Source organism: Photorhabdus khanii NC19 (assembly GCF_000517265.1).
Lineage (GTDB): Bacteria > Pseudomonadota > Gammaproteobacteria > Enterobacterales > Enterobacteriaceae > Photorhabdus > Photorhabdus khanii.
In genome coordinates this window covers 1-115,343 of sequence record NZ_AYSJ01000013.1, presented here as the reverse complement: position 1 = coordinate 115,343, position 115,343 = coordinate 1, and the positions used below count along the sequence as shown (strand labels likewise).

86 protein-coding genes, 1 tRNA gene, 8 pseudogenes and 1 other annotated feature (1 of these 96 running past the window's edge) are annotated in these 115,343 nt (G+C 40.8%); of the genes and pseudogenes, 42 read left to right on the top strand and 53 right to left on the bottom strand.

Going from position 1 to position 115,343, the window contains the following annotated elements; all coding sequences use genetic code 11:
* The 12 genes from PTE_RS12575 to PTE_RS12520 all read left to right on the top strand — a co-directional run.
* Positions 1-1,535, top strand: the 3' portion of a protein-coding gene (locus PTE_RS12575) for an ATP-binding protein (protein ID WP_036847021.1). It extends 547 nt beyond the left edge of the window; only the last 1,535 of its 2,082 coding nucleotides appear in the window; its start codon lies beyond the left edge, outside the window; its stop codon occupies positions 1,533-1,535.
* Between the two features lie 24 nt (positions 1,536-1,559).
* Positions 1,560-2,570, top strand: coding sequence for a Pvc16 family protein (locus PTE_RS12570; RefSeq protein ID WP_036847017.1), 1,011 nt, complete (start codon positions 1,560-1,562; stop codon positions 2,568-2,570).
* 213 nt (positions 2,571-2,783) lie between these two features.
* Entirely contained in the window at positions 2,784-3,836 is a 1,053-nt protein-coding gene (locus PTE_RS12565) for a PI-PLC domain-containing protein (protein WP_036847014.1), read from the top strand.
* Positions 3,837-3,940: 104 nt separating this feature from the next.
* The gene (locus tag PTE_RS22870; RefSeq protein WP_051477391.1) at positions 3,941-4,903 is read left to right on the top strand and encodes a hypothetical protein; all 963 of its coding nucleotides are present in this window, start codon (positions 3,941-3,943) and stop codon (positions 4,901-4,903) included.
* A 303-nt stretch (positions 4,904-5,206) separates the two neighbouring features.
* The gene (locus PTE_RS12555) at positions 5,207-5,929 is read left to right on the top strand and encodes a hypothetical protein (RefSeq protein WP_036847011.1); all 723 of its coding nucleotides are present in this window, start codon (positions 5,207-5,209) and stop codon (positions 5,927-5,929) included.
* Between the two features lie 71 nt (positions 5,930-6,000).
* Complete coding sequence (locus PTE_RS12550; RefSeq protein ID WP_036847008.1) at positions 6,001-8,793, top strand: RHS repeat-associated core domain-containing protein; 2,793 nt, start codon at positions 6,001-6,003, stop codon at positions 8,791-8,793.
* 318 nt (positions 8,794-9,111) lie between these two features.
* Complete coding sequence (locus tag PTE_RS12545; protein WP_036847005.1) at positions 9,112-10,176, top strand: carbon-nitrogen hydrolase family protein; 1,065 nt, start codon at positions 9,112-9,114, stop codon at positions 10,174-10,176.
* A 610-nt stretch (positions 10,177-10,786) separates the two neighbouring features.
* Complete coding sequence (locus PTE_RS12540) at positions 10,787-15,784, top strand: putative adhesin (protein ID WP_081738220.1); 4,998 nt, start codon at positions 10,787-10,789, stop codon at positions 15,782-15,784.
* Positions 15,785-16,006: 222 nt separating this feature from the next.
* On the top strand, positions 16,007-16,243 hold the full coding sequence (locus PTE_RS12535; RefSeq protein WP_036847002.1) for a type II toxin-antitoxin system CcdA family antitoxin: 237 nt from the start codon (positions 16,007-16,009) through the stop codon (positions 16,241-16,243).
* Between the two features lie 2 nt (positions 16,244-16,245).
* Positions 16,246-16,560: a CcdB family protein gene (locus PTE_RS12530; protein WP_021325441.1), complete on the top strand. Its 315-nt coding sequence runs from the start codon at positions 16,246-16,248 to the stop codon at positions 16,558-16,560.
* Between the two features lie 164 nt (positions 16,561-16,724).
* Positions 16,725-16,952 (top strand): type II toxin-antitoxin system VapB family antitoxin, encoded by a 228-nt coding sequence (vapB, locus tag PTE_RS12525; protein ID WP_036847000.1) that lies wholly within the window; start codon positions 16,725-16,727, stop codon positions 16,950-16,952.
* Positions 16,949-17,371, top strand: coding sequence for a type II toxin-antitoxin system VapC family toxin (locus PTE_RS12520; RefSeq protein ID WP_036846997.1), 423 nt, complete (start codon positions 16,949-16,951; stop codon positions 17,369-17,371). Before vapB ends, PTE_RS12520 begins: the two co-directional genes overlap by 4 nt.
* A gap of 81 nt (positions 17,372-17,452) precedes the next feature.
* On the opposite strand, the gene PTE_RS12515 is transcribed toward PTE_RS12520, so the two are convergent.
* The 8 genes from PTE_RS12515 to PTE_RS12485 form a co-directional block, all read right to left on the bottom strand.
* Complete coding sequence (locus PTE_RS12515) at positions 17,453-17,932, bottom strand: nuclear transport factor 2 family protein (RefSeq protein ID WP_036846994.1); 480 nt, start codon at positions 17,930-17,932, stop codon at positions 17,453-17,455.
* Positions 17,933-17,968: 36 nt separating this feature from the next.
* Entirely contained in the window at positions 17,969-18,574 is a 606-nt protein-coding gene (locus PTE_RS12510; RefSeq protein ID WP_036846991.1) for a TetR/AcrR family transcriptional regulator, read from the bottom strand.
* A gap of 431 nt (positions 18,575-19,005) precedes the next feature.
* Positions 19,006-19,332: a stress response translation initiation inhibitor YciH gene (yciH, locus tag PTE_RS12505; RefSeq protein WP_036846988.1), complete on the bottom strand. Its 327-nt coding sequence runs from the start codon at positions 19,330-19,332 to the stop codon at positions 19,006-19,008.
* Positions 19,322-20,068 carry an orotidine-5'-phosphate decarboxylase gene (gene pyrF, locus PTE_RS12500; RefSeq protein WP_036846986.1) on the bottom strand — a complete coding sequence of 249 codons (747 nt, stop codon included), beginning with the start codon at positions 20,066-20,068 and terminating at the stop codon, positions 19,322-19,324. The genes yciH and pyrF overlap by 11 nt, the downstream gene beginning before the upstream one ends.
* A gap of 44 nt (positions 20,069-20,112) precedes the next feature.
* On the bottom strand, positions 20,113-21,282 hold the full coding sequence (gene lapB / locus PTE_RS12495) for a lipopolysaccharide assembly protein LapB (protein ID WP_036846984.1): 1,170 nt from the start codon (positions 21,280-21,282) through the stop codon (positions 20,113-20,115).
* 6 nt (positions 21,283-21,288) lie between these two features.
* A complete protein-coding gene (locus PTE_RS12490; RefSeq protein WP_036846982.1) occupies positions 21,289-21,600 on the bottom strand; it encodes a LapA family protein in 312 nt (103 codons plus the stop codon).
* 169 nt (positions 21,601-21,769) lie between these two features.
* The gene (locus tag PTE_RS27280; RefSeq protein ID WP_422615333.1) at positions 21,770-21,889 is read right to left on the bottom strand and encodes a hypothetical protein; all 120 of its coding nucleotides are present in this window, start codon (positions 21,887-21,889) and stop codon (positions 21,770-21,772) included.
* A 20-nt stretch (positions 21,890-21,909) separates the two neighbouring features.
* Entirely contained in the window at positions 21,910-22,128 is a 219-nt protein-coding gene (locus PTE_RS12485) for a phosphatase PAP2 family protein (protein WP_131601499.1), read from the bottom strand.
* Between the two features lie 533 nt (positions 22,129-22,661).
* Here PTE_RS12485 and ribA point away from each other — a divergent pair.
* On the top strand, positions 22,662-23,258 hold the full coding sequence (gene ribA / locus PTE_RS12480) for a GTP cyclohydrolase II (RefSeq protein ID WP_036848270.1): 597 nt from the start codon (positions 22,662-22,664) through the stop codon (positions 23,256-23,258).
* A gap of 65 nt (positions 23,259-23,323) precedes the next feature.
* Here ribA and acnA read toward each other — a convergent pair whose 3' ends face one another.
* Positions 23,324-25,999, bottom strand: a complete 2,676-nt coding sequence (acnA, locus tag PTE_RS12475) for an aconitate hydratase AcnA (RefSeq protein ID WP_036846978.1) — start codon at positions 25,997-25,999, stop codon at positions 23,324-23,326.
* Positions 26,000-26,251: 252 nt separating this feature from the next.
* Here acnA and PTE_RS12470 point away from each other — a divergent pair, with 252 nt between their 5' ends.
* On the top strand, positions 26,252-27,079 hold the full coding sequence (locus PTE_RS12470) for a hypothetical protein (RefSeq protein ID WP_036846976.1): 828 nt from the start codon (positions 26,252-26,254) through the stop codon (positions 27,077-27,079).
* Between the two features lie 50 nt (positions 27,080-27,129).
* On the opposite strand, the gene cysB is transcribed toward PTE_RS12470, so the two are convergent.
* Together cysB and topA are read right to left on the bottom strand one after the other, a co-directional pair.
* Positions 27,130-28,104 (bottom strand): HTH-type transcriptional regulator CysB, encoded by a 975-nt coding sequence (cysB, locus tag PTE_RS12465; RefSeq protein ID WP_021325452.1) that lies wholly within the window; start codon positions 28,102-28,104, stop codon positions 27,130-27,132.
* Between the two features lie 304 nt (positions 28,105-28,408).
* Positions 28,409-31,009, bottom strand: coding sequence for a type I DNA topoisomerase (gene topA / locus PTE_RS12460; RefSeq protein WP_036846973.1), 2,601 nt, complete (start codon positions 31,007-31,009; stop codon positions 28,409-28,411).
* Positions 31,010-31,307: 298 nt separating this feature from the next.
* Between topA and PTE_RS23750 the strand changes: the two are divergent.
* Positions 31,308-31,466, top strand: a pseudogene (locus PTE_RS23750) (DUF2498 family protein); the annotation flags it as partial.
* A gap of 112 nt (positions 31,467-31,578) precedes the next feature.
* On the opposite strand, the gene PTE_RS12450 reads toward PTE_RS23750, so the two are convergent.
* Positions 31,579-32,412: an alpha/beta fold hydrolase gene (locus PTE_RS12450; protein WP_036846968.1), complete on the bottom strand. Its 834-nt coding sequence runs from the start codon at positions 32,410-32,412 to the stop codon at positions 31,579-31,581.
* Between the two features lie 428 nt (positions 32,413-32,840).
* Positions 32,841-33,887 carry a protease SohB gene (gene sohB, locus PTE_RS12445; RefSeq protein WP_036848267.1) on the bottom strand — a complete coding sequence of 349 codons (1,047 nt, stop codon included), beginning with the start codon at positions 33,885-33,887 and terminating at the stop codon, positions 32,841-32,843.
* A gap of 323 nt (positions 33,888-34,210) precedes the next feature.
* Here sohB and PTE_RS12440 point away from each other — a divergent pair, with 323 nt between their 5' ends.
* Positions 34,211-34,975, top strand: a complete 765-nt coding sequence (locus PTE_RS12440; RefSeq protein WP_036846965.1) for a YciK family oxidoreductase — start codon at positions 34,211-34,213, stop codon at positions 34,973-34,975.
* A complete protein-coding gene (gene cobO / locus PTE_RS12435; RefSeq protein WP_036846963.1) occupies positions 34,975-35,571 on the top strand; it encodes a cob(I)yrinic acid a,c-diamide adenosyltransferase in 597 nt (198 codons plus the stop codon). Before PTE_RS12440 ends, cobO begins: the two co-directional genes overlap by 1 nt.
* Positions 35,572-35,618: 47 nt before the next feature.
* Here the strand turns inward: cobO and rluB are convergent, their stop codons facing one another.
* From rluB to PTE_RS12400, 7 genes are all read right to left on the bottom strand, one after another.
* Positions 35,619-36,551: a 23S rRNA pseudouridine(2605) synthase RluB gene (rluB, locus tag PTE_RS12430; protein WP_036846961.1), complete on the bottom strand. Its 933-nt coding sequence runs from the start codon at positions 36,549-36,551 to the stop codon at positions 35,619-35,621.
* Between the two features lie 694 nt (positions 36,552-37,245).
* Positions 37,246-37,866, bottom strand: coding sequence for an L-threonylcarbamoyladenylate synthase (locus PTE_RS12425; RefSeq protein ID WP_036846958.1), 621 nt, complete (start codon positions 37,864-37,866; stop codon positions 37,246-37,248).
* Positions 37,867-37,892: 26 nt separating this feature from the next.
* Entirely contained in the window at positions 37,893-38,753 is an 861-nt protein-coding gene (gene rnm, locus PTE_RS12420; protein ID WP_036846955.1) for an RNase RNM, read from the bottom strand.
* A 164-nt stretch (positions 38,754-38,917) separates the two neighbouring features.
* Positions 38,918-40,807 carry a glycoside hydrolase family 18 protein gene (locus tag PTE_RS12415; protein ID WP_036846952.1) on the bottom strand — a complete coding sequence of 630 codons (1,890 nt, stop codon included), beginning with the start codon at positions 40,805-40,807 and terminating at the stop codon, positions 38,918-38,920.
* A 127-nt stretch (positions 40,808-40,934) separates the two neighbouring features.
* Positions 40,935-45,020, bottom strand: a complete 4,086-nt coding sequence (locus PTE_RS12410; protein WP_036846949.1) for a Tc toxin subunit A-related protein — start codon at positions 45,018-45,020, stop codon at positions 40,935-40,937.
* Entirely contained in the window at positions 45,013-48,549 is a 3,537-nt protein-coding gene (locus PTE_RS12405) for a Tc toxin subunit A (protein WP_036846946.1), read from the bottom strand. Before PTE_RS12405 ends, PTE_RS12410 begins: the two co-directional genes overlap by 8 nt.
* Before the next feature lie 95 nt (positions 48,550-48,644).
* Positions 48,645-50,282, bottom strand: a complete 1,638-nt coding sequence (locus PTE_RS12400; protein WP_036846944.1) for a glycoside hydrolase family 18 protein — start codon at positions 50,280-50,282, stop codon at positions 48,645-48,647.
* Between the two features lie 650 nt (positions 50,283-50,932).
* Positions 50,933-51,033 (top strand) — a sequence feature (Trp leader region).
* Between the two features lie 28 nt (positions 51,034-51,061).
* Between PTE_RS12400 and PTE_RS12395 the strand changes: the two genes are divergently transcribed.
* Genes PTE_RS12395 through trpA form a run of 6 tightly spaced genes read left to right on the top strand, consistent with a single transcriptional unit; the run spans position 51,062 to position 57,638 of the window.
* Positions 51,062-52,648, top strand: coding sequence for an anthranilate synthase component 1 (locus PTE_RS12395; protein ID WP_036846933.1), 1,587 nt, complete (start codon positions 51,062-51,064; stop codon positions 52,646-52,648).
* Positions 52,648-53,226, top strand: a complete 579-nt coding sequence (locus tag PTE_RS24565) for a glutamine amidotransferase-related protein (protein WP_036846931.1) — start codon at positions 52,648-52,650, stop codon at positions 53,224-53,226. Before PTE_RS12395 ends, PTE_RS24565 begins: the two co-directional genes overlap by 1 nt.
* Before the next feature lie 15 nt (positions 53,227-53,241).
* Complete coding sequence (gene trpD, locus PTE_RS24560) at positions 53,242-54,240, top strand: anthranilate phosphoribosyltransferase (RefSeq protein WP_036846928.1); 999 nt, start codon at positions 53,242-53,244, stop codon at positions 54,238-54,240.
* Positions 54,241-54,242: 2 nt separating this feature from the next.
* Positions 54,243-55,607 carry a bifunctional indole-3-glycerol-phosphate synthase TrpC/phosphoribosylanthranilate isomerase TrpF gene (gene trpCF / locus PTE_RS12380; protein ID WP_036846926.1) on the top strand — a complete coding sequence of 455 codons (1,365 nt, stop codon included), beginning with the start codon at positions 54,243-54,245 and terminating at the stop codon, positions 55,605-55,607.
* Positions 55,608-55,641: 34 nt separating this feature from the next.
* Positions 55,642-56,832, top strand: coding sequence for a tryptophan synthase subunit beta (gene trpB / locus PTE_RS12375; protein ID WP_036846924.1), 1,191 nt, complete (start codon positions 55,642-55,644; stop codon positions 56,830-56,832).
* Positions 56,832-57,638 carry a tryptophan synthase subunit alpha gene (trpA, locus tag PTE_RS12370; RefSeq protein ID WP_036846922.1) on the top strand — a complete coding sequence of 269 codons (807 nt, stop codon included), beginning with the start codon at positions 56,832-56,834 and terminating at the stop codon, positions 57,636-57,638. Before trpB ends, trpA begins: the two co-directional genes overlap by 1 nt.
* A 72-nt stretch (positions 57,639-57,710) precedes the next feature.
* On the opposite strand, the gene ompW is transcribed toward trpA, so the two are convergent.
* A complete protein-coding gene (gene ompW / locus PTE_RS12365; protein ID WP_036846919.1) occupies positions 57,711-58,352 on the bottom strand; it encodes an outer membrane protein OmpW in 642 nt (213 codons plus the stop codon).
* 435 nt (positions 58,353-58,787) lie between these two features.
* Between ompW and PTE_RS12360 the strand changes: the two genes are divergently transcribed.
* The gene (locus PTE_RS12360) at positions 58,788-59,552 is read left to right on the top strand and encodes a YciC family protein (RefSeq protein WP_036846918.1); all 765 of its coding nucleotides are present in this window, start codon (positions 58,788-58,790) and stop codon (positions 59,550-59,552) included.
* A 195-nt stretch (positions 59,553-59,747) separates the two neighbouring features.
* On the opposite strand, the gene PTE_RS12355 is transcribed toward PTE_RS12360, so the two are convergent.
* Positions 59,748-60,290: an Ail/Lom family outer membrane beta-barrel protein gene (locus PTE_RS12355; RefSeq protein WP_036846916.1), complete on the bottom strand. Its 543-nt coding sequence runs from the start codon at positions 60,288-60,290 to the stop codon at positions 59,748-59,750.
* 153 nt (positions 60,291-60,443) lie between these two features.
* Complete coding sequence (locus tag PTE_RS12350; protein WP_036846914.1) at positions 60,444-62,156, bottom strand: SulP family inorganic anion transporter; 1,713 nt, start codon at positions 62,154-62,156, stop codon at positions 60,444-60,446.
* 225 nt (positions 62,157-62,381) lie between these two features.
* Between PTE_RS12350 and PTE_RS12345 the strand changes: the two genes are divergently transcribed.
* On the top strand, positions 62,382-62,918 hold the full coding sequence (locus tag PTE_RS12345; protein WP_036846912.1) for a septation protein A: 537 nt from the start codon (positions 62,382-62,384) through the stop codon (positions 62,916-62,918).
* A gap of 77 nt (positions 62,919-62,995) precedes the next feature.
* A complete protein-coding gene (gene yciA, locus PTE_RS12340; protein ID WP_036846911.1) occupies positions 62,996-63,427 on the top strand; it encodes an acyl-CoA thioester hydrolase YciA in 432 nt (143 codons plus the stop codon).
* Between the two features lie 69 nt (positions 63,428-63,496).
* On the opposite strand, the gene tonB is transcribed toward yciA, so the two are convergent.
* Complete coding sequence (tonB, locus tag PTE_RS12335) at positions 63,497-64,177, bottom strand: TonB system transport protein TonB (RefSeq protein WP_051477390.1); 681 nt, start codon at positions 64,175-64,177, stop codon at positions 63,497-63,499.
* A 103-nt stretch (positions 64,178-64,280) separates the two neighbouring features.
* On the bottom strand, positions 64,281-64,463 hold the full coding sequence (locus PTE_RS12330) for a YciY family protein (protein WP_036846910.1): 183 nt from the start codon (positions 64,461-64,463) through the stop codon (positions 64,281-64,283).
* A gap of 250 nt (positions 64,464-64,713) precedes the next feature.
* On the opposite strand from PTE_RS12330, the pseudogene cls reads away from it, so the two are divergent.
* The 3 pseudogenes from cls to PTE_RS24555 form a co-directional block, all read left to right on the top strand.
* A pseudogene (gene cls / locus PTE_RS12325) lies at positions 64,714-66,173 on the top strand (cardiolipin synthase).
* Positions 66,174-66,288: 115 nt separating this feature from the next.
* A pseudogene (locus tag PTE_RS12320) lies at positions 66,289-66,617 on the top strand (HI1450 family dsDNA-mimic protein).
* A 470-nt stretch (positions 66,618-67,087) separates the two neighbouring features.
* A pseudogene (locus tag PTE_RS24555) lies at positions 67,088-67,435 on the top strand (transposase); the annotation flags it as partial.
* A gap of 395 nt (positions 67,436-67,830) precedes the next feature.
* On the opposite strand, the gene PTE_RS12310 reads toward PTE_RS24555, so the two are convergent.
* The 7 genes and pseudogenes from PTE_RS12310 to PTE_RS23735 all read right to left on the bottom strand — a co-directional run.
* Positions 67,831-68,901 carry a phenylacetate--CoA ligase family protein gene (locus PTE_RS12310; protein ID WP_036846909.1) on the bottom strand — a complete coding sequence of 357 codons (1,071 nt, stop codon included), beginning with the start codon at positions 68,899-68,901 and terminating at the stop codon, positions 67,831-67,833.
* A gap of 1 nt (position 68,902) precedes the next feature.
* Complete coding sequence (locus PTE_RS12305) at positions 68,903-70,069, bottom strand: MFS transporter (RefSeq protein ID WP_036846908.1); 1,167 nt, start codon at positions 70,067-70,069, stop codon at positions 68,903-68,905.
* Positions 70,066-71,034, bottom strand: coding sequence for an ATP-grasp domain-containing protein (locus PTE_RS12300; RefSeq protein WP_036846905.1), 969 nt, complete (start codon positions 71,032-71,034; stop codon positions 70,066-70,068). Before PTE_RS12300 ends, PTE_RS12305 begins: the two co-directional genes overlap by 4 nt.
* Positions 71,027-71,989, bottom strand: a complete 963-nt coding sequence (locus tag PTE_RS12295) for a methyltransferase (RefSeq protein WP_036846902.1) — start codon at positions 71,987-71,989, stop codon at positions 71,027-71,029. The genes PTE_RS12300 and PTE_RS12295 overlap by 8 nt, the downstream gene beginning before the upstream one ends.
* Positions 71,990-71,991: 2 nt before the next feature.
* Positions 71,992-72,285, bottom strand: a complete 294-nt coding sequence (locus tag PTE_RS27275; protein WP_422615332.1) for an aminotransferase class I/II-fold pyridoxal phosphate-dependent enzyme — start codon at positions 72,283-72,285, stop codon at positions 71,992-71,994.
* Positions 72,192-73,214 (bottom strand): aminotransferase class I/II-fold pyridoxal phosphate-dependent enzyme, encoded by a 1,023-nt coding sequence (locus PTE_RS12290; RefSeq protein ID WP_051477388.1) that lies wholly within the window; start codon positions 73,212-73,214, stop codon positions 72,192-72,194. The genes PTE_RS27275 and PTE_RS12290 overlap by 94 nt, the downstream gene beginning before the upstream one ends.
* Before the next feature lie 150 nt (positions 73,215-73,364).
* Positions 73,365-73,629: pseudogene (locus PTE_RS23735) on the bottom strand (IS630 family transposase); the annotation flags it as partial.
* A gap of 24 nt (positions 73,630-73,653) precedes the next feature.
* On the opposite strand from PTE_RS23735, the gene PTE_RS12280 reads away from it, so the two are divergent.
* Positions 73,654-74,037 carry an HI1450 family dsDNA-mimic protein gene (locus tag PTE_RS12280; RefSeq protein WP_051477387.1) on the top strand — a complete coding sequence of 128 codons (384 nt, stop codon included), beginning with the start codon at positions 73,654-73,656 and terminating at the stop codon, positions 74,035-74,037.
* Between the two features lie 129 nt (positions 74,038-74,166).
* Here PTE_RS12280 and PTE_RS12275 read toward each other — a convergent pair whose 3' ends face one another.
* The 9 genes from PTE_RS12275 to PTE_RS12230 form a co-directional block, all read right to left on the bottom strand.
* Positions 74,167-75,072 (bottom strand): MFS transporter, encoded by a 906-nt coding sequence (locus PTE_RS12275; RefSeq protein ID WP_071992977.1) that lies wholly within the window; start codon positions 75,070-75,072, stop codon positions 74,167-74,169.
* Between the two features lie 295 nt (positions 75,073-75,367).
* Positions 75,368-76,327: an aKG-HExxH-type peptide beta-hydroxylase gene (locus PTE_RS12265; protein ID WP_036846892.1), complete on the bottom strand. Its 960-nt coding sequence runs from the start codon at positions 76,325-76,327 to the stop codon at positions 75,368-75,370.
* Positions 76,328-76,722: 395 nt separating this feature from the next.
* Positions 76,723-77,724: a murein tripeptide/oligopeptide ABC transporter ATP binding protein OppF gene (oppF, locus tag PTE_RS12260; RefSeq protein WP_036846889.1), complete on the bottom strand. Its 1,002-nt coding sequence runs from the start codon at positions 77,722-77,724 to the stop codon at positions 76,723-76,725.
* Positions 77,721-78,719: an ABC transporter ATP-binding protein gene (gene oppD / locus PTE_RS12255; RefSeq protein WP_036846883.1), complete on the bottom strand. Its 999-nt coding sequence runs from the start codon at positions 78,717-78,719 to the stop codon at positions 77,721-77,723. Before oppD ends, oppF begins: the two co-directional genes overlap by 4 nt.
* A 9-nt stretch (positions 78,720-78,728) precedes the next feature.
* Positions 78,729-79,637, bottom strand: coding sequence for an oligopeptide ABC transporter permease OppC (gene oppC, locus PTE_RS12250; RefSeq protein WP_036846881.1), 909 nt, complete (start codon positions 79,635-79,637; stop codon positions 78,729-78,731).
* Positions 79,638-79,651: 14 nt separating this feature from the next.
* Positions 79,652-80,572: an oligopeptide ABC transporter permease OppB gene (gene oppB, locus PTE_RS12245; RefSeq protein ID WP_036846879.1), complete on the bottom strand. Its 921-nt coding sequence runs from the start codon at positions 80,570-80,572 to the stop codon at positions 79,652-79,654.
* A gap of 85 nt (positions 80,573-80,657) precedes the next feature.
* On the bottom strand, positions 80,658-82,298 hold the full coding sequence (gene oppA / locus PTE_RS12240) for an oligopeptide ABC transporter substrate-binding protein OppA (RefSeq protein WP_036846878.1): 1,641 nt from the start codon (positions 82,296-82,298) through the stop codon (positions 80,658-80,660).
* Between the two features lie 136 nt (positions 82,299-82,434).
* Entirely contained in the window at positions 82,435-84,072 is a 1,638-nt protein-coding gene (locus PTE_RS12235) for an ABC transporter substrate-binding protein (protein ID WP_036846873.1), read from the bottom strand.
* Positions 84,073-84,632: 560 nt separating this feature from the next.
* A complete protein-coding gene (locus PTE_RS12230; RefSeq protein WP_036846870.1) occupies positions 84,633-85,277 on the bottom strand; it encodes a YchE family NAAT transporter in 645 nt (214 codons plus the stop codon).
* A 412-nt stretch (positions 85,278-85,689) separates the two neighbouring features.
* Here PTE_RS12230 and adhE point away from each other — a divergent pair, with 412 nt between their 5' ends.
* Positions 85,690-88,338, top strand: coding sequence for a bifunctional acetaldehyde-CoA/alcohol dehydrogenase (gene adhE, locus PTE_RS12225; RefSeq protein WP_036846868.1), 2,649 nt, complete (start codon positions 85,690-85,692; stop codon positions 88,336-88,338).
* 147 nt (positions 88,339-88,485) lie between these two features.
* On the opposite strand, the gene PTE_RS12220 is transcribed toward adhE, so the two are convergent.
* Positions 88,486-89,076: a thymidine kinase gene (locus PTE_RS12220; protein ID WP_036846863.1), complete on the bottom strand. Its 591-nt coding sequence runs from the start codon at positions 89,074-89,076 to the stop codon at positions 88,486-88,488.
* 641 nt (positions 89,077-89,717) lie between these two features.
* Here PTE_RS12220 and PTE_RS12215 point away from each other — a divergent pair.
* On the top strand, positions 89,718-90,122 hold the full coding sequence (locus PTE_RS12215) for an H-NS family histone-like protein (protein ID WP_036846861.1): 405 nt from the start codon (positions 89,718-89,720) through the stop codon (positions 90,120-90,122).
* 297 nt (positions 90,123-90,419) lie between these two features.
* Here the strand turns inward: PTE_RS12215 and PTE_RS12210 are convergent, their stop codons facing one another.
* The 4 genes from PTE_RS12210 to rssB form a co-directional block, all read right to left on the bottom strand.
* Positions 90,420-91,433, bottom strand: coding sequence for an NAD-dependent epimerase (locus tag PTE_RS12210; RefSeq protein ID WP_036846858.1), 1,014 nt, complete (start codon positions 91,431-91,433; stop codon positions 90,420-90,422).
* Positions 91,434-91,441: 8 nt separating this feature from the next.
* Complete coding sequence (locus PTE_RS12205) at positions 91,442-92,785, bottom strand: UDP-glucose dehydrogenase family protein (RefSeq protein WP_036846855.1); 1,344 nt, start codon at positions 92,783-92,785, stop codon at positions 91,442-91,444.
* A gap of 25 nt (positions 92,786-92,810) precedes the next feature.
* Positions 92,811-93,728: a UTP--glucose-1-phosphate uridylyltransferase GalU gene (gene galU, locus PTE_RS12200; protein WP_036846854.1), complete on the bottom strand. Its 918-nt coding sequence runs from the start codon at positions 93,726-93,728 to the stop codon at positions 92,811-92,813.
* Between the two features lie 418 nt (positions 93,729-94,146).
* Positions 94,147-95,172 (bottom strand): two-component system response regulator RssB, encoded by a 1,026-nt coding sequence (rssB, locus tag PTE_RS12195; protein WP_036846853.1) that lies wholly within the window; start codon positions 95,170-95,172, stop codon positions 94,147-94,149.
* 156 nt (positions 95,173-95,328) lie between these two features.
* On the opposite strand from rssB, the gene PTE_RS12190 reads away from it, so the two are divergent.
* From PTE_RS12190 to PTE_RS12155, 10 genes and pseudogenes are all read left to right on the top strand, one after another.
* Positions 95,329-95,790, top strand: coding sequence for a YchJ family protein (locus PTE_RS12190; RefSeq protein ID WP_036846852.1), 462 nt, complete (start codon positions 95,329-95,331; stop codon positions 95,788-95,790).
* Positions 95,791-95,835: 45 nt separating this feature from the next.
* Positions 95,836-96,684 carry a formyltetrahydrofolate deformylase gene (purU, locus tag PTE_RS12185; RefSeq protein WP_036846850.1) on the top strand — a complete coding sequence of 283 codons (849 nt, stop codon included), beginning with the start codon at positions 95,836-95,838 and terminating at the stop codon, positions 96,682-96,684.
* A 153-nt stretch (positions 96,685-96,837) separates the two neighbouring features.
* Positions 96,838-96,922: transfer RNA gene (locus PTE_RS12180), tRNA-Tyr, on the top strand.
* Between the two features lie 277 nt (positions 96,923-97,199).
* Positions 97,200-97,310: pseudogene (locus PTE_RS25060) on the top strand (L-threonate dehydrogenase); the annotation flags it as partial.
* Positions 97,310-98,587 carry a 3-oxo-tetronate kinase gene (gene otnK, locus PTE_RS12175; RefSeq protein WP_036846848.1) on the top strand — a complete coding sequence of 426 codons (1,278 nt, stop codon included), beginning with the start codon at positions 97,310-97,312 and terminating at the stop codon, positions 98,585-98,587. The pseudogene PTE_RS25060 and the gene otnK, both read left to right, overlap by 1 nt.
* A gap of 62 nt (positions 98,588-98,649) precedes the next feature.
* Positions 98,650-98,854, top strand: a pseudogene (locus PTE_RS24550) (aldolase); the annotation flags it as partial.
* Between the two features lie 22 nt (positions 98,855-98,876).
* Positions 98,877-99,653 (top strand): 2-oxo-tetronate isomerase, encoded by a 777-nt coding sequence (gene otnI / locus PTE_RS12170; RefSeq protein ID WP_036846846.1) that lies wholly within the window; start codon positions 98,877-98,879, stop codon positions 99,651-99,653.
* 105 nt (positions 99,654-99,758) lie between these two features.
* Positions 99,759-100,724 carry a D-erythronate dehydrogenase gene (denD, locus tag PTE_RS12165; protein ID WP_036846843.1) on the top strand — a complete coding sequence of 322 codons (966 nt, stop codon included), beginning with the start codon at positions 99,759-99,761 and terminating at the stop codon, positions 100,722-100,724.
* A gap of 2 nt (positions 100,725-100,726) precedes the next feature.
* Positions 100,727-102,112 (top strand): GntP family permease, encoded by a 1,386-nt coding sequence (locus tag PTE_RS12160; protein ID WP_036846839.1) that lies wholly within the window; start codon positions 100,727-100,729, stop codon positions 102,110-102,112.
* A gap of 424 nt (positions 102,113-102,536) precedes the next feature.
* Complete coding sequence (locus PTE_RS12155; RefSeq protein WP_051477386.1) at positions 102,537-103,328, top strand: S1 family peptidase; 792 nt, start codon at positions 102,537-102,539, stop codon at positions 103,326-103,328.
* A 262-nt stretch (positions 103,329-103,590) separates the two neighbouring features.
* On the opposite strand, the gene PTE_RS12150 is transcribed toward PTE_RS12155, so the two are convergent.
* The 7 genes and pseudogenes from PTE_RS12150 to PTE_RS12120 all read right to left on the bottom strand — a co-directional run.
* Complete coding sequence (locus tag PTE_RS12150; protein ID WP_036846837.1) at positions 103,591-104,523, bottom strand: YwqJ-related putative deaminase; 933 nt, start codon at positions 104,521-104,523, stop codon at positions 103,591-103,593.
* A gap of 296 nt (positions 104,524-104,819) precedes the next feature.
* A complete protein-coding gene (locus PTE_RS12145) occupies positions 104,820-105,710 on the bottom strand; it encodes a Pvc16 family protein (RefSeq protein ID WP_036846835.1) in 891 nt (296 codons plus the stop codon).
* Between the two features lie 24 nt (positions 105,711-105,734).
* The gene (locus tag PTE_RS12140; protein WP_036846833.1) at positions 105,735-107,819 is read right to left on the bottom strand and encodes an ATP-binding protein; all 2,085 of its coding nucleotides are present in this window, start codon (positions 107,817-107,819) and stop codon (positions 105,735-105,737) included.
* Between the two features lie 9 nt (positions 107,820-107,828).
* Complete coding sequence (locus tag PTE_RS12135; protein ID WP_036846828.1) at positions 107,829-109,733, bottom strand: contractile injection system tape measure protein; 1,905 nt, start codon at positions 109,731-109,733, stop codon at positions 107,829-107,831.
* A 53-nt stretch (positions 109,734-109,786) separates the two neighbouring features.
* Positions 109,787-111,058, bottom strand: coding sequence for a tail fiber protein (locus PTE_RS12130; RefSeq protein ID WP_036846827.1), 1,272 nt, complete (start codon positions 111,056-111,058; stop codon positions 109,787-109,789).
* Positions 111,059-111,213: 155 nt separating this feature from the next.
* On the bottom strand, positions 111,214-114,174 hold the full coding sequence (locus tag PTE_RS12125) for a hypothetical protein (RefSeq protein WP_036846826.1): 2,961 nt from the start codon (positions 114,172-114,174) through the stop codon (positions 111,214-111,216).
* Positions 114,167-115,343: pseudogene (locus PTE_RS12120) on the bottom strand (hypothetical protein); the annotation flags it as partial. The pseudogene PTE_RS12120 and the gene PTE_RS12125, both read right to left, overlap by 8 nt.

Here is a 115,343-nt window from a genome sequence, read left to right as displayed (position 1 = left end):
TTTTGACTCACAATGCAGTCTGGCATTTTCTATCAGGTCAGCGAGTCATTCTACCTCCCTTGATAATTTGTGCTTACTGGTGTCACCCTGCCCTACACACTCGGTATCCGCAAATTCTTTATCATTCACTTGAAAAGATATTATTAAATGAAACGGACGAAATACGCCCGCTGGTGATACTCAGAGGAAAACAGGATAGCGCCAGAGAACTGACAGTGAGTAATATTATGGCATTTCATGGCATCAATACCTTAACCCTCGATTTAGCCCGTTTGCCAGACGAAGAGAACACCACCGCAATATCTGACCTGCTAACAGGCGTAATAAGAGAAGCCAGACTACACGATGCCTGCTTATTAATTCGCAACTTTTCTTTACTGGCAGAGGAAAAGAAAATATTACACAACGAATTATCCGCCCTGTTGAATCAACCAAAATTGAAAGTGGTTTGTTTGGCAGAACCGGGGGATTCATTAGTGTGGATTAAACATCTGCCAATGGTGCAAATTGAGATGCCGATCGCTACTTTGGCGGATAAGCAAGCCATGTTGAAAGAAAATCTGCCGGATAATGTCATTCAGGAAATGGATATTACTCAGCTATGTCAACGTTTTTCATTTACACCGGAAACATTACCGCTAATTCTTACAGAAGCTTATCAATACCAGGCCCTGCGACAACCGGAAGGCCAATTGGAAGAAGCGGATTTGCGTAAAGCATTAAGTTTCCGCGCTCAACAAAATTTCGGTAAATTAGCCCAGCGAATAACCCCAAAGCGCAATTTTAATGATTTAGTAATTTCAGCGGGATTAACTCAACAACTGAAAGAAATCATTGCCGCCATTAATTACCGTGACCAAATATTAAACGCGGGTTTTCAGGAAAAAATAGGTTATGGCACTGGTATTAGCGCCCTATTTTATGGTGAGTCAGGGACCGGAAAAACGATGGCCGCAGAAGTGATTGCCGGGCATCTTGGTGTTGATCTGATTAAAGTAGATCTTTCTACCGTTGTGAATAAATACATCGGTGAAACCGAGAAGAATATATCTCGTATTTTCGATCTGGCAGAATCGGATTCCGGTGTGCTGTTTTTCGATGAAGCAGATGCCTTATTCGGCAAACGTAGTGAAACCAAAGATGCTCAGGATAGACATGCCAATATTGAAGTTTCTTATTTATTACAACGACTGGAAAATTATCCGGGATTAGTGATTTTAGCCACCAATAATCGCAGTCATTTAGACAGTGCTTTTAATCGCCGTTTTACCTTTATTTCTCATTTTACTTACCCCGATGAAGTATTACGCAAAGAGATGTGGCAAGCAATCTGGCCTGAAAAACTCAATTTATCAGACGAACTTGATTTTGAGTATTTGTCTAAACAAACAGATCTGACTGGAGCTAATATCAGAAACATTGCCTTATTATCATCAATATTAGCCGAAAATGATAACGGTGAAAGGATTGAAAATAAACATATAGAGCGGGCAGTGATGCTTGAATTAAATAAAACTGGCCGACTATTTTTTTAAACATTCAATAAGATTGGAGTCGATATGACAGATATAACTAACCTTAACAATGCTATTGTTGAAGTTAATAAAGCATTAGATGAAATTTTATCTAAATGTTTAAACACTTCTAAACAAGAACCTAAACAGAAGTCTGAACAGAAGTCTGAACAGAAGTCTGAACAGAAACCTGAACAGAAACCTGAACAGAAACCTGAACAGAAACCTGAACAGAAACCTGAACAGAAAATTGATATCCGTTTTGATCTACCAGAAGTTAACTCAATTCCTTCAAAGCCTACGGTAAGTGTATTTCTTTATGATATACATGAAGATCTACAATTACGTTCTGCCGAATCAAGACGTTATGACCCTAAGAATAATCTATTACTACCTGGATGGGTAAATATTAATTATAACTATTTAATTACTTATTGGCATCCAATCCAACCATCAAGTGATAGTTCTAACCCGGATAGCAAGCCTGATAATCAGGCTGCGCGAGTCATGACAGGTATTTTGAACGCATTGATCAACAACCGTCAATTATCTAAAATTCCTGGAGCATATACCCGAGTTATTCCACCGCAAGAAAATCTAAATAGTTTGGGTAACTTTTGGCAAGCGCTCGGCAATCGCCCTCTCCTTTCTTTATTGTATTCAATTACAGCTCCGGTAAGACTACTAAATAACAAAGACTTTGTAAAACCAATCAGCCAAATATCCGCTTCTGTAGATCAAAAATCAAGTTTGGACAGTGCACAAATAAATCAGGCCCTGTCAGATAAATTGTGTGCAGATTTAGGTGGCACCGAAGATGTGCGTCTTGCCCTTGCTAAAGTAAGTCTGACAACCCAACCCGATATGGATAAGAATGGAGGGCAGGAAAATGAAAACGTTATTCTTGAAGTTTCTGGCATGACCAGCTCAACTTATTTACAGAAAATAAAAGATAATGTTGCGGAGTGGAAAAACAATCAAGGTGCAATTATTGAAATAAATGGCACAGGAATTATTATATCTGAAGAAAATTACGATCAATTAATTGAGGTTTAAGATTGTTATTTATTCAACCAAAATGATAAATCACTATTAGGGATCTGGGAAGCATATTTAAAGCAATTAATTAAATTATTTCCAAACCAAATCAACAAGTTAAAGCATATAGAATTATGATGTAGAATAAAATTATTGAATTAGAGATAATCCATAACTATACTTTTTATCTGAAATATATTTCTTACTTCAAACTAATAGGTAGGTAATAATATGAGCTTTAAATATAAAGGAAAAACAAAGCAAAAAACACCCTCATCACAGTCAAAGAATATGACTAATCATGAAAGCAATTCATTAGAATTAGAACTCAATGCAGCGCCAAGAGACAAGGGAGCTGACCATATCATGGAAGGAATCAATCCAAATGGGCCTACTTCCGTAAATCATAATGAATTACCTGCTGACACTCAGCTATCTCAGATAGCTATGCTGGGTAGCCATGATGCAGGGACCTATGCCTACAGCAGAAAAAGAAATGGAACAGCCAGTAGTTTAGGGGCGGTATTCCCCTTTGCATTTAAAACCCAAAATAGGAGTTTGAAAGAACAGGCAGAAGCGGGGACGAGATATTTCGATATTCGCGTAGCGCGGAACAAAAATGGCTCATTTAGCTTTTTCCATGGCCCCAGTATTGCGGCCGGCGATGCCATTGCCGATGTTAAGGAATTATTGAATCATGCAGCAAAAGATACCAATAATTTTTATCTCATCAAATTTGTATTTAAAGGAGAAGGCAAGAAAAAGAACACCGCTTCTGGAACGCCGGCTTCAGATATATTTTTGGAGCAGGTACTCAACGGTCACCATGCTAATCTTATTACCAGTAATGATACACCGAGTTTAAGCAAAGCAACGGTTGATTTATTGAGTAAAGGAAAAAACATCGGGATTATGGTGCATGGTTATAGCGGAACTGAGTCACATTGGGTCTACAAAGAACAAGTTCACACAAAGTGGGCTAATCAAGCGAACGCAAGGGCTACAGCCGATTTCCTGAGTGAGTTTCATGCAAACCCTGCGCCTGAAGATCAACTTAATGTTATTCAGACGAACATGCCGGTGGCTTCTATTGGACGTGGGCAATTGACTTTAGGGGTAAAAAGTTATCTATCCAGAAATAATACCGTTTTGGCCGATGCGGTTGAAAAGATCCCTCATGCTGGAATAATCAGTGCTGATTATATAGGTAACACTCATAGTGCAACCTCAAGCTTTATAGAGACGATTGAATCACATAATCGACGCCTAATGAGGACGAACTAATAAGGTAAGAAAATTGGGTATGAAAGGCAGCCTAATACACTCGCTTCCCCGCCCTATAATATCTCGCCTAACATACCTCTTGCCAAAAATTAATAGGTGGTAATATGGAACACAGCAGATACAGTGAAAATATCAGGCATTCGAAAAACAGAGAAAAAAAACACTCAATGCAGTTAGGGAATTCTATCGAAGATGATGAGGACATATATAGAAACCCATTTGGGTTGGGACTGGATTTACTCTTTGGGCCAAAATTAAGAACAGGAAATGATCGAGATATACAAGGTGCACAATCTTTTATTTCATCACTCCCGGAACAAAGCCAATCTATCGCCAGACCGATAGCAATGGCCGATATATTAAGTGAAAGTGCACTGGCTTCACAACCCATTATTACTGATTTAATTAACCCGCAAAAAATAGCCATGTCAGAAGGAGTAAGAGATATTTTAAATAACAAAAAAGGAGGTGGCGACCTGGTGTTCAAAGCACTACAAGTCACCCCGTCAGGTTCAACTTCTTCATTCAACGCATTAAAAATTGTCGATACCTGGCAAGGTGAAATGCCGGATAACAAAACATCTATCCTGGCTTATTGGGTGCCACAAGGAGGATATGTTGATATCCCGGCACAACCCGATCTCAGTCGTCATCCACAGCATGTATTTACCCCAGGTTTCAGTGGATGTTCATTTGTTATCGATAAAATGAATACAGATACTCTTCGGGTTCGGCACATACAAGGTGATAAAGAAGACGTCGAATATAATAATCTTGATATTGATCACGGAATGGGTATGGTTGCAGCAATGGAATTCCGCGATTATGGGTATCACGAAACAGCTAATAGCGAGGTTGTTAAAAATACCTATGGTTCTGCATTCTTAAAATTTAATCCAGAAGAAAAACAATGGCAACTTCACTATCAGAAACTGGCGGCAGCTCCTAATATCATGGCAATAGAATCTAAACCTGGTGGGTTATTCAGCAAACCTTCAATTAATGCAAAAACTTTCATATCCAAAGATATGAAAGTTACTGGATATACTAAGAAAAATATCCAATAAATAATCAGATGGTTGGTATTGGTTGATATTGAAAACTTGGAGCCATTGCGTATAGGATATTAACGTACAGCACCTAACGACCCATAAGTTGGAACATAAACTCCCGACATCGATATCACAGAAAAATACCTCGCAATATTTACCATGCTGATTATTTTATAAAACTTAAGAAACCGATAAATATAAAAACCCGCACTGATAGCTGATGGAAACGAATTACCTATTGGATTGACTCATAAATTCCAGCTATAGAAATTAGTGTTGTCTAATATAATTTTTTATCATAAATGGTTGATATGAAATATGAAAAAATATGAAATGTTAACATTAAGACGCGATCTCGAGTCACTAGGTTATAGAAAAAAGAACAACCCATTCTTATGGGAACAAGATAAGGATACTGTTCATGAGAGTCTTTCCAATGAATTCCCTAACAATCGAAGGAATAAGAATTATCTTAATGATCTGGCAGAGTATTGCTGGTTAGTTTATCGTAAGGCCCTTTTATCAAAGGGACCAATGCTAATTGGTCGAGCTAATGATCTTTGGCAAGAAAAATGGCTTAAGCCACTTGGGCTCGGTCGAGGAATAAATGAAAATTTATGGAACCAAAACGCCCACGGAAATATGCTGGTAATAGACAAATGGTCTGGTGTAATAAATGATTGTTGGGTACTTGGTGGTATTCATAGGCATGCAGATTTTCATCTAATGTCAACAGCAGCCCCTGCTAATTTATGGAATCACGAAGATAGCTACCACGTAGTTACAGCGAGAGAAATATTAGGTCTTCTCAATTTTGGATATAAACGAGAAAAACGAGGGGGACAAGTGATTTATACATGTAAAAATTATTCTTCTGCCGATAGAGCGGCTCTTCTCCCCTATAATATTTTAATGAAAAATGCAATAGGACAGGGACCGTCTTCAATTACAAAACTCATTTTTGAACAAGTGACAGGTTTTAACGAGGAAATTAGAGCGTTCGATTATTCTAGCTTAAAACATGCAAATAAGGGGGTTTAGATAAGGGATGCAATCGCAAAAAATTTTACCTTTTCACCTATCAGGACAATCACCAAATCAAGGAACATAAAATGATATCCACCTTCGACCCGACCGTATATGCCGGTACTCCTACAGTCAATGTATTGGATAACCGAGGGCTGACTGTACGGGAAATCGCTTTTCACCGAGCCAACGCTGGCGACAATGCCGATATACAGATTACCCATCATCAGTATGATTCACGCGGAAATCGCTCTCAAAGTCTCGATCCGCGTTTATATGATCTGATGCAAACAGATAATACAGTGCAACCCAATTTCCACTGGCAGTACGATCTCATCGGCACGGTACTGCGCACGATAAGCGCCGATGCCGGATGTACCGTGACATTGAGAGATATTGAAACTCGCCCGGTTCTGAACATAAACGCAATAGGTGTGACGCAAACCTGGCAATACGAAGACAGCTCATTGCCTGGCCGCCTGCTGTCAATCAGTGAACAATCCGCTGATGAAAAAGTCCCTCGTGTTATCGAACGTTTTATCTGGGCTGGGCATTCCTTGGCACAAAAGAACCTTAATCTGGCGGGTCAGTATATACGTCACTATGACACCGCCGGGCTGAATCAACGCAGTAGCTTATCTCTGACCGGTACGCTCCTATCCCAGTCACTGCAATTGCTGAAAGATGATCAGATTCCTGACTGGTGTGGTGATAACAAGTCAGTCTGGCAGAGCAAACTGGAAAATGAGATTTACATCACAGAAAACACCGCTGATGCCACCGGCGCCCCTTTGACACAAATTGATGCCAAAGGAAATAAGCAGCGTCTGGCGTACAATGTCACCGGACAACTGGAAGGTCGCTGGTTAACGCTCAAAGGACAATCGGAGCAAGTCATCATCAGATCCCTATCCTATTCGGCAGCAGGCCAGAAAATAGATGAAGAACACGGTAACGGCGTAGTGACGCAATACACTTATGAGCCGGAAACCCAGCGATTAATCCATATCATCACCCAGCGCACCAAAAAGCACCCCTTTAAGGAAAAATTACTACAGGATTTACTCTATGAATATGATCCGGTGGGTAATATGGTCAGTATCTTTAATCAGGCAAAATCAGCCCACTTCTGGCGCAATCAGAAAGTGGTCCCCAAGAACACTTACAGCTATGATTCTCTATACCAACTTATCCAGTCTACCGGCCACGAGATGGCTAACATTGGTCAACAAAACAACCAAATGCCTACACCTCTCATTCCTCTTCCCTCTGATGACAAAATCTATACCAAATACATCCGTACCTACAGTTATGACCGAGGCAATAACCTAACGAAAATCCAGCATAATGCACCAGCAAGTCGTAATATTTATACGACAGAAATAACAGTATCTAACCGCAGCAACCGAGCCATACTGAGTCAAAGCGCACTGACACCGGAAGATGTGGATGCTCAATTCGATGCAGGCGGGTATCAGCTAGCGTTGCAAAAGGGACAAGACTTAAGCTGGAACCAGAGAGGTGAATTACAACAGGTCACAACGATCAGCCGTAACAATAGCACGGCTGATAAGGAATGGTACCGCTATAGCGCAAATGCAATGCGGGTGCTGAAAGTCAATGAACAACAGACAAGTAACAGTACACAGCAACAACGGGTGGTTTACCTGCCCGGACTGGAGCTGCGGACAACAAAATCAGGCACAAAAACAACCGAAAACCTGCAAGTGATCACTATTGGAAAAGCAGGACACGCACAAGTACGGGCACTGCTCTGGGAAAAAGTCAATCCCGGTGATACAGCCAGGGATCAGATACGTTACAGTTATGACAATCTGATTGGCAGCAGCGTGCTGGAGCTGGACGCCAAAAGCAGAATTATCAGCCGCGAAGAATATTACCCATACGGGGGCACAGCAGTATGGGCAGCCAGGAAACAGATTGAGGCGGATTATAAAACCATCAGATATTCAGGCAAGGAACAGGATAAAACTGGGTTGTATTACTACCGATACCGCTATTATCAACCATGGATCGGCAGATGGTTAAGTGCCGATCCGGCAGGAACCGTGGACGGATTGAACCTGTATCAAATGGTCAGGAATAACCCAATTCGTTATCAGGATGAATCGGGCACAAATGCACATGATAAGGCTCAGGCCGCCTTTAAAGAAGGCAAGAAAATAGCCATTAATCAACTAAAAACAGCCAGTAGCTTTTTGAAAAACAGTAAAAACAATGAAAGCGCCCTTGAAATCTACAAGATATTTTTCGGTAGCCATCAGGAGGTTGATCAACTCCCGCAATGGAAGAAACGTATTGACAGCGTTATGCATGGGCTAGACAAATTAAAAACCACGAAACATATTAATTATCAAAAAGATAAATCAGGTTCATCCAGTACTGTTGCCGATTTGGATGTTGAGGAGTATAAAAAACGGTCAGAAAGAAAAAATGCCTATGTCAATGTGTATTCTGATGCACTGAAAAGAGTCTATGAAGATCCGCTATTAGGAAGTGAACATGTCGCCCATATCGCTATTCACGAACTATCTCATGGTGTATTGCACACACAAGATCATAAGTATATTGGTGTTCTATCCCACCCAGGTTCACACGACTTAACCGATTTACTCAGTATTTTGATGCCACCGGCCAATGAGCAGGATAAAACAGAGAAACAACGTCGTGCCACTGGCTCAAGAAAAGCGCTAGAAAATGCAGATTCATTTACCCTATCAGTACGATATTTGTATTACACCGCACAAGATCCCAATTTCTTATTGTCTCTTCGCAGAGAACACCAAGAGTTCAGTCATAAAAGAGTTGATCGATTGATTGTTACTCCCCCCAAACGGACCAAAGCACAGCCAGGATAATGTCCATCAATCAAGGATAAAAATTATTCTTTCAAACAAAAATCTCTGGCAAACATTGTCAGAGATTTTTTTTATCAACGTAAATAGAACCGCTTGATCCCTACGCGGCACTCGATTCACTGTCTTAACGCTATATATTTAATTTTATACCTAGTACAATTTATTGTATAAAAAATAATAATTTTTCTATATGGGGAAAGTAAAATATAAAAAAATGTGGCCTATTCCATATATTCTAAAATAAAATGCAAATTCCGTACCATTTAGCTCAAAGCTCACATTATGATAGGCATACCTATACCAAGGAGATAACCTATCATGTCAACAAACCCAACCTATCGGGTGGCCGCAGTTCAAGCCGCCCCCATTTTTCTCGACCTGGAAGCGACTGTTACAAAAACTATCGCATTAATTGAGTCAGCAGCCGGCAATGGCGCTAAATTGATTGCTTTTCCTGAAACCTGGATACCTGGCTATCCGTGGTTCATCTGGCTGGATTCTCCCCTCTGGGGCATGCAATTCCTCAAGCAATATCACAACAATTCATTAGTTCTCGATAGTCAGCAATATCAAAGAATTGAGCAGGCCGCCGCCGATAATCATATTATGGTGGTGCTCGGTTTCAGTGAAAAAGATAAAGGCAGTCTTTACATCTCCCAATCTATTATCGACCAAACAGGTAAGACGTTACTGGCACGAAGAAAATTAAAACCCACTCATGTGGAAAGAACGATCTTTGGTGAAGGTGATGGTAGTGGTTTAAATGTTATTGAGACCTCTCTTGGTAAAGTTGGTGCCCTAAACTGTTGGGAACATATCCAACCTTTATCAAAATACGCCATGTTTGCTCAGGATGAACAAATCCATATTGGTTCCTGGCCAAGTTTTTCCATCTATAAAGGGCGCGTTCATGGCCTGTCAGGTGAAATGAATACCGCTGTCAGTAGTGTATATGCACTGGAAGGCCAATGTTTCTTCATTGGTGCCTGTGCCCTGGTTTCACCAGAAATGATTGATATGCTCTGCCAGACCGAAACACATAAATCTCTGCTTGAGATAGGTGGAGGCTATGCCTGTATTTATGGACCAGATGGCAAACAACTCGCTAAGCCACTGTCTCCTAACGAAGAAGGATTACTGTACGCAGATATCGATCTGAATGAGATTACCTTAGCAAAATCGGTTGCAGACCCCGCCGGACACTATTCACGACCCGATGTAACCTGTCTTCTTTTAGATAAAACCCGACGACTGCCGGCTATTATCAAAGAAACCGAATGGTGTGACAGCGAAGTTTGCATTGAAAAGGAAACGCTCAATAAACAGTCGGAAGAAAAACCTGATGACATCAATATAAATACCAACCAGAAACAAATAAAATAATTTTATAAATTTATTTTCAGCCGCGCAGTAGTCATTCAGTTGCACCAATCCCTGAACACGCGGCTGAAATGCGTTAGATCATGCCATATCAGATACTTGTTTCTTAGTACCGTCTTCTTTAACGCCTGTTCTTTCATCCCGCTTCTCCTGCCTCATTTATATCTAATTAATTACAAAGGATTTTTTAACTCATCCTATCATTTCAGTCATCAGATAAATCGCTAAAACTAACCTGAGTCCTACTTGCTGTTCACTCAATACAGAGGCTTCATTAAGACTCTTATCATAAAAAATAATAAATAAATACTTATATATAATTAAACAAATTAATAATTTCCACTTACATTAATTAGTATTTTAAATTAATTCATGTTGATTATAATTGACTAACTTGATTAATGCGATTTTAAGGTTATGGATAATATTTAATTATCAATAGTAACCAATATAAATCAGATCAATGCGGTAATGATTCAGTTAACACTGATGATTATCCCCATTCATCCTTCCATTAATTTGGTAAATGCAGTGAAACAAAATTGTAAAAAATATATGACAACATTGAAGTTCTTATTTTTCATCTATAAATATAATCAACTAGGAGGATTATATGTCACATTCCGATTATGATATTGAAAATACCAATAGTAATGCACCCTATGCAAAAGGAGAAAATAACAGCATTTTATCTCCAGTAGCAGAATCTTCATCCTGGAATCAGCGTTATCCTGATCAAGAAGAAACAGAACATGCTGTAGTCCAGGGAAAATATTGGGAATACCCGCGTAATAGTCATGAAGATTGCAAAGATAATAAATGTAATAAGAATAGCGATGAAGTATTTATCTCTCTATTAAAAGGTAATCAAAATTACCCAACTTGGATCACATCCGATATTAAATCAACGAGCCTATATATAGTTGAAAATCTATTTTCTTATCGTCACTATTCACCTGAATTCCAAAATTCTTTAAAAGAGAAGTTGAGCATTGTTTTTGACAAATATTCAGAAATAAAATACTCAGATTTACTGCATACAATAAATAATATCCTTAACCTTATTTTTATCAAAGATTATAAGAAAACAGATAGCGATGCAGCGATAAATACTCTACTGGCAAAGATGGAGATTATTAACAAACTAGAAAATCTGCATAAAGATGAAGTCACCACAGATAAAGTCAAAATAGATATATGGGAAGAATTAGGTATCAATCCCGAAGAGCCTTTACTGAAAATATATCGCGAGGCATTTTCTACAGGCGATATCGATGATGAAGTCTATTCAGATGCACTGCTAACTTTTATGTCAGATGGCAATATAGAGTTAAGCGATAAAGAAAAATCAGATTATAACCAACGAATTAAGGACAAAGAAGATATTTTCAAATCGTATAAACAAGGAATTGAAAAGGTAGCGAAGCTAATTACCTCAACTAATATTAACCCAGGCATACCCATTATTCACACGGAAACAAATCAAAGTATTAACATTGGCGATGATATATTATTAGCCCAATTAGCCAAAGAAGAGATAGCACTAAAAAACCAACATCGTGCCGAATATAACCAGGAAGATATTTTTGAACTGCAAACACTACAAGCAGCGAAATATCATTTATTAGTTTTATCTTCGTTAGGTGCCCTACTTTATCAAATTGCACCTAAAGTAGGAAAAATGATTAAAGGTCATGGTGATTATCGCGATGTTATTTTCGCCCAAGATCAGGCTGAGTTATTATTCAAGAAACATAATATTCAATATGATACAGATCATATTCTTACTCAAGAATCAAAACATATTGATATGGAAGGCTGTATTATTTTAACAGCAGCAATCATTTATCGAATGAGAAAAGAGAATGCTAATGTGGAACAGGCAGTTAATTACTCCACATTAGAAACAATAAAATTATTTGAAAATGACAAGAGAAAACTTAACCCTTTCAATAAAAACAATGTCAAGCCAGCAGGCTACTTTTCTTTTATCGATTTCAAAAAGAGAGATAAATTTGATTCACAATACAATTTCAATGAACAATTTAATGTTTACAAAAACCAATACAGTCATTATGAATCCATTTCACTCAGTAAGTTAATACTCTCATCTCCTGCTGCGAAATTAACTGTCGAAGAAATTATTAACCCACCAGAAGAAGCTTTTCTCTATTCAGTCGAAAAGGGTATGGGAAATGTTGCCATGATAAAAATGTATCAGGGTAATTGGTTGGTTGTTTCAACCATACAAGGGGGCGTGAAAGCAAAAAAATATACCCAACAGCAGGTTGATAGTCATCCCACCTTACGTGCCATGTCTAAACCCAATGCCTTATTTTTAATTGAGCTAAAAATGGAAATAGGCATCGGCATATTAATGCCAAATATGATGGTCAATACGGGGAAAAGGCTTTTTCCGATTGGCTATGAACGTTCTAACACTCTGATTGGTTTGTCAGAAACAAACAGATATAAATACTCTTATGACGCATTTTGGAATGATTATTATGGTATAACGTCAGGAATGAATGTAGGAATAAGTTTCACCGGTTCACCTAAATTTAATTTTTATAAAGAAGAGAACTTACTTTCTGTTGCCACAACAATAATACAGCAAGGTTTAAACGATATTGCAATAAAAAGTAAACAGGCGCTGGATATTACCTCTGGTTGGCATATAGCAGCAACCATTCTTATTCCTTTCTATAATGTTATCTATAAATCAACAACCGATAGCGAATATAAATTAACGGGAGAAGATGTTGGTTCAATTATCTTTGATACCGCAAATGTACTATTAGTTGTTGCCACTTTAGGCATGTCACTGACTGAATCAATGGCTGCAAAAGTAACACAAACGACATTACGCCTCAGACAAGCAGGTCTGTCCGGGAGAGCGTTAATTCAAGCTGTCATCAGAACATTACCAGAGCATGGCATAATCACCTTACGCCAATCTTCCAGTATTATACTCGGTGGATTAATTGATTTAATCGAACCTTTACCTATTAGATCAACACTGACCTTAACTTACCGTGGAGTCATAAGCGCAGTTGGTGCCATGAGAAATAGTATTAAGCTTGAGAAGAGTTTCGCCGATATTTTTGGCAAAAGTGCCAAAGGATTAGGTAAACTTAAAGATGAATGGAAAATCAGTCATCTTCCACTCGACGGAATAGTACCTCATTCAAATGAAGGAATATATAAAGGGATTTATTCAATACGCCCTGCTAATGCAGAAGCAGCCGTTAAACAGAGCTACTATATAAAAGAATCTGGTGCTAATTATCAAGTCAAATGGGATGAAGCAAATCACACCTGGCGTGTCGTTAACCCGGCTTACCCCGAACAATTTAGTTACTGGCCTGCGGTTAAATTAGATAAAAATGGGCATTGGATGACTCATGCCGATGTATCTAATAAATTTCTTATCCTGGAGCAAAGTAAAAAAATAGATCAGGAACTTGAAGCAGCACGCAGTAATATTAAAAACGATAAGATATTAGATGCATTTATTCATATCAATACCGCATTCAAAAATTGTGAAATATATGATATCGATAAGCTATCAGATATTACTGACACATTAACCCATTTTTTCGAAAAATCTCTCAAACTTGGAGATAACACAGCTCTACTCAGCACAGAGATAGCAGATATCCAGCAAGCTTGGATCCGTGAAGTTATCTTACCATTACAAAACAATTCGAGTATTTCGATTGAAAAAATTAATGCTATCAAAACCGAACTTCCTTATTTACTAAAAGAAGTATTTTCCTTTGAAAATCAAATACCCAACCAAGAAGAGATAAATAGAATTGCCCTTGCCATCGAGAAAATACCGTTCACACCGATACCAAAATATACCTCAGGTAATATCTCAAGAACGGCTCAATATACATCGATAGAGAGTAAGAGTGTTGATATTCCTCCTGTCGGGATCACAATAACAGGCAATGAACTATTTATTAATCAAGTCACCCATGCACTAGACGAAATAGACCAAATACCATCTGGAAATATCGTTATTCAGGAACTTGAAAAACAGGGTTTAAATATACAGCCTCCGACAATGAGTGCCATTGTACGCGAAAAAGATGGGCAATTTTATGCCAGAAACAGTGCCGGTAGCAGTATCGCCTTTGATCCAGATAATCATCTGATTGGCATGGAAGAAAAAATTACCGAGGAACCTTGGCGCTCTCGTGAACCCGCTATTGCCTTATATCATGAGATGTTACATATCTATTATAATCGTTACCCAACATGGTTTACTTCTATCGATAATAAAATAATTGATAAGAAAGTCAGTGGTGGTCTTTCTGCACTGGAAGAATCACGTATTGTGGGAACACAATATTACGTCAACGATGAAAATACGTTATTTAATTTCAGTAATTCTGATTATTTACTGGAGAATAATTCAGCCTTGTTAACGGAAAATAGATTCAGAGCAGAATATGCCATATTTAAAGGCAAAAATGAGTATATTATTCGACCTTATTCTGGCAAGGGCGATAATCAAATTCCACTGACAAACATCAAAATAAACATCAATGAATCACACCGAAATGTCATGGGCGTGGGTGATGGAAAACCTGAAAAAATGCCCAATGAATCGGCAACTGATTACCGAAACAGAGTGAGAGAATGGAGGAAAGCCAATAAGAAACCAGAAACAGATATTGGAACTGGCGATATGAGAAAGACAAAAGCTCAAGCCAGAATTGGACATTTACAAAAAGATTATCCTCAATTTGAACCGCAAAAAATTGAGCTTGGTGGTGCATTTCAATTATGGACAGTACCTAATAAACCTGCGAATAAATTGATGTTAAGTTCACACGGATATTTCTTCTCTGATAGTGCAACTACGCAAGTCCCCGCAGGGAAAACGCTCCAATTTTTTGGTCCGCACGGTAAGACATTATTGGAAGCACCAGAAAATCCATTGAACTCTCCCTTTGATGTTACATTGGGTAATAGCGGCTTTACTGTACAACCTTATGCAACAATTGAAGCAGGGAATACAGCAAGTCTGGCTAAGGTAAAAATAGGTGATAAAACTTTTACCGTAAATGATATTCAGAATATGACTGCTAATGATGTTGAAAATTATCAGCTTGCTACCGGAGTGGAAGCCAATACATCAAATCATGGCAGGGCCAGAAATTATGGTATCAAATATTATGAAAAAATGCCGGATGAAGAAGTTAAAGCGGCAATATGGAAAAACAGAGCAGACGATACGACGATCAATAAATATGATGCACTCGTAGTTAGCCCTGAAGCAGGAAACCGTAAAAAACTGTCCGATATTTTTGCCCTGATGAAATCAGACAAGACAATGGCAAAGTATGACGAAATTACCTTTGTTGCCTGTCGTGAAGAATTGAACAGAATAAACATGAAATCAGTGCATGATACTGGGCTTGGCGGTGGTTATGAACCCACGTTGGAACCAACGGTGAGCCTTTCACGCCGGCGACGGGAGGCGACATTCACCCTCGACGGAGCAATTATTTATTCTGTTATTACGGTAAATTTACATCATAATCTCACAACAGAAAAAATCGTCGGTATCGCCCCTTTCTTATTTATAGATAATTAAAACGTACCTTTACATCATCTGAAATACCAAACTAAGGCGGGGAACCCCTCCCCGCCTTATTTATACCAGATAGACAATAGTACACTCATGACACTCTTGATAGTGGCATCGAATTCTCACCCTTGAAACTGCCTCTTAGCGGATGTCGCCGCCGAATTCAGAACTACAATTCGTGTATATATACGTGTACACTACACGCATACTCAATACCGGAGATAAATCATGACAGCAAGACAACGCAACACACAGAGCGTCACACTGACTGTAGAACGAAGCTTACTGAGCCGGGCACGTGAAGCAGGTATTAACTTTAGTGCTACACTGACCGCTGCCTTGGATGCCGAATTACGTCATCACGAGGCACTGAAATGGCAGGAAGATAATAAGGAAGCTCTGGGGGCGTTAAACCGTTTCCATGACGAACATGGTTGTTTCAGTGATGAATACAGGACATTTTAACGATGCAATTCACCGTTTACCGTAATACTGGGAAAACCGTTGTTTATCCCCTGTTGCTGGACGTCACGAGTGACATTATCGGGCAGTTAAACCGTCGAATTGTGATCCCACTGCTGCCAGTTGAAAAATATCCTGACAGCAGTCGCCCTGTTCGAATGATCCCCCTTATCAGGCTGATAGACGACAAAGAATATGCTGTCATGACTCATGAACTAGCCAGTATATCTGTTCATGCTTTGGGTGCTGAATTTTGCGATGCATCGCAATACCGTAATCAGGTAAAGGCGGCACTCGATTTCCTCTTTGATGGTATTTAAGTCGGATAAGCGCAGACTGTTGCCAGACTGCGCTTATCCGACCAACTCCCTTGCGTGACGATGTTAGCTGAAAACCTTGCTGACTTGGAAGTACAATAGATATGTTGACATATGCTAAGTGCAGGCCTATATTGTGTACATATATTAAACAAAAGGAGGTTCACATGCGTACCGTAGCGATATTTAAAAACGGTAATAACCGGGCAATAAGACTCCCAAAAGATATGGATTTTGATGGTGTCGCCGAATTAGAAATTTCCCGTATCGGGGACTCCATTATTCTGAAACCAATAAAACCCACATGGGATTCTTTTCTGTCACAGGAAAAAGCTGATAACGATTTTTTAGAATCACGCCCTGATATTATCGAAGAAGGTCGCGTGAAATTATGAAAAATATTTATATGCTGGATACCAATATCTGCTCTTTCATTATGAGAGAGCAGCCTGCGAATGTTCTCCATAAATTACAACAATGTGTTTTGTACAGACATGAAATTGTTATCTCAGCAATTACCTATGCGGAAATGAAATTTGGAGCTATTGGCAAAAAAGCCTCTCCGAAACATACCATACTCGTTGAAGCATTCTGTCAACGCCTTGATGCCATCCTGCCATGGGATAAAGCCGCCGTAGATGCTACAACCAATATTAAAAACACGCTGACCACAGCAGGAACACCGATCGGCGCTAATGATACAGCTATCGCAGGACATGCACTAGCGTGTGGAGCAATCCTAGTGACAAATAATACCCGCGAGTTTAAGCATGTGGATGGCTTAATTATCGAAGATTGGGTAAACTGCCCCTAAATAACGTAAAAAGCATCACGGCTGGCTTATTAGGGACGCCTATAAACCAGCCATATCTACAATTTTCTATTTGCTATTAAATTACAGTTCTAAATCAGATAATCCAGGATGATCGTCAGGGCGGCGGCCTAAAGGCCAATGAAATTTTCGTTCAGACTCTTTTATCGGTAGATCATTAATACAAGCATAGCGGTTGTACATCAAGCCATCTTCGTTAAATTCCCAGTTCTCATTACCATATGAGCGAAACCAATTACCCGAATCATCGCACCATTCATAAGCATAACGAACCGCTATTCTATTATCAGTAAACGCCCAAAGTTCTTTAATCAGACGATATTCATGCTCTTTCTCCCATTTTCTGGCTAAAAAATCCTGAGCCTCTTTACGACTATGCACGAATTCAGCGCGATTACGCCAATGAGTATCCAATGAATAAGCCAATGAAACCTTTGCAGGGTCACGGCTGTTCCATCCATCTTCGGCCAAGCGAATTTTTTGAATAGCCGTTTCCCGGGTAAATGGCGGTACTGGCTGGCGAATTTCTTTTGTATCAGACATATTTTGTCTCCTAATTAATTATAATTAAATTTTCTATTAACTCACATTGTATTTATTCAATAATGCTTTAGCGATATTCATTGCTTCCAAAGCATAATTTCTATCATTCATTATATGGGCAGTGGTAATAGCGCCTTCTATCAGAATCAAAAATTTCCTGGCTAAATCCACCGATGAATCCGGCGATATTTCCTCACAAATAGAAAGAACGTAAGTAAAAACTTTCTCTTTATGCTCCTTAGCAATAATTCTTACCGGATCAACAGGATCAAGCCGTTCACCGGATGTATTGATAAACGCACATCCTCTGAAATCATCACTTTCGAACCATGTTTGTAATACCAGAAAAATATTCAGCAATTTCTCTTCTGGCGTCTTATATTCGGCTATTGATGAAGTAAACCACCCCATCCATCGTTCATCCCGTCGGCGAAGAACTTCTTCAACCAACCCATCTTTGGTACCGAAATAACGATAAATTGTTTTACGTGAAGAACCGGTCGTGCGCGTTATCAGATCGATACCTGTCGCTGCAATCCCCCTGGTGTAAATTAATTCATCTACAGCATCCAACATGTTTTCCCTGATGTTTGCCGCCTTCTCATTTTCCATGTTCTTCATGGTAGAACGATCATTCTCCATAGTCAACCTCTTAACTAAAAAAACAGAATAAACTTTCCATCTTTATGATTTAAAAAGTAATTTTAATAATAATCACATTTATCATAAAGATATTCATTTTTACAAAAAAACCGCCTGAAATAGGCTACAGTGCATTATGATACCAAAATCATGACGTAAAAGAATTTATGAAACAGATAATATGTTGTTTAGTAATATTTAATCATCTTATTATGCAAATGATAAAATAATATCAATATTTCTTTAATGAAAGAAAAAATTATTTTTGACATGTTAAATTTTAATTCTTTTATTATTTAATCAGAAGATAGGGGATATTTATACATAATAATCCGAATGATAATTTATTTATTTTCATTGTTAAGTAGTGATATTATTGATAACTGACGTTAAGAAATAATATAAATAAAGGGCGAATATCCGCCCTTCTGTCAACCACCAGCCAATTTAACTGTCATACCTTTGGCTTCAAGCAATTGCTTCAATAAATCCCTTTTATCGCCCTGAATTTCTATTTCGCCATCTTTTACTGAACCACCGCAGCTACATTTTTTCTTTAATTCAGCCGCCAACTTGACCAGTGTCTGGTCATCAGCGTCAATGCCGGTAATAACGCAAACGCCTTTTCCTTTACGACCACTGGTTTGGCGCTGGATACGAACAATACCATCCCCTTTCGGACGCTGAGGTTTAGCCGTTTCTTCCTGAATACGGCCCCCATCTGTGGAATAGACCAGACGCGAATTATTATCTTGCATTAATAACTCCTGCAATAGATTGATTAATCTGACGCAAGGCTGCCGCCGGATCCGCTGCACGGGTAATCGGACGCCCGATAACCATATAATCAACACCAACCAGTACCGCCTGTTCCGGCGTCATGATACGACGCTGATCACCGGCTTCACTGCCTGCCGGGCGGATCCCCGGCGTTACCAGCCGGAAATCCTGACCACAAGCGTTTTTCAGTTGTTGAGCCTCATGTGCAGAACAAACCACACCATCCAACCCACACTCCTGCGTGAGTTTTGCCAACCTTTCAGCCTGTTGCGCTGGCGTAATATCAATACCGATACCTTGTAGATCCGATTGTTCCATACTGGTTAATACCGTAACGGCAATTAACAACGGTGCAGCATTACCATAAGGCAGCAACGCTTCTTTCGCCGCCGCCATCATTCTGGTGCCACCACTGGCATGAACGTTTACCATCCAAACCCCCATCTCAGCCGCAGCAGCTACCGCTCTGGCTGTAGTATTGGGAATATCATGGAATTTCAAATCCAGGAATACTTCAAAGCCACGCTGGTGCAACAACTTAACAAACTGAGGACCATTAAGGGTAAACATCTCTTTACCCACTTTCAGGCGGCAATCCTGTGGATCAATTTTGTCAGCAAAAGCCAAGGCAGCATCCTGATTGTCGTAATCTAAAGCAACAATTACAGGCGAGCTAATCTGTTTACCGAATGATGTTAAGGTATGCGATGTCATTTTTTAACCTTTTTGACCAACAAAGAAATATTACTGTGATATTGTCACTGACCATCCAACCCACGGATGGGTTTAATCGAATCCCATGAGCGGCATGATGGGCAGTGCCAATAAAGTGAATGAGAAGTAAAGCCGCATTTATGGCAGCGATAATTAGGTTTAGTACGAATTTGTTCACCCACCATGTCCCGCAGCAAAATAATACTTTCTTTCGCCCGGCCTTCTTCCGCTTCCGCCAAATGGTAATCCATCAGGCGATAAAACAGGCGCATCGTCGGATGGCGTTCTAATTGATGATTGATATAGATTTGCGCGACTTCATGGCCTTCTTTCTGCTCGATAATATCAGCCAGTAAAAGTTCGGCAGTTGCCCCACTATTCTCTTCTACACAGCGTTTGAGGAAATTTTCCCATTCATCAATCTGATTCAGATGCTGGTAACACTCCTGGAGAATAGGTAACACCTCACTGACCAACTCTTTATCTTGCTCAAGAACAGATTTCAAAGAACCCGCCGCTTTGGTGTATTCCTGTTGGACCATAAACAGACGTCCCAACATGATAGAAACCCGGGCGCAATTTTTATCTGCCTGGACAGCTTTATTGAGATAGCCAATAGCTTCATCAAGATCATCACCGCTCATTTCCTGCAAAGCCAGTTCACAATAAAAATGCGCAATTTTTTCCCGTATATCGTGTTTGCCGGATTTAACTAATTTTTCAGCGATATCAATGGCTTTTTTCCAATCACTGGTTGCCTGGTAAAGCGTAAGCAGTGATTGAAACGCATTTTGCCGAAAATCTTTTTCATTCACCAACTGAACAAACATATTTTCGGCGCGATCGTATAAACCCGCCGACATGTAATCGCGGCCTAATTGTTGAGTCGCCAGCAAACGCTGCTCAAATGTCAGAGAAGCACTTTCCATGAGAGATTGGTGAATACGGATAGCCCGTTCCACTTCCCCCCTGGAACGGAACAGATTCCCCAAAGTCAGGTGCGCTTCAAAAGCGGAACTATCCTCTTTAAGCATTTCAAGAAACAGATCCACCGCTTTATCTTGCTGGTTCGAAAGGAGAAAATTAACCCCAGCAACATATTCCCGCGACAAGCGATCAGAATTTTGTTGTTTATCCTGTTGAGCACTTCTGCGCCCCATATACCAGCCATAAGCAGCGGCCACAGGAAGCAACAGAAACAACAGCTCTAACATGGGAATTTATTCCTTGCTAAATACAAGCGGTGAATGAGTAACCGGAGGTTCAGCAGGTTGCCCCAGTTGTGCTTCTAGTCGCTTAATCTTGCGTTCAGCCCTTCCCAATGATAAACGAGTACGAAGATAGAATAATCCACAGATAACCCAGCCTAACACGAAACCGCTGGCGAACAATACAGCCAAAAGCGTAGATAAAGAGTAATTTCCTTTAGCAATCAGATAGTTAAAAGTAACAATCTGATCGTTATTTGATCCAAGAGTCACAGAGATGACAAAGATCACCAACACCAGTAATAAAATCAGAAAATATTTCACATTTTTTCCTGTTATCTATTGTTGCTTGGGTATTATGCCAAATAACAGACATAACGGCCCATTAAATTAGCATTTCCAGTCTGGGCAAAGGAAGCAATTTATCATGATAAATGCGCCTTTCCGCTTTTTTGCGATATCTTCCCACTAACTAAGTGTAAATAAGAAGCAATTACCTATATAAATCCTTGTGGAAGTTAATCAACCGCCACTTTTCTGTGAGACAACAAATAACCATCGCCAACACCGCGCTAATTAACGTTGATGCGATAAGATCCTGCGGCCAATGCATACCTAATGCCATTCTGCTGATCAAAACACTCGCCGCCCATAAGGAAAGGCATACCCCGTTTCACTTTTCCAGTGAGTAAGTTGCCATGGTGGAATACGGTCATCCGCTTTCAAATACTGGTCCAATAATTTGGCCCGCTGTTTTCGCTGATATTGATAAAACTCATCTGTCGGCACCCGATAATTTTTTTCTAGCCAAACAACATAGGGACGATGTTCCTTAACGGTATTTTTAATCAAAGCCTTTATACCTTGCCCTGTCAAAAGCAGCGCTATAACAACAGCGATCCATATTATCCCCTGCCTGACGGAAGTACAAAGTAACAGTAACAACCCAAAAATAAAAAACAGAGAAGTCAGACAAGCCCACGACTCTCCAGAAGTATCCGTAATCCAATACAGTATTTCAAGCTACTGGCGCTCTCCCATAGGTTGCCATTGCCATCCTGCTATCAACACGACAACAGGCGGCAACAATAAAATCATAGTCGCTATAACTATAGGTCTGATAAATTGATTCATATCCGCTACCACATTATTCTTATATACACTTTAAAAATCTGTCTATAGTTTAACACATTGATGTTATACCTATTACTTATATACAATTATTTGAAGATTTTTCACAGATAATTGGTTGTAAATATGGCAAAATGCACGTGCGTTATAATCAGAGAAAATTTCTTGTGCAGTTTCAGCTGATTTCCCAGACCGGTATTATTTTTTTACAATCCATTCTTATAACGAGTCTGAATCGACATATGAACAATAAGATGCAATTAAAACAGATAGCTGAGGCTAAATTACCTACCCCCTGGGGCGACTTTTTAATGATCGGCTTTGAAGAAATCGCTACAGGTCAAGATCATGTCGCATTGGTATATGGCACTATTTCTGATAATGAACCTGTTCTCTCCAGGATCCATTCAGAATGTCTGACGGGTGATGCCCTGTTTAGCCTGCGTTGTGACTGCGGCTTTCAACTTGAAGCAGCTCTGGCTCAAATTGCTAAGGAAGGACGGGGGATATTACTTTACCACCGGCAAGAAGGCCGTAATATTGGCCTGCTAAACAAAATTCGCGCTTATGCATTACAGGATAAGGGCGCGGATACGGTAGAAGCTAATCATCAGTTAGGTTTTGCCGCCGATGAACGTGATTTCACCTTATGTGCAGACATGTATAAATTGCTGGGTGTTCATGCTATTCGTCTGCTGACAAATAATCCTAAAAAAGTGGAAATTATGACCGAAGCAGGTATTAACATTGTGGAGCGGGTTCCGTTAATTACCGGCCGCAATGCTAAAAATGCTTATTATCTGGATACCAAAGCCAGAAAAATGGGACATTTAATACCCGAGGAGCCTTAATTTTTACTTATTTTAGCTGACAAAGATGGTGCCAATACTGGCACCATCTTTATGTGGTGTAAAAATTATTTCAACATATGGCGGATGACATAATGCAAAATGCCGCCGTGGTGGAAGTAATCCAGTTCAGTTCCGGTATCAATACGACACCGAGCCTCAACGACCACCTTACGCCCATCAACATAAGTCATTTTTACCGGGACTATCTGACCAGGCTTGAGATTATTCATCCCGGCAATATCAATCGTCTCATCACCTTTCAGATTTAGCGTTTTACGGTTTACGCCCTGAGGAAATTCCAGTGGTAATACGCCCATACCAATCAGGTTAGAACGGTGAATACGTTCAAATGATTCCGCAATCACCACCCGAACCCCCAATAACCGGGTTCCTTTCGCTGCCCAATCGCGGCTCGAACCAGAACCATATTCTTTGCCGGCAATAACAGCCAATGGTGTTTTTTCTTCCTGATAACGCATGGCCGCATCATAAATCGCTAATTGTGTCTGTGATGGAATATGGCGGGTATATCCCCCTTCTACACCCGCAATCATCTCATTACGAATACGAATATTGGCGAACGTTCCGCGCATCATCACTTCATGGTTACCACGCCTTGAGCCATAAGAGTTAAAATCCTTAGGGTCAACGCCATGTTCCTGAAGATAACGCCCTGCCGGACTGTCAGCTTTGATATTCCCCGCGGGGGAAATATGGTCTGTGGTGACAGAATCACCAAGAATAGCCAGTATATTCGCGCCATGAATATCCGTTATCGCTTCCGGCTCCGCTGTCATCTCACTAAAGAATGGCGGGTGGCGAATGTAAGTAGAGTCAGGCTGGAAATCATAAGTTGCAGAACTGACAACATCCAGCGATTGCCATGTCTCATCACCATCAAATACTTCGGCGTACTCCTTGTGGAACATGCCAACCTTAACTTTATCAACCGCTTCAGCAATTTCTTTGCTGTCTGGCCATATGTCTTTCAAATAGACATCATTGCCTTGCTGATCCTGACCAATAGGATCTTTAGTCAGATCCTTTTTCATGCTGCCGGATAAGGCATATGCCACAACTAATGGTGGTGATGCCAGCCAGTTAGTCTTTATCAGAGGATGGATCCGGCCTTCAAAGTTCCGGTTGCCAGACAAGACCGCACCGACGGTAAGATCGGCTTGCTTAATCGCAATTTCAATAGATTCAGGCAACGGCCCGGAGTTACCAATGCAAGTTGTACAGCCGTAGCCCACCAGATTGAAACCCAGTTTCTCCAGATATGGCGTAAAGCCAGCAATCTCAAGATAATCCGTCACCACTTTTGAGCCAGGTGCCAGTGAGGTTTTTACCCACGGCTGGCGTTTAAGCCCTTTCTCAACCGCTTTTTTCGCCAGTAAACCCGCAGCCATCATCACACTGGGGTTAGATGTATTGGTACAGGAAGTAATCGCAGCAATGACAACCGCACCATCTTCTAACTCATACGTTTGGTTATCCAGATTAACGGAGGCTGAGGCGACTTTTCCTTGCGCTTTATTCATCTCCAGCTCAATGGCTAACTGAAATGCCTGTGGTACTCGCTCTAAAGCAACTCTGTCCTGTGGACGTTTCGGCCCGGCGAGGCTCGCTCCCACCGTAGACATATCCAGTACCAGACTGTTGGTAAATACCGGTTCATCACCCGGATTTCGCCATAGCCCTTGGATCTTACAATATGTTTCAACCAGAGCAATCTGCTGTTCTGTACGCCCTGTTAACCGCATATAACTCAGTGTAATATCATCCACCGGGAAGAAACCACACGTTGCACCATATTCCGGTGACATATTGGCAATGGTTGCTCTGTCTGCCAATGGCAAGTCAGCTAACCCATCACCATAAAACTCAACAAATTTCCCAACCACACCCTGTTTACGCAGCATCTGTGTCACTGTCAGCACAAGATCTGTCGCAGTAATCCCTTCGCGTAACTTTCCGGTGAGTTTAAAACCCACCACATCAGGGATAAGCATGGAAACAGGCTGCCCTAACATAGCTGCTTCCGCTTCAATACCACCAACCCCCCATCCCAGAATACCGAGGCCATTGATCATAGTGGTGTGAGAATCCGTACCAACCAAGGTATCAGGGTAAGCCAATTCTCGCCCGTTATACGTTTCATGCCAAACCGTTTTGCCCAGATATTCCAGGTTGACCTGATGACAAATCCCGGTTCCTGGCGGTACGACGCGAAAACGGTTAAATGCTTGTTGTCCCCAACGCAGAAACAGATAACGTTCATAGTTACGTTCCATTTCTAATTGAACATTTTGTTCAAAAGCGTTTTCCGTGCCAAATTTATCCACCATAACAGAATGGTCAATAACCAAATCAACAGGTGACAATGGATTAACCTGTTCAACATCGCCACCAAGACGCTGAACTGCATCCCTCATAGCCGCTAAATCAACGACAGCTGGAACTCCCGTGAAATCCTGCATTAATACACGAGCCGGACGGTAAGCAATTTCCCGATCTGCATGACCAGTATTTTGCCAATCAATAATCGCTTTTAAATCGTCATCAACAACAGAGTTACCATCAATATTGCGCAGAAGATTTTCCAGAAGAACTTTCATTGACTTAGGCAAGCGGGAAATATCACCTAAATGTTTAGCAACCCGTGGTAAGCTGTAATAATCATATTCTTTACTTGCAGCGGAAAGTGTTGAAACACAAACCTTTTTCAAATCAAACGACATAACTCCTCCTTCTTATTATGTTGGCATCACTCAGAGCCATCTTATGATAATGGCACAAGTTAAACATAACATATAAGCAAATAATTGTTTTTTATTACCACACAATTTGTCAATTCAGATTATCCATCAGAATTTCTATAATAAATTTTGATGATTTAGTCAGGTAAACAATTGAATGACAATCAGCTAGAATTAGTTCGCCAACAATTAAATTGGACTCTAATTATTAATTAAAAGAATAAGGAAAAAATTATGGATATAAAAGACTCAGTTATAAATCACCAGGATCATATCGAGAAAATCAATGAAGCCAATAAGTTCTTCCACATCGATGGAGCTTATTTTAATATAGAAAATACAAACACATATAAAGAAAAAGATGGTTTAGTTCAGTTCATTATAGCAACACAATTATCCGATCAAAAAGATGTTCAGGAAAAAACCAATAGTTTAAGTCAAACATTAATTGCACTTTCCTCCATCGCAACTAATTATGTCAATAAACATGCAGAAAAGCATGGAGAGAAATATAAAACAGATATGGCATTCTGGACTCAAGTCGTCAACAAACTCCCTTTAATGGGTACCAGCAAAGTCGAATCCAAAAACTATACAGACTCATTGACTGGTCTAAGCATCTCAAAAAGTTTTCTTCATTTTATCATGAATGTTGTTGTATTCGAAAATACAGATATGCTGGCAAACTTCGCTGACTTTCTTACCAAACAAGGAGAAACGATTCGTTTAGGCATTCGGAAAAATAAAGGTTTTTATTCTACTCTGACACTGACAATTGCCATAGATACCTTGGTTGTCGGAGAAAAGACAGTATATATTCCGAAACTAAAACTCTATCGAATTAATTTCGATAGTAATAATTCAAATTTTTTATCAAGTTGTGCTTCTAATGAGAATGTTAATATTGATTTTGAATACTCATCCTTGATATCGGTCTTAGACTACGAAGCGCTCGAACATCCTGATCTTAAGGCCAGTTTTGATAATTTCATTAATAAACACAGAAAAATATCAATAGAAGATTCCGATGATTTCTTCAGTGGTGAATTTGATCCAACCTGATAAGTAAAATCCGGGAGATAATGGAAGCCATTATCTCCCTTATTATTGTATTATATGATTGGCAATTTGATATCTTTGAACATGATTTCGATATCTTCATTTGAACGCAAAGCAACCGCCTGATCAATAACATCACGCGTCAGGTGAGGTGCGAAACGCCACATAAAATCATACATATAGCTGCGCAAGAAACTGCTACGACGAAAACCTATCTTAGTTGTGCTGTAGCTGAATTTATCTCGCATATCAATGCAAATAAGGTCTTTATCCTGCACCGGATCAACCGCCATGCTGGCAATAACCCCAACCCCCAAACCCAACCGAACATAAGTTTTAATGACATCGGCATCAGTGGCAGTAAAAACAATTTTAGGTTTTAAGCCCACTTTATCGAATGCAACATCTAATTCAGAACGACCGGTAAAACCAAAGGTATAAGTGACCAGTTGATATTCAGCCAATTCTTCAATTGAAACATTCTCTTTACCCGCCAGCGGATGATCCTGTGTCACCACTAACGTTCTGTTCCAATGGTAGCAAGGCAACATTATCAGATCTTCGTATAAATGCAGCGCTTCAGTGGCAATAGCAAAATCAGCGTTACCTTTACTCACAGCTTCAGCAATTTGCGTTGGCGACCCCTGATGCATATGCAAAGAGACCTGCGGATAACGTTCAATAAATCCTTTAATCACAGGAGGTAATGCATAACGAGCCTGTGTATGGGTAGTGGCGATATATAGCGAACCTCGATTCGGATAAGTATGTTCACTGGCAACTGACCGTATCGCATCAATTTTAGATAATACTTCACGAGAAATTCGAACAACCTCTTCACCTGCGGGAGTAACATGCGTCAGGTGTTTACCACTGCGGGAAAAAATCTGAATACCTAATTCATCTTCAAGCATCCTGACTTGTTTACTGATCCCTGGCTGAGATGTATACAATCCTTCCGCCGTAGATGAAACATTGAGGTTGTGATTTACCACCTCTACGATATAACGAAGTTGTTGCAATTTCATATAAGCACCATCCCCAAATAAACGCTGTGAACAATTATGACTTAAAATCTGGCTTGATATTGCTGTTTGCTATTTATTATAACTAATAGAAATAATAATGTTTTCTCATATAACCACTATAACACGATTATATATTTATATAACGAATAATTGAAAAACCATAACGAAGGTTATAGCTGCATTTTAATTCATATATTTTAAAATTCTGTTGATAGATGAAAAAAGCCAACCTATAAGGTTGGCTTAATAGAAAAAAATGACTTCTTTTTTGAGAAAAAGAGAGTGTTGATTCTCTTAAAAATTATTACTGTTTATCTTTCTCAACCCATTTCCCATCAACATAAAACACACTCCACCCCGTTGCCTTGCCATTTTTCTCTGAAGCAGCATATTGCTGTTTAGTTTTACGACTAAAACGGATAACCGTTTTATTACCTTCAGCATCAGCCACAGGCGCGTCAGCCAGATAGCGTAGTTTTTCCGGCAAGCGGTCTTTAAAACGAACCAACTCTTCTACCAACGGAGCTCTGGTTTCTCTCGATTTAGGAAAAGTATTTGCTGCTAAAAAGACACCAGCGGCACCATCACGCAATACAAAATATGCATCAGACTTTTCACAAGGAAGTTCAGGTAACGGAACCGGATCTTCTTTTGGTGGAGCGACTTCTCCACTACGCAGGATCTTGCGGGTATTTTTACACGTTTCATTGGTACAGCCCATGTATTTACCAAAACGCCCCATTTTCAGGTGCATTTCAGCGCCACATTTCTCACACTCGATAACAGGACCATCATATCCCTTGATGCGAAACTCGCCCTCTTCCACTTCGTAGCCATCACAAGCCGGATTATTACCACAAACATGTAATTTACGCTGGGTATCGATAAGATAGCTGTCCATCGCTGTACCGCATTTTCTACAACGACGACGAGCACGTAATGCGTTTGTTTCCGCATCATCCCCTTCCAAAATGTTGAGAATTTCATTTTCAGGGATAAGGTTAATCGTCTGCTTGCAACGCTCTTTAGGTGACAACGCATAACCGGAACAACCCAAGAAAACGCCAGTGGTTGCCGTGCGAATACCCATAGGGCGATTGCATGTCGGACACTCGATGGAGGTAATCACCATCGGGTTAGGCCGCATTCCGCCATCTTCCGGGTCTTTATTGGCGACATCAAGCTGTTCACTGAAATCAGTGAAAAACTCATCTAAAACCCCTTTCCATTCAGCTTTATTACTTGCGACCTGATCGAGCTGATCTTCCATTCGCGCGGTAAAATCATAACTCATCAGCTCGTTGAAATTCTCTTCCAGCCGATCAGTTACAATTTCCCCCATTTTCTCTGAATAGAAACGACGGCTCTCCGCCCGAACATAACCACGATCCTGAATCGTGGAAATAATGGAAGCATAGGTAGACGGACGACCAATACTGCGTTTTTCCAGTTCCCTAACCAAAGACGCCTCGCTGTAACGTGCTGGCGGTTTGGTAAAGTGCTGGCTTGGGAGCAGTTGTTGCAAGTCAAGTTCAGTGCCAATACCAACAACAGGCAAAGTGTGGTCTTCATCGCCCTTGCGCAATGCAGGCATCACTTTTGTCCAGCCATCGAAACGCAATGTACGGCCTTTGGCGCGCAACTCAAAATCACCCGCCTGTACCGTCAGGGTTGTGGAATCGTATTGTGCCGGTGTCATTTGACAAGCAACAAACTGACGCCAGATAAGCTGATACAGTTTTTGCGCATCCGCATCCATATCTTTCAGCTGTTCAGACATGACATCAACGTTGGAAGGACGAATAGCTTCGTGCGCTTCCTGTGAATTCTCTTTACTGCTGTAAGTATTCGCTGTTTTCGGCAGGTATTTATCACCAAAATTATCACCGATATAACCACGAACCATGTCCAGCGCATCCTGACTCAGGTTGGTTGAGTCAGTACGCATGTAGGTAATATACCCAGCCTCATACAAACGCTGGGCCATCATCATGGTCTTTTTAACACCAAAGCTTAAACGCGTGCTGGCAGCCTGTTGTAATGTGGAGGTGATAAATGGCGCACCCGGTTTACTGGATGTTGGGCGATCTTCACGATCAATAACTTTGTAACGGGCTTTTTCCAGTAACGATATGGCGGCCTGAGTTTGTTCACTATTAACCGGCTTAAACGGCTTACCCTGCTTATGAGTCACCTCCATATGCAGTGAAATTTCACCTGTCGCCAGTAAATCAGCGTGTAACTGCCAATATTCCACCGGTACAAACGCTTTAATTTCGCGCTCTCTTTCTACAACAAGGCGGACCGCTACAGATTGCACACGACCGGCAGAAAGCCCTCTGGCAACCTTTTTCCACAATAACGGAGAAACCATATACCCCACAACCCGATCCATAAAACGACGGGCTTGTTGAGCGTTTATCCGGTCAATATTCAATTCACCTGGATTATCAAATGCCTGTTTGATGGCGTTTTTAGTAATCTCATTAAAAACAACCCGGCTAAAACGATCACTATCACCACCAATCACCTCCCGCAAGTGCCATGCAATGGCTTCTCCTTCACGGTCAAGATCCGTTGCGAGATAAACATGATCTGCTTTTTCAGCCAGTGATTTCAGCTCTGCCACGACCTTCTCTTTGCCTGGCAAAACCTGATAATCAGCTTCCCAACCGCAGTATGGGTCAACCCCCATACGGCTGACTAATGCGGCTTTCTCATCTTTTTTGACCTTCTTCTTAGACTTATCGGTAGATGAGCTCGAACTCTTTTTGCTGGCTGAGCCGCTGGTCGGCAAATCACGGATATGACCCACGCTGGATTTCACCACGTAGTCACTCCCCAAATATTTATTGATTGTTTTGGCCTTTGCCGGGGACTCCACTATTACAAGAGCTTTACCCATAGTTATCTTTACCTAATTATCTTTTCAGATGACGGAATTCACAGCGTCCATATCACGGTATTTAAAACCTCTTTTTATATTGCGATAGATTCTCAATATATCAACTTATTTTTATTCAGATGATCCACCTGAACGCGAAACCTGTTGAATTATTTAAGGTATTTTAGATACCGCCCATGAGCTATGCAAATGAATGAAACGAATCGTAAACAAAATCTTCCATCTGCATGACGAAAAGTTCACACTCTACCTGATAAAAAATGATGCGCAACAAATTATTTTTGATAGGGGCAGAGAAATGCGAAAGGGAACGACATCGATTAAACGTGAACAATTATTGGAAAAAGCCAACCGTATTATCCGCCAACACGAGGATTTTATTCAGGGTATGTACCTAGACGATGTAGCACAAAAAGGGGATATGCTGGTATTCCGTGGTGAATTTTCTCTGGATGAAAATGAATAACAAAAATTTATAGAGCAACGAAACGAATAGGCAGATATATAAAAATCATCTAAAACTATATCTGCCGGGTATATAAAACACTATGTACTATAAACTTTGAATATTATTTAATCTTCAGGTGAAGATCGGAGAAAAAACCCGCCATCATGACATTAAACCTCTCCGGCGCTTCCCAAAATGGTCCATGCCCAAGATTGGCTAAATTATAAACACGACCAGTCCAGAGATTTTTGTAGGTTATTCCATTGATATAGTCAATATTGACAAATAAATCTTCTGCTCCATTAACAATCGCTAGAGGAGTTGGGTTTGTTTCAACCAACAATCGTTGATCCATGACATCGGGTGAAACAGACGCTTCGGACATATATTGCCGGGCTAAACCATCAGTCCGTGCAACTGCGGCTCTAAGAAATGGTTCACTAAGCGCGTTTTTGCCATACAGCGCCAAAGTATAATCTGTAATTTCCTCTTCAGTCAGCGAAGCCTTACCCGATATTGCCATGAACCGGCTTGGCTTAAATCCAAGGCTGACATTTTCTGCGCCTGGACTCACCGGAGGCGTGCCACAAATCATCAATCCAACAATCCCCGGAAATCGCGAGATCATTTCCAACCCGATATGACCACCCAGTGACCATCCGAAAACAGCAACTTTATTGATGCCTAATTTTTCCAGTACTTCGATAATGCAGAGAGCATAACCAGATATAGAATAAGTCCGGCGAGGATCCACTGCGTTTGATGAAGCGCCATGCCCTGGCAAATCAATAGTCAAAATGCGGTATTCGTCGCCAAAACATCTCACTTGATGGCGAAAAACGTCTTTACTGCTTGAATTACCATGTATAAAGAGTACAGGTAACCCATTACCGCCAGTATCAGTAACAGAGATGACAGCATGACGGGTATGAATATCGTATTGCGAAATAGCCATAATACTTTATTTCCTTAGGAATATTATTAATAAGTCGCCATTTTGGGGAATATGTATAGTGCGTTTAAATGCACCAACGATTCGGTGTAAAAGTGACTTATACTTGTTTGGAAATCAGCCAGATAGAACACATAAACGCGAAGCCAGAGTACCAATTATGAGTGTAGAAAATCCTGATTCTCATCACATAGGTGAAGTGGTATATAAAGCAAATTATGTAACACCTGTAATGTTTTAACAGGGACAAAATATCTGGTTTTTCAGGGGAATAACATCTTGACGATAAATGGGAAATGAGCGTGGCCCGGTTCAATCAGCGTATCAACCGGGCTGTTAACAGACACGATACCAAAGCGCCCCACGGCATTAAGAAAAAACGCCGTTTCGGGTACGCCAGGATTTATTCATTCAAAGCCGGGGTATTTTAATCAAAGCAAAGGCTTTTCTCCTCTCTGCCACCAGCGTAATAACAGTTTATCAATGCCTTCCATTGTACTGCCAGTGAAACGCTCTACCATGCGTTTACGACGTGTATAACTGACACCAATAACTTCACAGTGATCTATTTGAGTAATTAACAGATCATCACTGACACCAATTTCGTCAATCAACCCTTTTTCTTTCGCCTGTGTGCCATACCAATATTCGCCTGTAGCGACACTTTCCACATCAAGCAATGGACGATGTGTATGAATAAACGCTTTGAACAATTCGTGAGTCTGATTGAGATCTTCCTGGAATTTTTTCCGGCCCTGCTCTGTATTTTCCCCTAAAAAAGTCAATGTGCGCTTATATTCACCAGCCGTATGCAGTTCTACATCAATATCATTTTTCTTCAATAACTTATGAATATTTGGGATCTGAGCAACCACCCCAATAGAACCAATAATGGCAAATGGCGCGGCAACAATCCGATCAGCAACACAAGCCATCATATAACCACCACTGGCAGCCACTTTATCTACGACGACCGTCAGGCGGACACCTTTCTGGCGCAGACGAGCAAGCTGGGAAGCGGCAAGTCCGTAACCATGAACCATTCCACCGGGGCTTTCAAGACGCAGCAAGACTTCATCTTTTGCATCTGCCACTGCCAGAACCGCGCTAATCTCTTCACGTAATGAATCCACTTCATGTGCATCCATACTGCCTTTAAAATCCAGCACATAGAAACAAGGTTTCTGTAATCCTTTCTGCCCTGTCTTAGCCTTACTCTTCTTCTGCTTGGATTCGAGCTTTTGTTGTTTATTAAACTCTTTGCGCCAGATTTTTCTTTCGGCTTCGGTCATTCGAGCCTGCTGCATTTGACGCTGTTTATCCCGGTATGATTCGCCAAGGTCTGTCAGTTTCAGCTCGCCTTTTAGCGAAGATTTTCGCATTCCCATACCAATACCAAATATAGCCAAGGCAATAACGGCCAACACCAGCGTTATCACTTTGGCTAAAAACAACCCGTAAAGAGATAAATACTCCACAAAACCCACCTTTGTCTTCTGATAATTAATATTTTTCATTCTAACTAAAAACCGATATTAACGCCTGCAATGTTTCACCCTTTACTGTTTAAGCAATCAGCTTTTACAAATTTGACTCAATATATCAATTTCTGTTTTGATAGCCTGAACTGCCTCCGGCGGCAACAAATCGCTCTATACCCTATAGATTTCAAGATGCATCGAGACGGCAAGGGAGCGAATCCCCGGGAGCATAGCGAACTATGTGACCGGGATGAGCGAGTGCAGCCAACAAAGAGGCAACTTGAAAGATAACGGGTATATCAATAACAGGAAATCTTCAAATGTTACATTACCAACCTAAACATGACCTCCTACAACAACGTATTATTCTGGTTACAGGCGCTGGAGATGGGATTGGTCGTGAAGTGGCTTTGACTTATGCCCGTTATGGAGCACAAATGATCTTACTTGGCAGAACCACACACAAACTGGAAGCTGTCAAAAAAGAGATAGAACAAGCAGGTGGCACCCCTGTAGCTATTTACACCATGGATCTACTCACCACAACAGCCGAAGAGTGTAAAACATTTGCTGACGATTTAACGAAACACTATCCACGTCTGGATGGTGTATTACATAACGCCGGATTACTGGGTGCCGTCGCACCAATGGCAGAACAGCCGGTTCAGTTATGGCACGATGTTATGCAAGTCAACGTCAATGCAACCTTTATGTTAACTCAGGCATTGCTTCCGTTATTATTGAAATCACCTCACGGATCATTAATCTTTACCAGTTCAAGCGTTGGCCGTGAAGGTCGCAGTGGTTGGGGAGCTTATTCCGCCTCTAAATTTGCAACTGAAGGTATGATGCAAGTTTTAGCGGAAGAATATAAACACCGTTCTCTGCGCGTTAATTGCATCAACCCTGGAGGCACACGCACAAATATGCGAGCCAACGCATTCCCTAACGAAAATTCTGCTAAACTGAAAACACCAGCGGATATTATGCCGCTGTATCTTTATCTCATGGGCAGCGACAGTCTGCGTAAAACAGGCATCAGTTTTGATGCGCAACCCGGACGCAAAGCAGGACCAGCCGAATAATGACAATCAATGACAACCAGCACCAAAAAAGGCAACAACGCCTGAAAGAAAAAGTCGATTCCCGTATTGAATCTGCACAGCTAGAACGGGGAATTTTCATCGTTTTTACCGGCAATGGAAAAGGCAAAACCACGGCGGCTTTTGGCACAGTGACCCGTGCGGTAGGTCATGGGTTACGTGCCGGTGTTATCCAATTTATAAAAGGTAAATGGGCGAATGGCGAGAAAAACCTGCTGGAACAGCATGGTGTGAATTTCCATGTTATGGCGACAGGTTTTACCTGGGAAACCCAAAGCCGGGAAACCGACACCGTAGCCTGCCATCAGGTATGGCGCCACGCGTTGGAGATGCTGGCCGATCCTGATTTGGATCTAGTGGTACTGGATGAACTAACTTATATGGTGAGTTACGGCTATCTTCCTCTTGAAGATGTGATTACTGCCCTGAAACACCGGCCAGAACACCAATCCGTTATTATTACCGGCCGCGGTTGCCACCGTGAATTATTGGAAATGGCCGATACCGTCACAGAGATGCGCCCGGTAAAACATGCTTTTGATGCCGGCATTAAAGCACAAAAAGGAATCGACTGGTAAAAAAGGCCCCGTGATTACACGAGGCCCACAGAGCCTGGAAATAGAAATTAGCGGCCTTTTGGGGCAGTTGGACGCCCCGCATTCTGGCGGGAGCTCCCCGGGCGCTTTCCTGCCGATGGACGTGATGTTCCCTGAGTATGGCGTTTAACTGCACGGCGGATTTGGTTAGCTTTAAGACGGCGTTGATCACGTTCAACCGCCACTTTGGAAACCATCTCTGCATTCAAACCCACTAATTGGCGCAAATAGTTAGTCTGCTCCAAGCCAAGTTCTGTCCAACCGCCGCGTGGTAAACCTTTTGGCAAGCCAATATCACCATAACGCACACGAATAAGACGGCTCACTTGTACACCCACAGCTTCCCAAAGACGACGAACTTCACGGTTGCGTCCTTCTGTCAGCGTGACGTTATACCATTGGTTCATCCCCTCACCGCCTTTGAACGCGACAGTACAGAATGATGCCGGACCATCTTCCAGTTGAATCCCTTTAGTCAGCTGTTTCAGTTTGGCATCATCAACTTCACCAAAAACCCGAACAGCATATTCGCGCTCAACTTCCCGGCTTGGATGCATCAAACGGTTCGCCAGCTCACCATCTGTGGTAAACAGCAACAAACCACAGGTATTCACATCCAGACGTCCAACCGCTATCCAGCGGGAGCCCAATAGCTTAGGCAGACGATCAAAAACGGTTGGCCGCCCTTCTGGATCATGGCGGGTGCAAAGTTCACCTTCTGGTTTGTAATAAGCCAGAACACGGCAAACTTCTTTTTGTGGTTCTTTGATATTTAATATCCGACCATCAAGGCGGATTTTTGTGGAGGGCTGAACTTCAATGCGATCACCTAAAGTGGAAATCTTGCCGTCAACACTGACGCGCCCTTGTTGAATATAACCTTCTACTTCGCGGCGAGAACCGTGACCGGAACGCGCGAGAATTTTCTGTAACTTTTCAGATTTTTGTGTCTTACCGCTCATTGAGCAACCTCTGCTGTCGCCTTCACAGGCGTCGTGTTATATATATCAATCAATATGTCACATTAGAAAAAAAACATAACAAACTGATTTTAATAAATTTTTTAACATAAAGTGTTAGAAAACAAGTCATACACTCCAGTCCGTGGCCGGGCATTCTACACTAATTTTGGAATCAATGATTCCAATAAATATACCCATTTATCATCCACCCCGAAACTCATTGGAAAAGCACAGATTTATTACTGCGATAGCCAAGCTAAAACATGATTATCCAAAGATATAAATCCCCCTAAGAGTTAAAAAATAAGATAATTATTAAATATAATAAAATAATCAATGCAAGACATTGGTGAAATTTCTATAGTTTCTTAATCCATCAATTATTTTACTCTTCATTAAATAGACATCACCTTAATTAATCGCTGTGATACTTTACACTGCTATTTATTTAAAAAAACCAGATTAAAGTTTTATACCTAATAATATTTTAGAAAACTCATCTTAGGTGAGGTAAATATTTTATTATCGATTTATTAAAATCAATTTAATTATTAATACCATGATGATTTTATTTGGTTACTATTAATAATTCAAAGAAATAATAAAAATTTCAATTCAATTGAAAATCAAAAATATAAAGCCAGTATATTATACACCGGCTTTATATAGACTCTAAAAATGATTACTGCTTAACCTATAAGAATGGCGTTACATTCCCGGCACCTTCGCGTATGACAACAGGCGTATCTTCAGTCAAATCAATTACCGTTGTCGGTTGCTGCCCTAAATAACCACCGTGAATAATCAGATCAACCAGTTTACCCAAATTATCTTTAATCTCTTCCGGATCAGATTCAGCAAAATCATTCCCCGGTAAAATGAGACTGGTGGACATCAGTGGTTCACCCACTTGTTCAAGAAGAGCCAGCGCAATTGGATTAGATGGAACACGTAGCCCAATGGTTTTCCGCTTATCATTCATCAAACGACGAGGCACTTCTTTGGTCGCCCGCAAAATAAAGGTGTAATTACCTGGCGTATTATTCTTAATCAGCCGAAAAGCCGAATTATCAACATAGGCATAGGTCGATATCTCTGATAAGTCACGACACACTAAGGTAAAATTATGATTACTGTCCAACTGGCGGATACGACATATCCGGGTCATCGAATCTTTATCTTCCAGATGGCAACCAATCGCATAACCGGAATCAGTTGGGTAAACCACGACCCCACCTTTTTTGAACACATCCACACTTTGCGCGATTAAGCGTGGTTGCGGATTATCAGGATGAATATAAAAAAACTGGCTCATAAATTGCCTCTTATTTTATGCAGCCCCTACAGTGACCAGTTGCGCCATATTGGTATCACATCACCGGGTAACCACAATTTACGCCCTAACTCTATCCATGAACAAGGCTGGTGAAAATCAGAACCTAACGATGCCATCAAATCATATTCCCGTGACAATTGACCGAGATGTTTCCGCTCGTTAGGTGCCTGCCGGCACTGTGCAACCTCCATTGCATCACCACCATGTTGCTTAAACCAGACAATCAAACGTTTCAACCATTTGGCAGATAAATCATATCGCCCCGGATGCGCAATCACTGCCTGTCCGCCTGATTGATGAATGGCATCAATAGCTTGTTCAATTGTACACCATTGCGGTGGAACGTATCCTATTTTCCCTTTTGCCAGATACTTTTTAAATACCTTCGCAATAGTCGGCTCTTTACCGATTTTTATTAAGTAACGAGCAAAATGGCTCCGCGTCACCTGACCACCCCCCGCTAACTGACTTGCTCCTGCCCAAGCATCAGGAATACCGACTTTTGCCAGCCGGCGACCTATTTCAATTCCGCGCGCTTTCCTGAGTTCAGCCTGTTTACCCAACAATTCAGTTATTGCAATTGCCTGAATATCTATATTCAGGCCCACAATGTGAATCTCCATATTTTCCCACAGGGTAGATATCTCAACACCGGGTATTAATTTCAAGGGCAGATGATGATTGCGGATATGTTCATGGGCCAGAGGAATAGCATTTGTCGTATCATGATCAGTCACTGCCAATACATTAACTCCCATTGCCACCGCCCGTTCAACCAACTCTGATGGTGAAAGTGAACCATCCGATGCTGTCGTATGGCTATGAAGATCATAAATTGTCACCAACTCAGAGGTCGAATTTGTCATTATTCCTTTTCCTGCCCGAATAGATTAGAACATACGACCCGGTAGCTTAACGGTAAATGACGACGTTTTACAGAAAAGAACGGTATTCAGCCCTAAATACCGGGCTGAATATTATCATTTTAAAAGGTAAGAAATTTCATACTTCTTTCTATAAAGGATGAAAGTTAATCAGAATTTTTCTTCATTTCACCAATAGATTTCAAATACTGGAACTTACCCGGATTATAGAGCGGCCCCATGTCGATAGTTTCATCATTAGATTTAGCAACATAGCCCATCCCTTCTCTGGCGGCATTTGCCAATAAGCCACAATCCTGATCACCTGACCAGGAAAATATACCACCCAGTTTATTCTTGGCTACATATTCAGCTTTCTGTTTCACCGTGCGAGGCGTATCTAATGAGATAAAATGCCCTTCTTTTTCACTAAATAAGAAATCGGCATCAGCATTGGTATCCGTCATTAACACGAAACCATTTTTCCCGGTAGCAAGCGTGTGTTCACTATCCAGATAATTATTAACAATATCAAAAAATTCAGGTGAGCCTTTTTCCATTGTTCCTAATGCATTGCCATTTATATCGTAAGCACGGGTTTCAAGATTTGCCCCTTTCCCTGCACGCCCATAGTTAGCATAACCTAAATGAATTTTCTCCAAAGGTATGCCAAGATCCTGATGTAAATAATTGATAGCAACTTCCGCAGATAAATCAGAGGCACCTGATGCATCAGGATCTTTTGGTGAATAGAGATTAGTATGATGACCAATATAAGGTGCCCACCCAGTACCAAAATAGTCATAACTCATTAAGAAAATGTTATCCAAGCCATTCTTAATTAATTCTGCGATATTAGATGTTTCCAATTTCGCTTTTACACCACTACAGGCAATAGAAATCTCTTTTCTTGCCTCCCGTCCAAATCTGCTATCCAGAGATTCACGCAATTCTTTAATTAACAAAGCATAATGTTCCCCATCTTTTTCACTGATAACATTACCGACCTCACCAGCACTTCCAGGATATTCCCAGTCAATATCGACACAACTGAACATGGGAAAGCGCTCAAAAAAATCAACAATACTGTCAACAAAAACGCGGCGCTGTGCTACATCAGCCGCCATCACTGAGAAATAACCGGACATACTCCAGCCACCAATACTAAAAGCCAATTCAAGTTTATGACCCGCTAAACGCGCTCTTTTTTGTAACTCGCGTAATCCACCTAATAAGCCCGATGCTTTCTTTTGTTGATAAAAAGGCAGAAATGTCCCGGAATTAATATCCGTATTCGCACTTTCCTGAGGTAATCCCACATTACGGGCAGTGCCTAAATCACCATAAGGATCAAGAGGAACAATATGACCTTCGGTAATTTTGATATCACTCTGGCTATTCCAGCCCTCTGCAACTTCCTTGATCTTCTTTCCTTTAACACCAGTGTCACCGTAAATACCCAGGAAGCTGAATATTAACTTATCATAGGCGGTGATATTGATAGTGCTTAAGTCAAATCCCCTTCCTCGATCACCCGCCTCTTCATTTTCACCATCCAAGCGGGCATCATATTGGCACCAATCAGTAATATAAGCAGAAAGTTTCGGTCTGGATTTATCGCTCTCATATTCATTAAACATCGGGCGACAAACACGAGTCGCAGTGTAGGAAAGATTGTTACCTGAACCATCCGGCTTAAAATTAACATCTGGTAGTTGATAGGTTTTCTCTGTAATATCATCCGGCTGTAAAACCGGTGAAGGAATATCTTCGGTTGGATTAACACTCCCGTCAGTAGGATTTCCATGCTGTTTTATCTCTTCTTCTGTCGCTGGACGGATATATTTCCAGGCATTATGCGGTGTTCCCTCCTTAGAAGAAGGATCGGGAATATGCCAGCGTTCAACCCAATAAGTATTGGTATAAACACCACTATTAAAAATAACATTATAAACTTGACCGCCTGCCTGATTTTTCCATGCGGTTAATGGTTCACCAATAATATCACTGACATCGGACATGGATCTTGATGAAGTATAAGTATATTTATTTACCATTTATAAACTCCAATGCGATTTATATTTAGCCTCCCCATGGGTAGAAGAGGCTAATTTAAATATTAAAGATAAAAAATAAGAATTTTAAATTCAGATGACTAATTTATTTAATTCTTAATTCTCACCATTATGAATCTGAATTTTCCTTTGTTAATAACGCTTTAACAGCCATACCAAATGATGCCGGTCCTTCTTGCGCGGTATATCGAACATGCAGAATCACATCCGTCAGACTTTCTAAATCCTGCGAGATATTGGTAAATTGGAAATTCCAGCTCGATCCTACTCCTACCCCCTCAAAGGGTAAGAAACGCTCATCATCGAAATTAAGCGTGAACATCCCACTGTCATTAGTACCTGTAGATAAAGCGATTTGTTGATTGGGCTGTATGCTGCGAACAGTATAAGGGGTTTGCGCACGAGTCCCTTCTTTCAACATCTTTTCAACGGTTTTGAGATCGGCTTTTGTCGTATAGCTGCTCACACCCGACAAACTTAATTTGGCGCAAATATCTTCATAAGGCCCAATTAACATAGGCAGCGTAACCGAAACTGATTTAATCCGCCGATTAAATAAACCCGGATAATCCGCACCAAATTGTTTTAATTCATCCAGATTAAACGTGATGGCATTATGCGCTTGCAGAATTTTAAGGTTATCTTCCCAAGACTCGCCCAATAAAGATTTAAGCGAAATCGTTTTGATAATTTCCAATCTACGTGAATTTTGCTCAACATAAGTACGTTCCATGCGTTGCAGCGCCAATTTCAGATTTTCACCTACCAACAGCCCTTGATAGAGATCATTCCAGCTCGCACCATCAATAAAATTCTGCTCGCCTAACCCAAGTTCATACTGTAGAGAGGCTTGTGCGGACAAACACAACGATGAAACCGCATCATAAGCTTGCAAATAGAGACTAGAAATCTGGCTAATCATCCAGGTATATAAACTTTCATTGGTAAAACGACTGGAGAAATAAGCCAACAGGGCCTGAGATTGCTGCTGCTGGGCTTCAACTTGCGCCAAACGCTTACGGGCCGCACTGACCTGCAACTGCTGGATACTGACTTGTTGTTCAATCGACTTCACTTCCCAGTCAGCTTGTTTATATTGCAGCTCCCACTCCTGCCGACGACGGCGATAAGATTCAGAAACACTGAGACTTTCCGCTTTAGTACTGTCAGATTGGTATTTCAGTGTCGCTATCTCAGCAACCGCATTCAAAGCCGCTCCCCAGCGCGAACCACCGACAGCCAATCCATAAATATTGGGGATTAAATCCAGCGCGGCCGCGGCGGTCCTTGATACTTGTGAAGCCAACAGGGCAGAAGATGCCTGAGATTGTAATTCAATAACCTGTTGTTCCGTTGGCGAGATATTTTCATCATAAAGACTTTTATAATGTTGGTACCGCTCCTGAGCAGATTGTTTACTCACTTGCAACGCATCAAGATTGGCCTGGTTAATATTGATATCCTGTTGCTGGAGGTCAACGGCAAAACGGTAGAGATCGTTATTCTGAACCATCTGAAATGATTCAAAACTCAGATTATCTTTGCGTTCCAATAGACTTAACAACGTGCTACCGAATTGTATCAATGTATCGACACCGGATTTTGCCCGTGTCAACATTGGTTCAAAGCGATAATTTGGCACTCTGAAATTCATTCTGCTGGCATTTCTGGCAGCAACAACCCGCTGATAACGCTGATTCATTAACCCTCTGGGAGAAATTTTCGAATCATAAAGATCCATCGAAATTTCTTTACCATCCAGCGTTAAATTATGCCGTAAATTGTAAATCCGGTTTTCTATTCTATCCCACAACGCAGTCAACTCTTCATTAATAGGTTTCATAAAGAGATCATTATCAAGCGCACGAATAGTTTTATCATGGATCACCGGGGCATATGGCAAAGGATAACTTATCATTTCCAATTCACGTACGGCGCTATTCTTCTTATATGATGCATCTTCAAGAGTGATTGGCTGCCAGGAACTGGCTAATTGGAGATCAGGACGGGCACCCAATAGCGAACTTGCCGTTGCATAGCTTAGACGCGCCAGCGTTCTGGCAGTAGGTTGAAGCTTCCGATATTCCATATCACCTTGATCGATAACATTTTTAACGTAAAAGTTAAAAATAGCCTTACGATAATGAATAGGTTCACTGGCAGAAATTGCATCAGGATCCGTCGGTTCTATCAGACTACGCAATCGTTTTGGCTCATCAATGATCGGGCGACTATTCCAATAACGTGGCTTATCCTGTGTTAATGCTGGTTCATCACTACTTTCAAAAGGGTTAAAAATAAACTTAATCCAGCGACTGGCTTCTTCATAACGCTGTTCCACATTAAACCGCCAGGCCACCATAAATGGCATATGGAAGAACAATTCCCAGAAATAAATACCATTTGCCCCTTTTAGATCGATGGGTTTCGAATTATTGCCGGTAATCGGCTCTTCATGAATATTTTGAGTTTCCCAACTCAGAACTTTATCCAATTTCTGACTCGCCTTACTAATTAACTCTTTTGCAAAAAGCGTATTTAAACGAATCGCTTGATCAGAATACCAACTTTCTGGTTGTTCTTCTTTTGGAAATTGTAAATATTGGGTTTGTTTAGTCTGTTTAATTTGAACCTTGTCACGAAGTAATTTACCGACACTCAGTTTTTGCTTAATTCTACCTGCAATATCGGCTCCAGTTTCTGATGGCAGGCTAAAACCAGTGACAACCGTCACATCATTCCTGTCACACCGATTCAGTACCACACTCAATGTTGGATCGTAATCTTCCGGGGTAAGCACCTTATATTTCAGCCAACACCGTTCACCCTTGCTATCCTCCAGCCAAATACAATAAAGAATATTTTTGCTTCTGCTAAAATCATATTTATACGTTGATTTGGACGTAAGAGATATATTCAGTGTCCCTTCAACATAAACAGCTTGCAGATCAAATTGATCTATTGTACCCAAACTTCCTTCAAACTCTTTTTCCCCCGCTATCGGCCACTTCATATTATTATTAACGGGATAAAGCACCAATTGCTTATATTCTTCCGGCCCGCCATTCGATGGTTCCCGGAAATAGAACCAGACTAAAGCCGCACCGTATGAATCCAGATCGGATAACTTTGGATTAGGTGATTTAGGTAAATCCGTTGCCGCCATTAACAGGTTGTCACAAACATAGGTGAAGACCTCATCGTAATCGAAAGATTTCTCCTTATCATCTGTACCTTGCATACGCACAAATGCAACCAACGCTAAACGTTCAACATCTCCGGTACGATCGAGAACAGCAATCAACTCTTTCATAGCGTGATCAAGTAAATCTTCACGAACCGTCGTTCCGGTACTCCAGGTACCATCAAACGCCAAATGGGCCAAATTAAGTTTAGTGCGATATTTAATATTATTATCTTTATCTTGTTTTTCTTCAGAAACTTCAAACCAACTAATATATAACCGGTTATTTAAGATAATTGGACGAACAATACCGTTATATGTATTTTCTAAAGGGACATTAATCAGTTTCCACTCACTCCAGGCGGTAGGATACAGTTCGTTAGTCTGATTATTACGCTGTTTGGCATCTAAAGTCCGCCAAAAATAACGGTAGGGCTGGGTACGGGTCTTGGCAATGAAATAGACCTTATCATCGGCAATACCAACACCATCTTCGTAACCCGCAATAACCTCTAAATTACTGACCTCTTCGAAGTTATTCAGATATCCCAATATGGCTTTCTGAGCAACATCATCCGTAAGCTTTCCTTGATTAAGTGCACTTTCAAGTTGGAAGAAGAATTCTGTCTTTGTTAAACGTAATGTGGGATCAACATAAACTTCCGGGTAAATAGCCAGTTGCTGATTTGCAGACCAATAGCCATAACGATTAGCAAACTCCTGCCAATTATCTGCATCCTCCTGAGTCATCGATAAACCTGACTCTAAATTCAAAACAATACGATTAATATATTGTTGTACAGACTGGGTAACATGTGCGACACGGGCTGTTTTTACTTTGGAAGAAACCTGAGTGTCTAACAACAAAAAATCATACAGATCATCCACATTTTTAATTTTTTCACGCCGGGATTGAAAAGCGGTATCATGCGGAACAATCTGCCCAAGATAATAATCCACTAATGCATCACGCAGATTTTCCTGTAATTTTGCTTCAATTAAATTAGACATTCTCATCATCTCCTTGCGCTTTTAATGCGGCCATTACCGCTTCACCAATGCTTTGGAAAGCTTCAAAACCTGAATTAACGTCAAGTGCACCAGCACCTAATAAAGGTTCAACGGACAAATTGGTTTTCACAGAAAGTTGTTGTAGTCGCCGTATCCAATCTATTTGAGATAAAGTCATTACACGTGTTTTTTCTAATCTTCCTTTTTCACAAGCAAGATAAATTTCATCAGGATCCCAATCTAAAATTTCAGCCAGTAACTGCGCACATTTATAATTGTTATCATCTTCTTCTGACTGTAGTAAAGTTTCATTGTTAGCAAAAGTAAAATATTCTTGAATCTTATCTTCATTTTGTTTTGCATTTTCCAATAAATCCTGATAGCGATTCAGTAGGAAAATTTCATCTAACGATAATGATATTTTTGTTGTTTCATCTGCGCTTAGTCCAAGCCATTTAGGATTTGTCAGGCGCAATAACAACAGATTATTACTTACGCTCAATGCATTAATTAATTGAGTATAAATTAACAGACTGTAAGTCAGGTCCAGAAACTCTTTTTTAATATCCTCAACTTTTTCTGGCGTATTATCTAATACCAGCTTCAGTACTGAGTAGACACTACTTCCCAACCAACGAAGCTGTAATGGCACAATATCTTTTGATACACCATATTCACCGGCAACAGCGCTAGATAATAAACTCTCTTGTGCGGTTTTAGCTTGCAATATAATCTGCAAGACAATATTAATTTGATTATTATCTGGATTTATCTTTTTCTCCTTGACAATATCTTCAATCTTTTTCCTCAGAGATTCTTCGTCCGTTTTTCCCCATATCAATGGAATATCTTTTACTAATCCATTATCTCTATCAAAAACACCCTCTTTATCTGACAGAATAATCCACCAATCTATGTCATTTATCTCTTGCCGATTAAAATCAGATTTTTTTAAACACACATTATCAGTAAGACCATCAGAAATTCCCTTATAAAAGGTTAACATTCCATTTGTTGGCACTAACGGAAGCTGAGTTTTACCTAATAATAAAGAGAGCTTGATAGGTGTCAGTTTTATTTTGGCTAACCAAGACGTTAAAACTTCCATCCGGGCAATAATACTGAGGATGTCATCTTTCTCCCCTAAAGCCGGTATATTTGCCAGATACCCGCTTTTATCCGTTAAAATATCGGCCAGAATCAATCCATCTTCCGCAGAAAAACCAAATAATCGTGGAATAGTGACTAAGCGATAAAGTCTGGACACTACGTCGAGATTACGTACCAATTTGCCAGAAGCGAGCTTCAGCGCACTCTCAACAATAGGCGCAATCACTTGAAATGTGGATACAGAAATAGCTAATCCAGCACACAGTTGTTTGACTGTTTTCGCTCCATCTCCTTGATTTTCTGTATAGCTAAATACTTTACCATCCAAGATTAAGGGCTGATCAAAAAGTTTAGACTGATTAAAAAGTTGATCAAAAAAAGGAATATTATTGCTGATAGAGAATGGTGTAATTTGATATATCCATCCAGCAAACGCCTCTGGTAATACTTTATATTGTGTAGATAAATGCTGGAATAAGCCTAACGCTCTTAATGTATTATTAGAAATAGCCAGTTCTATATTCTTTGGTTCAGCTTTTATTGCTGAGGTTACCAGTAAGTCAAGCTGATGATAGGGTAACGCTAACCAACGCTGTAAACGAATAAAGCGATTCATTCGATCATAACGAAAATCAGAAACTGCATTTATCTGGCGCCCAGAGTCGGTTCTGACAATACTTAATGCCTCTAATTGCCCAGAATTTATATAAACACCACCATAATGGTAAGGTGCTGGAAAATGTTCTGATGTTTGCTCGCTATTAAAAATGGGATTAGAAAACACCGCATTCGGTGAAACTAAAGGCCGGAAGTCACCACTGCTAAATAAGTGCTCGAGATCTGTCACTTTCGATCCTGTCTGTTGACCAAAAGACAAAATCTCGGTTAATTTCACACTGTCATCCGCAGAAAGGCCATAATTATCTTGGAAAAATTTATCTGCTTCTGGCAATAATTCTGATTGTTCAGTACCTTGTTTGGCAATAGCAAAACGGTAAGTCATAGTCAGGAAATTAACACCTTCAATATTTACCGAGGTATTATTTTCGCTCTCTTTTGGCACCGCAGCATAGACTGTCATTTCACCAAAGAAAGGACCATTATCCAAATTACCAATTTCACTATTATCACTTTCTACATAAGTTAACTTTAATTTCCGACTGAATGGAGACGAATTATCAAATGGTTCCATCCTTGCTTTTACGCGGTTATAGGTCAGAACATTTTCACCGCGAAGTTTAACTTTAATTGTCTCTTTAGCCTTATTTTCGCAGGTAATCACAATCTCATCATAGGCTTTATCGACATTATCACTCAACGATGTCGGCCCAGTGATATTTTCACCAGAAAGAATAATATAAGCATGTTTTGAAATATCACGTTCAGGCAATACTTCTGTCGTACTTGTACTGAAATAACTCTTAATAAGTTGTTCACGTGATAAAAAGTTTTGTGAAAATGGACTTTTCTCTGTCAGTAAAGTCATTTGCTCCTTACTCAATTGAGTATAGGCAAACAAAGCCTGATCACGTTTTTCAGTTAAGATATGCCAGGGAAATTGCTGATCTACTTGCTGAATAATCGTGCCTAATTCAGTCTCTTTTTCAGCCAAGCCTTTATTAATCTGCTGAGAAGGCAGACTATAAGGTAATATGAATGGAAAACGGGTCTCTCCTAAAACCTGATTAACCGTCTTATCCGCATGGCCTGTTTGATCAATATATTCTCTGGCACTTTTTGACAAAACATCATTCACAACAGATATTGCTGTGATCTCTTTGTAAAGATTATCACTATCAAGTAATAAGTCAGGAATATCTGCGCGCCTTTGCTCCAAGCCCACGGCATTATTAGAACCATCCAGCTCTATTTGTTTTACGAATTTATAAAGATCAAGCAGGTAATTTACCGGACTATCAAGAGACTCAATAGCATCCGGCTGGCAGAAATTATCCCAAGGTTCAGGAAATAAATTGCTGTAATCAGGTAATTTTTCTTTCTCATCAGCATTATCATTGTTATAAGCAAAATATCTTGCCTGATGACTCGCTTTTCTTAATGTTTCACCATCATAATCTCTCAGTTGCCTTTGCCGATAATTTTGCACCAGTTGGTTAGCGGCACTAACGGCTTTATCAAAAATCGCCTCTGCATGGCCAGATAAAGATTCATTATGGCGTTTAATAAAACGTTGTTTTGACACTTCAATAATGTCAAAAATAGAATGATAACCCAAACGCTGGAGTGTATTAAGCAGGGTGATAGTGGAATTATCTTCCTTCTGTACTGAGTTTAACAACATATAACTCGTCGGTAATATTGACGATGCTGGCGATTTTATTTCTGCCACCGCAGCCAACAACGGTGATACTTTTGTTATATCCTGTTTTTCACCAGGAGAGTTTTTATATTTATCCATTGTATTATTCCAACCTAATTAATCGGAAACACCTGAATAGAACAGTTATAGAAACTATAACCACATTAAACAGTGAAATCTTTTAAAGAGTCAATTCAATTTAATTTACATGTTTCACACTGTTTCTCTTTCGGTTTGTCGTAAGAAGGAAGTTCACCTTCGAAATAGAATGGCTCCATTTCAACCACTTTTTTAATTGGTTTACGCCCCAGCCCTTCATGAGCAGCATTAGTTAACAAACCGTTATCTTGATCACCCGTCCAGATAAATAAACCACCTAATCCCTTTTCTTTAACATAGCGACCTTTTTCCCTTACTGAACGGGGGGTATCTAATGACATAAATACTTTGAGATCTTTATTGTAAAGATAATCCGCTTTAGCAATCGGATCATGGAAAACCGCAAAACCATTACGACCTATTTGATTTTCATAATCAACATAGTTATAGATAATATCTGTCCATTCAGTGACACTGCTTTCAAAACTCCCTACCGTAGATGTTCCATCAGTATATTTTCCAACTAACTGCTCATTATTATTACTCTCTAGCTCCGCAGTTCTGGCATTACGTGTATAACCAGAATAACCGATATAAATTAATTTCTTATTAATACCTAAAGAGATGAGATAATTAACTGCATCATCGACTGAGTATTTAGAATATTGGTCATCTTTATTACGATAAAGATTGCTATGATGAGAAAGCTTTTGATCACCTAATGTGAAAAAATCATAAGTCATTAAGTTAATTTCATTAACACCGGCTGCGATCAATTCTGGAATATGCGCTGCTTTGATTTTTTCTATATCGGCAGAAGCAGCAATACTGATCCCTTTTAAATTACTGATATTCGCACTCTTCAAATCCTTAATAAGTTTGACAAAATGCTCATAGTCATCTGGAGCGTTTGGATTGCCCGCTCCGGCAGAACCAGGATATTCCCAATCAAGATCAATGTGAGTTAGCATAGGGAATCGGGTATATAAATCTTTAACACCCTCAACAAACCGCTGGCGAAATGTATCATCACGACACACTTCATAAAAAGCACCACTCATTGACCAGCCGCCAACACTGACAGAAATTTCCAGATCCGGATTTTCCTTCTGGAGTAAATGTAAACCGCCTAATACCCCTTGTGCCTTATCTTGTTCATATAACTTCCAATCGTCATCCTTCCAACCACTGAAACCGCAATTAAGATAAGAACCAACATCAGCCCAAGAATCAATCGGGATAGGTTTGCCTTTATGATCTTTAATTATATTTTCATCAGTATCTCCCATCTTCCATCCATCTTTAGCCGCTGTCATAATGGCTATTTGTTTCTCTCCAGTATCGCCAATAATACCTGCAAAGCTAAAGATAATTCTTTTAAACGGTTTTCCTTTGTCTTTATCACCCTTAAGGCGCATTAAATCAGCACCTCTGCCGCCATATATTTTAAAATCATCATCGTCTGTTGGCATTAGACGCCTATCGTAGATTGACCAATCAGTTAAATAACAGAGAACAGCAAAATCATCATTCTCGTCATAGGTATTGAAAACTGTTTTAGCCAGTCTTGTTGGTGTATACGATAATGCGTTATCAACGTTTTTAGGGTCAAACTTATTTAGCTCATAAGTTTTTTGCGCAGCACCCGCACCGATAAGTTCTGTACCATGCTTATATCCAGGATCAGTTTGATATACCAGTTGACTATCTGCTTTTGATTCATCTTTACTCATATCATACTCCACTAACGGTACAATTGTTTTAAACATCAGAAAGTTACATCATGGCAACCTATGCCGGAATTCAGTAGGGCTTTATAAGTAGTCATATTAAAAACTGCTTACCAAGAATACCTATAATGTATTGAATAAAAAGGATTAAATATCTTAAGCGCATGAAAATGCACACTTTAAGTAACACGATATGTTAGAGGTCTGAATACTACTTCTTACAGCAATATCTGTTAAACCTCTTTTTTTCATATGCAGATATAAAAATTGATTGTCTATTCTCGTCGTTTGCCTATTGATTCAATAAAAAGCTAGCCAGTCATGCTATTTAATCAAGATTTACTACAGCTAAATTCTGTTTTTAATGAAACAAAATTGATATGTGTAATATTATTAAATATGCATCATAGCGATATCATAAAATGATAATATTAGTTATTTATGACAGTAAAATAATAAATTTATTAATATTCGCGTCTTCTATACCCTTACCCAACCAATCGACAAAAATTTAATAGAATCTTTTTCATAAAATTCTTGACACACAAACACCGTTCCAGTTTACTAGTACAAAAGAAATGGCAGTATCATCCCGTATATCATCTCTATTTAATGCGAAAGAGGCACTGAAAATGACTGTATTTATGATGTCTATCCGTTGGTGGCACAACTTCCCATTAAGGGCGGTATGGTCACGCACATAAATCAACAGTGCCAAATTACCAAAACCCGCCAGAAAGGCGGGTTTTTTTATATGCATAACTCATAATCAGGACGAAAAAATGACGGATAAACAACCAAAACTCACAGTCATTGAGCAGGAAATAACTTATCAGCCCGATCCTGCACGGCTATTCAATCAACTTTGTAGTCAGCGACCAGCAACGTTATTGCTGGAATCGGCAGAAATTAACAGTAAAAAAAGCCTGAAAAGCCTGTTAATCATCGACAGCGCCTTGCGTATCAGCGCAAACAGCAATCAGGTCACTTTTGACGCCTTGACAGAAAATGGCCGAGATTTATTACCGATTTTGGTCAAAAAATTTCCCAGCAACGTCCAATCTGAAATGACACACGATTCTCTTCAATTGATCTTTCCGCCAATCAATCACACTATGATCGATGAAGATAGTCGCCTGAAAGCCATATCTGTATTTGATGCATTGCGTGCCCTTCTTTCTCTGGCAGAATTGCCATCACAATACGAATTATCATCACAAGACAATGCAGAGGCAATATTCATTGGTGGCCTTTTTTCCTACGACCTGGTCGCCGGGTTTGAGCCGTTACCCACAGTAAAAACTGTTCAACGTTGTCCTGATTTCTGTTTTTATCTGGCAGAAACTTTAATGGTGATCGACCATCAAAATAAAAGCGCACGCCTGCAAATCAGTCTATTTAGTGATTCTCCAGAAGAAGAGCAACGTCTTAAGCAACGGTTGAAAACATTAGCGAAACTCATCACAGAACCCACTGAGCCAGTACAACAAATCTCTCTGCCGGCCATGAAAGTTTTATGCAATCAGGACGACAAAACATATGCAGAAATAGTGACACAATTGCAACAATACATCCGCCAGGGCGATATTTTTCAGGTGGTTCCATCCCGGCGCTTCTCTCTGCCATGTCCAGCACCGCTTAATGCTTATCAAAAACTTAAACAACGCAATCCAAGTCCTTATATGTTCTTCATGCAGGATAAAGATTTCTGTCTGTTCGGCGCGTCCCCTGAAAGCGCACTGAAATATGATGCGTCTAATCGTCAAATTGAGATTTACCCTATCGCCGGCACACGTCCCCGTGGGCGCAATGCTGCCGGAGAGTTGGATGCAGATCTGGACAGCCGAACTGAACTGGAGATGCGTACAGATCACAAAGAATTAGCTGAACACTTGATGCTGGTTGATTTAGCCCGTAATGATTTAGCCCGTATTTGTGAACCCGGCAGCCGCTATGTCGCTGATCTGACAAAAGTCGATCGTTACTCTTTTGTCATGCATCTGGTTTCCCGTGTGGTCGGGACATTACGCCATGACTTAGATATTTTCCATGCTTATCAAGCTTGTATGAATATGGGAACCCTTACCGGTGCACCGAAAGTTCGGGCAATGCAACTTATCGCCCATTACGAAAATGAACGTCGTGGCAGCTACGGTGGCGCTGTCGGTTATTTCACCGGCAGAGGTGATATGGATAATTGTATCGTTATCCGCTCTGCTTACGTGGAAGATGGCATCGCGACGATTCAGGCCGGCGCGGGCGTAGTACTGGATTCCGTACCTTCGGCAGAAGCTGAAGAGACCTGCAACAAAGCAAGAGCCGTCATTCGTGCCATTGCGGAAGCACATCAAGCAGAGGAGATTTTCTGATGGCGAATATTCTCCTGCTCGATAACGTGGATTCATTCACCTATAACCTCGTCGATCAATTACGCAATAAAGGTCATCAGGTTGTTATCTATCGCAATACCGTTGCAACTGACATCATTATGCAGCAATTCAGAACGCTACCCTCTCCGTTACTGATGCTTTCACCGGGACCGGGTAAACCCTCTGACGCGGGCTGTATGCCTGAATTACTCGAAAAAATAATCGGCAAAATTCCGGTGATCGGCATCTGTCTTGGACATCAGGCAATTATTGAAGCCTATGGTGGAGAGATTTCCGCCGCTGATGAAATCCTGCACGGCAAAGCCTCTCTGGCAGAGCATGATAATCAAGCTATGTTCGCTGATCTGGAGAACCCTTTGCCCGTTGCCCGTTATCACTCTTTGGCGGGTCACAGAATTCCATCTGAATTGACGATTTCTGCCCGTTGTGGCGACACCGTTATGGCTATTCGCCACGACAAACATAAGGTTTGTGGATTCCAGTTCCATCCAGAATCCATTCTCACAACACATGGCACCAGATTACTTGAACAAACTCTGACCTGGGCATTGAATTAAAAAGGAGGTATGAAAATGCAGTCTATTTTCGACAAATTGTTCAGTGCACAGATACTGACACAACAAGAGAGCCAGCAACTGTTTTCCGCCATCATTCAAGGAGAATTAAGTGAACCGCAACTCGCTGCGGTCCTTATCAGTATGAAATTGCGCGGTGAGCAGCCACAGGAGATCGCCGGTGCTGCGCAGGCGTTACTGGCAAATGCCCTGCCATTTCCGAGGCCAGACTACACTTTCTGCGATATTGTCGGAACAGGGGGCGATGGAACTGACAGCATCAATATTTCAACCGCCAGTGCATTTGTCGCAGCAGCTTGTCATATTAAAGTCGCCAAACATGGTAACCGCGGTGTTTCCAGCCGTTCCGGTTCATCTGATTTGCTGGCGGCATTGGGTATAGCGCTTGATATCAGTGCAGAATGTGCCCGCAACGCCCTGGATGAAATCGGCATCTGTTTTCTGTTTGCGCCGCAGTATCATATTGGATTCCGCCATGCGATACCTGTACGTCAGCAACTGAAAACCCGGACGCTGTTCAATGTATTAGGCCCTCTGGTTAACCCGGCCCGCCCGCCGTTGGCATTAATTGGCGTTTACAGCCCTGAGCTGGTTGGCCCTATTGCCAGTACCTTGCAAATCCTGGGCTATCAACGGGCAGCGGTTGTTCACAGTGGGGGAATGGATGAAGTTGCCCTGCATGCACCAACAATCGTTGCAGAACTTAATGATGGAGAAATTGCTCATTATCAATTAAATGCTGAAGATTTTGGTTTACAAAACCATCCAATATCGGCATTAAAAGGGGGGGCGCCGGAGGAAAACCGTGAAATGCTCAGTCTATTGTTACAGGGCCGGGGTAAGAAAGCCCATGCTGATGCCGTTGCCGCTAATGTTGCCCTGCTGATGAAAATTCATGGACAGGAAAATTTACGTCATAACACGCAACAAGCTCTTGAAACCATTCACAGTGGTCTGGCTTATGAACGAGTCACCGCACTTGCCGCAAGGAGTTAATGATGCAAGCTACCGTTTTACAGAAAATTGTTAATGATAAAACCGAATATCTTATTGAACGCAAGCAACAACAACCTTTGGAAAGCTTTATTGATTCTATTGTTGCCAGCCAGCGTCGTTTTTATCAGGCGCTGAACAGTGAACAGACTGTTTTTATTCTGGAGTGTAAAAAGGCATCGCCTTCAAAAGGACTCATTCGTCAGGATTTTGATCCCATCCTGATAGCAAAAACTTATCAGCCTTATGCTGCCGCAATTTCAGTATTAACGGATGAAAAATATTTTCAGGGCAGCTATGACTTTCTCCGTTTGGTGAGTCATGCCGTTCATCAGCCGGTGCTGTGCAAAGATTTTATTATCGATCCTTATCAAGTTTATCTCGCTCGCTATTATCAGGCAGATGCAATTTTGCTGATGCTGTCGGTTCTTGACGATGAGCAATATATTATGCTGTCTGAACTTGCGCATAGTCTAAATATGGGCGTACTGACTGAAGTGAGTTCAGAAGAAGAACGGATCAGAGCTGTCACATTAAAAGCCAAAATTATTGGTATCAATAACCGTGATCTCAGAGATCTTTCTATAGATTTAAACCGTACCAGACAACTTGCACCACAGTTACCGGAAGGAACAATTGTTATCAGCGAATCAGGCATCCACCAGCATCAGCAAATTCGTGAACTCAGCCATTATGCCAATGGTTTTCTGATCGGCAGCGCTTTGATGTCCCAGTCCAACCTGGATCTGGCATTACGTCAACTGATTCTGGGGGAAAATAAGGTCTGTGGATTAACTCGCCCACAAGATGCTAAAACGGCGTTACAAGCAGGGGCTGTTTATGGTGGTTTGATATTCGTTGAGCATTCTCTGCGTAGAGTTAATATCGAACAAGCTCAACAAATCATCAATGCGGCTGCTCTCAAATATGTGGGGGTATTTCAAAATCAATCATCTGCATTTATCAATCATACCGCCCGCTGTCTGTCTCTCGCTGCGGTGCAATTACATGGAACAGAAGGCGAAGTTTATATTGAAGAACTGCGGAAATTATTGCCTGAAAACTGCCAGATTTGGAAAGCGATTGATATGTCGAAAGATTCATTTCACGCTAAAACCGGAAATATTGATCGGTATCTGCTTGATAACGGCAAAGGTGGGACCGGCAAAAGTTTCGACTGGCAATTACTTGAAAAACAATCACTCAACAATGTGATGTTAGCAGGTGGATTAAATGAAGAAAATTGCCAACAGGCAGCAAAATATGGCTGTTGCGGGCTTGATTTTAACTCTGGTGTTGAAAGTGCGCCGGGGATCAAAAGCAGTCATAAATTGAGTAAAGTGTTTCAGCGTCTACGTAGCTACCAATAAACAACGACTCTTTGACTAATGGACAAACAGAATAATGAGTAAACTTAACCCCTATTTTGGTGATTTCGGTGGACAATTTGTGCCACAGATCCTTATTCCAGCCCTTGAACAATTAGAAGCGGCATTTATTGATGCTCAACAAGATCCTGAATTCCAGCAAGAGTTTCAGGACCTGCTGAAAAACTATGCAGGCAGACCAACGGCATTAACTTTATGTCGTAATTTGACTAAAGGCACTAAAACCCGCCTTTATCTGAAACGAGAAGATCTATTACACGGCGGCGCTCATAAAACCAATCAGGTACTTGGTCAGGCATTACTGGCGAAACGCATGGGCAAAAATGAAATTATTGCGGAAACCGGTGCCGGCCAGCATGGTGTGGCAACAGCCCTGACCTGCGCACTGTTAAATATGAAATGCCGTATTTATATGGGTGCTAAAGATGTCGAGCGCCAATCCCCTAATGTCTTCCGCATGCGTCTGATGGGAGCCGAAGTTATCCCGGTTCACAGCGGCTCTGCAACCCTAAAAGATGCCTGCAATGAAGCACTGCGCGACTGGTCTGGCAGCTATGATAAGGCTCACTATTTGTTAGGTACCGCCGCTGGCCCACACCCCTACCCAACCCTAGTTCGGGAATTCCAGCGTATGATTGGTGAAGAAGCCAAAGCCCAGATTCTGGCAAAAGAGGGACGTCTGCCTGATGCCGTGCTGGCCTGCGTTGGTGGCGGATCCAACGCCATTGGCATGTTTGCCGAGTTTATTCCTGAAACATCAGTACGCTTGATTGGTATTGAACCCGCGGGACACGGTATCGAAACGGGCCAACATGGTGCCCCGCTGAAACATGGCGAATTAGGTATCTATTTTGGTATGAAATCGCCCATGATGCAGACAGATGAAGGCCAGATTGAAGAATCTTATTCTATTTCAGCCGGTCTGGATTTCCCTTCCGTCGGCCCTCAGCATGCCTATCTGAACAGTATCGGCCGAGCTGACTATTTTTCCATCACTGATGATGAAGCATTAGCTGCATTCAAAACGCTTTCCCGTGAAGAAGGCATTATTCCGGCTCTCGAATCCTCTCATGCGCTGGCTTATGCTTTGAAAATGATCCATCAAGCGCCTGATAAAGCGCAATTACTGATCGTCAATCTATCCGGTCGCGGTGATAAAGACATATTTACTGTCCATGATATTTTAAAATCCAGGGGGGAAATCTGATGGAGCGTTACGAGCAGCTATTTAAACAATTGGAAAGCCGTAAACAAGGTGCTTTTGTCCCCTTTGTCACACTAGGTGATCCAAACCCGGAATTATCGTTGGAAATTATTGACGCACTGATTGCAGGTGGTGCTGATGCCCTTGAGTTAGGTATTCCTTTTTCTGATCCGCTGGCTGATGGCCCGACAATTCAGAATGCCAATCTGCGCGCTTTCTCCTCAAATGTTACCCCCACTCTTTGTTTTGAACTGTTGGCAAAAATCCGGACAAAATATCCTGATATTCCCATTGGTTTATTGATGTATGCCAACCTGATTTTTCATAATGGCATAGACGAGTTTTATCGCTGCTGCAAAGACGCAGATATCGATTCTGTATTAGTTGCAGATGTTCCTGTATCAGAATCACGGCCATTCCGTACCGCAGCAATGAAATACGGTATTGCTCCTATTTTTATTTGTCCTCCGAACGCAGAAGATGAATTATTACGTGAAATCGCCTCTTACGGCCGGGGATATACCTATTTATTATCCCGAGCAGGCGTTACCGGCACAGAACGACGCGCTGAACATCCTTTAAATCATTTGGTCAACAAGTTGCGGGAATATCATGCTGCACCACCATTACAGGGATTTGGTATTTCAGAACCTGCACAGATAAAAGAAACGTTAGCAAGTGGTGCAGTTGGTACAATTTCCGGATCTGCCGTAATCAAAATTATTGAAGAAAATCTTTCTCAACCAGAAATAATGCTGAAAAAACTTACTGAGTTTGTATCAAAAATGAAATCTGCCACTCAGCTTTAGTATAAAAAATGGGGCAAAATCTGCCCCATTTTCTCATATCATACAACTCACATTAAACAAACGCGGTTCTTATCAGAAGTGATAACCGACACCAAACATAAATACCCACGGATCAAGCCGGGTATCAATTTTATGGCTCTTGTCACCTGCTTTGAATTTCACATCAGTTTCAATGTTCACCCACCACACAGATGCGTTTAGCATCCAGTTTTGATCTAACTCATAATCTAAGCCAACATGCCCGGCAACACCCCAGGAATCTTTCAGCTCCAGACTGTGTAAATTATTGCCTTTAACAGCATCATTACCATTGAATTTTTCGTTAAAGAAAGTGGTATAGTTCAAACCAACACCAATATAAGGGCGAAAATGACTTTCTTTAGAGCCGAAATAGTATTGCGCCATTAATGTCGGTGGAAGACTCTTTATTTTGGCAATATTACCAGCACCCGGTAAACTTACCTGATGCTGGAAAGGTGTCCCAGCGAGTAATTCAATACCAATATTATCGGTAATCATATAACCGAAGGTTAAACCCATCTGGGTATTATTATCCGCACTAAGAGAACCTACCCCTAATACATTATCAGAACCCGTATTAGGCCTTACTGTTGCAGTACCCGTGCGGAAAAGAATATCACCCGCTTCATGAGCAAAAGCGAACGATGGTGCTAAAGTTGCCGCTGCTAATACAAATGCAGAAAGTTTTTTCATTATTCATCCCATTCCTGTGATTTAAAAGTCAATAAAAATATAGCCATATATTTAAAATTATGATCCAAGATAGATCACATCTTTTAAAGAATTTAATAAAAATCGTATATTTGCGATATTATTATTTCAAATAGGAATTATTTTAAATTGACACAAATCAATATTTATTATTAATTAGTTGGATATTTTTTATATTTATATACTAATTCAAATATTTTATCTGATGATACTTCCATTATGTTTTAACAAGGTTAAATTTATGTTTATTTTCATATTAAAAAGATAACATGAAGCATTTTTTCCTTTCATCAACAATCACAGACAATCACTAATTTATCCGCATAATCTCCTTTCGGCTATCCACATCTGCCCATAACAGAGTACAATTAACCGCTGTGTATTATTGTATTGTTTAACCTGATAGGAGCTGTCTTCATGCCAATCACGGCGAATACCCTGTACCGTGACAGTTTTAACTTTTTCAAGAATCAACTGTTAAGTACTCTGACTCTGGCCGTTCTGGCGGCTCTGGTGACTACCCTATTGGGTCACCTGTTTATCCCTGATAGCGAACAGATGAAGCTGCTGACAGAAGCAGAATTCACTTTTGCAACTTCAGGTAAAGCAGGTATTCAGGATATGGTGTCCCAAATGACCCCAGAGCAACAGTCTATGATCATGCGGGCGGGAATAGGCACTATTTTCTCCAGTATGATTGGCAATGTACTACTGGTTGGTGGTGTCTTGACGTTGGTCACGGCAGTTTCAGCGGGAAATCGTATTTCTTCATTACAGGCAATTGGTTTATCAGCAAGCCAATTACCAAAACTGTTCCTGCTACTACTTATCTGCACTCTGCTGATCCAACTTGGTTTGATGCTCATGCTGGTACCAGGTATTATTTTGTCTATCGCCCTGGCTTTATCACCGGTTATTATGACCGCTGAACGTTGTGGTATTTTTGCCTCTATGAAAATAAGTTGGAAACTGGCATTTGCCAATATTCGTTTGCTGGTTCCGGCAATTCTGTTATGGCTGACCGCAAAGCTCTTACTGGTGTTTATTATTGACCATCTGACATTCATTCATCGCGAGATGGCGGGAGTCATGCTTGGCGTATTTAATAACCTGATCTCAGCTATTCTGTTAATTTATCTGTTCAGGTTATATATGCTGGTTGCCTCTTCACAACAAAAATGAATATAAAATAGCTGTTCAAACAAACCCCATAGCGATAAAAGCTATGGGGCTGAAGCAATACAACATGAACCGTTTATGTCCATGTATGTTTTGCAGCTTGACTATCCGGATAAAATCAAAAAAAATTCCCTGCTTATACAACAGGGAATTTCTGTAGACGAGGTAGCTAATTAAATACAAATTAGCAGATTTCGATTAGAATCGATAACCTACGCCAACTACCCAAGTACCTATCTTAAGCTCATCCAATTTTGAATATTCATAAGAGGTATCGATAGTCCAATTTGGCATAGGGTTAAACTGTAATCCCAATCCGTAGCTAACAGATGTTTTACTCTTGCTGCCACTCATTGTACCAACATAATCTGAGAGTTTAACCTTTCCATGTGCAGCACCAACCATACCGTATACGCTAACATATTCATTAAAACGATATGTAGGGCCCGCCATCAGGGAAAAATAATCCATATCAGATTCAGCTACTTTTTTGCCGCCCCGGTAATAATCGTAACCTAAATATGTATATGTAAGTGAGCTAATAACACCAAAATTATTATCCAACTCGTAGCGGTACTTCAGGTTGAAGCCCTTTGGGTTATCATCAGCCTTTTTACCGTCAAACTTTGCATGGCTCTGAGCATAGCCACCAGAAATCGTACTTTCACCGCTCGCATTTGCAGCAAATGCGAATGCAGATAAACCAACAGCCACCACTGAAGCTACCAGTGTTTTTTTCATTGAAAATCCCTAATATTGTATAAAATATAGAAAAAAATAATTACGGAGAGGTATTATTTATCAATAACCAATAGAAAACAACAAAATTCCATTTATTGTTAAGTTCCCGTTTAATAAAGCAAAATACTAAGCATTACAGTCGTATTTCTCTTATTATCTTTTGATGTAATTAGAGTACCATTCGGGCTTACTTTGAATCATTCGCACAGCAAAATAGAGATCGGGCACCACAACTAGATCGTCATCACTGCTTCTCAGTTTATTTTGTTTTATCCAGCGGGTAAGTTCTGTCCGTCGGCCAGCGAGCACCAGTGTGACACCTTTTACTTTCAATTCAGTAATCAGTTCATCAATAGCCGCAAAAACACTTACATCGTCATAGGTAAAACTCACAGCCGCATCAACAACTAACCAACCCGGACGTTTTTTCGCCCTGTCTACATGCTGCAACACCCGTTTTTTAAAATAACTGACATTGAAATAAGTTAATGGTGAGTTAAATCGGTACATCATCACACCATCTACCGGTTTAATCTCATTGCCTTGGTTAATGGAATGAATCATCCCTTGTTCATTAACGCCCAAAAGCTGATCTGTCGGGCGGAAGACAATTCGCAAAAACTGCAATAAGCCAAGCAGAACAGCAAAACCAACACCGTTAATCAAACCAACCACCAACACTGAAATCAGGGTAAACAGTGATAAAGTGAATGCCTGACGATTTCGTTTCCGCAGTGACCAGATCCCCCGTAAATTCAACAATGATGATGCCGAATAAATCAGCACTACACCAAGAGATGACAATGGAATATGCGCCAGGAAACCTGTCATGAACAGCAAAACCAGCAAGATAACCACAGCGGCAATCACAGAAACCAATTGCGTTTTCCCACCAATAGCATCATTAACCGCAGTTCGGCTGCTGGCAGCACTGACAGCAAACCCTTGTGATAAAGCAGAAGCAATATTCGCAATACCTAAGGCCCTAAGCTCAGAATCCGCATCAATCTGATAGCCATTTTTATTGGCAAAACTACGAGCCGTCATCATAAAACTGACAAAACTGATAACGGCAAGGTTCAGGGATGGGATAACCAGATCACGCATAATTCCAGGTTGGAAATCAGGCATTGGCACAACAGGCAATCCCCCACCGCTGACACTGCCAACAATCTGAATCCCGTATTTTTCAAGCCCAAATTGCCAGCTTACATACGTCGTTAATACCATTGCCAACAAAGGCCCCGGCCAGGCCGGGCGCAAGAAACGTACAGTCAGCAAAATCAACATCGTCGCAACCGACATTGCCAATGTCGGTAAATGTGTACTCATTAGTTTGGCAGGCAATGCGATCACCCGTTCAATCAATCCAACAGGTACGCCGGCAAAGCCAAAGACTTTAGCCAACTGATCCACCATGATTGTCAATGCCACACCGTTCATTAATCCTTTAAGGATCGGTCTTGAAAGAAAATCAGCAAACGCACCTAATCGGAAATGACTCGCGAGAATACACCATATCCCTGTCATTAAAGTCATCGCGATCGTAAGCTGCCAACGTACATCTTCATTACCAAAAACCAAGGGCGCAACTGCTGCTGCAATAACAGCACACGTTGCTGCATCTGGCCCGACAATTAACTGTCTTGAAGTGCCAAATAACGCATAAGTGAACATTGGCAAGATACATGCGTAGAGACCGATAATTGCACTTATTCCCATTAATTCAGCGTAAGCAATAGCCACCGGCAGAGCTACTGCGGCCACAGAAAGCCCTGCCCTTAAATCATGACTAAACCATTCTTTGCGATAATGAGAAAAATTGCCCAACCCTGGCATCCAACGCTGTAGTTTTTTCCACTGCATTTGGTTTATGCCCTCTTATTTTTCAACGGGTTTTGGCTATAATGCTGTGTTATATGCTCACTGACAACAGGAAGTTAATTACGTCGCTCTTTATGGTAAAATTGTGCGAAACAGATCGATAAAAATCTTTATTTATCGATAAATAAAGCCATACTGTTGCCGCTTAGTATATTCAACCACCAAAATCGGATAGAGTCAGTTGCCGGAATTACGATAGGTTCAAACATGAAACAACTTTTAGACTTTCTACCTTTAGTCGTATTTTTTGTTGTATACAAAATGTATGATATTTTCTATGCTTCCGGGGCTCTGATCGCCGCCACCGGTTTAGCTGTAGCGATAACTTATTTCATCTACCGGAAAGTAGAGAAATCTTCTCTGATCACTTTTATCATGGTTGCTGTTTTCGGCACTCTGACCTTAGCTTTCCACAGTGATCTCTTTATTAAGTGGAAAGTCACCGTAATCTATGCCTTATTCGCATTAGCCTTGCTCGTCAGCCAATGGTTCATGAAAAAACCACTTATTCAGAAAATGCTGGGAAAAGAGCTGGTTTTACCGGATTTTGTCTGGAATAAACTCAATATGGCATGGGCGCTGTTTTTTATTGCCTGCGCGCTGGCCAATATTTATGTCGCGTTCTGGTTACCGCAAGATGTCTGGGTTAACTTTAAAGTATTTGGTCTGACTGCCCTAACCTTGGTTTTCACCGTGCTCAGTGTAGTATATATTTATCGTCATCTGCCACGCGAACAGAAGTAACCCTATTCAAATGGATACCTGCCTGCTCTCGTTAGTAGGCAGGTATTGTTTTTTCATCAAATAAAGTAAAGTTTTCAATGACACAACAACAATTACCTAACGGAGAATTAGTCCTCCGCACACTGGCTATGCCCGCTGATACCAACGCCAATGGAGATATTTTTGGCGGATGGCTGATGTCACAAATGGATATTGGTGGCGCAATTCTGGCAAAAGAAATTGCAGAAGGCCGTGTTGTCACTGTCAGAGTAAATGGTATTACTTTCCTTAAACCTGTCGCTGTTGGTGATGTCGTCTGCTGCTATGCGCATTGCCTCAAAACCGGCAACAGTTCGATTACGATTAACATCGAAGTCTGGGTGAAGAAAGTAGCATCTGAGCCTGTAGGTCAACGCTATCGTGCAACCGAAGCGGTATTCACTTATGTTGCTGTTAATGAGGATAATACCCCGCGCCGGTTACCCGAAGGCAAAACCCAATTCCAACTGACCAGCAGCACTGACGAATAAGCCTGATTATTAATGTAAAAAAAGGAGCATCTGAATCATGCTCCTTTTTTATCTGCATTTTCCCACCGATCAGGATTGAGATATACCGGTCATTTTGAATTCTATTGTTGTGATATAGCCAACAGCGGGTATTTTTTCATAACGCCACTTTCTCATTGCTTTTTTCACTTCCCGGTCAAAAACATTGGGTGGATTGGCACCAATCACTTCGATATTTTTTACCCGACCGTCTTCATCAATATCATATTTGACTCTAACATTACCCTCAATCCCCAATGCTGCCGCTCTGGATGGATAAATGGGTAACGCTTTACTTAATGCTTTTGGCCCATTCTGTGATTTAGTTGCCGTATTAGTTGCCGGTTTATTCTGATTATTATCAGTACGGTTAACCAGTGGCTTTTCCAGTTGTTCAGTTGTCTTCTCAACTGGCTCCGATTGCTTTTTAACAACCTTCTTCTTCACTTCCGGTTTCGGCTTCAGCTTCTTCACCTCTGGCTTTGGGATCACCGGCTCTGGAACAGGTTCCGGCTCCTCTGGCTCTGACTCGGGTTCAGGCGCCGCGGGTTGTGAAACCGGAGCTTCTTCGGCAGCTAACTGAATCATAGCTACAGACATAAGTGCAGCATCAGGCTGTTTTTCCGGTATCACAGAACAAAAAAGTGCGGCAGCAACAGAAACATGCAAACAAACTGATAATAATATTGGCCAATGTATCCAACGCATAAGGGAGTTCTTGATTAGCAGCATAATAGTCAATCCTCGAATAACTGCTAGTTTAAATGCAAATAGCAATCATATTCAATAAAGATTGTAGGTGAGCGTGAATATAAGGCCAAAAAATATTATTTTTTTACTGCATCCATTCACTATGTTGAACAAACAATAAAGCTCGCCGCTGTTTATAAACATCTAATTTACGTAGTGAATAAATACGCAAATTACGTCTTGATTGCCCTTCCATCCAACGGCGACGGCGGTTGAAATTCTGACGCAATCTCCGCCATCGTCCTACTTCATTCCGACTATGTCTCATACAATTATACCTGTAAAAAATATCACGCTTATTATATAGGCCTTTAAAAAAGATATCCAAGGCGTATCTGAATAGTACTTTTTATGTCAATAGTGCGAAATGACCAATATCGAGTATGATGCTTGCAGTATACTTCCCGATTTTTTGGTAAATTCATCAAGTTAATTAGATCGTTTATATCCCGTGTTTCGGGGAAACCGTGTTAAACGCCACCAAAGATGTCTGAACAAAACAGGATTGATTGCCGAACATGACAACCTTTTATTCCGTCCTAAGTTGGCTTGCTATTTTCTTCTATTGGCTGATCGTTGCCAGTATCACCTTACGTATTTTAATAAAACGCCGGCCTGTCACTTCCGCTATGACCTGGCTGCTGATTATTTATATCCTGCCCTTAGTTGGCATTATCGCTTACCTGTCATTTGGTGAGCTGCATTTGGGAAAACGCAGAGTTGAACAGGCAAAAGCCATGTGGCCGTCAACAGCGGTATGGCTTGAAGAGTTGCGCAAATCTCGTCATATCTTCGCCACGGAAAATAGCGAAGTCGCGACACCTTTATTCCAGCTTTGCGAACGGCGGCAAGGGCTTGAAGGCGTTAAAGGCAACAAGATCCAACTGCTGACAACCTATGACAATTCACTAAAAACCATTATCAAAGATATTGATAATGCGAAACACAGCATTGAAATGATGTTTTATATCTGGCAATCCGGCGGCTTGGTTGAACAAGTGACTGATGCCCTTATGGCCGCCGCACATCGAGGAGTCAGATGCCGTGTTATGGTGGATTCAGCCGGCAGTTGGTTATATTGCCGTAGCCAATACCCGGATATCATGCGCCAGGCAGGAATTGAATTTGTTGAAGCTTTACCAGTCAATATCTTCCGTCTATTTCTACGTCGGATGGATCTGCGCCAGCATCGTAAAATTATCCTGATAGACGACTATATTTCTTACACTGGCAGTATGAATATGGTAGATCCACGCTTCTTTAAGCAAGACGCCGGCGTTGGACAATGGATCGACATCATGGTGCGAATGGAAGGGCCGGTTACCACGACGATGGGGGTTATTTACGCTTGTGACTGGGAAATGGAAACAGGTCAACGCATCTTTCCACCCTCACCAGACAACAATATCATGCCATTTGAACAAGCCAGCGGGCATACAACTCAGATTATTGCCTCTGGTCCAGGATTCCCTGAAGAGTTAATTCAACAATCTTTAATGACGGCTATTTTCTCTGCCCGTAAGCAATTGATATTAACTACCCCTTATTTTGTTCCCAGTGATGACCTGATGAATGCTATCTGCACTGCGGCCTTAAGAGGTGTGGAAGTTATTATCATTGTTCCTCGCAGAAATAATTTTTTCCTGGTTCGCTGGGCAAGTCGTGCATTCTTTTCTGAACTATTGAAGGCGGGAGTTAAGATTTATCAGTTTGAAGAGGGTTTATTACATACCAAAAGCATTTTGGTTGATGGCCAACTCAGTATGGTTGGCTCAGTTAATCTCGATATGCGCAGCCTGTGGCTGAATTTTGAAATTACCGTGGTTATTGATGACGAAAACTTTGGTAATGACCTGGCTTTGGTGCAATTCGATTACATGGCCCATTCTACATTGCTGGAATCCATGAGTGGGAACAGCGCCCTTTGTGGCATCGGATAATTGAACGTATTTGTTACTTTTTCAGCCCACTACTGTGACCAATACCCTCGTCTTGACAAGATGGGGGTACCAATCAATGCTTCATCATGTTTTAATTCTCCCATCATTACTACTGACAAATGAATTGATATGGACAACAAACCTTCACAAACGATGGACTTAGATCTCNNCNNCNGAATGACAGAAGATGAAACCCTTGAGAAAGCGTATGACATCTTTCTTGAGCTGGCTTCATCCAATCTCGATCCTACGGATATTTTGGTATTTAGCTTACAATTCGAAATACGGGGCGGCGCAGAATTAGGGATCCTTCCGAGGATTGGCCCGAACATGTGGATTTGGATGTGAACCATGATTTTTTCGCAGAGGTGATTATCGGGCGAGCAGAATCCGAGGATGATGAGATTAATGATATTTTTGGTTTCATTTTGATTTGCCGGGAAAAGTCTCACCAGATTTGCCATATTTTGTGGAAAGAGTAATTATAGCGACTTTACTTGTACCCCTAATCTATATTTATTGCATTTCCCGACTCACTATTACAGTCCTCGAGAACGAGCAAGTATTTTTCAAAAAAGCTGATTTGATATTCTTTCGTCAACCGGTTATAGCTATCCATAACCAGCATTGATTGACTGTATGCGGTTGGGTAAGTCATCAACTGAGGTAGTTAACGGAGAATGTAACGAACGCATCCCAACCACTTAGCTTTTAGCCCTGTGCTGGAATTGAGAGATGAGGTGTGGATCCTCTCAGATTTCCGGCCTTATAGTGCCTAAAAGCGGGAGCCTATTGCTCCCTGATAACTGGAGGATCTACTCATGAAATTTACTTCTTTTGGCATCGATATTGCAAAACATTTGATGCAAATTCATTTTGTTGATGAATACACCGGTGAACTCATTGATAAACCGCTGCGGCGGAATGATTTTTTAACGTTCTTCAGTAACCGACAGCCGCCATTGCTACGATGGGCGATTCCAGCACACTCCGATCGGGCAGAGAGTTTTCGACCTATCTGGGATTGGTGCCGAAACAGACAGGAACGGGAGGCCGGGTCAAATTACTGGGGATCAGTAAACGGGAAGATCCCTACCTGAGGACCCTGTTTATTCACGGTGCAAGAGTGGCCACCTTACTCACGAAAACACTGCTGCCGTGGGTGACGGAGCTGAAAAAACGGTGCCCGGTCTGAGTGACAATTGTGGGGATGGGCAATAAGCTGACCCGCACCGTTTGGGCATTGATAGCCCATCAGCGGGAATACCAAAAAGATTACGTCAGTGTCAGGCCTTATTGAGGCGTTTCACTGGTCAACTTTCACTTTTAACCACAAGGGTGAATGCAGAAAGATTGCTAAGACAGTGATAATGATGACAAAGACAGGTAAGACCGTGACTTGCTAAACCTGATTTATGCTCTGAGCGTAAAGCTCGTTAGGAGAATGAGGAGCCAGTCAGTGGATTACATCGAGGCCCGCAGCTCGGCTGCAATAAGGCCGGATATAGAGCTGCAACCTACCGTCGATGTCAACGTGATTTTTGTCTTGCAAACGGGATGCGTTCATATAGAGCATAAATGTCCCACGGCTTTTTATGCCCTCAAATAGAATGCGAGCCGTTACATTTGTTCCGTGTCCACGAATGCTGGGTAAGATCATGAAGCACCATCAATAAAGAGGAGTCACCACCTAGTTCATTTAATAATTACCTTTGTGCCTTTGAGCTCTCTGGGAAGCTTAGCTGTTGTAATGAATGATTTCAGCTTTTCAGATATATGAGATTTAATGAAAAGTTCTTTATTTGTATGCCAGACATGAAAAAAATTGGAGTCACTGATTATCTCACGAATTAGGAACGATGATTCCAGAGCAGTAATTAAATTCTCATTGCTAATTTCAAGCCTGGCATCTGTAAGGAAAATGATGCCTGTTCCCAGCTCAAACTGATTTACTACGATGATCTGAATATCGGAGATAGCTACATCACAGCCACATTGTTGGCTGAGAACGCTCACGAATTCATCAATAGAAATCGAGGTTCCCATGATATTATAGTGAGATGCTATTCTACCAGTAAATGTTAGCTCTGTTCCTCGAAAACCGCACTTACATAACTGAACTGGAATCAGACTTCCTGTATCCCCTGTGTGATGGTTTAAGAGGTGATCACCATCCGGATACAGAATGGAAGCGATAATTTCATTATTATCATTTTCGTTGTTCAATTTTACATGCTCATAAATATGATAGCTATTGCCGTGCAAATAAGAACATTGATATCCAAGAGGACCTGTTTCCTGTGAGGTATAAGCAAGGGGTTTAACTATGACTCCCGGAAGTAAATGCTTTATTCTCGAAAGAGATGAGGAGTTGAACTCTTCTCCCAAGAAAAAAATGTTTCTGATTGAAGTCAATTGCTGGAGCCTTTCTTCATTTATCAGCTTATCGGCAAAGCTCGGAAGGCAGATAAGTGTGTCAATACTATATTCATATATAGCGTTGCTAAGTTCATCACTGTCTGTAACAGAAGCAAAGGGATAATAGTTTACCTGTAAATGGCGGCAAATTTCATGTGCAAAAAGGAAACCGCCCCACAAATTACCCGCAGTAAGGCAATTGGCTACGGAGTGAACAGAAAAGTCTGAAAACACAGTTTTCAGACTTTTTGCTGCTTCATGAGTTACAAATTGATATTTTTTCCAGCTGTGCCGAATTATCCTAGATTTACCTGTAGTGCCACCTGTAGCGAAGACGATATTTACCATGTTAGCTTCCTGAAGTATCTTTAACGAGCGCAAAGCTCCAAACTGATAATAGTACGGATACGGCAACTAAAAGAAGTATGTGATATGCTGTGGTCTCACTTGCGTATTCTATTAGCATGCCAGTAATCCATGAACCAAAAGCTTCACCGATATTTGATGCAACCAGTATAAAGCTGAAAATCACACTTACTGATAGATTACTGGTGCACGACGACGATTTATAATAAATGGCAGGGACAATGACTGACTCATAAATGCTATAGGAGATAAGGGCAGCTATCGCCATGTAAAGCGAGCCAGTAAGATATAAAGACGATAATAATCCTGTCACTGAAATCACAATGATCACTGTACGTTCGGAAAGATTCAGTATTCGGGATATTACACCCTGCCAGAAACAGATGCATACACCTACAACAGAGAAGAAGAGACCTATATAACTTGAGAAATCGACTCTTACACGGGCAAGAAGAGTCGTTGCGGTTATGAAGGCTCCCATTATTGCAAAGCAAAAGAAAGATGCCTGGAGTAGTCGCCTGATGTCATGATTCTTTTTAATTTCGTTCACTGAGGAATAAATCGCCCAGAAGGCGCTTTTTTTTCTTTCGGACGGAAGGTGCCCTTTTGGATAATGATAAACTAACATAAATGATGCCCCGCTCAGGAGTATACCAGCCAGAAGTAATGTGATCATCACTGACGGGGTGTAGCGATGTTCAACGGCCAATGTTGCGATTAGTGGAGCTATCACCACAGCGGAATTTTGAAAGAATGAATAAATGCTTAGCGATTTCTTTAATTTATCCCCACTCAGTATTTCCGTTAATATCTCTCGCGTGAATGGCTTAGAAACAGACTTTGATATGGCTACCAACGCGAAAAATGTGAACCACGCAAAAGCTATTCCTGAGCTGATCACCGTCACAAATGCCAGACTTCGAAGTAGCAATGAAATGCTAAGCAGCAACTTCCTTGAAAATCTTTCGAGATATCCCGTTGCTACAAGCATAATGATGCTTTCCAGAATTACTGACCCCGCCAAGCACAGTGCAACATCTCGGGCTCCCATTAGCGTAGAACTGCCTAATACAGGAAGGGCAAAGAAAAAAGAGAACTCGGCCATAAAGACTGAAATATAAACAAAGATCAGTAGCTGGTTATTTCTCATTTATTTAGTCTTTCTTTAACTAAAAAAGCCATCTTATCGAATACCGGGGTTTTTATATGATCAGGTAGTTTTGTTAGCCCTGTTTCAGCAGTACACATTTCATTGAAGTAGAAACATTCCCCGGTCATCAGCCAGTCTACTGAAAGTATATCGTTACCTGTGCGGTCAACAATACGTGTGGAAAGTTCCAGCATTTCTTCATATTTATCGCTTTGGCTACAGTAGAAAGCAGTATACTCATCCTTTGACAGGATATCTTGTTCTCCTCCCAAAGCTACATTTCCCAAATAATCTGCCTGTCGGGGCTTTCTGATTTTGACAAACATCAGATCTCCTGCAAGAAAGTAGAATCGAACATCGCATGCTTTCTCAAGGAATGGCATAACAAAGTAGACCACAGACGATGCGGAGATAAGATTGGCAGTACTTATCGCCTGCTGATGGCCTACGGTTTTGATCACGCCAAATCCCATTCCCGAACCGATGGGTTTGAATATAAGTGTGTTATATCCTTTATCCAAGAAAGATCTTACGGACGGTACCACCTGTTGGTGGTACCCTAACATGCAGAAAGGCATTAATGGAGCGCTCATTCCTGATACAAGCATCATCTGAGCAACTTTGTCCCACTCGAGGTTTTCAACGCCACCTATGCTTTCGTTGAGAAGCCGGGTGCCTGTGATGCGTAAATAATTTCTCAAAGAAAACGCTGTGCCTTTCGCTTGAGGATTAAGATCCGCTGGTGAGATAATAAATGCCGACTGATTGTCATCCAGATGTTTTCCGCGGTGCAGTAACTTTCCCGAACCTTCATTATCGAAATGAATCACGCAATCACGAAGCGGTAAAAACCTGAACTCAATACCTCTTTTATGAAATTCTCGCGTATATTCTGAATAACTTGATTCGATATCCTCTGCATCAGGATGTTCCTCTTCTGCAACGATCCAATATACCTTATCCATGAGCTTTCCTTAATAACAACACTGACTGAGAATGTGATGTCTGGATTACAGAATCAATAACCAAGTCATTCTTAAATGCTAGGCGTTCATATTCATCATAATATCTTTCTTTACCCACAAAAAGAGCATCCATCAACAAGTCAAGCGTTTTTCCCTTGACGCTACCATGTTCTTTTATTATTTCTACAATATATAATATTGAATTTTTGGACATTGCGTGAGCACAATTTGCAAGGATCTTTCCTGCTTTGTCATCATCCCAGTCATGCAGGATATTTTTAAGTATATAAACATTAGCGCCAGATTTTATCTGGTTGAAGAAGTCGCAGTTCAGATAAGTAATACCATCAGAGAATTCTAGCTCCTTTGCGTAACGATCTATGACCGTGCAATCTTTAAAACTGAATGTTTGCTTGAGTTTTTTTGCCAGAATTCCTTTTCCACCACCTATATCAACCACTCGGTGATTAGGATGTATATCAAATATTTTTATTAACTCATCACTTATTTCATCAGTTATGGCTGCCATCAGCGAGTCGAATGTCGTTTTCAGAGAGGGGACATCAGTGATGAAATCAAAGAATTTTTTCCCATGTTTTTTCTCAAAAGCTGAACGGGTAGCCCCAGACCCAAGAGAACCAAAATAATCTGGCCATATCTCCCAGTAGTGTTCACCAAGTTCGCAGTTTATCCATAAAGTTTCAATGCTATCTTCTGATGCAAGTGCAACGGCATTTTTAGTGAGCGAGTATTTCCCTTCTGAGAGAATAAGAATCTCACAATCAATCATAACATCAAGAAGCCTGCCAAACCTTTCAGCGGAGGTTTTGGTATAACATGCTATTTCATCCAGTGTCATCGCTCCCATTTTTCCAATAAAAATAGGAGCCTTACTTTTTACGAAAGCATTCAGTGCTGCAGATTTCCTGTAACCTGTGATAATTTCTGTTAGCATTACTATAATCCGGTCAGCTCAGATAATGATTCCGCAAATCTCTCAATTTGATTTCTCGTATGCGCTGCGGATATTGCAACACGAACAATGCTCTGATGCCTCGATACAGTAGGATACATCGCCGCAGTAACCAAGATTCCTTTTTCACGGAGTCCCTGTGAAGTTTTGATAGCTTTATCTTCAAGTCCGATAAATACTGTCCTTATCGGACTTGATTTTTCTTTGACTTCAACATTTGAGACAATTTCATCAAAGTAAAAAATGTTATCCCTGAGTCTGTTCTGTAATTCACTGATCTCTTTCGACAGGTGAATATCAGCTGAAGCCAAACAGGCAGCGATTCCCGGGAGCGAGGGGGGCCACTAAAAATATAGTTGAGAGCATACTTTTTAACGAAAAAAGCGGCTTCAGAATTGCTGAAGGAAGCAAAGCCTCCATGAGAGCCGAAAGCTTTAGATAGTGATGAAAGAAGAATCAAGTTATCGGCAAATTGGCCCAAGGTATTTAAAGCATAACCGCAGCCATTTTTGCCAATGATTGATGTTCCGTGAGCATCATCAGCGTAGTAATACCCGCCATACTGATTGGCAAGATCTGTCAGGCTCTTAACATCTGTAGCCCCCCCCATTGAGCCCAGAGTATCAGAAATTAGTATGGGTGTTTTCTTCTGCTTAGCACTTTCCTGTAGCAGGGCAACTAATGCCATTTCATCGCTGAAAACGGCTCTCTGATAAGTACCAAACTGTTCGAGTATCCCACGTAAGGTTTGTACTGATGCGTGGGTTGTTTTATCAACTATCCATACAATACCACTTTCACTTACAGGATAGCCGGGGAGCTCACCTGATCCCAGAAGAGGAAGAACCGCGAGATGTGCAGCGCCAACCGAATTGAATGTCACAGCGTGAGAGTCAAGAAAGATGCTGTTGAGCTTAGATTCGAGCTCATCAAAAATGTCGCATTTCGCGCGTGTACGCGCAGCTGCGTACTGGACACCGTACTTATCAACTGAAGATTTCACGGCTGAGATAAGATTGGGATGATTCTCCAGACCTAAATAAGAGCATGACATAAAATCAATGTATGTATCGCCTGTAGAAGCCCTTATCTCACGGCCTGACGGACGCGAGATTATAGTCAGATCATTAATCCCCTCCTGCCAAATTCTATCCTGATGGCTCTGACTCACTTTTATCCTTTCTGATAACCAATTTTTATTTTTCACTTAGCCTATTCCCATTCCATGTAAAAACTATCATCAAAATCGGCATCAACAATAAACATTCAATTTTCTTCATTGTCAAATAAACATTATGATAATGAGATGGATAACCCATACTTAATCTGTCACGCCACAAAAGTTAACCCTTTCATTGGCCACCATTTCATGTGTGTGATGGAAAAGATTTTGAAATAAATGGTTGATTAAAAAATCAGTTTGCTCTGGAGAAAGTAAACTATCAGACCCCCATTATCAGGTTTAAGCTTATCTTGATTGAAGTAATCACTGATATGGCGGTCAACGATGGTCTGATAGAATCGCAATGCCTGGGCTATCATCACAGAACTCCCCCTTCAGAAGCAAGAAGGACGGCTTTTATTCTATCCCGTACTTTCCCATCACGAGTTATGATCTCCATTTCGCATAAAATCAAGCATCTTCAATGAGCACGGGTATAAATCTCAACAACCGAATGACAGAAGATGAAACCCTTGAGAAAGCGTATGACATCTTTCTTGAGCTGGCTTCATCCAATCTTGATCCTACGGGTATTTTGCTATTTAGCTTACAATTCGAAATACGGGGCGGCGCANAATTACTGGATCCTTCCNAGGATTGGCTTGAACATGTGGATTTCGATCTGAACCCTGATTTTTTCNCANAGGTGATTATCGGGCTAGCAGAATCTGAGGATGCTGAGATTAATGAATANNCNCGCTCGTATTTTGATTTGCAGGGAGAAACCCACCAGATTTGCCATATTTTGTGGAAGAGTAATTTCAACGACTCACGTTTGAAATCCCCGAAACCATTTGTCCGTGACTGACATGGAGGACTATATAAGTTATTCAAACCAATGTGGGTAACAAACCATGTCTGTAATCCATTATCCTGAGCGGATATCAAAGGAATAAACGGTGATTCCTATCCCTCACAGAATAGAGTACAGATAATCTTAAGATACATCAATTTCATCTTTTACTTTTGTACTCCTCAGCGCCTCATATAAGAAATAAATGCTGATGATAAATAAATAAGTACCTAATATCATCATAGCATCATTTGATTGCATATAACGTGACAAAATGTAAGAAACAACAGAGCCAAACGGTATTGCAGAATAGATAATCATGTAGGATGCAGAAATAACGCTCACCACTTCATCTTGGTGATAATTAGTCTGTCTCTCAGTATAAAAGACAATTAAGTTGATGGCACTCAACAACATAACAATACTCCATGCTATTGATGCAATATAGATATTATTGGTTATGGGTATGAAAATTAAGCACAAAGAACATACTATCCCTGTAATGGAAATTAAATGCCATTTATTAACATTGTTCTTATACATAATCCTGCCGATCCTTACTCCTATAATTAACCCGATAGTGGAAATAGCAAAGAATAATCCTAACTTTATATCTGTTAAATTAAATTTTTCGATTAAAAAATACGTCAGTATAGATTGAAATCCATGTAACGCTATGTTTGAAAAGAAAAAACGCCTCATCAAATAATTAACAAACAAATTATCCTTAATAAGTCTAAAACCTTTGATGGTTTTTAAGATGAAATTCTCACCGGTGGTTTTTATTCTCAACTCTATATTTATTTTAGCTAAAATAAATATAGAGATCACATATATGACACCAATAATAAGAAATACATTATTATAACCTAAATAACTTAATATGGTTGCGCCGATCATTGGTCCTATAGCAGGAAACAGGCTATCGACAAAAGCAATTTTCCTGCTCATTTCTTCCATATCTTCTTTATGTGGCAATATCTCTTTTAATATACTGTGGATAATGGTTTGGTATAAGATAAGAATGGATGATAACAAAAATACCACCATAAAAAAACAAGGTTACTAAAATTAATCTCAAAGTAGATATAGGAAAAAAGACATAAAAACAAACCAATTAAATTCAGTATTAATAGGCTTGCTTTTTTTGCAAGCCTGTTTTCGAGTAGATTAGCTATCGGAGGTGCAATGATGTTTGGTGTAAATAGCAATCCATAGCTAATCGTCATCATTTGCAATGATTTTGTTTCTGAATAAAGCACTAACGGAGCGATAAATTTAAAAACCCAATTATTCATCGAGTTGAGGATGTATGAAATTAAAAAATATAGTGATTGACTGCTTTTTAATTTAAACATTGGTCAACTCGTTCCTTCATTTCCTTGAATATCGCATAACCCCTTTCTGTTAGGTCACCATACTGTTCTATGATATTGTATGTTTCATTATACCGAGTTAATGCTCTTTCCAAGAACTTCGTATTGTTATTGAGATCGTTTTTGGAAGAAACTTTAACAGCCTGTCTGAAATAAGACACGATATTGCCAAGCACATAATTGGCATGATAGATACCAGACATTGGCCTTTTATCTTTTCTAAATGGTGCCGTGTAGAGATTCTCTACCGGGTTGTAGACAAGCTGATCTTTAGTTTGCTCCAAAAATAATTTTGAGTGCGATGCCTCATGAACCAAATCTTCAATGTATTGGTTCATTGAACTAATCTCTTCCTTCGTATTGGGAGAAATGATGATACATCCCAACGTTTTTAATGTTGACCCCGATTTTATCCCCCCACGTTCAGTTTGACCAACCAAAACAATGTGCTTTATTAACGAATTGACAAAGTTGTAGTAATAGGGTGAAACAGATTTCATGAGATCCAATGATTGATGTATTTTGGTTATCTCTTCTTCTGAGTTCCCCATGAATGGGCCGAATGCATAAACACCATCGTCATTGACGTCATTATCCGGTTTGTCATAGATATCTTTTAAGGTTTTTGCTACCTCTTCTGAGATGTTAGCATCAGTAATAACTAATATTTCCGGTCTACCAGGAACCATTGTATTAGGGCTGTGAGTAGACAAGTTATTCAACGCAGATTTTAAGAAAATTTCTGCATTTTTTTGGTCTTGCTCTTTTATCGCATCAACGCACAAAAAATAGTTGGCAAAAACCTTCCAATTATAATTGATTTTTAACTTATCACTGAAGGCTATATTGAAGTTTTCAGACAGGTATTTTAACGAAGATAACACTTCATCTTCAAAAAACGATTTATTCTTCTCAATGGCAGCAGTCATGACAAATTCCTCATTAATAAAGGTGTTAAAGTGTCCAGATATTTGGACACTTTAATCGCACTAGATGACGCTTACTTTCGATTGATGAGAACAACAGCTGTGTACAAATGACCTTTCGGGGTAAATAATTTAGAGAGATCGATATTGTTCATATTAACGTCTCCATTACTTAGATAAAACTCAGTTACGCTAAATATATGTCAACAAAATACATTTATTTAATTAACACTTCTCCAACACAAAAATATTTAACATTTTATTTATTAAAAGTCAACTATTTATTATGATCTGCAAGTAAATGATACACTACCCCAGTAATTTCATGGAGTTGCAATTAAAAAACCAATAAATTACCAAGCAAAGTGCACCATCTCATATGACAACATCATCAACAATTACAACGGATCAACCTTCAAACAAGACACCGCATGACGAAAACTCCCCTCCATCAAGGGTCGCGTCTTAGCACATTCAGGATCGGCCATTGGGCAACGTGTGCGGAAAACACATCCTGATGGCGGATTGATCGGTGACGGTAATTCACCTTCCAGTAACTCAATATGTTTATTTCGTTCTTTATCTGGATCAGGCACCGGCACTGCCGACATCAATGCCTTGGTATAAGGATGCTGTGGATTATGATAAACCTCATCATAAGTGCCCAACTCCACCGCATGCCCAAGATACATCACCAATACACGGTCAGATATGTGCTTAACCACCGCAAGATCATGGGCGATAAAAATCAGCGACAGCCCCATTTCCCGTTGTAATTCCTGCAACAGGTTCACCACCTGAGCCTGAATGGAGACATCAAGTGCAGATACCGGTTCATCACAAATCACCAACTTAGGTTCAAGAATAAGCGCACGGGCAATCCCAATACGTTGACACTGACCACCAGAGAATTCGTGCGGGTAGCGGTTAATCAGATTCGGCAGCAATCCAACCTTCATCATCATGGCTTTTACCCGGTCTTTGATTTCCAGCTCTTTCATCTTAGGATGATACGTGCGCAGTGGTTCAGCAATAATATCGCCAATCGTCATTCTCGGGTTCAGGGATGCTAGTGGGTCCTGGAATATCATCTGGATATCACTGCGAATATCCCGCCACTGTTTATCATTCATATCCAGCAGGCTTTTTCCCAACCAAGTGACCGAGCCACCGGAAGACTTGACCAATCCGATAATTGCACGGGCAAAAGTCGATTTACCGCAACCAGATTCGCCAACCACACCAAGGGTTTCCCCTTCATACAACCTCAACGTGACGCCATCAACCGCTTTCAGAGTTTTTGCTGGTTGCCAAAACCATTGTTTGCCATCTTTGATATCAAAGTGAACTTTCAGATCGGCTACTTCCAGCAGCACGCGTCTTTCTTCAATCGGACTCATACCAATTCTCCCGGTGCTTTAAAACAAGCTCGCAAACGCCCATTGCCAAATGCCTCTAACTTTGGTTCACAATCTACACAATGGTCTACTGCAAACTGACAGCGTGGCTGGAACGGACACCCTTTCGGCAACCGTAATAAATTAGGCGGATTCCCCGGAATTGTTGTCAATGATTCTTCATCACCATCAAGACGAGGTACAGCATTAAGAAGGCCAATAGAATAAGGATGCGTTGGCTGATAAAACACTTCGCGAGCCGTGCCATACTCCATAGTCCGCCCAGCGTACATCACCAGCACTTTGTCACAAACACCGGCAATTACCCCCAAATCGTGAGTAATCATAATTATCGCAGTATTAAACTCCTGTTTCAGTTCATTCAGCAGAATCATAATCTGTGCCTGAACCGTAACATCAAGTGCAGTTGTCGGCTCGTCAGCAATCAGCAATTTTGGCCGGCATAATAATGCCATTGCAATCATTACGCGCTGACGCATACCACCAGAAAACTCATGAGGGTACATGCTCATACGTTTAAGCGCTTCCGGCATTTTGACGGCATCCAGCATCCGAATCGATTCAAGGTATGCTTCACTTTTACTCATACGTTTATGCAGCATTAATACTTCTGTGAGCTGGTCACCAATACGCATATAAGGATTGAGAGAGGTCATTGGATCCTGAAATATCATGGATATTTCTTCCGCTCTCATGCGGTTAAGTTCTTTCTCTTGCAAGTTAAGAATTTCCCTGCCATTAAAAATAGCAGAGCCGCCAATCGTGCCGTTTCTGGCAAGCAATCCCATCAGAGCAAAAGCAGTTTGTGATTTTCCAGAGCCAGATTCACCGACGATTCCCAGCGTTTCCCCTGCCCGTAAATCAAAATTCAGCTTGTTCACCGCGGTAACATCCCCATCCGGGGTACTAAAAGTCACGTTCAAATCTTTAACAATTAACAACGGCTCAGAACTTTTCTGGTTTTTAACGCTGTTCATGTTACCTCCTTAACGATCTTTCGGATCGAGGGCATCACGCAAGCCATCGCCGATAAAGTTAAAACAAAACAGTGTCACCACCAGAAAACCGGCAGGAAACATCAGCAACCACGGGGAAACTTCCATCGAATTCGCACCATCACTTAACAACGCTCCCCAACTGCTTAATGGCTCCTGCGTTCCCAATCCCAGAAAGCTAAGAAATGATTCAAACAGAATCATGCTTGGAACCAATAAAGATGCATAAACCACCACCACGCCCAATACATTAGGGACAATATGGCGTAACACGATGTAACGGGTTGGCACCCCACACACCAACGCTGCTTCAATAAATTCTTTACGTCTCAGGCTTAGTGTCTGCCCCCGGACAATACGCGCCATATCCAACCATGACACCATGCCAATCGCGACAAATATCAGCAAAATATTCTGTCCAAAAACGGTCACCAACAGGATCACAAAGAACATGAATGGGAATGAATTCAGAATTTCCAACAGGCGCATCATCACTGAGTCTATTTTTCCACCCAGATAACCGGATAATGAACCATACAAAGTTCCAACGACTACGGCAACCAAAGCTGCGGCAATCCCAACCATCAATGAAATACGTCCACCAATAGCAACACGTACCAGTAAATCACGACCAGAGGAATCGGTACCGAAATAGTGACCAGACTCAAAATCAGGTGGCATAGACATCATGGCCCAGTCAGTATCATCGTAAGTAAACTGGGCCAGCATCGGTGCCAGGATCACAAACAAAGTAATCAAAGATAGCAAGCACAAACTGGCAATCGCTGCCCGGTTGTGAATAAAACGACGTCGTGCATCCTGCCACAAACTACGGCCTTCAATTTCCAGTTGCTCAGAGAAATTTTCCAGAGCTTCGCTGTTTTGTTTATTGACTATCATTGCGCGCTCCAGTCTTAATAACGGATCTTCGGATCGATGACGGCATACAACACATCAACAATCGCATTGAACAGAATAGTCAGGCCACCAACCAAAATAGTCAGGCTTAATACCAATGAATAGTCACGGTTCAACGCCCCATTAACAAATAACTGCCCTATTCCCGGTAAACCAAAGATTGTTTCAATCACCATTGAGCCGGTGATAATACCGACAAAAGCAGGCCCCATATAAGAGATGACCGGTAGCAATGCGGGTTTTAAGGCATGGCGGAATATAATAATACGTAATGGCAACCCTTTAGCACGTGCAGTACGGATAAAATTAGAGTGCAACACTTCTATCATCGAACCACGGGTGATACGCGAGATACTGGCGATATAGGCCAAAGACAGTGCTACCATGGGTAAGATCATAAATTTTGGCACCCCGCCATTCCAGCCTCCTCCCGGCAGCCATTTAAGATGAATAGCAAACACCAGCACCAATAGCGGTGCCACAACAAAGCTTGGGATAACAACCCCCGTCATGGCAAATCCCATCACGGTATAATCCCACTTTGTGTTCTGATTAAGTGCAGCAATAACCCCGGCGCTGACCCCCAGCACAACCGCCATAATAAATGCCGATGCACCTAATTTAGCCGATACCGGAAATGCTGTCGCGACCAGATCGTTAACTGTGTAGTCCTTATATTTAAAAGACGGCCCAAAATCCCCTTTGGAAAGCTGGATTAAGTAATCAAAATATTGTTTATACATGGGGTCATTCAGATGATATTTCGCTTCAATATTTGCCATAACTTCTGGTGGCAATTTCCGCTCACCAGTAAATGGGCTGCCTGGTGCCAACCGCATCATGAAAAACGAAATAGTGATAAGAATAAAAAGTGTCGGGATCGCCTCTAAACAACGGCGTAAAATAAACTTAAGCATTGCCCGTTCCTATGTGTTGGCCCTAAACCCTGGCCTTAAAATAATCTGACACTAAGGCAGCCCTTTCCGGGCCGCCCTGCAACTATTAGTGTTTGATAATATAGAAATCTTTGGTGTGTAAATTATCCAAAGGATCTTTCCCTGTAAAACCACCAACATAGGGCTTCACTAACCGGGTATTCACATAGTAATAAAGGGGAACAATGGCTGAATCTTTATCTAACTGTGATTCTGCCTTTTGATAAACGGCCGCACGCTCATCCTCAGTTTTTACTTGCAGGGATTCTTTCATCAGCTTATCAAATTCACTGCTCTTATAATGAGAGGTGTTATTACTGCTGTAAGAAAGTAACATATTAAGGAATGAGGAAGGTTCATTGTAATCGGCACACCAGCCAGAACGGGCTACATCGTAATTGCCCTGATGTCGAGTATCCAGGAAAGTTTTCCACTCCTGATTTTCCAAACGAACATCAACACCTAAATTCTTCTTCCAAATAGAAGCTACCGCGATTGCAATTTTTTTATGCAGATCGGAGGTATTGTAAAGCAAGTTAAACTTCAATGGATTATCTTTAGTATAACCCGCTTCAGCCAATAATTTTTTGGCTTCCTGGTTACGTTTTTCCTGGTTCCAATCGGTAAACCACGCTGGTTTTATCTCTTTAAAACCATCAGTAAACGGAGGTGTAAAACCGTAAGCAGGGATATCACCCTGTGCTTTTACTTTATTGGTCACAATGTCTTGGTCCATCGCCAATTTCAATGCAGTACGGACGCGAGGATCATTAAATGGCGGCTTTTCGTTATTAATTTCGTAATAATAAGTACATAATTGTGGGTTAATACGCAACTCGTCCGGGATCTCTTTTTTCAGTTTCTGGAATAACTCAATCGGCAAATTGGTATAAGTCATATCAATTTCACCACTACGATAGCGGTTTACATCCGTCACTTCTGAGGAAATTGGCAGGAAAGTGACCTGATCAATAACCGTATTTTTGTTATCCCAGTATGTTGGGCTACGTTCCATCACAATACGTTCGTTGACCACCCAGTTTTTCAGTTTGAAAGCGCCATTACCCACAAAATTCTGCGGTTGAGTCCATTTTTCGTTATATTTTTCCACCGTAGCCCGATGAACCGGCGACATTGAGGAGTGAGCCAAAAGCCTTGGCAGATAAGGAACCGCTTCACTCAATGTGAGCTGTAATGTATAGTCATCCAGTGCTTTTACACCCAGAGTATCCGGTTTCTTTTTGCCACTGATGATGTCATCAATATTGGTGATATGGGCATATTGGAGATAACTTTCATAAGGAGAAGCCGTATTGGGATCAGCCAAACGCTGCCAGCTGTAAACAAAATCATGCGCAGTGACCGGGTCACCATTAGACCACTTAGCCTCTTTACGCATATGGAATGTCCAGACGGTGAAGTCTTTATTTTCCCAACGGGTTGCAGAACCCGGCAAGATTTCACCATACGGGCCAACGATTACAACACCTTCAAACAAATCGCGAGCCAAATGTGATTCTGGCACCCCTTCAATCTTATGTGGGTCCAGTGATTGCGGCTCAGAGGCGTTATTACGAACTAAAACCTGTTTATCAGCTAATTGAACACCATCAGGCACTTTTGCAGCAAATACCTGGCTCGCCACTACCATACTTAGTACAGCACTGATGCTGACAGTAAGTAATTTATTCTTAGTTGTGTTTATCATCTTTTTCTACTCCAATTTTACATCGTCAGACTTTTTATCAGTCGACGGCCCAGAAATACGGGTCGGATTATCACCTGCATTCAAAAGGAACGATTTTGTTTGCAGGGCCAGTAACTCTTTTGAGTAAAACTAATGTCTAGTTTTTTATCATATACAGTTGCTTAATATCCATATAATCCAATGGGTCTTTCCCTGAAAACCCTCCCACTGATGGGCTAACAAGCCGTACACTCACCCGGTAATAAACGGGAATCAATACCGAGTCTTTATCAAGTTGAAATTCAGCTTGTTGGTATAACTTCTTACGCGCAACCGCATCTTTAGCGACTAACGCCTGCTCCAGATAGCTATCGAAACTTTTATTCTGGTAGAAAGTCGTGTTGTTGCTGCTATGTGAAAGCAACATATTTAAAAACGCGGTAGGTTCATTGTAATCCGCACACCAGGTCGCTCTGGTAACCTCATAATTCCCTTGGTGACGACTTTCAAGAGAAGTTTTCCATTCCTGATTCTGTAAAATCACATCAGCTCCCAGATTCTTTTTCCACATGGAAGCGGCAGCAATAGCTTGCTGTTTATTTTGATCAGAGGTGTTGTACAGCAATGTGAACCTCAGCGGATTCGCCGGATTAAAACCCGCCTGCGCCAATAATTCTCTGGCACGTTTATTACGCTGTTCCTGTGTCCAGCCAGCCCACTCTGGTTTAGCAAAATCACCACCTCCGATAAACGTTGGCGTAAAACCATAGGCCGGTATTTGCCCCTGCCCCATAATTTTTCCCGCAATAATATCCCTGTCGAGAGTTAACTTAACGGCTTCACGGACTCTTACATCAGTAAACGGGGGTTTATTATTGTTAATTTCGTAATAGAACGTACAGAGATAAGGGCTGACGCGTATCTGATCAGGGATCTCTTTTTTCATTTTCCGATACAGATCCGGAGGGATAGCGCTGTTGGTGATATTTATTTCCCCACTACGGTAGCGGTTAACACCGCTGGTTTCGGACTGAAGTGGTAAAAGCGTCGCTTGCTCAATAATTGTTTTGCCGTTATTCCAGTATTGTGGATTACGTTCAATCACAATCCGCTCATTCACCACCCACTCTTTCAACCGATACGCCCCATTGCCCACATAATTTTCCGGCAGCGTCCATTTATTACCCAATTTTTCGACCAGATCCTTTTTCACTGGTTTCATTGCCGTATGACTGAGCATATTGACGAAATAAGGCACGGGATGCGTCAGAGTAACCTGCAAACGATGATCATCCAGCGCTTTAACCCCCAACTGGTCAGGTGATTTTTTACCTTTCAGAACATCATCAATATTTTCAACGTAAGCATATTGAAGATAACTGGCATAAGGTGAACCCACCTTTGGATCAGCTAATCGTTGCCAGCTATAGACAAAATCATGTGCAGTGACGGGGGTTCCATCACTCCATTTCGCATTATCACGCAGATAGAAAGTCCAAACTTTGTAATCCTGATTTTCCCAATGACTCGCAACGCCCGGAACAGTTTCTCCCTCGGAACCCGTACTGACTAATCCTTCCAGGAGATTAAGAATAATGTTGGTTTCCGGCACACCTTCGACTTTATGTGGATCAAGTGACGCAACTTCTGTGCCATTATTGATAATAATCTGCTGTTTATCCGCGAGCTTCACACCATCTGGAACTTCAGCGGCAAACACGGTCGCAACAGGAAATACCGATAATAAAAATATACAGGAAACAAACTTATGTAATTTTAATTGCTTGATCTTCATTTTTTACCTCCAGTTTGGTGGACCTGTTCATTCACTTCGCATATATCCCATCAAGGCCGGTATCTTCACATTATTTGGCCCAAAGTAACGGATTGAATATTAAAGGTGACTTATCATATCAATTGTTAAAATCCCCTTCTTATATTGTAAAAACCATCCTTACAAACAACTCAATGCATTCTATTACATTAATTGATAAAACACCCCAGACAACAACATAAGCAATTGATAAATATCATTTTATTAACAATTTGCTTAACTAAAATAGTAAACAAAGGTAGTCCAGAGATGAAAATAAACATAATTTTAACAAATTGCAATCAATGCAAATTAAAAACCTACATTCATCACAAAACTACGGTGGAAGCAACCAGTTACAGATTGAACTAACAGACAAGAATAATTCAGAAAAATATTGGGTTATTTGTATAAAATTCAGGAAGTACCAGTAAAATAAGTGAGAAAAGCCCATAAAACAGGCTTTATAATAAAAATGACAAGAATATTATAATTTGTAATTTGACTTGAGAAAAATCTAACACCTTTTATCGTCAATCGTATCAAAGTAACCCTGGGAATAATGCTTTGATCCCTGTCACAATCAGTTCGATTCCCAAAGACATCAATAGCAACCCCATAATTCGGGTGATAACGTTAATGCCTGTTTGCCCAAGATATTTGACGACTAAGGGAGCTGATCGGAATAACAACCAACAGCAAAAAGCAAACAATGCACTGGTTAACACCAACCCAATAAAATTCTGCCATCCCTGATAGCGAGAACTCCAAACAATGCAAGAGCTGATTGCCCCAGGACCGGCCATTAACGGCAGTGCCAGCGGCACAACACCAACGTTCTCTCTAATGGCTGTTTCTGATTTTTCTTGCTTATTCTGTTTGTCTTCCCCAAGTTTACCGTTAATCATCGACATAGCGATGGTCACAACAAGAATCCCACCAGCAATACGGAAAGAGTCGATGGAAATGCCAAACATCCGCAGTATCGAATCACCCAGCAGCAAAGCTGTCCATAAAATGATGGCAACAGAGGTATTGGCGATAAAATTAGTTCTATTGCGGGCGGCCTGGGCCTGGTAGTTAGTCATGCTGATAAAAACCGGCAAAATACCAACAGGATTGACGAGTGCAAACAGCCCAACAAAAAATTTAATATAACCAGAAAGATCCAACAGTAAATCACCCACGAATAACCCCTCTTGAGTTACGCAGTGTTAATGACAATATTTTCATATGATCACTCACTCAAAAATCATAGAAAACTTAATTTTTCCTTTACTTTATACTGATAAAGTTCCGCATTCCATCGACTGCGATTTATTTTTCAATTTAAAATGTCTTATATAACAAATCGTTAACCCGATTTTTTCATTAGGTTAAAAACTCAACCTGATTAGCGCTTTTATCACCCAAGTGACAATAATGATCACTCACCCAAGCTGAAAGGAGTCAGCTTGGGATTTATGTGATTAAGATCAATATCTACTTAATACCAAATGGTAATCTGTAGCCATCATAAAATCACCAAGTTAAATAGTCTAAAAATCACTTATTTATTGATATTAAAATATTTTTAATATTTTCCAGGAGTATTTCTTTATGACTGTAACTCATATTACTGAACTGAACGAGCTGGTTGCCCGGGTTAAAAAAGCACAACGTGAATTTGCCAATTTTTCTCAGGAGCAAGTTGACAAAATCTTCCGTGCCGCGGCCCTTGCGGCGGCAGACGCACGCATCCCTTTAGCAAAATTAGCCGTGGCGGAATCAGGGATGGGTATTGTCGAAGACAAAGTGATCAAAAACCACTTCGCTTCCGAATACATCTATAACGCTTATAAGGACGAGAAAACCTGTGGCATTTTGTCCGAAGACAAAACATTCGGCACCATCACTATCGCCGAACCTATTGGCTTAATCTGCGGTATCGTGCCAACGACTAACCCGACATCTACCGCTATTTTTAAGGCGCTAATCAGCCTGAAAACCCGTAACGGGATTATTTTTTCACCCCATCCACGCGCTAAAAAAGCAACGAATAAAGCAGCTGAATTGGTTCTGTGTGCAGCGGTTGAAGCCGGCGCACCAAAAGATATTATTGGCTGGATTGATGAACCGTCTGTTGAACTTTCCAGTGCATTGATGCATCACCAGGATATCAACCTGATCCTCGCGACCGGTGGCCCAAGTATGGTAACAGCGGCATACAGCTCTGGTAAGCCGGCAATCGGTGTTGGTGCCGGTAACACACCGGTCGTCATTGACGAATCAGCTGATATTAAACGCGCGGTTGCCTCTATTCTGATGTCCAAAACTTTCGACAACGGCGTTATCTGTGCTTCGGAACAGTCTGTTATCGTAGTGGATTCTGTTTATGATCAAGTGCGTAAACGTTTCTTTACTCATGGAGGTTATCTGTTACAAGGTAAGGAACTGAAAGCGGTTCAAGATATCATCCTGAAAAACGGTAACCTAAATGCGGAGATTGTTGGTCAGCCCGCAACGAAAATTGCCGAAATGGCAGGCATTCATGTTCCTGAAAGAACCAAGATCCTGATTGGCGAAGTCAACCTGATTGATAAAACGGAACCCTTTGCCCACGAAAAACTGTCGCCATTACTCGCGATGTATCGTAGTAACAATTTTGAAGACGCGGTAGAGAAAGCAGAAAAACTGGTTGAAATGGGGGGCATTGGTCACACATCCTGCCTGTATACCGACCAGGACAATCAAGCGGCACGAATCAAATCCTTTGGCGACAAAATGAAAACAGCCCGTATTCTGGTGAATACACCTGCTTCTCAGGGGGGTATCGGTGATCTCTATAATTTCAAACTCGCGCCATCTCTGACACTGGGTTGCGGTTCATGGGGAGGAAACTCCATCTCTGAAAACGTAGGGCCAAAACATCTCATCAACACCAAAACTGTGGCGAAGAGAGCAGAAAATATGCTGTGGCATAAACTTCCGAAATCAATTTACTTCCGCCGCGGTTCACTGCCTATCGCATTAGAGGAAGTCGCAACTGATGGCGCACAACGTGCCTTCATCGTAACAGACCGTTTCTTATTCAATAATGGCTATGCTGATCAGGTCACTGATGTGCTGAAATCCCACGGGATAGAAACCGAAGTTTTCTTTGAAGTTGAAGCAGACCCAACGTTAAGCATTGTGCGTAAAGGCGCAGAACAAATGCATTCATTCAAGCCGGATATCATTATTGCCCTGGGTGGTGGTTCTCCAATGGATGCGGCCAAAATTATGTGGGTGATGTATGAACACCCTGAAACGCATTTCGAAGAATTAGCCCTGCGGTTTATGGATATCCGTAAACGTATCTACCGATTCCCAAAAATGGGGGTTAAAGCGAAAATGGTAGCGATTACCACAACTTCCGGTACAGGCTCTGAAGTGACACCCTTCGCCGTCGTCACTGACGATGCAACCGGTCAGAAATATCCACTGGCTGATTATGCCCTGACTCCTGATATGGCTATCGTTGACGCCAACCTGGTGATGAATATGCCAAAATCACTGTGTGCTTTTGGTGGTCTGGATGCAATCACCCATTCCCTGGAAGCTTACGTATCGGTCCTAGCAAACGAATACTCTGACGGACAAGCACTGCAAGCGCTGAAACTGCTGAAAGAGTTCCTCCCAGCCAGCTATCACGAAGGTGCCACAAACCCAATTGCCCGTGAACGGGTTCATAATGCTGCAACTATTGCAGGTATTGCATTTGCTAATGCTTTCCTGGGCGTCTGTCACTCTATGGCGCATAAATTGGGTTCGGAGTTCCATATTCCACATGGTCTTGCTAACGCACTGCTGATTTGTAACGTTATCCGCTATAACGCTAACGATAACCCAACTAAACAGACTGCATTCAGCCAATATGATCGCCCGCAAGCCCGCCGTCGTTATGCTGAGATTGCGGATCATCTTAGTTTGTCTGCGGCCGGCGACCATACGGCAACAAAAATCAAAAAACTGCTGGCATGGCTGGAAGAGATGAAATCAACACTGAGTATCCCAGCATCTATCCGCGAAGCTGGTGTTCAGGAAGCTGACTTCCTGGCAAAAATTGATAAGTTGTCTGAAGATGCCTTCGACGACCAATGCACCGGTGCTAACCCACGTTACCCTCTGATTTCTGAGCTGAAACAATTACTGCTGGATTCATTCTATGGACGTGAATTCACAGAAACAGAAATCACACCAGAACCCCCGGAAAAAACAGGCTGTTAACTGATTTAAACCACTTAAAGGGTGCCTGATATCCGCACCCTTTAACTTTACTTCTGCCCCATTTTCCTCAATGTTAATCCAAGCGCCTTCAAACGGTTTAAGGAAGCTTTACCGCAGACAACAGGATGATAATTTATATACTTATCTTCATCTTGCCTTAGCCTTGCTGATAGCATCCATATAGTGCTTACGACAAACAGACACATATTTTTCATTGCCGCCAATATCAACCTGTTCGCCATCATAAATGGCCACACCTTCGCTATCAAAACGCAACACACGGCTTGCTTTACGCCCACAATGGCAGATAGTTTTCAGCTCAACTAACTTATCAGCCCATGCCAGAAGATACTGACTACCGCTAAAAAGCTCCCCACTGAAATCCGTTCTCAATCCATAGCAAAGAACCGGAATATCATCGTAGTCAGTCACCTTACATAGCTGTTCAACCTGCGCTTTTGTGAGAAACTGACACTCATCAATCAGCACACAATGCACTTTTTCCTGCATATTTTCAGTTCTGATTAACTCACCAATATCTGTCTGTTGGCTAAACAGGAATGCATCAGCAGATAATCCAATACGAGAACTGACTTTTCCTTTTCCAAACCGGGTGTCAATTTCTGCGGTAAAAATCAACGTTCTCATCCCTCGCTCATTATAGTTATAAGAGGATTGCAACAGTGATGTCGATTTTCCGGCGTTCATTGCGGAGTAATAAAAATAAAGTTGAGCCATCGGCCCTGCCTCTTAACAAAATTTATAAAGCCATATAGTCAGATGAGTTTACCATAAACTTTAGTGGTGATTATCCATCATAGTAAGCTGTACCAATTGATATACAGAAATATTTAGCTTAGTGATGTCTTAATGATCCATGACCATGATCACATCAAATGGGTAATAAAGCGCATTTGAACGACAAATGTTCATGTTTAAATTAAGAAATGAAAGCCAGACTGATTTGTTGCATATTGTATACAAATTAATAATGTGCGTGACTTACTTCCAGAAAATAGTCACAGAAAATCGACGATAACTCATGGATTAGTCATAAGTTTTTTTTAACTTAGTATTATTTCGCCTTAGCAGGTATGATAAGAAACAGTTAAAATTACTTACCGATTTAGTATATGCTTGGTTTATAAATTAGAGAGATAATCATGCCCTTTGTTAAAGGTACCCTGAACATGTTATTGTGGAATGACAATCGAAATAGCTGTATAAAAAGCGCTATATAACTTTTGTAAAGAAATTACGTTTAAAAAAAAAGAGTCATTTTATCCGAATATGAGAAATTGACTATTGCAGAAAATAAAATAGCATTCTATTATTATATCCACATCAGCCATCATCATTAATAATTTGAGACCAGGACAATGAGCGATTTAAAAGCCTTAAATAACATCCGTACTTTACGAGCTCAAGCAAGAGAATGTGAACTTGAGTTCTTAGAAGAAATACTTGAAAAACTGACCGTCGCTGTTGAAGAACGCCGTGCAGAAGAATGTCAGGCAAGAGCTGAATCCGAGGAACGTGCACGTAAATTGGAAGAAGTTCGTAAAATGATTCTTGATCAAGGAATTGATCCAAGTGAATTGCTTCAGACAATGAGCTCCGGCAAATCTGTTGGTAAAACAAAACGCCCTGCGCGTCCAGCTAAATACCAATACGTTGATACAAACGGTGAAACTAAAACCTGGACTGGCCAGGGACGTACACCGGCTGTTATCAAAAAAGCAATTGAAGACGAAGGAAAAACTCTGGAAAGCTTCTTGCTCTAACATATTGTTTTTAAACTGATTTAATTATAAAAATACCCTCTTACAAGGGTATTTTTATTATATAAACGGTTTAACTGACAAACGGATTAATGCCTGTTATATGAACTTAAGCATCATTGAACAGCAGGCATTTAATCAAGTGACAACCTGCTGTGCCATTTCTTTGTTATGAAGCAGCGCTAGTTACTAACTTAGCCAATGCTAAGGCAAATTAATAACCAAGCAGGTACAGTTATTTACTTCTCTTAGGTCGCTGTCAGTGATTCAATAGAAAAGGAGCCAATGGCTCCTTTTTTCTTATTTGGATTGATGATAGAAATTCAAATACCACTCTACAAACTGCTTCACACCATGCTTTACCGACGTATTGGGGGCAAATCCTATTTTTTGAAAAAGGTCACTTGAATCAGCGCAGGTCGATAGAACATCACCATCTTGCATAGGCATAAAATTTTTCTTGGCCTGAATGCCTAATGACTCTTCTATTGCCTCAATAAAATCACCTAGTCTAGTTGGTTGACCATTACCAATATTATAAATACGGTAAGGAGCAGAACTGGCAGATATTTGCCCATCCTCAACCATCCAGCTCTCATTTGATGCAGGAATGATGTCTTGCAACCTGATTATTGATTCAACGATATCATCTATATAAGTAAAATCTCTAACCATGCTACCGTGGTTATAAACATCAATAGGCTGCCCTAATAACATCGCTTTAGTGAACTTAAATAAAGCCATATCAGGACGTCCCCACGGGCCATATACGGTGAAAAATCGCAAACCTGTCGTTGGCAACTGATAAAGATGAGAGTAACTATGAGACATTAATTCATCTGATTTTTTAGTTGCCGCATATAGTGAAACTGGGTGATCAACTGAATCGTTTGTCGAAAACGGTTGCTTTCTATTTAACCCATAAACAGAACTGGAAGAAGAATATAATAAATGCTCAACATTATTATAGCGACAACCCTCCAGAATATTGATATGCCCGACTATATTCGAATCAATGTAAGCCATTGGGTTTTGCAACGAATAGCGAACACCAGCCTGAGCTCCCAGATGGATAACCCGCTGAAATTGATGTCGCACAAAAAGATCGGGAATGGCTATTCTGTCAGCTAAATCCAGCTTTTCAAATTTAAAGCCTGGCTTATCAAGTAATAGATCTAACCGTGCTTGTTTGAGATTCACATCATAATAGTCATTGAGGTTATCGATACCCACAACCTCATGCCCCATTTGTAATAATCGCTGGCTCACATGAAAGCCAATAAAACCAGCCGCACCTGTGACTAAGAATTTCATCGTATTACTCAGATAACTGGGTTAATGGATGCACCACGACCAATCCCATAATAAGTAAAGCCACGGGATTGTAAGCGTTCAGGATCATAAAGATTCCGTCCGTCAAAGATAACCGGTGCCTTGAGAGACTCTTTAATGACATCAAAATCCGGCGCACGGAAACTTTGCCATTCAGTACAGATAATCAGGGCATCCGCCCCCTTCAGAGCCGCTTCCTTAGTGCCCATCAATGATAAATCATCACGCTGACCATAAATACGTTGAGCTTCCTGCATAGCCTCAGGATCGTAAGCCTGTATTTTGGCTCCTGCCTGCCACAATGTTTCCATCAAAACACGGCTTGATGCTTCACGCATATCATCAGTATTCGGTTTGAACGATAACCCCCAAACAGCCAATGTCTTATCGGATAAATCTTCACCGAAATGGCGTTTGACAAAAGAAGGTAATTTACTCTTTTGCAGTTCATTCACTTGTTCTACAGCATGAAGAATCTTGGGTTGATAGCCAATTTGCTCTGCGGTACGAATTAACGCTTGCACATCTTTCGGAAAACATGAGCCACCATAACCACAGCCCGGATAGATAAAATGATAGCCAATACGGGAATCAGAACCTATTCCCTGACGAACATGCTCAATATCCGCTCCCAGCATTTCAGCTAAATTAGCGATCTCATTCATGAAACTGATTTTTGTTGCCAACATACAGTTAGCGGCATATTTCGTCAGTTCTGCGCTGCGGATATCCATCACAATCATACGATCATGATTACGGTTAAATGGCTCGTACAATTCACGCATCAAGTCAACGACTCTGTTGTTGTCACACCCAATAATAATCCGCTCAGGGCGCATACAATCTGCAACAGCCGCCCCTTCTTTGAGGAACTCCGGGTTAGAAACCACATCAAATGGGATATCAATATTGCGTTTACGCAGAGTCTCATTGACAACCCCATTAACTTTATCTGCTGTACCAACAGGAACGGTAGATTTATCAATAATAACTTTATAGCTATCCATGTATTCCGCAATAGTACGGGCAACGGCGGAGACATACTTCAAATCCGCTGAACCATCTTCATCAGGAGGCGTACCTACCGCAATAAAATGTAATTTACCGTGAGCAACACCGGCCTTTGCATCAGTACTGAAATTCAGGCGGCCTTCTTCATAATTCTTCTTAACCAGCGGGGCTAAACCAGGCTCAAAAATGGGGACTTGACCATTTTTCAGATTTTCAACTTTATTTTCATCTACATCAATGCAAAGGACATCATGCCCTACTTCAGCTAAAACCGTAGCCTGAACTAAACCAACATAGCCAATACCAAATACTGTAACTTTCATATGATACCTAAAAATTTCCACAAGATTATTCTTTAGCTTGATTCTGCAAAGCCACTAGCCAATCAGTAAACTCTTTGCCTAAGGCATGATGTTTCATACCATATTGGACAAACGCCCGCATATAACCGAGCTTATTACCACAATCATGACTTACCCCCCGCAAGTGATAGGCTTCCACGGGTTCCTTTTCCATTAACATAGCAATAGCATCGGTAAGTTGAATCTCATCTCCGGCACCTGGCGCTGTTTTTGCTAATAATGGCCAAATTTTTTCAGACAACACATAACGGCCAACAATAGAAAGGTTTGACGGCGCTTCTTCCGGTTTAGGTTTTTCAACCACACGCCTAATGGGTTTGCTCTCACCGGGTTGCAAATTTTCTCCCTGGCAATCGACAATACCATAACTGGAAACTTCTTCATGAGGGACAGGCTCTACTAATATCTGGCTGGCTCCCGTTTCATTATAACGAGCCAACATCTCGCTCAGATTATATTTAGTCAGGTCTGTACTGTACTCATCAAGAATAACGTCAGGGAGTATCACCGCAAAAGGCGCATCACCAATTAAGGGCTTGGCACATAACACCGCATGACCTAATCCTTTAGCAATTCCCTGGCGAGTTTGCATAATAGTGACGTGATTTGGACAAATAGATTGAACTTCATCCAGTAGCTGACGTTTCACCCTTTGTTCAAGGATAGCTTCCAGCTCAAAACTGGTATCGAAATGGTTTTCAATTGAATTTTTTGATGAATGAGTCACCAAGATAATTTCATTAATGCCGGCGGCAATACATTCATTAACAACATACTGAATAAGAGGTTTATCCACTAACGGCAACATCTCTTTCGGAATTGCTTTCGTAGCGGGTAACATCCTTGTTCCTAATCCCGCAACGGGAATAACGGCTTTCTTTACTATTTTACTTACTGATGGCATTAATCTTTTCTCCTGATGTTTTTTTGGCTGAAACAAATCCGTCTTCAACTCAAAATCAGTGCCGGTTCTTTAAGAACCTATTCCAATAAGGCGTCATTATTGCGGACCATTCTTGTCAAGAAAACGTGAGCGTGGGCAACATACAAAAACCGACGCATCACAGAACACATCGCTTTACCCGCCCTTCTGGTCACATTAATAGTACACTCAAAAGTTATCGCTTTTATCTGAGCCGTGCTAAATCCGCTCTTTGCACTAAAGAGCGGCGAATAAAATAGCCTGATTAGATAGATTCCAAGCGTAATGAACCGAGTATACCAGCTAATTCTATCCGATAAACAGCGCCATTCTGTTTAATGACATCACCGTGACCTGATGTTTAATATCTGCTTTAAACAAAATCCCACCTTGGTAATATTCATCCGGAATACATTGAGGAAAGCATCAATTTTATTTGACTATCTGTATTCCAAATCCGACATTGCCATTCAGCACTATGAGAACAAACTTGGTTCGAACAAATTGTTCTCAACGTCCCAAGAGGAACACCACTATCTAATTGGATTTGGCGGTTACCCGACTTAATACTGGCATGTAACCCCGCAGAAGTAAGCAGAACCGTTTTATTGATTGTATGATAATATCCGAGCAGTAATGGAAATTGCCCTTGTAACCCTGCATTTCCCAACAAGTTATTAATCCTATTTAGAATACCTGCCATACTGGGTAAACGCCGGGAATGATGAGTGATATGCTCTTGCAACAAACTGTTAAATGCCACTCTGAGTAATAATGCTGAAATCACACCATACTCTGTTGAACGGCTGATATCCAGACAATAAAACGCTAATTCATTATCAGATAACGCCGCCATATCGAGAATTAATCCTGGTTTATCAATCATATTTAATTTTCGGTAATTGACTTTACAGTGGGCAATCACCTGAGAAACCGGGGGTTGTAACTGCTTAAGCATATTTAATGCTTCATCTGAATTATGCTTTAGCGTTAGCCAATCTTTATTCAAGTTATTCTGTTCAATTGCACCAGACATAAAAACAGTTGGATGTAAATAGGCCAGCACTGCCTTTTTTATCTCATTTAGATCTGCAACAGGTTTTAATAAAACATCTTTTGCACCTAAACGAAGCACTTCATCAACTTCTGCCATCTTGTTAGTCGCTGAAATAATGATAACTGGAATATTAATCCCCTCATTAGTCAATTTCGCAACAAATTCAATGCCATTCATAACCGGCATATCTAAATCACATAAAATAAGCTCAATATGAGCTTCGCGACCCAACACCTGTAGTGCAATAGCACCATTAGATGCGACCAAGACCTTAGCGCCCAACGTTCGCAAATACCCAGCCAGCAAAGAACTGAAAACAGATTCATCCTCGACAATCAGAATCTGTTTGCCTGCCAGTGCTTTTTCCATAAACACGCTCCCTTAGCTTAATATTGCGACTTTCACCTGTTCTTAGGTACTATCAATCATATTAGTTCAATACAGTGACTATCATTTGTTCTCTTACGTTTCTTTGCAATAGAAAACGCATAAAATGGTATTTCACCCTTTACAATTGGAGTTATTTTGACAGAGTTATGCCCTTGCGGCAGTGGAATAGATTTTGCGGATTGTTGTTCTCTCTATCTCAAAAACACAAAACCTGCCCCCAATGCCGAATCTTTGATGCGTTCCAGATACAGTGCCTATGTAAAACATAATGCTGATTATCTTATTGCCAGTTGGCATCCTGACTGCCAGGCTGAAAAGTTGCGTTCAGACATAGAGCAGAGTTTTATTGCTACCCAATGGTTCGGATTAAATGTTATCGCAACTGAAAAAGGTAAAAACGATAACGAAGCCTATGTTGAATTTTCGGCTTGCTTTCTTGATCAGAAAGCCCAAGATAAACAACTTATTCATGAGCGTTCACGTTTTCTTCGTATAGACCAGCGTTGGTATTATATTGACGGCGTTAAACCTCAAACTGGCCGTAATAACCCCTGTCCATGCGGTTCAGGTAAAAAATACAAAAAATGTTGTGGTTAAACACCACAGACAAAAAGTGAAAAAGATTTAAGGATCATCCCATTCATGCAACACCAACATGTACAAAAGAAAATTTTGCGCACTATTTGCCCTGATGCAAAAGGATTAATCGCCAAAATTACTAACATCTGCTACAAGCACCAACTGAATATCGTTCAAAATAATGAATTCGTCGATCATCATACCGGCCGCTTTTTTATGCGTACTGAGCTTGAAGGAATTTTTAACGATGAAACATTTCTGGCTGACTTAGACGACGCGCTGCCGGTGGGTTCTCAGCGAGAATTAAACACTGCGGGTCGGCGGCGTATTGTTATTATGGTGACAAAAGAAGCGCATTGCCTTGGGGATTTACTCATGAAAAGCGCTTACGATGGGCTTGATGTTGAAATCGCTGCGGTTATCGGCAACCACGCAACATTACAATCATTAGTTGAACAATTTGGTATTTCTTTCCATTTAATCAGCCATGAAGGTTTAACCCGTGAGCAACACGATGAAAAACTGATTGCCCAAATCGACCAGTACCAACCTGATTACGTAGTACTCGCCAAATACATGCGTGTCCTGACACCGGAATTTGTCCAGCATTACCCAAATCAGATTATTAATATTCACCACTCCTTTTTACCTGCATTTATCGGAGCGCGCCCTTATCATCAGGCATATGAAAGAGGCGTAAAAATCATAGGAGCGACAGCCCACTACGTGAATGATAATCTGGATGAAGGTCCAATTATTACCCAGAATGTCATTAACATAGACCATACATACACAGCTGAAGATATGATGAGAGCAGGCCGGGATGTTGAAAAAAATGTACTGAGCCACGCTTTATATTGGGTTCTTGCTCAACGGGTTTTTGTTTATGGAAACCGTACAGTCATTCTTTAGTCGCATAAGATCCCTTGTTTATTGCTCACAACTGACTCGTTCGGGGCAAAAAAACAGCATGCGGTAACTTATTTTCAAATATAGACTTTACAGCGGAGGTTCATTTGATATGATTCCGCCCGCTGTAAGCAACAATGATACTTTTCAAAATCTGGTGGGGTTCCCGAGCGGCCAAAGGGAGCAGACTGTAAATCTGCCGTCACAGACTTCGAAGGTTCGAATCCTTCCCCCACCACCATAAAAAACAAGTTGTTATTCCTGGATATCCAAACAAAGCACTAAGCGAAATTCGCTTACCCGATCTTAAATGTATCTAGCCATATCTTTCATCACACCTTTATGTGAAAGTTAACACTTCACAACAATCCAACATAAACTTTACAAATCAAATAATTATAAGAAAAATCAACTTCACGCATAGGATGCTCGAATGTGATAACAGTCGTATATTTGTGAAATAGCGTGTGAAATAATCATAAAAACAGCAACACCAGGGAACCATCATGAACCCTAAAGCCGCTGTACACCAAATGTTCCTCACCGCCAGTAACGAAAGTTTGGGTCAATGGGATGACAGCGCGGTTATCAAAATATTTAAAGGCATCACTTTGCCGGAGAGAAAATAATGACCATTAAATTGGGCGTTATTGCCGATGACTTTACCGGCGCAACCGATATCGCCGGTTTTATGGTGCAAAGCGGCTGGCGAGTTATTCAGTTGCTGGATACACCTGATGAAAATACCGTTATTTCACAAGATATTGATGCGATTGTTATCAGCCTGAAAAGCCGTTCCTGCCCGGTAGATGAGGCAGTAAACAGCGCGCTGAAATCCTGTCGCTGGTTACACCAGAAGGCAGGCTGTCAGCAAATATTCTTCAAATACTGCTCAACTTTTGACTCCACCAACAAAGGCAATATCGGGCCGGTAACCGATGCTCTGATGGACGCATTAAAAGCAGACATCACGCTAATCTCCCCAGCCCTCCCTATCAACGGTCGAACAGTTATTCATGGACATCTGTTTGTCAACGGTCAACTACTTAACGAAAGTGGTATGCAGCACCATCCCATAACCCCCATGACAGATGCCAATCTGATACGCCTGATAGAACAACAAGCCCAGGGAAAAGCAGATTTGGTGGATCTGATATGTATTCATCAGGGGGAACAGGCAATCCGCGATCGGCTACATCATTTACAACAACAAGGCATACGTTACGCGGTAACAGATGCCATGACCATGAATGACCTGCTACCTACTGCCAGAGCAGCCTTAGAACTGAAATTAGTCACCGGTGGTTCCGGTCTTGGTGCTGCACTTGCCAGCATAGATACCGGAAAACCATTGATACCACGCCAGCCGGAAGGCGCAACACCACCAGCCCAGAATAGGCGCACCGTCATCTTTTCCGGCAGTTGCTCCGCTATGACTAACCACCAAGTTGCTCAATACCAAAAACTGGCTCCTGCCAAAGCCCTGAATATCGGTTCATGCATCAATGATCCACAGTATGCCAAACAACTGGTAACCTGGATTATTCAACAATCTGAAAACGGCTTAGCGCCAATGTTATACACGACTCAACCCCCGGAAATATTGCAGAAAATCCAACAACAATATGGTGCAACCATTGCCAGTGAAGCAATAGAAAACACATTCTCCGACGTTGTAAAAAGCCTGCATCAACAAGGGTTCAATACATTTATTATCGCAGGCGGCGAAACTGCCGGTAAAATAGTACAAAGTCTGAACATCCGACAATTCAGTATCGGTGCACCTATTGCCCCTGGCGTACCCTGGGTACACGATTTACAACACAATTATTGGTTGGCATTAAAATCAGGTAACTTCGGCGATACGGATTTCTTCCTGCGTGCACAAGAGATATTTCATGTATGAACAAGCGCTAAGTTGGCAAATAGCCCGATCATCATTACGCCGACCAACGCCAGTTTTGGCGACTTAACAGCAGTAATTGTCTGCCACCGATAACACCTTACTATGTCATGCGGGTTGGTAAACTGCCGCTGGTGAAATATCTACCACCAGGAGATAAAAGAATTGGAAGATACCGCACGGCTCTATTTGACATTATTACCACACGGTTTCACTACGCTAAATGAAGAACAAGTACAGGAACTTGAAACGCGTTACCCAAACAACTGAGTAAACCAACAAGGAATTCATCATGGCTAAATTTGCGGCAAACTTGAGCATGATGTTCCAAGACGTGCCTTTTACAGAACGTTTTGCCCGCGCAGCCAAAGCCGGATTTAAAGGTATTGAATATCTATTTCCTTACGAAGCAGCGGCAGAAGATCTTGCTGCCCTGTTAAAACAGCATCAATTAACACAGGTTTTATTCAACATGCCAGCCGGAAACTGGGCGGCAGACGAAAGAGGAACAGCCTCTATTCCCGGACGTGAAAAAGAATTTGCGGAAGGTGTACAAATTGCCCTGAAATACGCGTTAGCGCTGGATTGTAAGCAAATTCATGCTATGGCAGGAAAGCTGAATAAACAGTTTACACCGGAACAACAGCGTGAGTGTTATATCAGAAATATTCAACATTCCGCAAATGTCATGGCAGAACATAATATCAATATATTAATTGAACCGATTAATACCCGTGATATGCCGGGTTATTTTCTGACAACTCAACGCCAGGCCGAAGTATTGCTCAAAGAAATTGATCGTCCAAACGTTTTTATCCAGTTGGATCTATACCACTGCCAGATTATGGAAGGGGATTTACTGCGCACCATTGAGCGACTATGGGGAAAATTCAGCCACATCCAAATTGCCTCTGTGCCGGAGCGTCATGAACCCTTATTGGCAGGTAATTACCCGTGGCTGTTTAATAAACTGGATGGAATTGGTTATCAAGGGTGGCTGGGTTGCGAATATCACCCCGCCGGCCACACTGAAGACGGTCTGGGTTGGTTGATCAAAGCACAGAAATAACCAAGAGAAAATATGCTCCCATCAGAGCGCAGAGACTTTATTTATCGTTATGTACATGAATATCGGACAATCTCTATCAATATACTGGTTAAACAGGAGAGTCACATGAAAGTGATAATCACTGGTGGCGCAGGTTTTCTGGGCCAGCAACTCGCCCGTGCTTTGCTAGAAGACAACCATGAGTTAAATTTTGATCAGCTAATACTGACCGATATTCAACGCTCTATTTCACCGGTCAATGATCCTCGCGTCCAGTGTCTGGCACTGGATTTAACTCAGGCAAATGCGGCGGAAAAGCTGATTGATGAAAACAGTATCGTATTATTTCATTTAGCCGCCATTGTCAGTAGCCATGCTGAAAATGATTTCGATCTGGGTTTGCAAGTTAACTTTGATGTTACCCGAAATTTATTGGCAATCGCACGGGCCAAAAATCCAAAATTGAAGTTGATTTTCACCAGTTCCCTTGCGGTATTTGGTGGAGAATTACCGGCGACTATCACCGAACAGAGTGCGGTTAATCCTCAATCATCCTATGGCACACAGAAAGCCATGTGTGAATTGCTGATTAACGACTATTCCCGCAAAGGGTATGTGGATGGCCGGGTACTCCGCCTGCCGACAATCAGTGTTCGCCCCGGAAAACCAAACAAAGCCGCATCCTCTTTTGCCAGTGGCATTATCCGTGAACCTTTGCATGGAGAAAGCAGCATCTGCCCGGTTTCCCGCGATCTCACCTTATGGATTTCCAGCCCTGAAACGGTGATCCGCAACTTTATTCATGCCACTCAAATTCCGGCGGAGAAATTTGGCCTTTCCCGCACAGTCAATTTACCCGGTATCAGTGTCACTGTTCAGGGTATGATTGACGCACTGGCAGAAATTGCCGGGCAAAAAACCGTGGATCTGATCCGCTTCGAACCGGATGAAAACATTAACCGCATTGTCGCCAGTTGGCCGGGTAACTTTGATATCAGCCATGGGCTGTCATTGGGTTTCCATGCAGATGGCACTTTCCATGATGCAATCCGGGCTTTTATCGCCAATAACCCGCCCCAGAAGGGAGGCTAATTATGGAACGCTACATTCCGGTCATTGGTTTGGGTATAGCCGTATTTACCCTAATCTTTCTGGTACTGCGTACCCGTGTTCATGCTTTGCTGGCAATGCTGATTGCAGCGGTGATCGCCGGGATCTCGGGTGGTTTAACCGCAGCGAATACCATCGATATCATGACTAAAGGCTTCGGCTCTACACTGGGCAGTATTGGTATTGTTATCGGTTTGGGTGTCATGATGGGACGAGTGCTGGAAGTTTCCGGCGCGGCTGAACAGATAGCCTACAGCTTTATCAAATGGTTAGGTAAAAAACGCGAAGAGTGGGCATTAGCGATTACCGGTTATATCGTCAGCATTCCGATTTTTGTCGACTCTGCTTTCGTTATCCTCTATCCACTGGCTAAGGCTCTGGCGAAAAAAGGCAAACGCAATCTGCTGACGCTTGGCGTCGCATTGGCCGGTGGATTGATTGTTACCCACAGTGCCGTCCCGCCAACACCGGGACCACTGGGTGTTGCAGCTATCTTTGGCGTAGATATCGGCACCATGATGCTGGCCGGTATGGTTTTGGCCGTTCCTTGTGTTATCGGCATCGTGTTTTATGCCAAATGGTTAGCCGTAAAATATCCAGAATTTCAGCCAATTGACGAAACAGCCGCAACTGAGGACCTGAAAGAAATCCAGCAGCGCTATATGGAAGAAAAAGTAAATAAACCCCTGCCCGGTCTATTTCTCTCTCTGATGCCGATTATCGTTCCTATTACATTGATCTTCATTAAAGCCATTAACGGGCTGTTACTGAGCACCGAAACTTTCTTCGGGCAGGAAAACAACTTATATTTTCAGGCTTTTGATTTCCTTGGTGAGCCAGTTATTGCCCTGGCAATAAGTGTATTACTGGCAGTTTATACCCTGATGCCAAAAGCCAGTAAACATGAAGTCATGGATCGTCTGGAAGAAGGTTTACAGGCTGCCGGCATTATTTTGCTGGTGACGGGAGCTGGCGGTGCATTAGGGGCGGTATTGCGCGAAAGTGGAACCGGTACTATTTTGGCACAGCACATAGCGAACTTGCCTCTGATACCGGTGTTGATCCCATTTATTATCGCAACACTGGTTCGCTTAATTCAAGGCTCGGCCACCGTAGCAATGATTACTGCCGCTTCTATTTCTGCCCCAATTATTAGTCAGATTCCGGGGATCAATATGCTGGTTGCCGCACAAGCGGCAGCTATGGGTTCGCTATTCTTCAGTTACTTTAATGACAGCCTATTCTGGGTGGTTAACCGAATGATAGGAATTAAAGATGTCAAACAACAGATGATTGTCTGGTCAATGTCAACCACTATTGTCTGGGTAATTGGCTTGTGTGGGGTGATCATCCTTAATCTGGTGTTATAAACACCCACTCAATAAAGTGATATTAATTCAGCCTCTCTTACATAAGAGGCCGAATCAACACATGAATAATCCAATGACTTTTCTGCTGAGTTTTATCTCTCGGTCATCGGAATATTGACTCTGGCAGTAAAACATTATCCCAATCCTCTTGTTATCCATTTTTCCGAAACAGCACTAGATAAAAATCCCCTACCCTTACCTAATATAATCCCCCAATTGAATTCATGTTAAAAAAAACTTATCCGTATTGTAAAAACCAAGTTACTTAATAATAAGTGTTTATTTTCCTTGATTTCAAATAAGAAAAATCCATTAATTATAAATGAGGTATAAATATACATATAGTTGTTATTCTGCCAGACCATATTGATATAGTATACAATGGAATTTTATCTCTGCCATCGTATTATACAAGGATTATATTATGAAAGAAAAATTGCTTTTTACTCTAGTTTTTATCGGCACGCTCTCATTCTCATTAATGGCAAACAGCGCCAGAGAATTAGATATAATAAATGGTCAACCTGCGGAACCGGGTGAATTTCCATTTTATTCAGCACTTAACACAAAAAATGGAAACATTGAAGGGCACCGTTGTGGCTCGGTATTAATCAATAAACGTTGGGTTTTAACAGCAGCTCACTGCGTTGAAGATGATAATATAAAATCCACAATCTATGTAGGATTAGAAAGGTATAAACCTACACCAATTTATAAGGATAAAGTTGATATTGAAAAAATTATTATTCATCCAAAATGGTTTGCACGAAAACGGGGGCAATATGACATAGCGCTCATTAAGCTCAACCGAGATGCAAACAGTGATGCTTTTGCAAAACTCAATGGAATAGATGAAACTATTGATCTGCCAGTTGATACAGAATTAACGGTTATTGGTTTTGGAAAAACAGAAAGTGTATCAACACCGAATATATTAATGAAAACCGATGAATATATCCTTGATGATAAGAAATGTATCGAAGTTCCTCCGGGATACCCTGATACAAATTACGATCCGGCAATAAATATTTGTTCTGGTAATCAAAATGGAGGTGTCGGCGGTGGGGACTCAGGAGGGCCATTGATGGTTAAAACAAGTAATAAAGATGATATCGTTTCTGGGCTGGTATCTCGTTCACTCCTAAAACCAGCAGAACAGTTTACCAAGGTCAGTTTTTTCAAAGATTGGATAATTGAAACGGTGAAGGAAAATTAACTCTTATTAGGTCTGCTGTAAAATTGCTCTTATCGAATTAATCTGGCCTTAACATAAAAAAATTAATAAATAAGAAGGAAACTCAATGCCTGAGGCGTGATCAAATCTTTTACGATGAAGTGACTCACATAATCCTCAGGCTATAGATTTCAAGATGCATCGAGACGGCAAGGGAGCGAATCCCCGGGCGCATAGCGAACTATGTGACCGGGGTGAGAGAATGCAGCCAACAAAGAGGCAACTTGAAAGATAACGGGTATCTTTATATTGGTGATTCTTGTGATCTCTTATATCGAGATAATGTCGATGAAAAATTATTGCCCGCACTTTCCACCTTACCAGTAATAACATTAGCTGGCGCTGACAATATTCCAGAACAATTATGGCAAGCAGCAAAATCATCTCCCGCTTGTATTGTTGTTAATCGCTGTGTAAAAATAGATGATTTCAGCATATCCCGCATATATTCGCCTATTTTTCGACTTCCAATAGTTTTCCCGGCCCTTTTATCTTCTAAAATCAATAAATGGTTAAGTGCTTGTACCTCTGCATGCAAACCAGCAATACCTGCCATCGTAGGTAATACATAATCATTGTTAATAATATGATTTCTGATCAGGGATTCTATTATTGGATGTAAAGATGTACCTGCTTCACTATACATATTATTTATCCCTAAAATAAAAGAATCAATATCACTAACCTTATAAGCACCCACCTCTATTTGTTTTATTTCCCATTCATTTGTTTCTTTGTTTTTTTCTATTAATGGCCTCCTAATCAAGTTAATTCCAGGAAATAGCTTACCCTCTGCTAAATTTCTATCATTATCCTTAAAATTGACAAACTCATCGTCATAATGACCATTATGCTCATATCCTGCATGAGCAGCGAAATTCGACAAAGAGTTTTTTGAATAAATAAATTTTCCGTCAGAAACACCATTCGCTTTTAAACCAGGCTCAGAGAAAGCACGTTGCTTTGCAGGTTTTAGCTGACCAAATTTCTTTGAAGCACTGAGAATTAATTGCGTCTTTTCATTGAAGTCAGGTAAATTAGGCGTCTTTTTCTTATAAGCAGACATGACTGCTCTGGCATTAGGGATATCCAAATATAATGCATCCAATAGCATTCCATCTGAAGTTTTACCTTTGCCAGATTTAACTGTTTTTTCATAAACATCATTTTTGAACATTTATAAATCCTCTATAATAACTGAACTTGTTACATTTAAAATTATCATCAAAACGATTCAACAATTCAATTACAAACATTTAAACAAATAATAACTCTTAAAAATTTTCTCATTATCATGAATAATGCATTTAATCTGAATATCTTTCTATAATACCGCTATACTTATACCTTCGTTTTTTTTGAACCATATTATCTATCTTTTTGTTATTATCAAAAATAAATCAAGCATTTTCTGACAAATCAGATAGTGAAGAATATTGCAAGATAAATGGGTGAGATAATTAAACCATAATTTTATATTCCAATTAACTTATCAGAATTTTCTTTAGCAATAAAGATACCTACACCATTTATCTCAACAATTTCACTTTGACTATTTTTCCATCCAGAAAGAATAATTTTTATTCTCTCTAAATAATCCGAACGGGTAATGCCAGAAACCTTAAGAATAACTTTTTCACTTTCCTGACTTTCATTATCCTCTGCGGTAAATTCAGTTTTCAGATTCACTTTAGCAAGAGCAAAACGTACATCTTCTGTGCCACCTAAATCAATACATAATTTCTCTGATAAAACTTGATTTATTTGTTCGCTAACCAAATTTGGTTTTTGATTCATAGAATGGGAAATCTCTCTAACCGGTTCTACCATATTTATAACATCTTGAAGTTTTACAGGTGCTGTAACTGAATACAATAAAGACAAGCGTGGACGGTTACCAAGAGCCTGCCAAAAGTTACCCAAGCTATTTAAATTTTCCTGCGGTGGGATCACTCTGGTATATGCGCCGGGAATTTTAGATAATTGACGATTATTAATCAACGCGTTCAAAACACCAGTCATTATTTTTGCAGCCTGATTATCAGGCTGACTATCTGGACTACAACCATCACTTGATGGTTTACTCGAATGCCAGTAAGTAATTAAATAATTATAATTAATATTTACCCATCCTGGTAATAATAAATTAGTTGCAGGGTTATAACGCCTTGGTTCAGCAGAACGTAATTGTAAATCTTCATGTATATCATAAAGAAATACACTTATTGTCGGCTTCGATGGAATTAAATCCATTTCTGGCAGATCAAAACGAATATCAATATTCGTTAAATACTGAAATAGAATATCTTTTAATGCGTTATTAACTTCCACAATAGCATTATCAGGATCAATGATATTTTCCATATCGACTCCAAAATTAACAAATATTTAAAAAACCAATCGCCCAATTTTATTCAATTCAAGTATAATTGCTCGCTCGATATACTTATTTTCAATTTGTTCATTATTATCATTTACTGCCAACATTGATGATAATAAAGCAATATTCCTGACATTAGCGCCGGTTATATCGGCACGTTTAGCCAAATGTTCAAAATTAATCTCATCCGATAATCTCACTTGTTCAGGCCAAATTGCCCGCCACATTTTTTTACGTAGCTCTTCATCAGGATAAGTAAAATGGGTAATAAAGCTAAAACGGCGATTAAACGCGCTATCCAGATGGCTACGATTATTGGTGGCTAAAATAACTAATCCCGGATAATCCTCCAACCGTTGTAACAGATAAGAAACCTCAATATTAGCGTGTCTGTCCTGGGCATCTTTGGTTTCACTGCGTTTACCAAATAAGGCATCGGCTTCATCAAAAAACAGAACACCAGAATCCGCTTCGGCCAGATCGAAAATACGGGAAATATTTTTTTCAGTTTCACCAATATATTTATTTACCACCGTAGAAAGATCGACCTTAATCAGATCAACCCCCAAATGCCCAGCAATAATCTCTGCGGCCATCGTTTTACCTGTCCCTGATTCACCATAAAATAAAGCACTAATACCTGTACCATAGCTTATTTTCTCCTGAAAACCCGAACCTAATATTTGATCACGATAATTAATAGCAGCAATAATTTCTTTCAATTGTTGAATTAATTCATCAGAAACCACTAAGTCATTAAAACTACGTTTTGGGGTTATCCGCTGCGCTAATTTACCTAAGTTCTGTTGAGCACGGAAACTTAATGCTTGACTCAGATCGCGCTCTTCCAATTGGCCTTCCGGTTGTCGGAGTATTTGGTATTGACACGCTTCTTCAAGGATTAATGGTAATGTTTCCGCTGTGAATGAAAAACGCTGACATAATTGAGTAATATTAATTTTATCCGAAGCATGACTTGGTAAGCTTCTTTCTAGCATGGTTTTTTTTTCTATCAGTGTTGTTATGGGCATATCGATTTGCACCATAGGCAAATATTTAATCCACACTAATGAGTCTCGCGGCTCTATCAAACACACTACGCGTAATTTTGGCTGATTCAATAAAGCAGATAACTCACTATTCAATATTTTCTTTTCCTCTGCAAGTAAAGAAAAGTTGCGAATTAATAAACAAGCATCGTGTAACTGGGCTTCCCGTATTGCCTCTGTTAGTAAGTTAAATATTACAGTTAGGTTCTCTTCGTCTGGCAGACAGGCTAAATCAAGGATTAAAGTACTGATACCATGAAACGCCATAATGTTACTCACGGCTAATTCTCTGTCACTCCCCTCTTTTCCTTTTAATATTACCAGCGGACGTATTTCATGCGTTTCATTCAATAATATCTTTTCAAGTGAATAATAAAGAGCTGATGGATACCAAGTTTGTGAAGCCGGAGTATTCCAGTAAGCACAAGTTATCAATGGTGGTAGAATAACCCTCTGTCCTGATAGAAAATGCCAGACAGCGCTGTGAGTTAAAAACTGCGTTTGTAGCCAAATAGGTTCCTCATAGTTACTGAGCCGTAATAAGTGGTTACGAATTAACGGTGTTTGCGGTAAGAAGCTGTTTTGCAGTAATTGCCTATCACTTTGACGTTCACTAAATAATTCAACCGCTAAAGCAAAACTCGGCCACTGTTTCTTACTGTTACCATGCAAAGCAGCAAATAACGCATGATAACGGTTGTCGAAATGGGGTAATAAACCTAATAATAAAGCATCACGTTCAAATTCAGTGAGTTCAAAACGTTCAACCAATAAGGATAATATATCAAAAGATGGGTTTTCTTCGATTTCAGCCAGGCTAACAATATCATCCTCTTTAATTATCCAATGAGGAATACCTAATGGTGTCACCAGACGTTGTTTTATTTCATCTTCGGTGAGTAAAAAACTCTCTGGTAAGGAATCGTATTTATCTCTGTTTTGATAATAGTAATGCTGTAACCGCAAATCAATACGTTCCAGATGGGGATAAATCCAGCATAATTCAGCCACCATACAGTGATTCTTTTTAAGTAAAGAGTTCATATAAACCTTTTAAATATTTTGCCAGTCAATCTGTAAAGGGCTCTTTAGCCAGGGAAGTTTTGCTATATTTAATGGCCACGGCCAGTCGGTTAATAATAAATCAAATGGTTGATGCTGTACTTTGATTTTTATTTCCTGATCATCTATCAACAATTCACCCGGTCGTTGTAAAAACAGTTGGCGCGCATCATTACGGCTTAATTTTTTCCAAGTAGGAAATTGACTGATAACAGCATCCAGCCATTGTTCTATTATTAACTGTTTTTCTGGTTCAAGAGGCGCTAATTCAATAAATTCGTCAGCCATTAACCCACACAGGATATTATTCAAGATCTTTTGTTCTGTTTGTACTTCTTCGTTTCCCCAAATCAGGTAATCAAGGAAACCCACAGCATTGAACTGAGCCTGACGGTGGATAAATTTCTGTGCATCAAGCAAACCAAGCTGATTAAATAACGCAGGTAACATCGGCCATAAAACCAATATTCCAGCATTATTGACCTGACACGGGAAAATTTGTTTAGTCAATGAAACCCGGTCAACGTGTGATCTATTGATAATTTGTGGTTGGTTACGGCTATTACCTGTAATGCTCAGGTTACCCAATGTCGATAATGCTTGTCGATCCTCGGTAATTAATTTTTTATCTGCATCATTTAGAATAAAACGTTGCGAAAGATCTTGGTATTCTTTAGCAGAAAGGTGTTTTTTACATATCTGCAAAACAGGAACTAATTGCCATAGCGACGCTAACCAAGTTGTTCCAGCTCTGTTATATAACGCCGGATGTTGAAATAGCTGGAGAATATTTTGAGCTTTGACCTCTCCTTTTTGAATCGCTGTGGCCATTAATGAACATTGATGCTGATTTAATAGTGGTAGATGTTGCCGAGGCTTTGTCTCCAGTGCCTGTAATAATTCAGTTAATAATGGATCAACTTCGGTTATTTTCCGTAGAGCTTGTTTTCTAAAACTCTGGTTTTCACAACCAAAACGATTAACTAAATTTTCATATTCCTGAACAGAGAGGTGTTTTTTACAAAGTTGTGGAATCAATTCTATTTGCCAAAGTGGCTTCAACCATTCATTTAATAAGGCATTCTCAGTTGCTATATTCTGGCGAAATAACGTAATAATAGACACAACATCAAGTATGCTGCTTTCAAGTTCAGCCGTGATATATAATATCACTTTCACATCTGGTTTAGGTATTTCCTGCATATCATGCCGATGTATATATCCCAATGCATTCAATACCAGTTGCCAAGAATAAACCGCCTTTCCTTGATGCTGAAATATATCAGTATCCTCTGATAACTTGCGATTAATCGCGGTTAATAAAGCAGGTTGACTGATAGATAAAATCCGCTGCAAGCTGTGTTCAGATAGACAGCTTTTTGCCAGTAATAATGTTAATTTTTTCCCTGTTTTCATTAATTGTTCAATTAATATATCGACATTAATATCAATATTTCTATTATTCTCCATTCCCTTTTCAGGATTTAACTGAGCACTTTTTTGATGTAAATATCGAATAAACTCCTCGATATTGGACAAGTAACCACTATGTAATAAAGAGGGCTTGAAAAGATTTTCTGGCATCATTGAATCTTCTGTGAGAATCTTCACCTTATTATTTACCAGATATTTCTTCAATGCTTTACTTAAAGCAGCATTAAGCCGAATAGGAAACAATGAATTTAAGTCACGGAAATTTATTTTATCAAGTTCCAGAGTTAATTTTTCAAAATATATATCCTGATTATAGTTATATTTATCAAAGTATAAGTTTAATAATTTATGTATGTTTCTCCGGTCAAACAAGGAACTGTGCAATACTTTCTTAGCCACTTGTTTATTATTTGCTTCAATAACAACAACAATCCGATTTAATATATTTGGCTTCGAAATCATGTTAATACTCTCTTTGCGATAAATGGATGACTTAAATTTGCAATTTTTAAATATTAAGTTTTCATGATAAAAGCAAGAATATAATAAGGAACTGTTATTCTGTTATTATGGGAATGCTTGCCAATGCTTTTTAAATTAATATCATGATTATGTGTTTCTGGGCTGCTTCCGTTTACATCTCCTTTAGAGGTGGTCATTCCGGTTGAATAATAAAGAAATCTATCTCTGGTATTATTTGAAGAGGCTACAGCTCTCTTGTCTGTCGTGATCGCGAAAGCCCCATGTTGAGCCATTATATCTGTATCAATAACTATTCCACTAAGATGGTTATGGTTAGGTATTTGTCCAATAGATAATGAGATCCCATTTGTTTTACCATTGATATCTAATGTGGCTTCATCAGATTTAAAATTAAATGATTTGTCATCTTTATTATTACCTGAAACTGGAGTATTACTCTTTCCATGAAGACCATCAAAATTTCCACCTAAAATAAATCGATCGATTAAATTAGGTGTACCATTCTCACCATCACACAGCGCCCATCCTGTAGGAACACTACTACCAGAGAACATCACAATCATTCCTCTGGGGAGTACTTTATCAGGATCAATACTGACACCATTACCATCAACCTTAATACCATTGCCCGCTTTAACTGAAACACCATTTTTATCAACATTAATACCATTACTAGCTTTAACTTTTACACCACTCTCACTCAGACTCAAACCACTTACACCACTCCAAGCGTTACTTCCATCTCCTCCCTCCAATTTTAAATAAAGACCCGTATTATCAGTTACTACAATCCCACCCCCTTTCCAACACTTAACAGCTATGCCATCTGAGTCAACGGAAATACTGCCATTATTCTTAGCCTTAACCTCCACCCCTTTTTCACCAACGGTAATACCGTTGGCAGCTTTAACAGCCACATTATCTGTATTTACAACAATGCCATGGCCTTGACCAACACATATCCCATTGTTCTCATTAATCAGACCACTACCAAGGTCTACAGACAAAATATCCTCTTTTAACATTAAGGGAGAAAAGTCTTTATTGGTGATAGTGCCTATTTTTAAATTAAGTGTACCATTATCATCCAGTTTCAATCCTGCTCCTGGTCCATTCTGTTTCGGCGCTTGCCCGGTTGCTTTGCGGCCAATATCAGCAATATCAATTAAGTGTTCATAATCAATTTGTAATGGAATGCTACCTGCTTTAAAGCGTTTTTTTAAATCATCTGCTGAGAGATCTGCCTTGTTATTATTATTTTCTGAACTAAGTTCTGAATTAGATATATTATTTTTCTTTTCCATTTTTATCACCTTATATATTAGTCTATTCTATTGCTAACATCCTAAAATTATGACTGCATAATGACATAGTAATAATTAAAGATAACGAATTTAATAGTACAACAAGTATCTTTTATTGTAATACTATATTAATCCGATTTTTACCTATAGATAAATTAATCTCTGTCTTTATTATCCCCAGACTGAAATTGAGAATTTTCAACTAATGGATTTCTTCCATTCTCTTTACTACGATGAATATCTTCTTGAACTTTCGGTATATATAGTAATTGATTACTCTCAATGAATTCAGAATGCCATTCTGTTTCAGATTTACCCATGACCTCAGTTTTCTGTTCTTTAGTGGCAATTCTCATATTCCCTATGCCAGTTAATGCAGAAGGCAGACGTCCCAGCGTTAACATTTCTAAAATATGGTATGCTTCATCCCCTAAAGGAGTACCATTATTTTGCCAACGCTTATAAGTGCTGGAAAAATTCCTGAAATGTTCTGGGGATAACCAGTGAATAATCATGGAAACATGAGCAGGAAATTCAGCCAAAATCTCAGTTTTTACCCACGATTCTAGTTTGTGAGGATCAACATTTTTATTCTCAATTAACTGACGATTAATCACTACGCTGACGACAAATGAAAAACGATCAGTATGAGCATATTCTGCACTGGAGAAATACCAGCGATAACGCCATGCATTTTCCCTTTGTGGGAAAGCAACCTTGGTGTTTTTATTTCGTGTAATTAATATCTTACCCTTAATACGATCGAATTTTTTTACCGAAGCTTTAAGCATATAGTCAGATGGGGATTTCGTGTTAGCTGATATTTTTTTGACTGGTTCATAGGAAGTAATTTTATATTTTAGCGTGATTTCGTCTCCTTCTTTGATCATAGCAGGAAAGGGACTTTGAGGACTGGAAGTGATCCAGCGTTCATCTTCATCACCATTTTGATCTGCCTCATCAGCATAAACCAGTTGATAATCCATATCCTCCAACCACTCCGGGCTATCACACCAGCGCAGATTGCCACCCTTAAATGCCTGCTGCACTTCTTTTAACCGGTATTCCAAAACAACGCTGTTACGAGTGTCAAGATAAAATGATTTCTCTGTAATCTCAGTGATCACTTGGCCCCGCAAGGTGAATCCATTATCGCCTTTAATAATCAGATCAATCATCTGTCCATGCAATAACCGCCCTGCTGCACTTTGCTGGGTGATAATTAAGTGATGACTTTTAGAATCAGGATGACTTTTAATTTCCAATCCATCAGGTGTTTGTTCACTGTCAAATGCCACATCAGGTTTTACGGGTAAGAGCCGACGATGCTCAATCAAGTAAAAAGGAAGGTCAGCCAGATCCGGGGGCTCATTGAAACATTTTTTCCCCAAACCCAGCCGGGCCGCAATCCGTTTTTGCAGCGCTGATACTTTATCAATCCGAATATTATTACGCTGATAGGCCAGCTCTGGCTGTTGAGCCAAATAATCGCGCTGAGTGGACAGAAAATCCTGGCGGCTGAGGATAAGTGGCCTGGCTGCTCGATGAGTACCAAAATAGCCTAACAGATATTCAAGGATAGCCAGCTCCTTTGCATAGTTTCTCTCCTGAATAATACCTTTATGAGAGATATATGAATCATTATGAAGCTTTTCTGTTAAATCAGATTCTATATTTTGATGGACTTTATGACTGACTGTATTCACCTTAAAAGGCCATTGTGCACCATATACCGTATTTCCCCGTTGTTTAAAAGCCAATAGTTTTGGCAATAAAGCAAGTTCGGCACAGCTATTAGCTAACATTTGTTCAAAAGGCAGTATAAATTGGTGTAACTGCACTTGTTGTAGGGTATGTTTATGAGTTTGCAATCCATAGCAGGCAGGTAATTTATTACTCACCGGATAGTAATCCAGGGCTTTACGATATCTGCCCCAATTCAATAATTCTGGATGTGTATTAAATAGTGGCTCCGCAATAACCTTTTTCTCTATATCTTGTTTAGATACGGTAACATTAACGCCACCTTTAGCGGTAATGGTGAGTGGGCTGTCTGATGAGGTAATCAATTCTAAGGGGTCACTACCCCATAGCCTGGGATAATATTCTTTAACAATTTTCCAAGACCAATGATCGCCCGGTAGCGGAGAAATAATGCCAGCATCATACTTATCTAATTCCAGCCGAGTAACGCCTTGAACACCTTTAATAGCCAATAATTGGTTAACCAGAGGGCTTAAATTTAATACCATAGAACCGTCATAATCTCTGATCGGCGGTAATTCAGGTATCCAGCCGTGGTGTAAATAAGGGCCATCAAAGATTTCTTCATTACTGTAACCCATTTCTTTCATCGCTTGAGTGGTATAACGTAACGGCTTTTCAAGTACAGTTTGTTCCGCCATCATATAAATTTGCGCAAATATGTCAGCAATATCTTTAACGTCATTAGCAAGCTGAATATCAATCTTCAATGGTAAATCAACGGGTTCTAACCAAATAACCCGACTAACCCATTCTCCCAAATTACGATTATCTTTCAGAAATGCTTTCAATCTATCCTCAGACAACGTTTTATTATCCTCACTTCCCCGACTCGGGAGTAAATAAAGCCAATAATTTCCTCTTAATGTTAACTGTTCACCCTCTGATTTTGGCATTTGAAAACTGTATTTTCGTTCCGTTTTGCTATACCAGTATGTATAGCGCTTATCTTCTGGTTCACATATCAGTAATACATCATTAAATAAAAAGTAACCATTAACTGTATCGTCACTATGCAAATCCAGCAATGCCCGACGATAATCCTCAGCAGTAATGGGGCCGCAAGTCAGCATTTGTTGCGGGCCAAACTCCTTGGGAAAAATACCATCGCCGGGTGTCTGTTCCGCTTTACTGGGCGTCAGCAGATCCTTGAGTGGTAATGAGTGGCGGTAAGCTAAATCTGACGCACCATAACAACAAGCTTCCAATAAGGTGACACCGGGATCACTTTCACCCATATCACTCCAGCAGTTACCGGAGTGTTGTTCAATAACAGCCTTTGCCTGGTTAAGTAAGGTATCAAAGGCAATATCATCTTTGACGATGGGAAACAAAGCATCCTGATTACTCATGTGCTAACTCCTTATCGAACTTTTCTTTTGACCAGACTAAAATCAATACTTCATTATCATCAGCCCAAATACTTTCACCCACTGCACCTGCCTGCTTTCCATATTTTTCCAAGGTTAAGCCCATGACCCGTTCAACCAAAGAGAATTGCTGGATCGTGGCTAATAACTGGTAGTAATCAATGCAGTTACCGGTTGTTACACCGATAGCCGGATTTTCTCCCCACGGCATATAGTTTCGGCTCAATTCCTGTTGTAGCTGATGATGGCCATAGTCGGGATTAACACCCGAGACAAACACCAGTTGATAACTGATCAGGACGTTAACGTAGGTAGGATTGTTAATTTCAATGGTTGCCCAAGGGCTGCTTAATCGACTTAACCATTCAACCATCTCTGCCAACCGGGCCGGGTTCAGCTCTGGACGTAGCGCATCATTATTATCTTTGTAACGGTTGTCAGGGATAACAATTAATTGTTGTTTTCCCGGCGCAGGAATGGTGGTTAATTTACCGCCAGAATGGTGTCTGACATCAAATAGGCTGACAAAATGATCTTTTAGTAAGGTGACCATGTTCCCCCAACTCAGTACCCGATTACGGTGGGAGAGCCGGACAGGAATTCGTTTTAAGAAGTCTTGCTCCGTTTCCCGGGGGCGACCGTTCCAGGAAGGCCAAGGTTGGGTGACGTTGCTAATGGCAACAACCGTGTTTACAGGTTGTTTAATGCTGCCAGCGGCCAATCCGTTAATAAAATGATCCTGCTCAACAGTTTCTGCGTTGGCTAAAGTTGCCGTGGTAGCGTTATACAACAGGCCCTTAATTCCAGGGTAATCCTGAGGATCAGTCTTATTCTTATCAGTTATCTCTGCTTTGAGCCAGTACCGCCCCGTCGGCATCAAAGCTGCTTGATTTGAAGCATCCTGTGGCAATAAAGTGCGCCAGATCCCCCGGTCAAACAAGTTACGAGTTCGATCGTCAACTAATTTATCCAACTTACTCCAGGTATTGCTCTTGTCGAGATAAGACCAGGATAAAGTGAGTGCTTTAATGCCTTCTAACTGCCAATAGAGAGATAACGTTTGCCCCGGTAGTATCCCCGTAAAGCCTAAATAAAATGCTTCATGGGCAAGTGCCGGCGTTTCTGTTGCTGCCTCGCCCCGGCCAAAAGGC

Bases quoted from the DNA above. Each gene is read 5' to 3' on its own strand.
- tonB (WP_051477390.1), bottom strand. From the start codon at position 64,177: ATGCTGCTAATCAAGAACTCCCTTATGCGTTGGATACATTGGCCAATA.
- PTE_RS22870 (WP_051477391.1), top strand. From the start codon at position 3,941: ATGGAACACAGCAGATACAGTGAAAATATCAGGCATTCGAAAAACAGA.
- trpB (WP_036846924.1), top strand. From the start codon at position 55,642: ATGAGTAAACTTAACCCCTATTTTGGTGATTTCGGTGGACAATTTGTG.
- PTE_RS12330 (WP_036846910.1), bottom strand. From the start codon at position 64,463: ATGAGACATAGTCGGAATGAAGTAGGACGATGGCGGAGATTGCGTCAG.
- PTE_RS12160 (WP_036846839.1), top strand. From the start codon at position 100,727: ATGGAACGCTACATTCCGGTCATTGGTTTGGGTATAGCCGTATTTACC.
- adhE (WP_036846868.1), top strand. From the start codon at position 85,690: ATGACTGTAACTCATATTACTGAACTGAACGAGCTGGTTGCCCGGGTT.
- PTE_RS12215 (WP_036846861.1), top strand. From the start codon at position 89,718: ATGAGCGATTTAAAAGCCTTAAATAACATCCGTACTTTACGAGCTCAA.
- PTE_RS12150 (WP_036846837.1), bottom strand. From the start codon at position 104,523: ATGTTCAAAAATGATGTTTATGAAAAAACAGTTAAATCTGGCAAAGGT.
- PTE_RS24565 (WP_036846931.1), top strand. From the start codon at position 52,648: ATGGCGAATATTCTCCTGCTCGATAACGTGGATTCATTCACCTATAAC.
- PTE_RS12520 (WP_036846997.1), top strand. From the start codon at position 16,949: ATGAAAAATATTTATATGCTGGATACCAATATCTGCTCTTTCATTATG.
- otnK (WP_036846848.1), top strand. From the start codon at position 97,310: ATGACCATTAAATTGGGCGTTATTGCCGATGACTTTACCGGCGCAACC.
- acnA (WP_036846978.1), bottom strand. From the start codon at position 25,999: ATGTCGTTTGATTTGAAAAAGGTTTGTGTTTCAACACTTTCCGCTGCA.
- lapB (WP_036846984.1), bottom strand. From the start codon at position 21,282: ATGTTAGAGCTGTTGTTTCTGTTGCTTCCTGTGGCCGCTGCTTATGGC.
- PTE_RS12235 (WP_036846873.1), bottom strand. From the start codon at position 84,072: ATGAAGATCAAGCAATTAAAATTACATAAGTTTGTTTCCTGTATATTT.
- PTE_RS12540 (WP_081738220.1), top strand. From the start codon at position 10,787: ATGTCACATTCCGATTATGATATTGAAAATACCAATAGTAATGCACCC.
- PTE_RS12410 (WP_036846949.1), bottom strand. From the start codon at position 45,020: ATGTCTAATTTAATTGAAGCAAAATTACAGGAAAATCTGCGTGATGCA.
- ribA (WP_036848270.1), top strand. From the start codon at position 22,662: ATGCAATTAAAACAGATAGCTGAGGCTAAATTACCTACCCCCTGGGGC.
- rnm (WP_036846955.1), bottom strand. From the start codon at position 38,753: ATGACAAATTCGACCTCTGAGTTGGTGACAATTTATGATCTTCATAGC.
- PTE_RS12545 (WP_036847005.1), top strand. From the start codon at position 9,112: ATGTCAACAAACCCAACCTATCGGGTGGCCGCAGTTCAAGCCGCCCCC.
- oppB (WP_036846879.1), bottom strand. From the start codon at position 80,572: ATGCTTAAGTTTATTTTACGCCGTTGTTTAGAGGCGATCCCGACACTT.
- oppC (WP_036846881.1), bottom strand. From the start codon at position 79,637: ATGATAGTCAATAAACAAAACAGCGAAGCTCTGGAAAATTTCTCTGAG.
- PTE_RS12415 (WP_036846952.1), bottom strand. From the start codon at position 40,807: ATGGTAAATAAATATACTTATACTTCATCAAGATCCATGTCCGATGTC.
- trpD (WP_036846928.1), top strand. From the start codon at position 53,242: ATGCAGTCTATTTTCGACAAATTGTTCAGTGCACAGATACTGACACAA.
- yciH (WP_036846988.1), bottom strand. From the start codon at position 19,332: ATGCAAGATAATAATTCGCGTCTGGTCTATTCCACAGATGGGGGCCGT.
- PTE_RS12550 (WP_036847008.1), top strand. From the start codon at position 6,001: ATGATATCCACCTTCGACCCGACCGTATATGCCGGTACTCCTACAGTC.
- yciA (WP_036846911.1), top strand. From the start codon at position 62,996: ATGACACAACAACAATTACCTAACGGAGAATTAGTCCTCCGCACACTG.
- PTE_RS12425 (WP_036846958.1), bottom strand. From the start codon at position 37,866: ATGAGCCAGTTTTTTTATATTCATCCTGATAATCCGCAACCACGCTTA.
- PTE_RS12220 (WP_036846863.1), bottom strand. From the start codon at position 89,076: ATGGCTCAACTTTATTTTTATTACTCCGCAATGAACGCCGGAAAATCG.
- PTE_RS12350 (WP_036846914.1), bottom strand. From the start codon at position 62,156: ATGCAGTGGAAAAAACTACAGCGTTGGATGCCAGGGTTGGGCAATTTT.
- PTE_RS12400 (WP_036846944.1), bottom strand. From the start codon at position 50,282: ATGAGTAAAGATGAATCAAAAGCAGATAGTCAACTGGTATATCAAACT.
- cobO (WP_036846963.1), top strand. From the start codon at position 34,975: ATGACAATCAATGACAACCAGCACCAAAAAAGGCAACAACGCCTGAAA.
- PTE_RS12210 (WP_036846858.1), bottom strand. From the start codon at position 91,433: ATGAAATTCTTAGTCACAGGTGCGGCTGGTTTTATTGGCTTTCATGTG.
- PTE_RS12510 (WP_036846991.1), bottom strand. From the start codon at position 18,574: ATGGAGAATGATCGTTCTACCATGAAGAACATGGAAAATGAGAAGGCG.
- denD (WP_036846843.1), top strand. From the start codon at position 99,759: ATGAAAGTGATAATCACTGGTGGCGCAGGTTTTCTGGGCCAGCAACTC.
- rluB (WP_036846961.1), bottom strand. From the start codon at position 36,551: ATGAGCGGTAAGACACAAAAATCTGAAAAGTTACAGAAAATTCTCGCG.
- topA (WP_036846973.1), bottom strand. From the start codon at position 31,009: ATGGGTAAAGCTCTTGTAATAGTGGAGTCCCCGGCAAAGGCCAAAACA.
- PTE_RS12360 (WP_036846918.1), top strand. From the start codon at position 58,788: ATGCCAATCACGGCGAATACCCTGTACCGTGACAGTTTTAACTTTTTC.
- PTE_RS12275 (WP_071992977.1), bottom strand. From the start codon at position 75,072: ATGGTGGTATTTTTGTTATCATCCATTCTTATCTTATACCAAACCATT.
- PTE_RS12555 (WP_036847011.1), top strand. From the start codon at position 5,207: ATGAAAAAATATGAAATGTTAACATTAAGACGCGATCTCGAGTCACTA.
- oppA (WP_036846878.1), bottom strand. From the start codon at position 82,298: ATGATAAACACAACTAAGAATAAATTACTTACTGTCAGCATCAGTGCT.
- purU (WP_036846850.1), top strand. From the start codon at position 95,836: ATGCAACACCAACATGTACAAAAGAAAATTTTGCGCACTATTTGCCCT.
- PTE_RS12570 (WP_036847017.1), top strand. From the start codon at position 1,560: ATGACAGATATAACTAACCTTAACAATGCTATTGTTGAAGTTAATAAA.
- PTE_RS12300 (WP_036846905.1), bottom strand. From the start codon at position 71,034: ATGGATAAGGTATATTGGATCGTTGCAGAAGAGGAACATCCTGATGCA.
- PTE_RS12295 (WP_036846902.1), bottom strand. From the start codon at position 71,989: ATGCTAACAGAAATTATCACAGGTTACAGGAAATCTGCAGCACTGAAT.
- otnI (WP_036846846.1), top strand. From the start codon at position 98,877: ATGGCTAAATTTGCGGCAAACTTGAGCATGATGTTCCAAGACGTGCCT.
- PTE_RS12145 (WP_036846835.1), bottom strand. From the start codon at position 105,710: ATGGAAAATATCATTGATCCTGATAATGCTATTGTGGAAGTTAATAAC.
- PTE_RS12405 (WP_036846946.1), bottom strand. From the start codon at position 48,549: ATGGATAAATATAAAAACTCTCCTGGTGAAAAACAGGATATAACAAAA.
- galU (WP_036846854.1), bottom strand. From the start codon at position 93,728: ATGCCATCAGTAAGTAAAATAGTAAAGAAAGCCGTTATTCCCGTTGCG.
- oppD (WP_036846883.1), bottom strand. From the start codon at position 78,719: ATGAACAGCGTTAAAAACCAGAAAAGTTCTGAGCCGTTGTTAATTGTT.
- ompW (WP_036846919.1), bottom strand. From the start codon at position 58,352: ATGAAAAAACTTTCTGCATTTGTATTAGCAGCGGCAACTTTAGCACCA.
- PTE_RS12135 (WP_036846828.1), bottom strand. From the start codon at position 109,733: ATGATTTCGAAGCCAAATATATTAAATCGGATTGTTGTTGTTATTGAA.
- trpCF (WP_036846926.1), top strand. From the start codon at position 54,243: ATGCAAGCTACCGTTTTACAGAAAATTGTTAATGATAAAACCGAATAT.
- PTE_RS12155 (WP_051477386.1), top strand. From the start codon at position 102,537: ATGAAAGAAAAATTGCTTTTTACTCTAGTTTTTATCGGCACGCTCTCA.
- oppF (WP_036846889.1), bottom strand. From the start codon at position 77,724: ATGAGTCCGATTGAAGAAAGACGCGTGCTGCTGGAAGTAGCCGATCTG.
- PTE_RS12515 (WP_036846994.1), bottom strand. From the start codon at position 17,932: ATGTCTGATACAAAAGAAATTCGCCAGCCAGTACCGCCATTTACCCGG.
- PTE_RS12265 (WP_036846892.1), bottom strand. From the start codon at position 76,327: ATGACTGCTGCCATTGAGAAGAATAAATCGTTTTTTGAAGATGAAGTG.
- PTE_RS12345 (WP_036846912.1), top strand. From the start codon at position 62,382: ATGAAACAACTTTTAGACTTTCTACCTTTAGTCGTATTTTTTGTTGTA.
- PTE_RS12125 (WP_036846826.1), bottom strand. From the start codon at position 114,174: ATGAGTAATCAGGATGCTTTGTTTCCCATCGTCAAAGATGATATTGCC.
- PTE_RS12565 (WP_036847014.1), top strand. From the start codon at position 2,784: ATGAGCTTTAAATATAAAGGAAAAACAAAGCAAAAAACACCCTCATCA.
- rssB (WP_036846853.1), bottom strand. From the start codon at position 95,172: ATGGAAAAAGCACTGGCAGGCAAACAGATTCTGATTGTCGAGGATGAA.
- PTE_RS12450 (WP_036846968.1), bottom strand. From the start codon at position 32,412: ATGGCTATTTCGCAATACGATATTCATACCCGTCATGCTGTCATCTCT.
- pyrF (WP_036846986.1), bottom strand. From the start codon at position 20,068: ATGACATCGCATACCTTAACATCATTCGGTAAACAGATTAGCTCGCCT.
- cysB (WP_021325452.1), bottom strand. From the start codon at position 28,104: ATGAAATTGCAACAACTTCGTTATATCGTAGAGGTGGTAAATCACAAC.
- PTE_RS12130 (WP_036846827.1), bottom strand. From the start codon at position 111,058: ATGGAAAAGAAAAATAATATATCTAATTCAGAACTTAGTTCAGAAAAT.
- PTE_RS27280 (WP_422615333.1), bottom strand. From the start codon at position 21,889: ATGCATTGGCCGCAGGATCTTATCGCATCAACGTTAATTAGCGCGGTG.
- PTE_RS12395 (WP_036846933.1), top strand. From the start codon at position 51,062: ATGACGGATAAACAACCAAAACTCACAGTCATTGAGCAGGAAATAACT.
- PTE_RS12310 (WP_036846909.1), bottom strand. From the start codon at position 68,901: ATGGTAAATATCGTCTTCGCTACAGGTGGCACTACAGGTAAATCTAGG.
- vapB (WP_036847000.1), top strand. From the start codon at position 16,725: ATGCGTACCGTAGCGATATTTAAAAACGGTAATAACCGGGCAATAAGA.
- PTE_RS12535 (WP_036847002.1), top strand. From the start codon at position 16,007: ATGACAGCAAGACAACGCAACACACAGAGCGTCACACTGACTGTAGAA.
- PTE_RS12205 (WP_036846855.1), bottom strand. From the start codon at position 92,785: ATGAAAGTTACAGTATTTGGTATTGGCTATGTTGGTTTAGTTCAGGCT.
- PTE_RS12355 (WP_036846916.1), bottom strand. From the start codon at position 60,290: ATGAAAAAAACACTGGTAGCTTCAGTGGTGGCTGTTGGTTTATCTGCA.
- PTE_RS12470 (WP_036846976.1), top strand. From the start codon at position 26,252: ATGGATATAAAAGACTCAGTTATAAATCACCAGGATCATATCGAGAAA.
- PTE_RS12140 (WP_036846833.1), bottom strand. From the start codon at position 107,819: ATGAACTCTTTACTTAAAAAGAATCACTGTATGGTGGCTGAATTATGC.
- PTE_RS12530 (WP_021325441.1), top strand. From the start codon at position 16,246: ATGCAATTCACCGTTTACCGTAATACTGGGAAAACCGTTGTTTATCCC.
- trpA (WP_036846922.1), top strand. From the start codon at position 56,832: ATGGAGCGTTACGAGCAGCTATTTAAACAATTGGAAAGCCGTAAACAA.
- PTE_RS12305 (WP_036846908.1), bottom strand. From the start codon at position 70,069: ATGAGAAATAACCAGCTACTGATCTTTGTTTATATTTCAGTCTTTATG.
- PTE_RS12440 (WP_036846965.1), top strand. From the start codon at position 34,211: ATGTTACATTACCAACCTAAACATGACCTCCTACAACAACGTATTATT.